Annotated in this window: 94 protein-coding genes, 4 tRNA genes and 2 pseudogenes (1 of these 100 running past the window's edge); 47 read left to right on the top strand and 53 right to left on the bottom strand. The window is 66.6% G+C overall.

What is annotated here, in order from left to right; genetic code table 11:
• The 13 genes and pseudogenes from QWL29_RS12330 to wrbA all read right to left on the bottom strand — a co-directional run.
• Positions 1–99: the 5' end (the start) of a dihydrofolate reductase gene (locus QWL29_RS12330; protein ID WP_305823185.1), read on the bottom strand. The gene continues 393 nt to the left of window position 1, outside the view; 99 of the gene's 492 nt are visible here — the first part of the coding sequence; the start codon lies at positions 97–99; its stop codon lies off the left edge, out of view.
• A 186-nt stretch (positions 100–285) separates the two neighbouring features.
• Positions 286–957 carry an MOSC domain-containing protein gene (locus tag QWL29_RS12325; RefSeq protein WP_305823184.1) on the bottom strand — a complete coding sequence of 224 codons (672 nt, stop codon included), beginning with the start codon at positions 955–957 and terminating at the stop codon, positions 286–288.
• A gap of 14 nt (positions 958–971) precedes the next feature.
• A complete protein-coding gene (gene thyA, locus QWL29_RS12320) occupies positions 972–1,766 on the bottom strand; it encodes a thymidylate synthase (RefSeq protein WP_305823183.1) in 795 nt (264 codons plus the stop codon).
• A gap of 34 nt (positions 1,767–1,800) precedes the next feature.
• Positions 1,801–2,892, bottom strand: a complete 1,092-nt coding sequence (locus QWL29_RS12315) for a threonine aldolase family protein (RefSeq protein ID WP_305823182.1) — start codon at positions 2,890–2,892, stop codon at positions 1,801–1,803.
• Positions 2,893–3,166: 274 nt separating this feature from the next.
• A pseudogene (locus tag QWL29_RS26935) lies at positions 3,167–3,649 on the bottom strand (methyl-accepting chemotaxis protein); the annotation flags it as partial.
• A pseudogene (locus QWL29_RS12310) lies at positions 3,642–5,336 on the bottom strand (methyl-accepting chemotaxis protein); the annotation flags it as partial. The pseudogenes QWL29_RS12310 and QWL29_RS26935, both read right to left, overlap by 8 nt.
• 119 nt (positions 5,337–5,455) lie before the next feature.
• Positions 5,456–7,345: an ABC transporter transmembrane domain-containing protein gene (locus QWL29_RS12305; protein WP_370663694.1), complete on the bottom strand. Its 1,890-nt coding sequence runs from the start codon at positions 7,343–7,345 to the stop codon at positions 5,456–5,458.
• Between the two features lie 25 nt (positions 7,346–7,370).
• Positions 7,371–8,435: a lipocalin-like domain-containing protein gene (locus tag QWL29_RS12300; RefSeq protein WP_305823179.1), complete on the bottom strand. Its 1,065-nt coding sequence runs from the start codon at positions 8,433–8,435 to the stop codon at positions 7,371–7,373.
• The gene (locus QWL29_RS12295) at positions 8,435–10,996 is read right to left on the bottom strand and encodes an FtsX-like permease family protein (protein ID WP_305823178.1); all 2,562 of its coding nucleotides are present in this window, start codon (positions 10,994–10,996) and stop codon (positions 8,435–8,437) included. The genes QWL29_RS12300 and QWL29_RS12295 overlap by 1 nt, the downstream gene beginning before the upstream one ends.
• The gene (locus tag QWL29_RS12290; protein WP_305823177.1) at positions 10,984–11,415 is read right to left on the bottom strand and encodes a DUF4124 domain-containing protein; all 432 of its coding nucleotides are present in this window, start codon (positions 11,413–11,415) and stop codon (positions 10,984–10,986) included. The genes QWL29_RS12295 and QWL29_RS12290 overlap by 13 nt, the downstream gene beginning before the upstream one ends.
• Before the next feature lie 16 nt (positions 11,416–11,431).
• Positions 11,432–12,841, bottom strand: a complete 1,410-nt coding sequence (locus QWL29_RS12285) for an FAD-binding oxidoreductase (protein WP_305823176.1) — start codon at positions 12,839–12,841, stop codon at positions 11,432–11,434.
• Positions 12,834–13,232 carry a DUF2069 domain-containing protein gene (locus QWL29_RS12280; protein ID WP_305823175.1) on the bottom strand — a complete coding sequence of 133 codons (399 nt, stop codon included), beginning with the start codon at positions 13,230–13,232 and terminating at the stop codon, positions 12,834–12,836. Before QWL29_RS12280 ends, QWL29_RS12285 begins: the two co-directional genes overlap by 8 nt.
• Positions 13,232–13,867: an NAD(P)H:quinone oxidoreductase gene (wrbA, locus tag QWL29_RS12275; protein ID WP_305823174.1), complete on the bottom strand. Its 636-nt coding sequence runs from the start codon at positions 13,865–13,867 to the stop codon at positions 13,232–13,234. The genes QWL29_RS12280 and wrbA overlap by 1 nt, the downstream gene beginning before the upstream one ends.
• 62 nt (positions 13,868–13,929) lie before the next feature.
• Between wrbA and QWL29_RS12270 the strand changes: the two genes are divergently transcribed.
• Positions 13,930–15,300 (top strand): YihY family inner membrane protein, encoded by a 1,371-nt coding sequence (locus tag QWL29_RS12270; RefSeq protein ID WP_305823173.1) that lies wholly within the window; start codon positions 13,930–13,932, stop codon positions 15,298–15,300.
• Between the two features lie 283 nt (positions 15,301–15,583).
• Here QWL29_RS12270 and QWL29_RS12265 read toward each other — a convergent pair whose 3' ends face one another.
• From QWL29_RS12265 to QWL29_RS12255, 3 genes are read right to left on the bottom strand one after another with little or no spacing between them, the layout of a single operon-like run.
• Complete coding sequence (locus QWL29_RS12265) at positions 15,584–15,889, bottom strand: Mpo1-like protein (protein WP_305823172.1); 306 nt, start codon at positions 15,887–15,889, stop codon at positions 15,584–15,586.
• The gene (locus QWL29_RS12260; RefSeq protein WP_305823171.1) at positions 15,886–16,713 is read right to left on the bottom strand and encodes an alpha/beta fold hydrolase; all 828 of its coding nucleotides are present in this window, start codon (positions 16,711–16,713) and stop codon (positions 15,886–15,888) included. The genes QWL29_RS12265 and QWL29_RS12260 overlap by 4 nt, the downstream gene beginning before the upstream one ends.
• Positions 16,714–16,715: 2 nt before the next feature.
• On the bottom strand, positions 16,716–18,026 hold the full coding sequence (locus QWL29_RS12255; protein ID WP_305823170.1) for an O-acetylhomoserine aminocarboxypropyltransferase: 1,311 nt from the start codon (positions 18,024–18,026) through the stop codon (positions 16,716–16,718).
• A 198-nt stretch (positions 18,027–18,224) separates the two neighbouring features.
• Between QWL29_RS12255 and QWL29_RS12250 the strand changes: the two genes are divergently transcribed.
• Entirely contained in the window at positions 18,225–18,677 is a 453-nt protein-coding gene (locus QWL29_RS12250) for a CBS domain-containing protein (protein ID WP_229435461.1), read from the top strand.
• Between the two features lie 300 nt (positions 18,678–18,977).
• Here the strand turns inward: QWL29_RS12250 and QWL29_RS12245 are convergent, their stop codons facing one another.
• Positions 18,978–21,245 (bottom strand): putative bifunctional diguanylate cyclase/phosphodiesterase, encoded by a 2,268-nt coding sequence (locus QWL29_RS12245; protein WP_305823169.1) that lies wholly within the window; start codon positions 21,243–21,245, stop codon positions 18,978–18,980.
• 217 nt (positions 21,246–21,462) lie between these two features.
• Here QWL29_RS12245 and aroC point away from each other — a divergent pair, with 217 nt between their 5' ends.
• Positions 21,463–22,554, top strand: coding sequence for a chorismate synthase (aroC, locus tag QWL29_RS12240; protein WP_305823168.1), 1,092 nt, complete (start codon positions 21,463–21,465; stop codon positions 22,552–22,554).
• A 27-nt stretch (positions 22,555–22,581) separates the two neighbouring features.
• Here aroC and QWL29_RS12235 read toward each other — a convergent pair whose 3' ends face one another.
• Together QWL29_RS12235 and QWL29_RS12230 are read right to left on the bottom strand one after the other, a co-directional pair.
• Positions 22,582–24,090: an HDOD domain-containing protein gene (locus QWL29_RS12235; RefSeq protein WP_305823167.1), complete on the bottom strand. Its 1,509-nt coding sequence runs from the start codon at positions 24,088–24,090 to the stop codon at positions 22,582–22,584.
• The gene (locus tag QWL29_RS12230; protein WP_305823166.1) at positions 24,087–25,865 is read right to left on the bottom strand and encodes a putative bifunctional diguanylate cyclase/phosphodiesterase; all 1,779 of its coding nucleotides are present in this window, start codon (positions 25,863–25,865) and stop codon (positions 24,087–24,089) included. The genes QWL29_RS12235 and QWL29_RS12230 overlap by 4 nt, the downstream gene beginning before the upstream one ends.
• Before the next feature lie 337 nt (positions 25,866–26,202).
• Here QWL29_RS12230 and QWL29_RS12225 point away from each other — a divergent pair, with 337 nt between their 5' ends.
• From QWL29_RS12225 to QWL29_RS12210, 4 genes are all read left to right on the top strand, one after another.
• Positions 26,203–27,879 (top strand): isovaleryl-CoA dehydrogenase, encoded by a 1,677-nt coding sequence (locus QWL29_RS12225; protein ID WP_305823165.1) that lies wholly within the window; start codon positions 26,203–26,205, stop codon positions 27,877–27,879.
• A 141-nt stretch (positions 27,880–28,020) separates the two neighbouring features.
• On the top strand, positions 28,021–28,671 hold the full coding sequence (gene upp, locus QWL29_RS12220; protein WP_305823164.1) for a uracil phosphoribosyltransferase: 651 nt from the start codon (positions 28,021–28,023) through the stop codon (positions 28,669–28,671).
• A gap of 4 nt (positions 28,672–28,675) precedes the next feature.
• Entirely contained in the window at positions 28,676–29,056 is a 381-nt protein-coding gene (locus QWL29_RS12215) for an Hpt domain-containing protein (protein ID WP_305823163.1), read from the top strand.
• Positions 29,057–29,346: 290 nt separating this feature from the next.
• The gene (locus QWL29_RS12210; RefSeq protein ID WP_182988379.1) at positions 29,347–29,550 is read left to right on the top strand and encodes a cold-shock protein; all 204 of its coding nucleotides are present in this window, start codon (positions 29,347–29,349) and stop codon (positions 29,548–29,550) included.
• Positions 29,551–29,654: 104 nt separating this feature from the next.
• Here the strand turns inward: QWL29_RS12210 and QWL29_RS12205 are convergent, their stop codons facing one another.
• Complete coding sequence (locus tag QWL29_RS12205; protein ID WP_305823162.1) at positions 29,655–30,557, bottom strand: LysR family transcriptional regulator; 903 nt, start codon at positions 30,555–30,557, stop codon at positions 29,655–29,657.
• A gap of 182 nt (positions 30,558–30,739) precedes the next feature.
• On the opposite strand from QWL29_RS12205, the gene aceB reads away from it, so the two are divergent.
• Positions 30,740–32,329 carry a malate synthase A gene (gene aceB / locus QWL29_RS12200; protein ID WP_305823161.1) on the top strand — a complete coding sequence of 530 codons (1,590 nt, stop codon included), beginning with the start codon at positions 30,740–30,742 and terminating at the stop codon, positions 32,327–32,329.
• A 63-nt stretch (positions 32,330–32,392) separates the two neighbouring features.
• Here the strand turns inward: aceB and gloB are convergent, their stop codons facing one another.
• The gene (gloB, locus tag QWL29_RS12195; protein WP_305823160.1) at positions 32,393–33,217 is read right to left on the bottom strand and encodes a hydroxyacylglutathione hydrolase; all 825 of its coding nucleotides are present in this window, start codon (positions 33,215–33,217) and stop codon (positions 32,393–32,395) included.
• Positions 33,218–33,237: 20 nt separating this feature from the next.
• On the opposite strand from gloB, the gene QWL29_RS12190 reads away from it, so the two are divergent.
• From QWL29_RS12190 to QWL29_RS12175, 4 genes are all read left to right on the top strand, one after another.
• Positions 33,238–34,011: a class I SAM-dependent methyltransferase gene (locus QWL29_RS12190; RefSeq protein ID WP_305823159.1), complete on the top strand. Its 774-nt coding sequence runs from the start codon at positions 33,238–33,240 to the stop codon at positions 34,009–34,011.
• Between the two features lie 88 nt (positions 34,012–34,099).
• Positions 34,100–34,537, top strand: coding sequence for a ribonuclease HI (gene rnhA / locus QWL29_RS12185; RefSeq protein ID WP_229435473.1), 438 nt, complete (start codon positions 34,100–34,102; stop codon positions 34,535–34,537).
• 67 nt (positions 34,538–34,604) lie between these two features.
• Positions 34,605–35,312 (top strand): DNA polymerase III subunit epsilon, encoded by a 708-nt coding sequence (dnaQ, locus tag QWL29_RS12180; protein WP_305823158.1) that lies wholly within the window; start codon positions 34,605–34,607, stop codon positions 35,310–35,312.
• A 39-nt stretch (positions 35,313–35,351) separates the two neighbouring features.
• Positions 35,352–35,426 (top strand) — tRNA-Val (locus QWL29_RS12175).
• Positions 35,427–35,430: 4 nt separating this feature from the next.
• On the opposite strand, the gene QWL29_RS12170 is transcribed toward QWL29_RS12175, so the two are convergent.
• The gene (locus QWL29_RS12170; RefSeq protein WP_305823157.1) at positions 35,431–35,679 is read right to left on the bottom strand and encodes a hypothetical protein; all 249 of its coding nucleotides are present in this window, start codon (positions 35,677–35,679) and stop codon (positions 35,431–35,433) included.
• On the opposite strand from QWL29_RS12170, the gene QWL29_RS12165 reads away from it, so the two are divergent.
• On the top strand, positions 35,678–36,118 hold the full coding sequence (locus QWL29_RS12165) for a hypothetical protein (RefSeq protein ID WP_305823156.1): 441 nt from the start codon (positions 35,678–35,680) through the stop codon (positions 36,116–36,118). The genes QWL29_RS12170 and QWL29_RS12165 overlap by 2 nt on opposite strands.
• A gap of 353 nt (positions 36,119–36,471) precedes the next feature.
• Complete coding sequence (locus tag QWL29_RS12160; RefSeq protein ID WP_305823155.1) at positions 36,472–38,700, top strand: NADP-dependent malic enzyme; 2,229 nt, start codon at positions 36,472–36,474, stop codon at positions 38,698–38,700.
• Between the two features lie 113 nt (positions 38,701–38,813).
• Here QWL29_RS12160 and QWL29_RS12155 read toward each other — a convergent pair whose 3' ends face one another.
• From QWL29_RS12155 to QWL29_RS12130, 6 genes are all read right to left on the bottom strand, one after another.
• Positions 38,814–39,413, bottom strand: coding sequence for a TadE/TadG family type IV pilus assembly protein (locus QWL29_RS12155; protein WP_305823154.1), 600 nt, complete (start codon positions 39,411–39,413; stop codon positions 38,814–38,816).
• 2 nt (positions 39,414–39,415) lie between these two features.
• Positions 39,416–39,889 (bottom strand): TadE family protein, encoded by a 474-nt coding sequence (locus QWL29_RS12150; protein ID WP_305823153.1) that lies wholly within the window; start codon positions 39,887–39,889, stop codon positions 39,416–39,418.
• Positions 39,886–41,388, bottom strand: coding sequence for a pilus assembly protein TadE (locus tag QWL29_RS12145; RefSeq protein ID WP_305823152.1), 1,503 nt, complete (start codon positions 41,386–41,388; stop codon positions 39,886–39,888). Before QWL29_RS12145 ends, QWL29_RS12150 begins: the two co-directional genes overlap by 4 nt.
• A 264-nt stretch (positions 41,389–41,652) precedes the next feature.
• Complete coding sequence (locus tag QWL29_RS12140; protein ID WP_305823151.1) at positions 41,653–46,212, bottom strand: PDDEXK-like endonuclease domain-containing protein; 4,560 nt, start codon at positions 46,210–46,212, stop codon at positions 41,653–41,655.
• 162 nt (positions 46,213–46,374) lie between these two features.
• Complete coding sequence (locus QWL29_RS12135) at positions 46,375–46,950, bottom strand: YceI family protein (protein ID WP_305823150.1); 576 nt, start codon at positions 46,948–46,950, stop codon at positions 46,375–46,377.
• 103 nt (positions 46,951–47,053) lie between these two features.
• A complete protein-coding gene (locus QWL29_RS12130) occupies positions 47,054–47,674 on the bottom strand; it encodes a TetR/AcrR family transcriptional regulator (protein ID WP_305823149.1) in 621 nt (206 codons plus the stop codon).
• 126 nt (positions 47,675–47,800) lie between these two features.
• Here QWL29_RS12130 and QWL29_RS12125 point away from each other — a divergent pair, with 126 nt between their 5' ends.
• Both QWL29_RS12125 and QWL29_RS12120 read left to right on the top strand, forming a co-directional pair.
• Positions 47,801–48,841 (top strand): MBL fold metallo-hydrolase, encoded by a 1,041-nt coding sequence (locus QWL29_RS12125; protein WP_305823148.1) that lies wholly within the window; start codon positions 47,801–47,803, stop codon positions 48,839–48,841.
• Positions 48,842–48,890: 49 nt separating this feature from the next.
• Positions 48,891–49,850: a 2-hydroxyacid dehydrogenase gene (locus tag QWL29_RS12120; RefSeq protein WP_305823147.1), complete on the top strand. Its 960-nt coding sequence runs from the start codon at positions 48,891–48,893 to the stop codon at positions 49,848–49,850.
• Positions 49,851–49,860: 10 nt separating this feature from the next.
• On the opposite strand, the gene QWL29_RS12115 is transcribed toward QWL29_RS12120, so the two are convergent.
• Genes QWL29_RS12115 through QWL29_RS12100 form a run of 4 tightly spaced genes read right to left on the bottom strand, consistent with a single transcriptional unit; the run spans position 49,861 to position 51,548 of the window.
• Positions 49,861–50,199, bottom strand: a complete 339-nt coding sequence (locus tag QWL29_RS12115; RefSeq protein ID WP_305823146.1) for a universal stress protein — start codon at positions 50,197–50,199, stop codon at positions 49,861–49,863.
• Positions 50,124–50,678, bottom strand: a complete 555-nt coding sequence (locus tag QWL29_RS12110; RefSeq protein WP_305823145.1) for a universal stress protein — start codon at positions 50,676–50,678, stop codon at positions 50,124–50,126. Before QWL29_RS12110 ends, QWL29_RS12115 begins: the two co-directional genes overlap by 76 nt.
• Positions 50,679–50,727: 49 nt before the next feature.
• Positions 50,728–51,219, bottom strand: coding sequence for a hemerythrin domain-containing protein (locus tag QWL29_RS12105; protein ID WP_305823144.1), 492 nt, complete (start codon positions 51,217–51,219; stop codon positions 50,728–50,730).
• A complete protein-coding gene (locus tag QWL29_RS12100; protein ID WP_305823143.1) occupies positions 51,210–51,548 on the bottom strand; it encodes a hypothetical protein in 339 nt (112 codons plus the stop codon). Before QWL29_RS12100 ends, QWL29_RS12105 begins: the two co-directional genes overlap by 10 nt.
• On the opposite strand from QWL29_RS12100, the gene QWL29_RS12095 reads away from it, so the two are divergent.
• Positions 51,547–52,638, top strand: coding sequence for a mechanosensitive ion channel family protein (locus tag QWL29_RS12095; protein ID WP_305823142.1), 1,092 nt, complete (start codon positions 51,547–51,549; stop codon positions 52,636–52,638). The two genes, QWL29_RS12100 and QWL29_RS12095, sit on opposite strands and share 2 nt — an antisense overlap.
• Before the next feature lie 74 nt (positions 52,639–52,712).
• Entirely contained in the window at positions 52,713–55,085 is a 2,373-nt protein-coding gene (locus tag QWL29_RS12090; protein WP_305823141.1) for a DNA polymerase II, read from the top strand.
• A gap of 43 nt (positions 55,086–55,128) precedes the next feature.
• Here the strand turns inward: QWL29_RS12090 and QWL29_RS12085 are convergent, their stop codons facing one another.
• A complete protein-coding gene (locus tag QWL29_RS12085; RefSeq protein WP_305823140.1) occupies positions 55,129–57,534 on the bottom strand; it encodes a hybrid sensor histidine kinase/response regulator in 2,406 nt (801 codons plus the stop codon).
• Between the two features lie 139 nt (positions 57,535–57,673).
• Between QWL29_RS12085 and QWL29_RS12080 the strand changes: the two genes are divergently transcribed.
• Positions 57,674–59,239 (top strand): TerC family protein, encoded by a 1,566-nt coding sequence (locus QWL29_RS12080; protein ID WP_305823139.1) that lies wholly within the window; start codon positions 57,674–57,676, stop codon positions 59,237–59,239.
• 64 nt (positions 59,240–59,303) lie between these two features.
• Here QWL29_RS12080 and QWL29_RS12075 read toward each other — a convergent pair whose 3' ends face one another.
• Positions 59,304–59,582, bottom strand: coding sequence for a hypothetical protein (locus QWL29_RS12075; protein ID WP_305823138.1), 279 nt, complete (start codon positions 59,580–59,582; stop codon positions 59,304–59,306).
• Between the two features lie 144 nt (positions 59,583–59,726).
• Positions 59,727–61,265 carry an FAD-dependent monooxygenase gene (locus tag QWL29_RS12070; protein ID WP_305823137.1) on the bottom strand — a complete coding sequence of 513 codons (1,539 nt, stop codon included), beginning with the start codon at positions 61,263–61,265 and terminating at the stop codon, positions 59,727–59,729.
• A 310-nt stretch (positions 61,266–61,575) separates the two neighbouring features.
• Between QWL29_RS12070 and QWL29_RS12065 the strand changes: the two genes are divergently transcribed.
• The gene (locus QWL29_RS12065; protein WP_305823136.1) at positions 61,576–63,039 is read left to right on the top strand and encodes an iron-containing redox enzyme family protein; all 1,464 of its coding nucleotides are present in this window, start codon (positions 61,576–61,578) and stop codon (positions 63,037–63,039) included.
• Positions 63,040–63,162: 123 nt separating this feature from the next.
• Entirely contained in the window at positions 63,163–65,796 is a 2,634-nt protein-coding gene (gene cphA / locus QWL29_RS12060) for a cyanophycin synthetase (protein ID WP_305823135.1), read from the top strand.
• 388 nt (positions 65,797–66,184) lie between these two features.
• Here the strand turns inward: cphA (QWL29_RS12060) and cphA (QWL29_RS12055) are convergent, their stop codons facing one another.
• The 4 genes from cphA (QWL29_RS12055) to QWL29_RS12040 all read right to left on the bottom strand — a co-directional run bounded on the left by cphA (QWL29_RS12055) (position 66,185) and on the right by QWL29_RS12040 (position 71,179).
• On the bottom strand, positions 66,185–68,776 hold the full coding sequence (gene cphA / locus QWL29_RS12055; protein WP_305823134.1) for a cyanophycin synthetase: 2,592 nt from the start codon (positions 68,774–68,776) through the stop codon (positions 66,185–66,187).
• The gene (locus tag QWL29_RS12050; protein ID WP_305823133.1) at positions 68,773–69,654 is read right to left on the bottom strand and encodes a cyanophycinase; all 882 of its coding nucleotides are present in this window, start codon (positions 69,652–69,654) and stop codon (positions 68,773–68,775) included. Before QWL29_RS12050 ends, cphA (QWL29_RS12055) begins: the two co-directional genes overlap by 4 nt.
• Positions 69,655–70,563 carry an isoaspartyl peptidase/L-asparaginase gene (locus QWL29_RS12045; protein ID WP_305823132.1) on the bottom strand — a complete coding sequence of 303 codons (909 nt, stop codon included), beginning with the start codon at positions 70,561–70,563 and terminating at the stop codon, positions 69,655–69,657.
• A 154-nt stretch (positions 70,564–70,717) separates the two neighbouring features.
• Positions 70,718–71,179, bottom strand: a complete 462-nt coding sequence (locus QWL29_RS12040) for a DUF2244 domain-containing protein (RefSeq protein ID WP_305823131.1) — start codon at positions 71,177–71,179, stop codon at positions 70,718–70,720.
• 177 nt (positions 71,180–71,356) lie between these two features.
• Between QWL29_RS12040 and QWL29_RS12035 the strand changes: the two genes are divergently transcribed.
• The 3 genes from QWL29_RS12035 to QWL29_RS12025 all read left to right on the top strand — a co-directional run bounded on the left by QWL29_RS12035 (position 71,357) and on the right by QWL29_RS12025 (position 74,892).
• Positions 71,357–72,625 (top strand): Hsp70 family protein, encoded by a 1,269-nt coding sequence (locus tag QWL29_RS12035; RefSeq protein ID WP_305823130.1) that lies wholly within the window; start codon positions 71,357–71,359, stop codon positions 72,623–72,625.
• A 9-nt stretch (positions 72,626–72,634) separates the two neighbouring features.
• A complete protein-coding gene (locus tag QWL29_RS12030; protein ID WP_370663693.1) occupies positions 72,635–73,294 on the top strand; it encodes a 3'-5' exonuclease in 660 nt (219 codons plus the stop codon).
• A 206-nt stretch (positions 73,295–73,500) separates the two neighbouring features.
• Positions 73,501–74,892 carry a tetratricopeptide repeat protein gene (locus QWL29_RS12025; protein WP_305823129.1) on the top strand — a complete coding sequence of 464 codons (1,392 nt, stop codon included), beginning with the start codon at positions 73,501–73,503 and terminating at the stop codon, positions 74,890–74,892.
• A gap of 35 nt (positions 74,893–74,927) precedes the next feature.
• Here the strand turns inward: QWL29_RS12025 and budC are convergent, their stop codons facing one another.
• On the bottom strand, positions 74,928–75,689 hold the full coding sequence (gene budC / locus QWL29_RS12020; RefSeq protein WP_305823128.1) for a meso-2,3-butanediol dehydrogenase: 762 nt from the start codon (positions 75,687–75,689) through the stop codon (positions 74,928–74,930).
• A 262-nt stretch (positions 75,690–75,951) separates the two neighbouring features.
• Between budC and QWL29_RS12015 the strand changes: the two genes are divergently transcribed.
• The 3 genes from QWL29_RS12015 to QWL29_RS12005 all read left to right on the top strand — a co-directional run bounded on the left by QWL29_RS12015 (position 75,952) and on the right by QWL29_RS12005 (position 79,440).
• On the top strand, positions 75,952–78,087 hold the full coding sequence (locus QWL29_RS12015; protein ID WP_305823127.1) for a prolyl oligopeptidase family serine peptidase: 2,136 nt from the start codon (positions 75,952–75,954) through the stop codon (positions 78,085–78,087).
• A gap of 79 nt (positions 78,088–78,166) precedes the next feature.
• Positions 78,167–78,727 (top strand): sigma-70 family RNA polymerase sigma factor, encoded by a 561-nt coding sequence (locus QWL29_RS12010; RefSeq protein WP_305823126.1) that lies wholly within the window; start codon positions 78,167–78,169, stop codon positions 78,725–78,727.
• Entirely contained in the window at positions 78,724–79,440 is a 717-nt protein-coding gene (locus tag QWL29_RS12005; protein WP_305823125.1) for an anti-sigma factor, read from the top strand. The genes QWL29_RS12010 and QWL29_RS12005 overlap by 4 nt, the downstream gene beginning before the upstream one ends.
• 57 nt (positions 79,441–79,497) lie before the next feature.
• On the opposite strand, the gene QWL29_RS12000 is transcribed toward QWL29_RS12005, so the two are convergent.
• Both QWL29_RS12000 and QWL29_RS11995 read right to left on the bottom strand, forming a co-directional pair.
• Positions 79,498–81,147, bottom strand: coding sequence for a DUF4394 domain-containing protein (locus QWL29_RS12000; protein ID WP_305823124.1), 1,650 nt, complete (start codon positions 81,145–81,147; stop codon positions 79,498–79,500).
• Positions 81,148–81,283: 136 nt separating this feature from the next.
• Positions 81,284–81,862, bottom strand: a complete 579-nt coding sequence (locus QWL29_RS11995) for a helix-turn-helix domain-containing protein (RefSeq protein WP_305823123.1) — start codon at positions 81,860–81,862, stop codon at positions 81,284–81,286.
• A 204-nt stretch (positions 81,863–82,066) separates the two neighbouring features.
• Here QWL29_RS11995 and kbl point away from each other — a divergent pair, with 204 nt between their 5' ends.
• The 6 genes from kbl (at position 82,067) to moaD (ending at position 89,074) form a co-directional block, all read left to right on the top strand.
• Positions 82,067–83,281 (top strand): glycine C-acetyltransferase, encoded by a 1,215-nt coding sequence (gene kbl / locus QWL29_RS11990; protein ID WP_305823122.1) that lies wholly within the window; start codon positions 82,067–82,069, stop codon positions 83,279–83,281.
• A 28-nt stretch (positions 83,282–83,309) separates the two neighbouring features.
• On the top strand, positions 83,310–84,266 hold the full coding sequence (locus QWL29_RS11985; protein ID WP_305823121.1) for an NAD-dependent epimerase/dehydratase family protein: 957 nt from the start codon (positions 83,310–83,312) through the stop codon (positions 84,264–84,266).
• 30 nt (positions 84,267–84,296) lie between these two features.
• Positions 84,297–85,697, top strand: a complete 1,401-nt coding sequence (locus tag QWL29_RS11980) for an L-serine ammonia-lyase (protein ID WP_305823120.1) — start codon at positions 84,297–84,299, stop codon at positions 85,695–85,697.
• 324 nt (positions 85,698–86,021) lie between these two features.
• The gene (gene thrC, locus QWL29_RS11975) at positions 86,022–87,497 is read left to right on the top strand and encodes a threonine synthase (RefSeq protein WP_305823119.1); all 1,476 of its coding nucleotides are present in this window, start codon (positions 86,022–86,024) and stop codon (positions 87,495–87,497) included.
• A 41-nt stretch (positions 87,498–87,538) separates the two neighbouring features.
• On the top strand, positions 87,539–88,810 hold the full coding sequence (locus QWL29_RS11970) for a molybdopterin molybdotransferase MoeA (protein WP_305823199.1): 1,272 nt from the start codon (positions 87,539–87,541) through the stop codon (positions 88,808–88,810).
• 6 nt (positions 88,811–88,816) lie between these two features.
• Positions 88,817–89,074 (top strand): molybdopterin converting factor subunit 1, encoded by a 258-nt coding sequence (moaD, locus tag QWL29_RS11965; protein ID WP_305823118.1) that lies wholly within the window; start codon positions 88,817–88,819, stop codon positions 89,072–89,074.
• Positions 89,075–89,077: 3 nt separating this feature from the next.
• Here the strand turns inward: moaD and dctP are convergent, their stop codons facing one another.
• The 5 genes from dctP to QWL29_RS11940 form a co-directional block, all read right to left on the bottom strand.
• Positions 89,078–90,112, bottom strand: coding sequence for a TRAP transporter substrate-binding protein DctP (dctP, locus tag QWL29_RS11960; protein ID WP_370663692.1), 1,035 nt, complete (start codon positions 90,110–90,112; stop codon positions 89,078–89,080).
• Positions 90,113–90,375: 263 nt separating this feature from the next.
• On the bottom strand, positions 90,376–90,615 hold the full coding sequence (locus QWL29_RS11955) for a hypothetical protein (protein WP_305823116.1): 240 nt from the start codon (positions 90,613–90,615) through the stop codon (positions 90,376–90,378).
• Between the two features lie 10 nt (positions 90,616–90,625).
• On the bottom strand, positions 90,626–91,558 hold the full coding sequence (locus QWL29_RS11950; protein WP_305823115.1) for an alpha/beta fold hydrolase: 933 nt from the start codon (positions 91,556–91,558) through the stop codon (positions 90,626–90,628).
• Entirely contained in the window at positions 91,555–91,758 is a 204-nt protein-coding gene (locus QWL29_RS11945; RefSeq protein ID WP_305823114.1) for a helix-turn-helix transcriptional regulator, read from the bottom strand. The genes QWL29_RS11950 and QWL29_RS11945 overlap by 4 nt, the downstream gene beginning before the upstream one ends.
• On the bottom strand, positions 91,755–92,141 hold the full coding sequence (locus QWL29_RS11940) for a hypothetical protein (protein WP_305823113.1): 387 nt from the start codon (positions 92,139–92,141) through the stop codon (positions 91,755–91,757). The genes QWL29_RS11945 and QWL29_RS11940 overlap by 4 nt, the downstream gene beginning before the upstream one ends.
• 129 nt (positions 92,142–92,270) lie before the next feature.
• Between QWL29_RS11940 and QWL29_RS11935 the strand changes: the two genes are divergently transcribed.
• The 3 genes from QWL29_RS11935 (at position 92,271) to QWL29_RS11925 (ending at position 96,022) form a co-directional block, all read left to right on the top strand.
• Positions 92,271–93,524: a TIGR03862 family flavoprotein gene (locus QWL29_RS11935; RefSeq protein WP_305823112.1), complete on the top strand. Its 1,254-nt coding sequence runs from the start codon at positions 92,271–92,273 to the stop codon at positions 93,522–93,524.
• A gap of 77 nt (positions 93,525–93,601) precedes the next feature.
• Positions 93,602–93,943, top strand: a complete 342-nt coding sequence (locus QWL29_RS11930) for a hypothetical protein (protein WP_305823111.1) — start codon at positions 93,602–93,604, stop codon at positions 93,941–93,943.
• 87 nt (positions 93,944–94,030) lie between these two features.
• Complete coding sequence (locus QWL29_RS11925) at positions 94,031–96,022, top strand: TonB-dependent receptor (protein ID WP_305823110.1); 1,992 nt, start codon at positions 94,031–94,033, stop codon at positions 96,020–96,022.
• A gap of 138 nt (positions 96,023–96,160) precedes the next feature.
• Here QWL29_RS11925 and QWL29_RS11920 read toward each other — a convergent pair whose 3' ends face one another.
• From QWL29_RS11920 to hpnC, 6 genes are all read right to left on the bottom strand, one after another.
• Positions 96,161–96,964: a head GIN domain-containing protein gene (locus QWL29_RS11920; protein ID WP_305823109.1), complete on the bottom strand. Its 804-nt coding sequence runs from the start codon at positions 96,962–96,964 to the stop codon at positions 96,161–96,163.
• A 9-nt stretch (positions 96,965–96,973) separates the two neighbouring features.
• Positions 96,974–97,786, bottom strand: a complete 813-nt coding sequence (locus QWL29_RS11915) for a DUF1700 domain-containing protein (protein ID WP_305823108.1) — start codon at positions 97,784–97,786, stop codon at positions 96,974–96,976.
• Complete coding sequence (locus QWL29_RS11910) at positions 97,779–97,928, bottom strand: hypothetical protein (protein WP_305823107.1); 150 nt, start codon at positions 97,926–97,928, stop codon at positions 97,779–97,781. The genes QWL29_RS11915 and QWL29_RS11910 overlap by 8 nt, the downstream gene beginning before the upstream one ends.
• A 32-nt stretch (positions 97,929–97,960) precedes the next feature.
• Entirely contained in the window at positions 97,961–99,364 is a 1,404-nt protein-coding gene (hpnE, locus tag QWL29_RS11905; protein WP_305823198.1) for a hydroxysqualene dehydroxylase HpnE, read from the bottom strand.
• Positions 99,364–100,197, bottom strand: a complete 834-nt coding sequence (gene hpnD, locus QWL29_RS11900) for a presqualene diphosphate synthase HpnD (protein ID WP_305823106.1) — start codon at positions 100,195–100,197, stop codon at positions 99,364–99,366. Before hpnD ends, hpnE begins: the two co-directional genes overlap by 1 nt.
• Positions 100,198–100,294: 97 nt before the next feature.
• Positions 100,295–101,104: a squalene synthase HpnC gene (gene hpnC, locus QWL29_RS11895; protein ID WP_305823105.1), complete on the bottom strand. Its 810-nt coding sequence runs from the start codon at positions 101,102–101,104 to the stop codon at positions 100,295–100,297.
• A 172-nt stretch (positions 101,105–101,276) separates the two neighbouring features.
• On the opposite strand from hpnC, the gene QWL29_RS11890 reads away from it, so the two are divergent.
• From QWL29_RS11890 to QWL29_RS11840, 11 genes are all read left to right on the top strand, one after another.
• Positions 101,277–102,419: an efflux RND transporter periplasmic adaptor subunit gene (locus QWL29_RS11890; protein ID WP_305823104.1), complete on the top strand. Its 1,143-nt coding sequence runs from the start codon at positions 101,277–101,279 to the stop codon at positions 102,417–102,419.
• Positions 102,416–105,502 (top strand): efflux RND transporter permease subunit, encoded by a 3,087-nt coding sequence (locus QWL29_RS11885; RefSeq protein WP_305823103.1) that lies wholly within the window; start codon positions 102,416–102,418, stop codon positions 105,500–105,502. Before QWL29_RS11890 ends, QWL29_RS11885 begins: the two co-directional genes overlap by 4 nt.
• A 331-nt stretch (positions 105,503–105,833) precedes the next feature.
• Positions 105,834–105,920: transfer RNA gene (locus QWL29_RS11880), tRNA-Leu, on the top strand.
• A 31-nt stretch (positions 105,921–105,951) separates the two neighbouring features.
• Positions 105,952–107,292, top strand: coding sequence for a trigger factor (gene tig / locus QWL29_RS11875; protein ID WP_305823102.1), 1,341 nt, complete (start codon positions 105,952–105,954; stop codon positions 107,290–107,292).
• A gap of 76 nt (positions 107,293–107,368) precedes the next feature.
• Positions 107,369–107,986, top strand: a complete 618-nt coding sequence (gene clpP, locus QWL29_RS11870; protein WP_267498632.1) for an ATP-dependent Clp endopeptidase proteolytic subunit ClpP — start codon at positions 107,369–107,371, stop codon at positions 107,984–107,986.
• A gap of 147 nt (positions 107,987–108,133) precedes the next feature.
• A complete protein-coding gene (gene clpX, locus QWL29_RS11865; protein WP_305823101.1) occupies positions 108,134–109,402 on the top strand; it encodes an ATP-dependent Clp protease ATP-binding subunit ClpX in 1,269 nt (422 codons plus the stop codon).
• A gap of 269 nt (positions 109,403–109,671) precedes the next feature.
• On the top strand, positions 109,672–112,077 hold the full coding sequence (gene lon / locus QWL29_RS11860) for an endopeptidase La (RefSeq protein WP_305823100.1): 2,406 nt from the start codon (positions 109,672–109,674) through the stop codon (positions 112,075–112,077).
• A gap of 527 nt (positions 112,078–112,604) precedes the next feature.
• The gene (locus QWL29_RS11855) at positions 112,605–112,877 is read left to right on the top strand and encodes an HU family DNA-binding protein (RefSeq protein WP_305823099.1); all 273 of its coding nucleotides are present in this window, start codon (positions 112,605–112,607) and stop codon (positions 112,875–112,877) included.
• Positions 112,878–113,002: 125 nt separating this feature from the next.
• A tRNA-Asp gene (locus tag QWL29_RS11850) sits at positions 113,003–113,079 on the top strand.
• A gap of 19 nt (positions 113,080–113,098) precedes the next feature.
• A tRNA-Asp gene (locus QWL29_RS11845) sits at positions 113,099–113,175 on the top strand.
• Positions 113,176–113,287: 112 nt separating this feature from the next.
• The gene (locus QWL29_RS11840) at positions 113,288–115,207 is read left to right on the top strand and encodes a SurA N-terminal domain-containing protein (protein ID WP_305823098.1); all 1,920 of its coding nucleotides are present in this window, start codon (positions 113,288–113,290) and stop codon (positions 115,205–115,207) included.
• Positions 115,208–115,343 lie beyond the last annotated feature (136 nt).

Here is a 115,343-nt window from a genome sequence, read left to right as displayed (position 1 = left end):
GAAGTGGGCCAGGTCTTCCGGCAGGTGCCAGGGCAGCTGGTTGTTGACGCCGATGCCGCGCTGGGCGTCGATGGCGACGACCATGGTCAGGCGGGTCATCGGGATACCGCCTGTGGCGTTGCGGAAGAAGAGGAAAGGGCGCGCATGTTCGAATCCTTGTTGCATTGCAATGAATTCGGCAGATGGTGTCGTGACTTGGGCTGTCTGTCAAGATGTTGGCAGGATGTTGGCAAGATCGCGGCGAAAATCCGCCCTGCTTCCTGTATTGTCCGGCCCTCCCGCCTCTCAAGGCAGGTCGAACAGTCCCGAGCCGTTCCAACGCGGCGCGTTACTGCCCGACCTGGCTGCGGCCGCCCGGTTCGCATACTGCGGCCCCAGCTTGGCCAGCAAGCGCGGAAAGGCGCGGCAATAGCTGGACTGGATGCCGGCCAGGCGTGCCAGCTGGGCATACTCGACGACGGTGCCGGAGGGTGCCGCATCGAGTACCGCCGTCACCCGCGCGCGCCAGTCGTCAAGCCAGGGCGGCAGGCGCTGGTCCAGCTGCACGATGGCGTCGCCCGCAACGACGGTGCCGCCGGCGACTACGCGCGCCAGCATGCCGCGCCGCTCGCCGAGCGCCCGCGCCAGGCCGGGCCGCTGCAAGTCGAGCTGGCCGCAGGCTTCGCACTGGAACATGAGGCGGATGCGCACCGCTGCGCCGAGTTGGAGAATGGTGCCGGAAGTGAGACGGGCCGTATCGATATCGACCAGCAGGTTCTCGCGCAGCGTGTGTGCGGGAAGGCCGAGCGATGCGTAGACAGCGGAACTGGCCAGCAGCAGCTGGCGCGGCGAGACCGGATCGGCATGGACATCGCCGGCGAAGCCCTGGCCTGCCAGCGCCACGGCGCGTTCGACGCCCAGCGGCGGCGCATGCCGCTCCGCACGCAGCGACAGGGACCGTACCTGGCCGATGCGCACCGCGCCCTCGATGCTCAGACCGCGACCGGCGCCTTGATGCCCGGATGCGACTGGTAATCGACGACCTCGAAGTCCTCGAAGCGGTAGTCGAACAGCGAGTCCGGCTTGCGCTTGATGACCAGCTTCGGCAGCGGCAGCGGTTCGCGCGAGAGCTGCAGGTCGGCCTGCTCCAGGTGGTTCGAATACAAATGGCAGTCGCCGCCGGTCCAGATGAAATCGCCTACTTCGAGGCCGGCCTGCTGGGCCATCATGTGGGTCAGCAGCGCGTACGAGGCGATGTTGAAGGGCACGCCCAGGAAGATGTCGGCGCTGCGCTGGTACAGCTGGCAGGACAGCTTGCCGTCGGCGACGTAGAACTGGAAGAAGGCGTGGCAGGGCGGCAGCTTCATCTGCGGGATGTCGGCCACGTTCCAGGCCGAGACGATCATGCGGCGCGAGTCCGGCGTGGTCTTGATCTGTTCCAGCACCTGGGCGATCTGGTCGATGTGCGCGCCGTTTGGCGCGGGCCAGTTGCGCCATTGGTAGCCGTAGATGGGGCCGAGGTCGCCGTTGGCGTCGGCCCATTCGTCCCAGATCGAGACGCCGTTTTCCTTCAGGTAGGCGATGTTGGTCGAGCCCTGCAGGAACCAGATCAGTTCATGGATGATGGACTTCAGGTGCACCTTCTTGGTGGTCACCAGCGGGAAGCCTTCCTGCAAATCGAAGCGCATCTGGTGCCCGAACACGGACAGCGTGCCGGTGCCGGTGCGGTCGGTTTTATGGGCGCCATGCTCTTTCACATGGCGCATGAAGTCGAGGTATTGGCGCATCGCAGTCCTTCACGGGAAAACCCGGCATTGTAGCTTATGCAGGCGTGCGCAGTTCGGCCGCCAGCAGGGCCAGCGCATCGGCCACCTTGTCGTCCTGCGCGTCGAGCAGATTGTCGCCGACGTACAGCTCGAAGTAACTGGTATCGGGCAGCACGCCGTGGTTGATGCGGTTGAACAGCCAGACACCGTGGCGCTCGGCGAGATGCGCGCGGATCGCCAGTGCGCGCTCGCGGCCCACCGGCAGGTGCAGGTGCAGCATGTTGGCCGCCGGGCGCGCCGGATTCACGCGGATCTCCGGATGCGCGCGCAGGGCCTCGAACAGGAATTTGGTGCGTTCGAAGTAGGCCGGCATCGCGGCCACGCGTTCGTCGAACTGCATCGCGGCCGCCACGATGTAGGGCGAGCGATGGATGACGTTGCCGCCCTGGCGCCGGAACCATTCGGCAGCGCGCGCCACGAAGTCTTCGCTGCCGGCCAGCATGGCGCCGCCCAGGCCGCCGATGCCCTTGTACAGCGACACGTAGACCGAATCGAAGCCGGCCGCGATCTCGGCGACCGGTTTGCCGTAGCCGGCGGCGGTTTCCCACAAGCGCGCGCCGTCCATGTGCAGGTGGGCGCCGCGCGTTTGGCAGTGGGCCTTGATCGCGTCGAGTTCGTCCCACGATGGGACCTGGCCGCCGATCTCGCGCATCGGCAGTTCCAGGCCCACGGCGCCGAGGCGGCCGGGGATGGTGTCGAGGTCGGCGGCGGTGAAGGGGCGGTGGCGGTCGCCGATCTGCAGGGCGTCGAAGTGGTCGAGCAGCTGGTAGTTGGAGCGCTCGTGCACGAAGATGTGCGAGGTCGGGTGCAAGGCGACCGGCGCCCGGTTGCGGTCGCTGCTGGCCAGGCGCAGGGCCGTGACCTGGGCCATGGTGCCGCTGATGCAGAACACGGCGGCGGGGAAGCCGAGCAGGGCGGCGATTTTCTTTTCGAAGGAGTCGATCAGGTCGCCGCTGCCGTAGACGTCGTGCTCGACGTCGTTGGCCTCGCACCAGGCGGCCATGGCGGCGTACAGCTCGGCCGGGCGGCGGGCGCGGTGGCCAGGGAAGATGGTGTGGCAGCGGCGGATCAGGTCGGCGTCGGTCAAGGTCTGGCTCCGTTCAGGTGGAGCGCAAGTTTACACCGTGGGGCGGGGACTTGTCCCCACCGGCATCACCAGGTGCCGCGTTCACACCGGCCGGTACGTAGCGTGGGCACTTGTGCCCACGCTGTCTCATCGTCTGCCATTACGGAACGCGGACATTGCCGGCTGCCGGGAACGGCCGATGGCGCAACGGTGCCATACCGCGTGGGCACAAGTGCCCACCCTACGAAAAGCAACCCCGCCAAATCAACCCCGCAGCATCATCGACCCCGCAGGATCAACCCCGTGTCAGCGCAGGGTAGGTGGCCGGCGCCGGCAACGCCTCGTTCGCCTCCGCCGCATCCAGCCTGAACGCCCGCACCGCCCGCGCCAGTTGCGCGGCCTGGTCCTGCATCGCCTGCGCGGCGGCACTGGCTTCCTCGACCAGCGCCGCGTTGCGCTGGGTCGCTTCGTCCATCTCGCCGATCGCCAGGTTCACCTGTTCGATGCCGCTGCTTTGTTCGGCGCTGGCGGCGCTGATGTCGGCCATGATGTCGGTCACGCGGCCGACGCTGGCCAGTACCTCGTTCATGGTGGCGCCGGCTTCGCTCACCAGGCGGCTGCCGGTGGCGACCTCGCTGCTGGAGGCGGCGATCAAACCCTTGATCTCCTTGGCCGCGGCGGCGCTGCGCTGGGCCAGGTTGCGTACCTCGCTGGCCACGACCGCGAAGCCGCGCCCCTGTTCGCCGGCGCGCGCCGCTTCCACGGCCNGCGACCTCGCTGCTGGAGGCGGCGATCAAACCCTTGATCTCCTTGGCCGCGGCGGCGCTGCGCTGGGCCAGGTTGCGTACCTCGCTGGCCACGACCGCGAAGCCGCGCCCCTGTTCGCCGGCGCGCGCCGCTTCCACGGCCGCGTTCAGGGCCAGGATGTTGGTCTGGAAGGCGATGCCGTCGATGACGCCGGTGATGTCGCCGATCTTGCGCGAGGACTGGTCAATCGACGCCATGGTGTCGATCACCTGGGCCACCATGCTGCCGCCCTTTTGCGCGACGCTCGACGCGTTCACGGCCAGCGCGTTGGCCTGGCGCGCGTGGCCGGCGTTCTGGCGCACGGTTTCGGTCAGCTCGCCCATCGACGAGGCGGTGGTGGCCAGGCTGGCCGCTTGCTCCTCGGTGCGCGAGCACAGGTCGAGGTTGCCGGTCGAGATTTCCTGCGAGGCGTTGGCGATCTGCTCGGCGCCGTCGCGCACGTTGCCGACCACGCTGGAGAGATTGCGGCCGATGCCGTTGATGGCATCGGTCAGGCGGCCGATCTCGTCCTGGCCGCGGCTGGCGATCTGCACCGTCAGGTCGCCCTCGGCGATGCGCACGGCGGCGTCGCGCACTTCTGCCAGCGGACGCGTCACGGCCTTGCGCACAAAGGCGTACAGCACCGCGGCAAAGGCAGCGAGCGCCACCAGGCCAAAGCTGATGTAGCGGTTGCGCAGGGTGGTGGCCTCGGCCGTGATCTCGTCGGCATAGGTGCCGCCGGCGATCACCCAGTTCCAGTCCTTGAACGGGGTGTAGACGACGAATTTCTCGCGCGCCGAGGTGTCGCCCGGGTTCTGCCAGTCATAGCTGATCTTCCCGGATTTCGTTTGCAGGATTTCCTTCACGAACTCGCGGCCGTTGGCGCTCTTGTTGTCGAGGATGTTCTGGCCTTCCTTGGTCGGGTGCACGACCAGCTCGCCGTAGGCCTTGCCCGGCGCCGCGTTCAGCACGTAGAAGTAGCCGGTCTCGCCAACCTTGGCGGTGCGGATGCGTTCCTTCAGGGCTGCCAGGTGGGCGCTGATGTCGATGCCGACGTACAGCGCGCCGACCACCTTGCCGCCGGCGTCGCGCACCGGTTCGTATTGCGTGATGAACTGCTTGCCGAACAGGGTCGCCAGCCCGACGTAGACCTTGCCCTCGCGCAGGGCGGCGTAGGCGGGCGAAGCGTGGTCGAGCGCGGTGCCGACGGCGCGCTCGCCGTTTTCCTTTTTCACCGAGGTGCTGATGCGCACGAAGTCGTCGCCGCTGGCGGCGAAGATGGTGGCGTTGCCGCCGGTCTCGTTTGAGAAGCGGTCGGGTGCGCTGAAGTCGAGGTTCAGGACCTGGCCGTCGATGCGCAGGCTGGGCACGGCCATGCCGCCGATGTCGACCGTCTCGGCGGCGTCCAGCGCGAAGCTGCCCTTGAAACCGGTGGCGAAGATCTTGCCGAAGCTGACGGCCTCGTTCGACACCGTCTTGTTGAACAGTTCGACGGTGGCCACCAGGCCGTTCAGCTCGGTCGAGACGTTATGCTCGGCGCGTTCGGCGAGCAGGCTTGAGGTGGTGGCGCTGATGGTGAGCACCAGGGCGCCGATGATGATACCGACCAGGGCGAAACTGAAGGCGCTGATCTTGGAGCCGACGCTCCAGTTGGCAATACGAAATGTACGGTTAGACATGGTCAGAGAAATAAGGAAAAATATCGGTTTCTGTCCCGATCATAACCGCGGGTTATTCCTCATCGCAACGAAAGTTGTCCTATGTCAGTACAAATGCTGCTCCGCAACAACGTTTTGTATCAAGCTTGTATATGTATGTGGTGAAATTGTAATGCAGCCAAGTTGGCATAGATACCACCCTGGGCCACCAGCGAGGCATGGGTCCCGGTTTCGACCACTTGCCCATCTTCCATCACCACGATGCGGTCGGCCCGCTGCACCGTGGCCAGGCGGTGCGCGATGATGACCGTGGTGCGCCCGACCATGGCCGCTTCCAGTGCGCCCTGCACCAGGCGCTCGGATTCGGCATCGAGGGCGCTGGTGGCCTCGTCGAGCAGCAGCAGCGGCGGGTTCTTCAGCAGGGCGCGCGCGATGGCGATGCGCTGGCGCTGGCCGCCCGACAGGCGCACGCCGCGCTCGCCCAGGAAGGAGCGGTAGCCCTGCGGCAGGCGTTCGATGAATTCGTGGGCCGCGGCCAGCCTGGCCACCGCAATCACTTCCTCGTCGCTGGCGTCCGGGCGGCCGTAGCGGATGTTTTCCATGGCGTCGGCCGAGAAGATCACCGTATCCTGGGGCACGATGCCGATCGCATCGCGCAGGGTGTGCAAATCGAGGTCGCGGATATCGACGCCATCGAGGCGGATCGCGCCGGCCTGCGGGTCGTAGTAGCGCAGCAGCAGCTGGAACAGGGTGGTCTTGCCGGCGCCCGAAGGACCGACCACGGCCACGGTTTCGCCGGGGCGGATGTCGAGCGAGACGTGCGACAGCGCCGCGCTGTCCTGGCGCGACGGGTAGGCGAAGGTCACGTCCTGCAGGGCCAGCGCCGCACCACGATCCGCGCCGGTGGTGCGCTGCGGCAGCGGCTGCGGGTGGGCCGGGTTGCGGATGCTCGACCGTGCCGCCAGCAGTTCCAGCAGGCGTTCGGTGGCGCCGGCGGCGCGCTGGGCTTCGCCCATCACTTCGGACAGCGCGCCGATCGAGCCGGCCACGATCGAGGCGTACAGGATGAACTGCCCGAGTTCGCCCCCGGTCATGCTGCCGCGCAGGACCGCATGCGCGCCCAGCCACAGCACGAAGACGATGGTGCCGAACACCAGCACGATGGCCAGCATCGTCAGCAGCGAGCGCGCGCGGATGCGCTGCATGGCAGCCGTGAACGCGCCTTCCACCGAGGCGCCGAAGCGGCGTGCTTCGATGTGCTCGTGGGTATAGGCCTGCACGGTCGGCATGGCGTTCAGGATTTCGCCGGCCAGGGCCGAGGCGTCGGCGATGCGGTCTTGCGAATCGCGCGAGAGCTTGCGCACGCGGCGCCCGAACAGCACGATCGGCACGATCACCGCGATCAGGAGGCCGAAGATGATGGCGGTCAGCCTGGCGTCGGTCACGAACAGCATCACCAGGCCGCCGATGAACAGCAGCACGTTGCGCAGGGCGACCGAGATGCTGGTGCCGACCACGGCCTGGATCAGGGTGGTGTCGGTGGTCAGGCGCGACAGCACTTCGCCGGTCTGCGTGGTTTCGAAGAACTCCGGGCTCTGGTTCACCACGTGGCCGTAGACGGCGCTGCGGATGTCGGCCGTCACGCGCTCGCCCAGCCACGACACCATGTAGAAGCGCGCCGCGGTGGCAATCCCCAGCACGGTGGCCACGCCGAACAGGGCCAGGAAGGTGGCGTCGACGTTCTTGATGCTGTGCGCGCCGGCCGCCGCGCCGAAGCCGAGGTCGATCATCTGCTTGAAGGCGGCCGGAATCGCGAGGGTGGCGCCGGCGGCGAACAGCAGGGCGACGCCGGCCAGGATGAACTGGCGGCGGTAGGGACGCAGGAAGGGGAACAGTCCCTTGAAGGCGGCGAGGCTGCCCTTCGCGGGCACGGAGGATTCAGTACGGGTGTTGCCGGGGGATTGCTTGGTCACGGGTTTGTTCACGGGTTCTGTCAAGGTGGTGCCTGTTGTTGTTCTGTCTCGTGTCATCTTTTAGAGTTTCACGCCGTTCGCTTCACAGCTTCATGTCGCGCAGGTAGCCGGTCAGCTCCAGGTAGCCGCGGCCGGCCGGTACGCCGTCGCGCGCAATCGTCACCGCGCCTTCCCAGTACACGGCGCCGGTCGAGCGGCGCGAATCGAGTTCCTGGTCGGGCTGCAAGGGCGTGACCTGCCAGCGCGTGGCGCCGGTGGCGACCGTGGTGGCAACCGGGTATTCGGCGTTCGTGCGCGGCGACTTCCAGCGCTGCTGCGGCGTAAAACGCACCTGGTCCGGCGCGTAGCGGGTGACCTTGCCGGCGCGGTCGCGCAGGGTGGCGTGCGCCCATAGTTTACCACCTCCCTTAGCCCTGACCTGGAAAGCCATCAGCGCCGAGCCGTCGTCGAGGTTGGCCGCGACCCAGTCCCAGCCGCTGGCCTCCGGCTGCAAGGCTTCGCTCGACCATTCGTGGTCCAACCAGGCGCTGCCCGTGACCGCGCCCGCCGCGCCGGGGCGCCCGGCCGTGCCGCTCACGCGCAGCTGCGGGTGGCTGTAGTAGTAACTCGCGTGCTGCGCCGCAGGGCCCTTGCGCGAATAGCCGCCTTCGCCCTGCACCAGTACCGGCTGGGTCGGCGTCAAACTGAGGTCCATGCTCATCTCGCCGGACTTCACGCTCACGCGGTAGCTGCCGTCGGGCGCGCGCGTCATGCGCCAGTCGTCGAGTTTGATGTCGGTATCGCCCGTTTTTGCCCAGGCCAGGCCGAAGCCTGCGCGCGCGCTGCGCTGGTCGTGCAGCAGGCGCCCGACGGCGGGGTCGGACAGCGCGGCATGCCCGATCACCAGCTGATGCGGCGCAAAGGCGCTCGGGTTGGCCGTATCGTGCTCGGTGCGGCTGCGGAAGAACGTGACCTGAAAGCCGAGCGGCTTGCCGTCGGCCTGCTGCAGCCAGCCGGTGACGTACCACCACTCGGTGCGAAAGTCCGGGTGGGCGCCGTAGTCGCGCGGGAAGTTTAGTAGCTGGCCGGGCGTGACCGGCGCGAAGACCGGCGGCGCGGCGAACGCCCACTGGCTGGCCAGCACAAACAGCAGAACGATATAACGCATCACCAATCCTCCCTGACTGCCCGCACCGGCCCGCCGGACAAGGCGTAGCGCCCCGACACCAGGGCCGTGGCCACCGAGGCGCCGACCAGTACGGCCGCCACGGTGGCCAGCAAGCCCCAGGGCAGGTGCAGCTGCATGGTCCAGTGGAAGGATTGCGGGTTCACGACGAACACCAGAATCAGGCTGATCACCAGGCCCAGGGCAAAGCCGCAGGCCACGCCCAGGGTGGTCAGCAGGCCGCCTTCGCAGGCCAGGATGCCGAGCACCTGGCCGCGCGTCACGCCCACGTGGCGCAGCATGCCGAACTCGCGCGCCCGCGCCAGGGTCTGGGCCGAGAAAGTGGCGGCCACGCCCGACAGGCCGATCACGATGGCAATCGCTTCGAGCAGGTAGGTGACGGCGAAGCTGCGGTCGAAGATCTGCAGGCTGGCGGCGCGGATGTCGCCGGGCCGCGCCAGCTGCAGCGCGGGGCCGAAGGGCAGGGCGCGCAAGTTCTTTTCGATGCGGTCGGTAGCCGCTTCGCCGCCGGTGTAGATGGCGGCGTCGGTGACGGCGGTTTCGCCGGTCAGCAGGCGGTAGTCAAGCAGCCGGATCACGACGGAGCCGGACTGGTTGGCGTAATCGCGCCAGACGCCGGCCACAAAGAAAGGCGCCGGCTTGCCGCCGAGCGGCAGGGTGATGTTCCCGCCGACGCGTGCGCCGTACAGATCGAGCATGGCTTCGGACACCCAGGCCGGGCGCGCACCCTGCGGCACCGGGCTGGAAGCGCCGACCAGGAACAGCAGGCGGCCCGGGTCCGCCGCATCGATGTCGCGCGCGATCAGCACCACGTCCGGACGATCGGCCTGCAGCGAAATCGGGCGCGTGCGCAGGAACTGCACCTGGCGCGCACCGGCCGTGGCCTGGATCGCCGCCTGTTCATCCGGACCCAGCGCACCGCTGCTGCCGCCGGCGGCGGTGCGTACATACAGGTCGGCCGGCAGGATGTGGCGCATCCAGTCGTCCACCGACACGCGGAAACTGGCGACCATGATCCCCATCGCCACCATCAGGCTGAAGCTGGCCAGCACGCCGCCCAGCGCGATCGAGGCCTGGCCGGGGGCATTCGCCAGGCGCGACATCGTCAGGGCCAGCACCGGCGGCGGGTCAGGGCGGGTCAAGAGCGGCCGGTTCAACAGGCGGAACACGCTGGCGGCCAGGCGCGGCATCAGGCCGATGCCGCCGATCAGGAGCAGGGCAATGGCGAGATAGCCGAACAGCGGCAGCTCGAATACCGGCGGCGCAAAGGCGAACATTGCCGCCAGCGCCAGGCAAATCAAGGAAGGCCAGACCCGCGCCAGCCTTGCCAGCGCCGCCTCGTCGTTGCCGGACTTCAGGGCCACGGCCGGCCGCGCGCGCGCCGCGTCCCAGGCCGGCGCCAGGCAGCCGAGCAGGGCCACGCCCAGGCCCAGCGCAAAGAAGACAAAGGCGGCTACCGGTGTGAACACCACCTGCGGCTCCATGCCCGGGAAGTAGCCGGCGCCGAGGTCGCCCCCAAAAAAGCGCAGCGCCAGCGCCGCCAGCACGTAGCCGGCCGCCACGCCGAGCAGGGCGCCGATCACGCCCAGGCTGGCGCCTTCGAGCAGCACCTGGCGCAGCAGCTGGCCCCGTTCGACACCCAGCACGCGCAGCAGCGCGAACTGGCTGCGCCGCCGCATCACCGACAGGGCCTGGGTCGAGAACACCAGGAAGGCGCCGGTGAACAGCGCCACCAGGGCCAGCACCGTGAGGTTCACGCGGTAGGCGCGGCTGAGCTTATTGTTGCGGCTTTCCTGGTCGCTGTCGTTCGGCTGCCCGATGCGGAAGCGCCCGGGAAAATCGCGTTCGAGGTCGCGCGCCAGGCGCGCCTCGAATTCGGCGCGGTTGACGCCGTCGCGCAGTTTCAGGTCCACGCGCGAGAGTTTGCCGAGCTGCCTGAAGCGCCACTGGACGGCGCCGATGTCCATCACGCCGATGCGCTGGCCGGGGCGGGCGGCCTGCACCGGGCCGGCCACGCGCAGGCTGAAGTCGGCGGTGCCGGTGCGCAGCGTGAGCATTGCGCCATCGCGCACATTTAACCAGCTTTGCGCGGCGGGCGATAAAAACACGGTGTCGTCGGCCAGCACGTCGGACCCGCGCCCTTCGCCTGGCACGCCGAGCAGGTCGGGCGCGATGTAGCCGGCGCGCAGCGGGTCGATGCCGACGATGCGCAATGCGCCTTTGGCGCTTGGCACGGCGGCCTGGATGTCGAGCACCGGCGACGCCAGCGCCACGCCCTCGTATTCGGCCAGGCGCGGGTAGATGGCTTCGTCGAACAGGGCCTCGCGGCCCAGCACCTGGATGTCGGCCTGGCCGGACAGGCTCTTGATCGCGGCCGAGAATTCGTTAAAGGCGGCGGCGTTGATCAGGTGGATGGCGAAGCCCATGGCCACGCCGACCGCAATCGCGGCAATCGCCAGCACGGCGCGCACCGGATGCGCGCGCCACTCGCCCAGCAGCAGCCAGCGCGACAGCAAGGACGGCAGCGCGTTCAGGCCGGACATTCCACCGCCAGCGCCTCCGCCTGCCGTTTCGCCTTCAGGCGCGCACCGGCCACGGCCTCGCCGCGGGCACGGCCCAGGTCTTCGTCCAGCCAGCGCTGCTTCAGGCGCAGGCGTTCGCATTTCTGGCGCTGCACGGCGAAGGCTTTGGCGGCGCGCTGGCGTTCGCGTTCTTCGCGCAGTTCGCCGGCGGCGCGTTCCTTTTCCAGCGCCAGCAGGCGCAGGCGGTCGCCCGCCAGTTTCGCGCTGGCGGCCTGGTCGACCGGCGGCGCGGCGCGCACGGCCAGTTGGAGGCCGCCGCCGTCGGCGCAGGGCTGGTCGCCGTAGGCCACCTTGCCGGCGACCGTGCATTTATAGATGCTGCCTGCCAGCGCGCCTTGCGCCGCCATGCAGGCGATGATTGCCGTCACGAACTTGATCATTGGTGAGCTCCCGGGTTCACAGAATTTTGCCGGGGTTCATAATGCCGAGCGGGTCGAGGGCCGCTTTGATGGCACGCATCATGTCCAGTTCGACCGCATCCTTGTAGCGCACCAGTTCCTCGCGCTTCAGGGCGCCGATGCCGTGCTCGGCCGAGATCGAGCCGTCGAAGGCGGCCACGCTGTCGTGCACGATGCGGTTGATGGCGTCCTGGTTGGACAGGAAAGCCTCGTGCGCCACGCCTTCCATCGGCGCCACGTTGTAGTGCAGATTGCCGTCGCCGAGGTGGCCGAAGCAGACCACCTGGCAGCCGGGGAAGCTGGCCGCCAATTGGCGGTCGGTGCTGGCGATGAACTCGGCGATGCGCGAGATCGGCAGCGAGACGTCGTGCTTGATGTTCTTGCCGGCCACGGCCTGGGCAAGCGGGATGTGCTCGCGCAGCTGCCACAGACTGCCCGACTGGGCGCCGGACATGGCCACCACCGCATCGTCGGCCAGGCCCTGTTCGAGGGCGGTCTCGATGCCGGACTCCAGCAGTCCCACCGCATGTGCTTCGGACTCGCTGCTCGACACTTCCAGCAGCGCGTACTGCGCATGGTTGTGCACGAACGGGCGCGGCAGGTGTGGAAAATGCGCGCCGACCAGGCGCAGGCAGAAGTCCGACATCAGTTCGTAGGCGGTGAGGCTGGGGCCGCACACGTCCTGCATCAGCGACAGCAGGGCCAGCGCACGCTCGGGCGACGCCATGGCGACCAGCGCCGTGGTCGACGCCTTCGGCTGCGGATACAGTTTGAGTACCGCGGCGGTGACGATGCCGAGCGTGCCTTCGGCGCCGACGAACAGATCGCGCAGGGCGTAGCCGGTGTTGTCCTTGCGCAGGCCGCGCAGGCCGTCCCAGATGCGGCCCTGGGGCGTGACCACTTCCAGGCCCAGGCACAAGTCGCGCGTATTCCCGTAGCGCAAAACGGCGGTGCCGCCGGCATTCGTCGACAGATTGCCGCCGATGGTGCAGCTGCCCTCGGCCGCCAGCGACAGCGGGAACAGGAGGCCGGCTTCCTGCGCCGCGTCCTGGATCTGCTGCAGGATGCAGCCGGCCTGTACGGTCATCGTGCGGTTGACGGTGTCGATGTCCAGGATCTGGTCGAGGCGGCGCAGCGAAATCACCACGGCCTCGCCGCTGGCGTCGGGCACGCTGCCCAGCACCAGGCCGGTCCGCCCGCCCTGCGGCACGATGGGCACGCGGTGCTCGGCGCAGGCTTGCACCAGTTGCGCGACTTCGTCGCGGCTGCCGGGCAGCAGCACGGCGCGGGCGCGGCCGGTGAAGCGGCCGCGCCAGTCGGTGAGGAAGGGCGCCATCTCGGCCGCCCCGGTCAGCACCCGCGACGCGCCGCAGACTGCGCGGCAGCGCGCGAGGAAGGCATCAGTCATGCGGTACTTTCACCTTGTCGAGCAACTCCTTGGCCATGCGCTGCGCCGCCTTTTTATACGGGTGCAGGTAGAGCAGGGCGCAGGCGAAATACACGCAGACCAGGACGATCTCGCCCATGGCCATGAAACGCGAGGCTTCCAGCTCGTCGCTCCAGGCGCGCACCGCGCCCTCGGCAAAGTAGACCAGGATCACCATCGACGACCATTGCAGGGTGTAGAGGTCGCGCTTGATGACGCCGCGCAGCGGCACCAGCAGGGGCAGCGCCTTCAGCGCCAGCAATGAGCCGCCGGGATGCAGCGGGGCGACCCAGATTTCCCAGGCTACCAGCCAGCCGATCAGCCAGATCAGGCTGGCAATGGCGCCGGCATGAAAGATCTTTGGGGTTTCCATCAGCGTGGTCCGTGCAGTGGTGTGTGCAATGGCGATTGCAGGCGGGCGGCGGCTTCGGCCAGGCGGCGGCCCTGGGCGATGGCGAGGCGCTTCTCGTCTTCCGTGATGGGTTTGTCGCCGTCGATCCCGGCCCAGTGGGTGGGGCCGTAGGGGCTGCCGCCGCTGGCCGTGTTCATCAGTTCCGGGTGGGCGTAAGGCAGACCCATGATCAGCATGCCGTGGTGCAGCAGCGGAATCATCATCGACAGCAGGGTCGCTTCCTGGCCGCCGTGCAGGCTGCCGGTGGAGGTGAACACGGCGGCCGGCTTGCCGGACAGGGTGCCGGCCAGCCATTCCGCTGCGGTGCCGTCGAGGAAGTATTTCATGGCCGCCGCCATGTTGCCGAAGCGGGTAGGCGAACCCAGGGCCAGCCCGGCGCACTCGTGCAGGTCCTGCAGCTCGACGTAGGGCGCGCCGCCGGCCGGGATGTCGGGCGCGACCGCCTCGGCCACTGTCGACACCGCGGGCACGGTGCGCAGGCGCGCCTCGGCGCCGGGGACGGACTCGATCCCCTGTGCGATGAGCTCGGCAAGTTTACGGGTGGCGCCATGGCGCGAATAGTACAAAACGAGAATAGTCAGGGACGGTGGGTTCATCGTTGGTATTATAGGACGCTTTGCTCAAGTGATAATCTTTCAGAGCGAATCAAAACGACAATATGCTTTCCAAAACGGTTCACTCGATCTCGCGTTCCACCAGCGACATGTTCAACGTCGGCGCCGAGCGCGTGCGCGCCCTCACGCTGCCCGAGGTGCGCGACCTGCTGCGCTTTGCGCGGCGCCGCCTGCGCGAAGAAAAATTGCCCCAGGTAGCAGGCAGCCTCACCTTTACGACTACGCTTGCCCTGGTCCCGCTGCTGACGATCGTCCTGGCGATTTTTACCACGTTTCCGATTTTCGGTCAGCTCCGCACGGCCATCGAAACCTACTTCGCCCAGGCCCTGATGCCGAAGGCAATTTCCAACACGATCATCTCGAACCTGACCCAGTTCGCCAGCAAGGCCAAGGGCCTGTCGGCGGTCGGCGCCGTGGCTCTGTTGATCACCTCGACGGCGATGATCGCCATGATCGAGCGCGTGTTCAACCAGATCTGGCGCGTGCGCCAGCCGCGCCCGCTGATGCAGCGCATGCTGGTCTACTGGGCGCTGATCACGCTCGGTCCGCTGCTGTTCGGGCTGTCGATCACGGTGACCTCGCAATTGTTTACCGCCACCGACGGCATCACGCGCGCGGTGCCGCTGGTCGGCAGCTTCGTTTCCAGCCTGCTGTCGACCATGGCCTCGCTGGCCCTGACCAGCGGCGCCTATACCCTGCTGTACGTGGCCGTGCCGAACCGCTACGTCAACTGGCGCGACGCGCTGTGGGGCGCGCTGGCGGCGGCGCTCGCCTTCGAGCTGGCCAAGCGCCTGTTCGCCCTGTTCATCCGCCAGTTCCCGGCCTACGCCATCATCTACGGCGCGCTGGCGGCGCTGCCGCTGTTCCTGGTCTGGATTTATTTATCCTGGCTGATCACCCTGGTCGGCGCCGTGCTCGCCGCCGCGCTGCCGGTGGTCAGGCACGAGCGCTGGTGGCACGTGCCGGCGCCGGGCGGGGCCTTCGTCGATGCGATGGCGGTGCTGAAGGTGTTGCATGGCGGCGCGCACGCCACCGGCTCGGCGCTGGTGTCGAGCGCGGCGATCCGGGCCCATACGCGCATCGGCTACGACGAATTGGGGCTGCTGCTGGAGCAGATGGTCACGGCCGGCTGGGTCGGGCGGGTACAGTCCGAGGTGCCGGCGCATACGCAATGGGGGCGCAGCGCGCGCGCCGGGCAGGACGACTGGGTGCTGCTGGCCGATCCGGGCAAGCTGAAGGTGGCCGACGTGTACCGGCTGTTCGTGTTCGGCGGCGCCGGGGCGGGCCTGACGGCGGCGGTGCCGGCGCCGGATTCGCCGCTGGCGCTGGATACGGCGGGGCTGGCGCGCAGTGTCGAGGCAGCGGTGGAGGCGGGGCTGGACCAGAGCGTGGATGAGTATTTCGAGACCAGGTAACAACGTTCAGGACGGGATAATGACCGTACGGTGGGCACCCCGTGCCCACGCGGAAGGTGGCGTCGTGTTGGCGCCGTTTAATGACGCGGCATCGGATGCTCGAAACGTGTGCCAATGATCATCTGGAAGCGTCAACAATCATCAACGGTCACGGCCGGAACAGCGTTATCACCATGCCACGTTCCGCGTGGGCACGGAGTGCCCACCGTACGGTTGCAGCCAACGACGCAGCCAACGACGCAGCCAACGGCGCGGCGGATGATAGCAATGCGCCCGCGCCATCCTACCAGCTCAACTTCCCCGTCAGCATCTGCCAGTACATCACCCAGTCCGCCTTGAACGACAGCCAGGGCTGGTCAAACGTCGCGGGCCGGTTCTTCTCGTAATAAAAATGGCCGACCCAGGCGCCGCCGTAGCCGAGCACCAGCGCCGCCACGACCCACAGGCCGCTGCCGCTGATCAGTGCCGCCAGCAGCGCCAGGATCGCGGCCGAGGTGCCGATGAAGTGAGCGCGGCGGCAGCGGCGGTCGGCATGCTGGGACAGGTAATACGGATAGAACGCGCCAAAGCTGCTGTAGCGGGCCTTCACTGCGTGGTCTCCTCGTTCTCAAGCGTGGCGGCAAAGGCGATCAGGGCATCGAGCACCGCATCCGGCTGCTCGGCCATCAGGGAATGCCCGGCATCCACCGTCACCACCTTGCCATGCGCGATGGCCCCGGTCAGCGTTTTGGTCGAGCGCGGCGGCGTCATCATGTCCTTCGCGCCGAAGATGAACACGGCCGGGCACTGCACCGCACGCGCCGCCGCTTCGCCGTTCGCATACGCATTGCATGCCGCGAAGTCGGTGTAGAACAGGGCGTCCGGATTGATGGCCGACATGCGCTGCATCAGGCGGCGCGCGCCGCCCATCACCGAAAAGCCGGGACCGGGACTGGACGGCTTGTGCGCGATGCTCGAATGCGACCAGATGTTGACCATGTCGATGGCGGCGTCCTCGTCGTCGCGCGCCGTGGCGAGCAACTGGTCCGACACCTTCATCGGGTAGGTCGTGCCGAGCATGGCCAGACCGCGTACGCGCCCCGGTGCGCGCGCGCTGGCTTCCAGCGCCACCAGCGAGCCCATGCTGTGCCCGGCGAGCAGGGCGCGGCGCACGCCGGCCGCGTCGAGCAGGGCCAGCAGCCAGTCGGCCATCTCCTCGACGCTGGCCAGCGCCGGCCCGCCGCTGCGGCCATGGCCGGGCAAATCGACCGCCAGCACGCCGTAGCCGTGGTGGGCGAACCAGCGCGACTGCAGGCCCCAGACCGAGTGGTCGTTCTGGGCGCCGTGGATGAAGACGACGGTCGGCAGGGCGCAATCGAGAGCCTTGCCGCCGGTGTAGGCGTAGACTTGCTGTCCGTTGATGACGACTTGCATGCTCAGGCCCCTTTCTGGGCCAGCTTCAGGCCGCGCGCCAGGTCCTCGATCAGATCGTCCGGGTCTTCCAGGCCGACCGACAGGCGCATCGTGCCTTCCTTCACGCCGCTGGCCGCCAGCTGCTCGGCGGGCACGCGGAAGTGGGTGGTCGAGGCAGGATGGATCACCAGCGACTTGGCGTCGCCCACGTTGGCCAGGTGCGAGAACACCTTCAGGCCGTCGACGAAGCGGCGGCCGGCGGCGCGGTCGCCCCTCAAGGCGAAGGTGAAGACGGCGCCGCAGCCTTTCGGCAGCAAGGTCTTGGCCAGTTCGTAATCCGGATGCGTGTCCAGCTCGGGATACGACACCGACTCGACCATCGGATGCGCCAGTAAAAACGCGATGATGCGGCGCGTGTTGGCGACGTGGCGCTCCATGCGCAGGCCCAGGGTCTCGATGCCCTGCAGGATGGCAAAGGCATTGTGCGGACTCATGACCGCGCCGAAGTCGCGCAGGCCTTCGCGCCGCGCGCGCAGGGCAAAGGCGCCGACCGTCGACTCCTCGGCGAACACCATGCTGTGGAAGCCCTCGTAAGGCTCGCACAGTTCGGCGTAGCGGCCGCTGCGCGCGTGCGCGGCCTGCCAGTCGAAGGTGCCGCCATCGACCAGCAGGCCGCCGATCGCGGTGCCGTGCCCGCACAGGAACTTGGTGGCCGAGTGGAACAGCAGATCGGCGCCGAGATCGAAGGGGCGCAGCAGCCAGGGCGTGGTGAAGGTGGCGTCGACCATCAGCGGCAAGTCGTGCTCGTGGGCGAGGGCGGCGATGCGCGGGATGTCGAGCACGTCCAGGCCCGGGTTGCCCAGGGTTTCGCCGAACAGGATCTTGGTCTCGGGGCGGATCGCGGCGCGCCAGGCGTCGAGGTTGCGCGGGTCGACGAAGGTGGTCTCGATGCCGAAGCGCTTCAGGGTATAGGCCAGCAAATTGTGCGAGCCGCCGTACAGCGCTCTTGACGCCACGATGTGCGATCCGGCGCCGGCAATCGTCGACAGGCCCAGGTGCATCGCGGCCTGGCCGCTGGCGGTGGCGAGGCCGGCCACGCCGCCCTCAAGCGCGGCGATGCGCTCTTCCAGCACGGCGTTGGTCGGGTTCGAGATGCGCGAGTACACATGGCCGCTGCGTTCCATGTTGAACAGCGAGGCGGCGTGGTCGGAATCGCGGAAGGCAAAGGACGAGGTGAAGTGGATCGGGGTGGCGCGCGCGCCGGTGGCCGGGTCGGGCGCCGCGCCGGCGTGCAGCGACAGCGTGTCGAAGCCGGGGTATCGTGGACCGCTCATGGATGTCTCTTGTCTGGTTGATCGAATAATTATGCGCAGAATCCTAGCATCGAATCGGCCAGCTGTGCCCATCCCCGCCGTCGCCGCAGCGGTCTTTGTCGGAAAACTGGATTTTCTGCTAGGCTTGCGCTACATTCAACTCAGTCTTTCATCAAAGTATTTACAGTGAATAATTTATCTGACGCGGGGGTGGCTAGCATGAAAGTCTCCGAGATTTTGCAGGTCAAGGGCAACATCCTGTACACGGTGACGCCGGATATGCCGCTGGCCGAAGCGGTGAACACGATGTCGGAAAAGGACATCGGCTCGCTGGTGGTGATGGAATACGGCGACCTGGTCGGCATGCTGACCTTCCGCGAAGTCATCAAGGTGCTGCACGAAAACGGCGGCTCGGTCGGCAACGGCACCGTGCGCCGCTACATGGACGACAGCCCGATCACCGTCACCCCGGACACCGAGGTCAACGAAGTGCGGCGCATGATGCTCGAAAAGCACGCGCGCTATCTGCCGGTAATGAACGCCAAGACCCTGCTGGGCGTGATCTCGTTCTACGACGTGGCGCGCGCGGTGCTGGAAGCGCAGAGCTTCGAGAACCGCATGCTGAAGGCGTATATCCGGGATTGGCCGGCGGAGCAGGCGGCGGAGGACTGAGTCCCACAAGAGGGATATCGGGACTGCCCTTGCGGCCTGGAACCTTGATCGTACGGTGGGCACTCCGTGCCCACGCGGTACGTGCGCGTCCTTGCACCTGCGGCGGTGATCGTTCGCTCGCTACATTCAAACGACGCCCGTGACGCCATCGTTCGTATCCGTTTGCAGGCGTTGCGGGCGATACCTCGCTGCTGCGGACTACGGAAGCGTGCGTACCGCGTGGGCACGAGTGCCCGCCCTACGGAGCCCATCGGCTCCGGCACACGCGCCATGCGCTGACGTGCCCAACGCCGGTTATCGTCAAGCCGCGTCGTTCAGCACCTGCGCGCCCAGCCATTCGCGCAGCGCCGCTGGCGACAGCGGCCGCGAGAACAGGAAGCCCTGCGCCAACGGGCAGCCGAGCGTGGACAGGATCTGCGCCTGGCGCTCGTCCTCGACCCCTTCGGCGATCACCGACAGGCCCAGGTTGCGCCCGAGCTGGATCACCATCTCGGCAATGCTGCTGCCGCGTGCCGAGCCGGTGATCTCGGAGACAAAGGCGCGGTCGATCTTCAGGCGGTCGACCTGCAGGCGCTGCAGGTGCGAGAGCGAGGAAAAGCCGGTGCCGAAGTCGTCGATGGCGATCGACACCCCGGTGCGCTTGACCTCGCCCAGGATCTCGGCCAGGTGGCGCGGGTCTTCCATCGCCATCGACTCGGTGATCTCCAGTTCCACGTAGGCGGGCGGTGCGCCGGTCTCGGCCAGGGCGCGCTGCAGCATCGCCACGAACTGCGGGTGGCGGAACTGCGCCTGCGAGACGTTCACCGACATCGTGAAGGCCAGGTGGCCGGCCGCGCGCAGGCGCACCAGTTCGGCGCAGGCTTCGCGCAGCACCCAGGCGCCGATCTCGACGATCAGGCCGGAGGTTTCGGCAATCGGGATGAAGCGGTCCGGCGGCACCATGCGGCCGTCGGCCGTGCGCCAGCGCAGCAGGGCTTCGGCGCCGAAGGGGCGGCGGCTGGCCAGGTCGATCTGCGGCTGGTAATCGAGGAACAGTTCGCCGCGGCCGAAGCCGCTGCGCAGCGCGTGCATCAGGTCGACCCGTTCGCGGATCTCGACGCCCATGCTGCGCGAAAAATAGAAGTGGCCGCCGCGCTGGCGGGTCTTGGCGCGCTTCAGGGCGATGTCGGCGTCCTTCAGGGCGTCGGCGCCGCTGCCGTCGTGCTCGCGCAGGCGCACCAGGCCCATGGTGGCCGAGGCGCGCACGTCCTGGCCGTCGATGGCGAAGGGCGGGGCGAACAGCGCGTGCAGGGCCTGCGGCGTGCAGGCCTCATCTGCGCCCAGCACGGCAAAGGTGTCGCCGCCGATGCGCGCCAGCGCCAGGCCGGCCAGGCTGGCCTGCAGGCGCCCGGCGACGGCCATCAGCAGCATGTCGCCGAACTGGTGGCCGAGGGCGTCGTTGCTTTCGGCGAAGTGGTCGAGATCGACCAGGGCCAGCGTAACGTCGGCCGCGCCCGGGGCTTCCGCTGTCGCTCCTCTTGCGCCGGCCAGGCGGGCGTCAAGCTGCTCGATCAGGCTGGCGCGGTTCGGCAGGCCGGTGAGGGCATCGTAGAAGGCGGCGTCGTTCAGGCGCCCGACCAGTTCCAGGTTGTCGACGCCGACCGCCACCACGCTACTGAAGACGTCGAGCAGGCGCCGGCGGCCCTCGGTGAGCGGTTCGGCCAGGTAGACGCCGGCGGCGAAGTCGCGTCCGGATTTGCCGGCGAAGTAGAGCGCCAGGCGCTCGGGCGTGTGCTGGCTGGCGCGTTCGCGCAGGGCGCGCGCCACCAGGGCATGCAGTTCAGGGTCCGGGTGACGCCCCATGGCGCCGCCTTCGAATGCGATGCAGGTGCCGGCCGCGCCCAGCACCTGCAGGCCGCCGTTGTCGCTCACGCACAGCACGCCGCCGGGCTCCTGCAGCAGCACGGCCGCCGCGTGGCTCAGCACCGCACGCGCGATATCGCGCGGCACGTGCAGGTTCATCAGCTCGGCGCCGGCGCGCGCAATGCGCTCCAGCGCAACGCGCCCTACGGCAAGCGTATGTAATTGTTGGTAGCAGCGCACCGCGGCCGCCACCGCCGTGTACAGCTTGGTGCGGGTGAGTTCCGACTTGGTGCGGTAGTCGTTGATGTCGAGGTCGCGGATGGCGTCCATCTCGGGCGCGTAGCCGGGCTGGCCGGTGCGCAGGATGATGCGCACTTCCTGCAGGCCGAGGGTGTCGCGGATGTGGCGTACCAGCTGCAGGCCGGCGTCGGGCTGCTCCATCACCACGTCGAGCAGGACCACGGCGATGCCGGGCACGCGCGCCAGCAGCGCGCGTGCTTCGTGCGCCGAATAGGCGTGCAGGAATTCCAGCGGCCGGCCCTGGACCTCGAGGTTGGCCAGGGCAAAGATGGTGGTCGAATGCACGTCGGCGTCGTCGTCCACGACCAGGATGCGCCAGGTAGCGCGGCTAGCTTGCGCGGCAGGGGGCGCGAGCGGCGCTTCGTCAAGAAAAACCAGGTCGTCGTGCGCGTCGGAGCCGGTTCCGGGCGTAATCGATGCGGGCATTATTGTTGCGTCTCCAGGATTAGGCTCGGCATTTCATCGCGACCAAGTATAGCGGCAAAAGTCTGGAATCGGCGTCTCTTGCTTGTGTGGATACAAAAATAAATTCTGCAAGGCAACAGTATTCGGACGCAAACCGGTCTTGACGGCGGGGCAGGAAGCCGTTCCAGCACCGCTGGTACTGGTAGAATGGTCTTCTCGTCACTCGATCTTGCATACCATGTCCGGCAATACCTTCGGCAAGCTGTTTTCCGTTACCACCTTCGGCGAGTCGCACGGTCCGGCGATCGGCTGCGTCATCGACGGCTGTCCGCCGGGCCTGGCGCTGTCCGAGGCCGACATCCAGCCAGAGCTCGACCGCCGCAAGCCCGGCACTTCGCGCCACGTGACCCAGCGCCAGGAAGGCGACCGGGTGCAGATCCTGTCCGGCGTGTATGAAGGCGTCACCACCGGCACCCCGATCGCGCTGCTGATCCCGAACGAGGACCAGCGCAGCAAGGACTACGGCAACATCGCCGAGAGTTTCCGTCCCGGCCACGCCGACTACACCTATTGGCACAAGTACGGCGTGCGCGATCCGCGCGGCGGCGGGCGTTCCTCGGCGCGCCTGACGGCGCCGGTGGTCGGCGCCGGCGCCATCGCCAAAAAGTGGCTGCGCGAGCGCCATGGCGTGGAGTTCATGGGCTGCATGCGCGCCCTGGGCGACATCGAGGTGCCGTTCGAGGGCTGGGAACACGTGGCCAACAATCCCTTCTTCGCCGCCACCGGCGACGCCGCCCTGATCGCGCGCATGGAAGCGGCGATGGACGAGCTGCGCCGCGCCGGCGATTCGATCGGCGCGCGCATCGACGTGGTGGCGCGCGGCGTGCCGGTCGGCTGGGGCCAGCCGATCTACGACAAGCTCGACGCCGACATCGCCTACGCGATGATGGGGATTAATGCGGTCAAGGGCGTGGAGATCGGCGCCGGCTTCGCCTCGGTGGCGCAAAAGGGCTCCGAGCACGGCGACGAACTGACGCCGGAGGGCTTCGTCGGCAACCATGCCGGCGGCGTGCTGGGCGGGATCTCGACCGGCCAGGACATCACGGTGTCGCTGGCGATCAAGCCGACTTCCTCGATCCGCATCCCGCGCCGCTCGATCGACAAGGCCGGCGAGCCGGCCACCGTGGAAACCTTCGGCCGCCACGATCCTTGCGTCGGCATCCGCGCCACCCCGATCGCCGAAGCGATGCTGGCGCTGGTGCTGATCGACCACGCGCTGATGGGGCGCGCCCAGTGCGGCGACGTGCGCGTGGCGACGCCGCGGATTTGATGGCTGGCGTCGTGATTGCCGGCTTGGTTACGCCCTGCCGCTGACCGCGGCCACTTCCGGATGCGCGCGCCGCTCGACGGTGCGCACCACCAGCGCGCGCAGATCGTTCAGCAGCGCGAACTCGCCCTGGCTCAGGTGCACCGACGGGAAGGTGTCGTCCCAGTCGCCGTACACGAAGCCGACCGGCTGGCCCTGCATGCACAGGGGGACCACCACGAAGCAGCGCGCCTGCGCCAGCGTACCGCGCCACCAGAGCGGCAGCTTGGCCGCGAACTTCGGGTCGCGCGCATTCTCGATGAAGATCACGCGGTCGCTGGCCAGGGCCGCGTGGAAGACGTTGGCCTCGTAGGCATCGTCGAAGGCCAGGTTCGGCAGCAGGTCCCTGGCGCCTTCGCCCAGCCCCATCTTGGCCAGGTACTTGCCTTCGCGCCGGTTGCGCAGGAAGGCAAACGCACGCGTGAACGACAGTCCCTTGAACATGGTTTCCAGCGCCATCGCCGTCATCTGGCCGGCGCTGACGTTCGGGCCGGCGTCGCGCATGTCGGCCACGCCGCTCATCAGGATGCGGTTGCCGGCCTCGCGCTTGCGTTGCACGGCGTCGACCCTGGCGCGCTTCTCGGCGGCGTTGGCCAGCGGCGCGATCGACAGGTCGTTCGCCGCTTCCAGCCTGGCCTTGTCGACGGCGCCGAGGATCTGCTCGGTGTCCACGCCCAGCAGCGGCGCAAAGGCGCCGGCCAGTTCGCGCACCTGCTCGGCGCCGGCGGCGTCGTCGTTCCACAACGAGTTGGCGCAGCGGGTCGACATGGTGCCGAGCGCCGCCAGCCAGTCCTCGTGGCCGAAGGCGTCGCCACGCTCGCCCGGCTCGACGCTGCGCATGCCGGCCACCAGGTTGCGCGGCAGGCCCCAGTGCTCGGCGGTGGCGCGGCCGATCTGTTCCAGGCTCAGGCCGAGCAGGCCGGGCGCCGCGCTGTCCTCGCCCCCTGCGCCGCCCGCCGCCTGCAGCTGGGTCCAGCGCTCGGGCATGTAGAAGGTCACCATCATCCGCCCCAGCGAATGCAGGATCGAGCAGACCACGGCTTCTTCCGGGTCGCGGGTGGCGGCGCGCGCGGCCACCTGCTGGGCCACCATTCCGGCCAGCACCGCCTTTTCCATCTCGACGTGGGCGACCGCCGAATCCGGGGTGCTCTTCGCCAGCTCCTCGATCAGCTTCAGGCCCAGCGCCAGGTGGCCGATGGCTTCCGTGCCCAGCACCAGCACCGCTTTCGAGACCGTGTTCACGCGCTGGCCAAAGGCCGAGTACATGCCGCTGTTCGCCAGGCGCAGCACCTTCTGGGTCAGGACCGGGTCCGACAGCACCGTCTGCGTCATCGAGAATTCGCGCTCGTCCTCGCCGCGCATCGAGGCCAGGATGGCGTTGATGGCGCGCGTGAAGCCGGGCATGTCGCCCTGGCGGCGGATGCGTTCCCAGAGCAGGTCCAGGGTGGCCTGCCCACGAGCCTTGATCGGGGCCGGGCGCGCTTGCGTAGTCAGGGTCATTGCCTGCCTCCCTGTGGTTCGGACGGCGCCGGCGCCGTCAGCTGGTTGTCCTGCAGGGCGGCGATCGCGATGTGGGCCGGCATCGGCTTGCCGGTCAGGTAGCCCTGGATGTAGCGGCAGTCGCGCGATTCGAGCCAGGCCAGCTGCTCCTCGGTCTCGACGCCTTCGGCCACCACCGACAAATCGAGGTGGCGCGCCATGTCGAGCACCGCGCTGCAGATCGCCGCTTCCTTCTGCGCGCCCGGCAAATCCTTCACGAAAGCGCGGTCCACCTTCAATACCGAGATCGGGAAGCGCTTCAGGTAAGCCAGCGAGGAATAGCCGGTGCCGAAGTCGTCGATGGCAATCCGCGCGCGCCGTTCGGCCATGCGCGTCAGGATGGTCTCGGCGTGCAGCGGGTCGACCATCAGCGTGCCCTCGGTGATCTCGAGCACCAGCTTGTCGCCGGGCGTGCCGGAAAACGCCAGCGCTTCGTCGAGCACGTCGAGGAACTTGTCGTTCCTGAACTGGCGCGGGCTGATGTTCACCGAGATGTACAAATCGCGCCCGGCGGCTTCCTCGAAATGGCGGATCTGGGCGCAGGCCGCCTTCAGGGCCCAGGCCCCGAGCAGCGTGATCAGGCCGTTGGTCTCGGCGATCGGGATGAAGCGCGCCGGCGGCACCATGCCCAGGGTCGGATGCTTCCAGCGCATCAGGGTCTCGAAGCCCTCGATGCAGCGGGTGCGGGCGTCGACGATGGGCTGGTAGTAGAGCAGGAACTCGCCTTCGCGCACGGCGTTGAACATCGCCGCTTCGAGCGAGATGTCGTGCTGCGGCGGTCCCTGTTCGCGCGCGCTGTAGACCACGGCGCGGCCCTTGCCGCTTTCCTTGGCGCGCGAGAGGGCGGCGTCGGCCAGGGCCAGCAGGCCGTTGTCGTCCTCGGCGTGCTGCGGATACAGGGCCACGCCGATCGAGGCGCCGAGATAGATGGTGTGGCCGTTGGCCTCGAACGGCGACTGCAGGGTGGCCAGCAGGCGTCCGGTGACGAGCTTGATCTGGGCCGCGCTGGCAGTGCCGGGCAGGACCGCGACGAACTCGTCGCCGCCGATGCGCGCCAGGGTGTCGCTGTCGCGCAGGGCCTTGCGCAGGCGCAGTCCGGCCTGGCGCAGCACCGCGTCGCCGACCGGATGGCCGACGCCGTCGTTGACCTTCTTGAAGCCGTCCAGGCCGACGGTCGCCAGCGCGAAGCCCTGGCCCGAGCGGCGCGCGTTGGCCACCACCATGCGGATGCGGTCGGCCAGCAGCAGGCGGTTCGGCAGTTCGGTGAGGGCGTCGTGGGTGGCCATGTGGCGCAGCCGCTCCTCGGTGGCGTACTGGGCGCTCATGTCGCGCCCGACCACCAGCAGGGCTGCGCCGCCGTCCTCGTCCTCGCGCTGGTCCTCGCCCTCGCAGACGGCGATGCGCAGCTCGAACCAGGTCTCGCGCTCGGCGCCGGGTTCGCCGCAGCGCAGGCGCGTGCGCACCAGTACCGGTTCGGCCGCCGCCTGCACGTCGACAAAGGCGGTGCGCAGGGCGGCATGGTCGAATTCAGAGACGATGGCGGTCAGCAGCTGGCCTTCGAGGGGAATGCCGGAGCCGACGAGGCGCTGGGCGCGGCGGCTGGCGAGGCGGATCCGGCTCGAAGGCGCGACCCGGAACACAACGTCGCCCGCCGCCTCCATCAGGCTGTCGAAGCCGCTTCGCGCCTGGATCGGACGCGGCGGATCGAACGGCAAGGCGGAGGAACTGGAGCGCATTGTTGAATTTCTGCCTTATTCTCGGCTTACATGAGCAGCACCCGCAACAGGTGCAAGCGTGCAAGTTTATCAAACCACGGGAGACTTTATCACCGAACCATTCCAACAGGCATCAAAATTCACAATTGCCGGGGGATGTTTGCGCGCCCTTTGCGCTACAGCAGGGGCGCCTTGCCGAATTGTGTACTTTGCGCTAGCCTCTTGCCGAATCGTTAACCATACCCGCAAGCGCGGGGAGTGGCACCGATTACCGACACGCAGAGGCAGCATTGCCATCGAAAATGATGCTTCACTGCAACACTTTACACCAGCTTTTCGCGGCACGCAGGGGAATGGCATGAATTCATTCGATACGCATGAGGTGTTCAACCAGGCGCCGCCGTTCGGCGACGTCAACCTGCTGCGCTGCGACCCGGCGCTGCGCGAAGCCCTGGCGCGCGAAGGCGCCGGCTGGGCCGCGGACGAGCTCGACGCACTGGGCGCGCGCCTGGGCCGCGCCGAGATCCTCGACCTGGCGCGGGTGGCGAACGCCAACGGTCCGCGCCTGGTGAACTTCGACCGCGGCGGGCGCCGCATCGACGAAGTCGAATTCCACCCGGCCTGGCACGAATTGATGGCGCTGCTGATCGGCGCCGGCGCCCACAGCGCGCCCTGGCTTGACCCGCGCCCGGGCGCCCAGGTGGCGCGCGCCGCGGCCTACCTGCTGTTCGGCCAGGTCGAGAACGGCGCCCAGTGCCCGGTGACGATGACCTATGCCTCGGTGCCGGCGCTGCGCCGCGCCCCGCATATCGCGGCCAAATGGCTGCCGAAGATCCTGTCGCGCGAATACGACCCGCGTTCGCTGCCGGTGGAGCAGAAGCGCGGCGCCCTGGTTGGTATGGGCATGACCGAGAAGCAGGGCGGCACCGACGTGCGCGCCAATACCACGCGCGCCGTCGAGATGGCGCCGCTTGAAGCGCGCGAGCGCTTTGGAGAGGATGGCGAGGGCGCCTGGCGCATCGTCGGCCACAAATGGTTCTTCTCGGCGCCGCAATGCGACGCCCACCTGGTGCTGGCCCAGGCCGGCGACGGCGGGAGCGCCGGTCTCTCCTGCTTCTTCGTGCCGCGCTGGCTGCCAGATGGCAGCCGCAACGCGATCCGCGTGCAGCGCCTGAAGGACAAGCTCGGCAACCGCTCGAACGCGTCCTCGGAAGTCGAGTTCTGCGACGCCGTCGGCTGGCTGGTCGGCGCCATCGGACGCGGCATCCCGACCATCCTCGAAATGGGCAGCCACACGCGCCTGGACTGCGTGGTCGGCACCGCCGGCATCATGCGCGCCGCACTCTGCCACGCCCTGCACCATGCACGCGGGCGCGCCGCCTTCGGGAAATCGCTCGCGAGCCAGCCGCTGATGCAGAACGTGCTGGCCGATCTCGCCATCGAATCGGAAGCGGCCACCGCTTTCGCGCTGCGCCTGGCGCGCTGCTTCGACCACCCGGACGATCCCTTGGAAAGTGCGCTCGGGCGCCTGCTGACGCCGGCCGGCAAGTACTGGATCTGCAAGCGCGGCCCGATGCTGGGTGCGGAGGCAATGGAGGTCATGGGCGGCAACGGCTACGTGGAAGATGGTCCGCTGGCACGCCTGTACCGCGAGTTCCCGGTGAATTCGATCTGGGAAGGCTCGGGTAACGTGATGTGCCTGGACGTGCTGCGCGCGCTCGGCAAGAATCCGCAGGAGTCGCGCGCGGCGCTGGAAAGCGAGCTGGCGCCGGCTGCGGCGCTCGATCCGCGCTTCGCCGCCTACGTGGCGCGCCTGCTCGCGGCCCTGGCCAACGCCGGCGAGGCGGACGGGCGCCGGGTCGCCGAGCAACTGGTGATCGCGGTGCAGGGCGCGCTGCTGCTGCGACACGCGCCGCCGTTCGTGGCCGAGGCGTTTGTCGCCTCGCGCATCGCGCAGGATGTCGGCGGCGCCTTCGGGCGCCTGCCTGCGGGGCTGGACTTCGAGGCCATCCTGGCGCGTGCGCTCCTCCACTAAAGCTGCTTAGCTAAATAGAAATTTCTACATCAAGTCGGGACAAACTCGCGCCGCACTGGGATAATGGCGGGTTTATACGCTCCTGTGGCCGCCGTGCCTGCACTTCCGGCGGGCCCGTCACCGAACAAAGATATGTCGATAATGAAACAAGACCCGCGCTTCCCCAGTCTCTACATCCTGAATCACCCGCTGATCCAGCACAAGCTGTCGCACATGCGCGAGCACGACACCTCGACCCGCACCTTCCGCGAGCTGCTCAAGGAAATCACGCTGCTGATGGGCTACGAGATTACGCGCGACCTGCCGCTGACCACGCGTCCGGTGCAAACCCCGCTGGTGACGATCGACGCACCCGTGATTGCCGGCAAGAAGCTGGCGATCGTGCCGATCCTGCGCGCCGGCATCGGCATGAGCGACGGCCTGCTGGAACTGGTGCCGTCGGCGCGCGTGGGCCACATCGGCGTGTTCCGCGACCCCGAAACCCACGAGCCGGTCGAGTACCTGGTGCGCCTGCCGGACACCACCGAGCGCACCTTCATCCTGTGCGACCCGATGGTAGCGACCGGCAACTCGGCGGTGCACGCGATCGACGTCCTCAAGAAACGCGGCGTGGCCGATGAGCAGATTTTGTTCCTGGCCCTGGTGGCGGCGCCCGAAGGCGTGACGGTGGTGCAGGACGCCCACCCGAACGTCAAGGTCTACGTGGCCTCGCTCGACTCGCACCTGGATGCGCACGCCTACATCGTGCCGGGCCTGGGCGACGCCGGCGACCGCATCTTCGGCACCAAGTAAAGGCATGGCCGGGCTCGTCGACGCCGCCTTCTTCGCGCGCCTGACGGCAGCGGACGCGCGCTTCCGCGCCGGGCTGCCGGCCACGCTGGCCCAGCTGTCGGCCGCGCGCGGCGAATTGCTGCCCGAGGCCCCGGCCCCAGCGCTGGTGGCGGAACTGCAATCGCTGCTGCACACCCTGGCGGGTGCGGCCGTGACTTTCGGTTTCCGCGAACTCGGGCACGGCGCACGCGCCCTCGAGCAGCGCCTGCGCGTGCTGTGCGCTTTTGATGCCGTCGGCGCCGACGACTGGAGCGCCTGGCTGGGGACGCTGGACCGCTTCGTCGCAGCAGGTTTGCAGGCGCCATCGCCGCGTTACCATCACGCCGCCTTTTCGCCCTTGCTGTAATTCAAAATTGCTACGCCGAGTCGTTTGATCCACCGCAAACTTGCTACCCTTCGTTGTCCTATATTCTCTTTACTGCCGAATCAAATACCGCTCAGCCTGAAAGTTGGTTTCAGGCATTGTTACGCGATTTCTTTTTTATTTTGCGAAATATGTGTAAGCGGTGTTTTATTCGGTATAATACGGGATCGTTGGGTTCGAGCTAGTAGTGCAGTCTGTCTGTCATTTCTTTCTTGCTACTTCAAACGATCATAAACGGGCGTAAGCCCACTTAACTGAAATAGGAAATTGTAATGGCAACTGGCATCGTTAAATGGTTCAATGACTCCAAGGGTTTCGGCTTCATCACCCCTGACGAAGGCGGCGAAGATCTGTTCGCTCACTTCTCGGCTATCCAGAGCCAAGGCTTCAAGTCCCTGCAAGAGAACCAGCGCGTCTCGTTCGACGTGACCTCGGGTCCTAAGGGCAAACAAGCATCGAACATTCAGCCGATCTAATCGCTGATTTACGATGAAAAAATCCTCGGCGTGCCGGGGATTTTTTTTCGCCTGATGGTTTATCGTTGGGTAGTTGTTCCGTTATTTCCGGCGGTTTTATCCGCTCAGCGGCGCCAATAATCCGGCTGCGCATAAGTCCGGCGTAGAAAATCGACGAAAACGCGCACGCGCAGCGGCAGGTGCCGCCGTTGGGCGAATACGGCATGGATGTCGTTTCCCGGCGCGGCGAAGTCGTCGAGCACCGTCACCAGCTGGCCCGCCTCGATCTGCGCGGCCACTTCCCACATCGAACGCCAGGCCAGGCCCCGGCCGCCGAGCGCCCATTCGTGCAGCACGGCGCCATCGTTGCAGACCATGTTGCCGGCCACTTTCAGGGTCACCGTCTTGCCGCCTTCACGGAAGGTCCAGCCGCGCTGGCTGCCTTCGCTGCTGATCGCCAGGCAATTGTGGCGCGCCAAATCGGCCAGCGATTGCGGCTTGCCGTGGCGCTTCAGGTAGCCCGGCGCCGCCACCACCACGCGCTGGTTGTCGGCCAGTTTCACCCCGACCAGGCTGGAGTCGCCCAGGCTGGCGATGCGGATCGCCACGTCGACGCCTTCGCCGACCACGTCGACCACGCGGTCGTTCAGGTTCAGGTTGACGGTGAGATCGCGGTGCTCGGCCAGGAAGGAGGGCAGCAGCGGCGCCACGTGCTGGCGCCCGAAACCGGCCGGGGCCGATACCAGCAGGTGGCCCTTGGCATGGGCGCTCCGTTCCGATACCGCGCTCTCCGCTTCTTCCAGCTCGGCCAGGATGCGCTGGCAGTCTTCCAGGAAGGCGGCGCCCTCGTCGGTCAGGGCCAGGCGGCGCGTGGTGCGCTGCAGGAGTTTCACGCCCAGGCGCGCTTCGAGTGCGTCGAGCCGGCGCCCGATCATGGCCGGCGCAATGCCCTCGGCCCGCGCCGCCGCCGATAAACTGCCGCGCGCCACCACTTCGGCGAAGGTGTTGATTTCCCTGAATTTTCCCATGCGCGCGCTTTTACCCGTGACCTTATCTGTGACTAAAACGCACAGATGATATGAATAAATGTATCGTTTGATGACTTCGAGTTGAATATACTTGATGCTATGACAAACGCCAAGCCGGCCGGGATCGCGCTATCCTGCCGGCCTGGCTGCACCGGCATTCAATCACATCGAGGAGTACGAGCATGACGATCGCAACCCCATCCGGCATGGAGATCCGCGCCACCATCGGGCCTGGCTACGAACAGATCCTGACGCCCGAGGCATTGGAACTGGTGGCCCGGCTGACGCGCCAGTTCGAGCCGCGCCGCCAGGAATTGCTGGCCGCCCGCGTCGAACGCGCGCAACGCCTGGACGCCGGCGAGCGCCCCGACTTCCTGCCCGAAACGGCGCACATCCGCGAGGGCGACTGGAAGATCGACCCGATCCCGCAGGCACTGGCATGCCGCCGCGTGGAAATCACCGGCCCGGTCGAGCGCAAGATGGTGATCAACGCCCTGAACTCGGGCGCCGACAGCTACATGACCGATTTCGAGGATTCGAATGCGCCGAACTGGGACAACCAGATCACCGGCCAGATCAACATGCGTGACGCCGTGCGCCGCACGATCTCGCTTGAGCAGAACGGCAAATCCTACAAGCTGAACGACAAGGTGGCGACCCTGGTCGTGCGCCCGCGCGGCTGGCACCTCGACGAAAAGCACGTGCTGGTCGACGGCAAGCGCATCTCCGGCGGCATCTTCGACTTCGCCCTGTTCATGTTCCACAATGCAAAGGAACAGCTGGCGCACGGCGCCGGGCCTTATTTCTACCTGCCGAAGATGGAGTCGCACCTGGAGGCGCGCCTGTGGAACGACATCTTCATCGCCACCCAGGAAGCGCTGGGCCTGCCGCGCGGTACGGTCAAGGCGACCGTGCTGATCGAGACCATCCTGGCCGCCTTCGAGATGGACGAAATCCTGTACGAACTGCGCGAACACAGCGCCGGCCTGAACGCGGGGCGCTGGGACTACATCTTCTCGTGCATCAAGAAGTTCAAGCTGGACAAGGATTTCTGCCTGGCCGACCGTCCGAAGGTGACGATGACCTCGCCCTTCATGCGCGCCTATGCGCTGCTGCTGCTGAAGACTTGCCACAAGCGCGGTGCGCCGGCGATCGGCGGCATGGCGGCGCTGATCCCGATCAAGAACGATCCGGCGAAGAACGACATCGCCATGGGCGGCGTGCGCAACGACAAGGCGCGTGACGCCACCGATGGCTACGACGGCGGCTGGGTTGCCCACCCGGGCCTGGTCGAGTTGGCCATGACCGAATTCACCAAGGTGCTGGGCGACAAGCCGAACCAGATCGACAAACAGCGTCCCGACGTCGAAGTCACGGCCGAGCAACTGCTCGACTTCAAGCCGGAAGCGCCGATCACCGAAGAGGGCTTGCGCTACAACATCAATGTCGGCATCCACTACCTGGGCGCCTGGCTGGCCGGCAATGGCTGCGTGCCGATCCACAACCTGATGGAAGACGCGGCCACGGCCGAGATCAGCCGCTCCCAGGTGTGGCAGTGGATCCGCTCGCCGAAGGGCGTGCTGGAAGACGGCCGCAAGGTCACCGCCGAGATGGTGCGCGCCATGATTCCAGAGGAATTGGCCAAGGCGAAACAGGCGGCGCCGAACGGCGACAACCCGAGCTATGCACGGGCGGCAGTCATCTTCGAGGAAATGTCGACGTCGGAACAGTTCGCGGAGTTCCTGACGCTGCCGCTGTACGAAGAAATCTGATCCTTCGTTGAAGCCTGAAAAGCCGCCCGGCGCTGTGCGCAAGGCGGCTTTTTTACATCAAGCTCAGAACACGTTCTTCCACTCGCGCAGCGCGGCAAAGGCCTGCACCGGGCTTGCGCCATCGCTCAGCTTGCCGGCTTTCACCAGTTCGCCCACGATCTCGGCCTCGCGGTAGCGCAGGAAAGGATTCGTGCGGCGCTCCAGGCCGATGCTGGTCGGCACCGTCGGCAAGTCGAGCGCGCGCTTGGCGCTTTCGTCCTTCATGCGCAGCGCCAGCGCTTCGTTGCCGGGTTCGACCGCTTGCGCAAAACGCAGGTTCGACAGCGTGTACTCATGCGCGCAGTACACCTCGGTGTCCTCGGGCAGGTCGGCCAGTTTCTCCAGCGAGGCGGCCATTTGCTCGGGCGTGCCCTCGAACAGACGGCCGCAACCGCCGGCAAACAGGGTGTCGCCGCAGAACAGCCAGTGCAGGCCAGGCGTGCTCCGTACATAGGCGATATGGCCCAGTGTATGGCCGGGCACGTCGAACACAACGAGCTCCAGGCCGAGTTCCGGCAAGGCGACGCGGTCGCCTTCCGCCAGCGGATGCGTGACTTCGGCAATGCCGTCGTTTCGCGGCCCGTACACCGGAACCGGAAAGCGCGCCAGCAGCGCCGGCACGCCGCCGATATGGTCAGCATGGTGATGGGTGAGTAGAATGGCGGTGAGGGCCAGGCCATGTTCGGCCAGGGCCGCCAGGATGGGCGCGGCGTCGCCCGGGTCGACCACGGCCGCGTGCGCGCCGTCATGGATCAGCCAAAGATAATTATCCTGGAACGCGGGCACGGTCAGGACACTCAAATCATCGCGTGGTGCGCCGTTGGCGGCGTTTGCTTGGAAATTGGGCATGGTGTCAGATGAGGGTAGGCATGGATAGCGCTGCTTCCGAAAAATCCATTATAGCGCTCGACGAATGGCTGCTTTCGCCGGCCGGCGCCTACGTGCGCGCCTTCGAGCAAGCCTGCCTCGACGAGCTGACCGCCGACATCTTCGGCTACAACGCGGTCCAGATCGGCGTGCCGCAGATCGACGCCCTGGCCGCCAGCCGCATGCCGAACAAATGGCAGGCCGCGACGCGCACCTCGACCGCCGACGAACTCGCGTTCGCCGCCGGCGGCAAGCAGATCGCGGTGGCTCTCGATTTCGCCGAGCTCCCATTCGCCTCGCAAAGCCTGGACCTGGTCGTGCTGCCGCACGTGCTCGAGTTCGCAGCCGAGCCGCACCAGGTGCTGCGCGAAGTCGAGCGCGTGCTGATCCCGGAAGGACAGGTGATCATCTGCGGCTTCAATCCGGCCAGCATGTGGGGCATGCGCCAGGGCCTGCAGCGCCTGGGCAGCCACGGCTACCTGCCGGCGGCGGGGGAATTCATTTCTATGCCCCGCATGAAAGACTGGTTAAAATTGTTGAATCTCAGCGTGGGCGGCAGCCATTTCGGCTGCTACGCGCCACCGTTCCGATCCGCCAAGTGGCTCGACCGTTTCGCCATGATGGAAGGGGCAGGCGGGCGCTGGTGGCCCTATCTCGGCGCCGTCTACATCGTGCATGCCATCAAGCGCGTGAAAGGCATGCACCTGATCGGGCCGGCGTGGAACAAGAAGTCGAGCCGGGCGCCGCAGGCGGTGCCGGCAACGAACAGAAAATAAGCAGAAAATAAGCAGAAAATAAGCAGGAAATAAGCAGGAAATAAGCAGGAAATAAGCAGGAAATAAACCGGAAATAAAGAAAGCCAGCATGACGAAAGTGGAAATTTTTACCGATGGCGCCTGCAAGGGCAATCCCGGCACCGGTGGCTGGGGCGCGCTCCTGACCGCCGATGGCCATGAAAAGGAAATCTTCGGCGGCGAGCCGAACACGACCAACAACCGCATGGAATTAAAAGCGGTGATCGAGGCGCTGAGCACGCTGAACCGTCCCTGCGACGTGGTGCTGCATACCGACAGCCAGTACGTGCAAAAGGGCATCTCGGAATGGATCCACGGCTGGAAGGCGCGCGGCTGGAAAACCGCGGCCAAGGAGCCGGTCAAGAACGACGATTTGTGGAAGGCGCTCGACCTGGCCCAGCAGCAGCACACCGTCGAATGGCGCTGGGTGCGCGGCCACAACGGCCATCCGGGCAACGAGCGCGCCGACGTGCTGGCCAACCGCGGCGCGGCGACCGTCAAGCGTTGAGCGCCATGGCGGGGAGGCAGCTTGCGTTATACTGCCGCCTTGCTTCAACTCATCATTTAGTCCTCCCATGCGCCAGATCGTCCTCGATACCGAAACCACAGGCCTGAACCCCCGCACCGGCGACCGCGTCATTGAAATCGGCTGCGTCGAGCTGGTCAACCGCACCCTGACCGGCAACAATTTTCACCAATACATCAATCCCGAGCGCGAGTCCGACGAGGCCGCGCTCGCGGTCCATGGCTTGACCACCGAGTTCCTGAGCGACAAGCCGAAGTTCCATGAAATCGCCGAGGATCTGCGCGCCTACATCGAGGGCGCGGAAATCATCATCCACAACGCGCCCTTCGATTTGGGCTTCCTGAACCACGAATTCCAGCGGCTCGGACTGAAACCCTTCGTCGACTACTGCGGCCCGGTGATCGATACCCTGGTCTTCGCCAAGGAAATGCATCCGGGCAAGCGCAACTCGCTCGATGCGCTGTGCGACCGCTACGGCGTCTCGAACGCGCACCGCAAGCTGCACGGCGCACTGCTCGACTCGGAACTGCTGGCCGACGTCTACCTGTCGATGACGCGCGGCCAGAATTCGCTGTCGATGGATGTCGAGGTCGAGGACACCGGCGGCGGCATGCTGCTCGACGCGGTGCCGCTGGGCGAGATCATCGTCGTTCAGGCCAGCGCCGACGAGATGGCGCATCACGAGGAACTGCTGGCCGGACTCGACAAAGGTGTGAAAGGCGAATGTGTTTGGAGAAAATATTCGCCGATAGTTTGACGTTGGAGAAAGTTTTTGGCATAATACTCCTCGTTGTCAGGGAGGTTAGCTCAGGGGTAGAGCACTGCATTCACACTGCAGGGGTCGCAAGTTCGAAACTTGCACTTCCCACCAGAATTCAAGAAAAGCCCATCAGCTTCGGTTGATGGGCTTTTTGCATTTCTGGGCCGATCCGCGGTGAGACGATGTCGACGACCGCAGTCTTGCCATATCGATCACCTGTCGATGCAGCGGTAGTCGGCGCATGGCGTGTAACAGCTTCCACCATTTTGCATCCGGCTATCCCGCTACGCGTCCAGGCAGCTGCAACAATCTGGTAATAATTGCTTTGTAGAATTATTAACATCGCAATTCGCAGGTCGTCCATGTTCGACGCATCTCTCAGTTCCTTGCTGCCGCCAGAGCGCATCTATGCCAAGACCGGCAAGGGCAGGGCGGAGGTCGCGCACCGCAGCGCCATGCTGGGCGCACGCGAGCGCAGCATCCTGATCATCCTCGATGGACAGAAACCCTGCGCCGCCTTGTCCGAATTGCTGCCGATGACGGTGCTGGCGCCGATTCTCGAGCGGCTCGACAAGCTGGAGTTGATTCGTGCGTTGACGTTGCCGTCCGACCGGGGAGCCGCGACTGCGGAGCTAGCCCCGGCAGCGGCCTTGCCTCCGGCCGAACCACTCCCGGCCCCGGCCGTATCCGTCGATGCTGCGCTCGCGGCGGCCGCGCCAGTCCATCTGGCCCAGGCCAGGGCCACCATGATCGCTACCGCCGAACGTTTTCTCGGCTTGCTGGCCGCCGATGTCGTGCGCTAGATAAACGCTGCCGAAGGCAAGGACCAATTGCAGCGGGCGCTGGCGCACTGGCACATGGCGATGCAGGCGTCCAGGCATGGCCGCGTAGTCGCGGCGCAGCATCTGGAGCGCATCAAGGCCATCCTGCAGGCGTCGGCCCGATAAGGCGCCATGGCTTCCGCCCCGGCTTGCGGGCTCCCGTGACCGCGAACGCACGACGCTGGCGGTCGAAATGTGCGTCTTGCCGGCCTATTATCGCCCCATGAGGTAACATCTTGTCTGACCGTCCGACCGGCGCATGTGTTCGCCGGTGCTGGCGTGGCGCCCAGCAGGTAGATTCGAAATCGGAATGCCACATTATTTTAGGAAGAACCATGAGCAGTAACAGCAATTTCAGCGACTCCGACGATTCCCAGTTGCGCGCCGACGCGCTCGAATACCACCGCTCGCCGGTGCGGGGCAAGATCGAGGTGGTCGCCACCAAACCCCTGTCCAACCAGCGCGACCTGTCCCTGGCGTATTCGCCGGGCGTGGCCTATGCCTGCGAGGAAATCGCCGCCGACCCGGCCATGGCCGCCGACTACACGTCGCGCGGCAACCTCGTCGCCGTCATCACCAACGGCACCGCCGTGCTCGGCCTGGGCAACATCGGCCCGCTGGCCTCGAAGCCAGTCATGGAAGGCAAAGGCTGCCTGTTCAAGAAATTTGCCGGCGTCGACGTGTTCGACCTGGAACTGGCGGAAAACGATCCGGATAAACTGGTCGACGCCATCGCGATGCTCGAGCCGACCGTGGGCGGCATCAACCTCGAGGACATCAAGGCGCCCGAGTGCTTCTACATCGAGAAGAAGCTGCGCGAGCGCATGAACATCCCGGTCTTCCATGACGACCAGCACGGCACCGCGATCATCTCCAGCGCGGCCCTGCTGAACGCCCTGAAGGTGGTCGGCAAGGACATCGGCGCCATCAAGCTGGCGGCCTCGGGCGCCGGCGCCGCGGCGATTGCCTGCCTCGACATGATGGTGAGCCTGGGCGTGAAGCAGGAACACATCTGGGTCACCGACTCGAAGGGCGTGATCTGGCAGGGCCGCGAAGCCAACATGGAAGCCAACAAGGCGCGCTACGCGCAGGCGACCGATGCCCGCACCCTGGCCGACATCATGGTCGACGCCGACGTCTTCCTCGGCTGCTCGACCGCCGGCGTGCTCACCGCCGAGATGGTCAAGACCATGGCGCCGAAGCCGGTGATCCTGGCCTTGGCGAATCCGGAACCGGAAATCCGTCCGGAAGTGGCGAAGGCCGTGCGCCCGGACTGCATCGTCGCCACCGGCCGTTCGGACTACCCGAACCAGGTGAACAACGTGCTGTGCTTCCCGTATATTTTCCGCGGTGCGCTCGACTGCGGCGCCACGCGCATCACCGACGAGATGAAGCTGGCCTGCGTCGGCGCCATCGCGCGCCTGGCCGAGGCCGAAGCCAACGACACCGTGGCCGAAGCGTATGCCGGCCAGGACCTGACGTTCGGCCCCGACTACATCATCCCGAAACCCTTCGATCCGCGCCTGATGGCCGCCATCGCGCCGGCGGTTGCGCAAGCCGCGGCCGACTCCGGCGTGGCCGCGCGCCCGATCGACGACATGGACGCCTACCGCGCGCGCCTGGGCGAGATGATCTACCACACCGGTTTCTTCATGAAGCCGGTGTTCGCCAAGGCCAAGGCCGCCGTGCGCCGTGTCGCCTATGCCGAGGGTCTTGATCCCCGCGTGCTGCGCGCCGTGCAGACCGTGGTCGACGAGGGCCTGGGCCGGCCGGTGCTGATCGGCGCCGCCGACGCGGTGGCGCAAGCCATCAAGGCTGCCGGCCTGCGCCTGCAGCGCGATGTCGACTACGAGCTGGCCGAGCTCGATGCGAGCGGCGACGCCACGCTGCAGGGTACGCAGATGCTGAAATCGGGCGTGGTCGACGCGCTGATCTGCGGCATGCAGGGCAGCTACGACAGCCACCTGGAACACGTGCGCAACGAGATCGGCACCGCACCCGGCGCCGGCGCGCTGGCGGCGATGAACGCCCTGGTGCTCGACAAGATGACCCTGTTCATCACCGACACCTACGTCAACGACAACCCGTCGGCCCAGGAGCTGGCCGACATCACGCGCCTGGCTGCGACCGAGCTACGCCACTTCGGGCTGGAGCCGAAGGCGGCGCTGCTGTCGCATTCGATCTTCGGCTCGTCCGAGCGGCCGTCGGCGCGCAAGATGCGCGAAGCGCGCGAGCTGCTGGCGCACAGCGCACCGGAACTGGCCCTGATCGGCGAAGTGCACGGCGACGCCGCGCTGTCGGAAGAGATCCGGCGCCTGTACCAGCCGGCTGGCGAAACCGGGAGCGGCGCAGGTGGATTTGCCGGCAGCGCCAACCTGCTGGTGATGCCGTCGCTGGATGCGGCCAACATCCTGTTCAACGTGCTGAAGGTAGCGGCCGGCAAGGGCGTGACCGTCGGCCCGATCCTGCTGGGTGCGGCCAAGGCCGTGCACATCCTGAGCCCGAGCGCGACCGTGCGCCGCATCGTCAACATGACGGCGCTGGCCGTGGCCGGGGTGCGCTGACGGCGGCTGGCGTGGCCGCATGCCGCGGCCGGCAGCCGGTGCAAAAAAAGCCCATCAGGCTGGCCTGATGGGCTTTTTTCATGAGCGATCGATGCCGGGTGGCAACGCGGAACTCACCGATTCGGCGCTTGCCCGGGCTCGTAACCGAGCGACTCGGCGACCGAGATCGTCGTCGCCCGCGGCAGGAACAAGTCGAAACTGATCAGGGGCAGCATCAACTGGTAGGGGACCCGGCCGCAGTTGGCGGTACTGTCGGGATCGCAAATCTGCACCTGCACGAAACGGATGCAGGACGGGGAGTTCGGGTTGAGGTTGCAGACCTGCCGGTTCAGTGCGGGAGTGGCGGGCAAGGCATCGCGCGCGATCGGGGTCATGGCCAGTTGGCCGGCTGCATTGCGCAGCAGGGCCAGGTATTCGATGCGGACGTGCTGGTCGGTCACCGGGGCGCCGAGCGGCAATTCGCCGGGCGTGGAGCGCAGGACGGCATACTGGCGAATCCGGTCGAGCTGGTCGGCATTGTTGAAGTCGGCATGTGCGGCGGCGCTGGCGGCGCGGCGCGTGACCTCCTGCAGCGTCTGGTAGACATACATGGCGCGCGAGAGTTCGATGACGCCGACGAGGAAGCTGAAGAAGACGCCGACCAGCAGCGCGAATTCGACTGCGGCAACGCCACGCTGGCGCCGCGAGGTGTTGTTGAAAAAAAGCGGGCGCATGCCTATTTCCCAGTATAGCGCACAGTTGCGGTGCCGGTGATTGACCAGCCAAATTCGCCGGTGTCGATCTGGTTGAACAGGGTATCCCTGACTACCAGATGGACACCGACCGTGATCGTCGGCGGCAAGGCCTGACTTACGATGCCATCGCAATAGTTGGCCGCGCCGCAAACGAAGGTAATTTTCGCGGGGGCGTTGCGAAACCCGAGCTCGGCGATTTCCGCATTCACGATTGCGGCAGCGGTGTCCCGCGCCGCCAGCGCCAGGACCGGCCTGCGCATCTCGGCCTCCGAGATGGTCGACAGGTAGCGCGCGGCATCGTAGGCGGCTTTCTGGGCCGCGGTGTAGTGCCAATAAAAGATTGCCACGAACAGGGGAGCGCTCGTCATGGCAACCAGGATCGGCAGGATCAGCGCCAGTTCGACTGCACTGGCCCCGTTTTGTTTGCGCCGGGGAAAGCCGGAATATCGGATCATGGGTAAAGCTCCACTTGGCCAGTCAGGGCGGACTCGGGTACGAGGCCGGCAAACTCGGCATGCAGGCTGGTCTGGCTTGCCTGGACAGTCATGAAAAAGCGGCCGATGCCCCTGACCGTGGCCTGGACGTCCGTGCCGGTGGGGACCGGGCATGCGAGCAGCGGAATGTTCAGGACCCGGCGCCCGGCCTGCGACAGCAACAGGTTGGCGTCGGACGGGGCCTTGTAATTGTCGCCGGCGGTCGCCCCATAGGGCGTGGTCGACCCGCTTCCCGGGTAGGACGCCGGCTTGGTGCTCGGCGGGTACAGCGTGGCCCAGTCGCCCGTCGCAAAGGTGGCCCAGCCGTTGGCCGGCTCGGCGGCATTCGGTTTGTAGGCCGAAAACTTGGCCGCTTTCGCATAGCTCCACAGCACGCCGTACATCGGGGCGGTATTCGTGGCCAGGTTGGGGTCCGGATCGGCGATGGTCTCGAGCCGGCTGTTCTTGGTGTACACCGCCGCAGACTGGGACCCAGGCTTGTCCATGAACTTGAGCGTATCGAACGCAAACGGGAGGATGTTGAAATCCGGCGGTGCGCCATGCGGGTCGCATACATTGCCCTCGTATTCGTCGAAGCGCGAATTCAGCTGGCGGTACAGGTCGGCGAGCGGGAAGGGGCGGGTGACGTGGATGCTGCCGCCCATCACGCTTGGCGTCCAGACCTTGCCGGAACAGACGAAGGGGCCGACGTTCTCCAGCGACGTGTTCGTGCTCGCATACGCCTGGCCCGGCGCCGCGATCGGATCGACGATGAAATTTTCCGGCGTGGCGCCGGAGGGGCTCAGCTGCATCAGGTCGTAGTTCACGCCACGGCGGAATCCGAACTCCACCAGTTCCTGCGACGCCAGCGGCGCCGCCTTCGGGCGCCCTTGCGCCGCGTCCGGCGACATCGCACAGACGGCGAACGGCGTGATGCGCAGGTTCGAGCGCCCGGCCACCGCGCGGTCGCTGACCGTGAACGTCGGAGACGCGGAAAACAGGGCGCCCATCAGCATGGTGTCGCCGCTATCCGAACCGTCGGTGAGCATGCTGGTATCGACTTCGACGTAGTACAGTCCGGCGGGCCGGCCGCGCGCGGTTTCGGCATCGATCCAGTTGCCCGAGCGCGCGGAGCTGGTACTGAAACGGATCGCGGCGTCCGACCAGACGAAGTTGTACCGGTAGCTGTATTTGTAGGTTTCGGCGGTCGCCGCTGCCCGGGCCAATGCGGCGCTGACGCCGGCTGCGGAGCCGTCGAGCTGGCCCGCCGCCGCCAGCGCCGTCGCCTTGGCCATCGCGTGCAGCTCCGCCTTGCGGTTGTAGATGGGGCCGAGGTCGAGGGCGACGGCGCAGATGCCCAGCATCAGGAGCAGCGTGCCTGCAAACATCACGGCGAACGCCCCGCGCTGGCGCCGGGCCGGCAGGCCGCGCACGCGGCGGCGCGGTTTGGCGACCTGTTCTGTGATCCGGTAGACGCGCATACGGTTGCCTTTCGATCGGAAGCGGCGGACAGCAACATCACCGTGCATTGTAGTGCCGCTATCTGGCGAACTATTGATTGCTGGCAACTTCCACGCGCTGCGCGGCCTGGATGCAACGCCCGTACGGGGCTGCACCGGTTCGACCCGGAAACCGCCGACCGTTCTTTCTGAAATAAAAAAAGCCGGGGCGCATCGCCACCGGCTTTTCTTTGCTGCGCTTTTTGTCGAGTTCCGTGCGCCGCCGCTGTCCCAGGCGCTAAGGCCTCATGACGCCGTTGCGGCCTGCGCCGCTCCCTGCAGCGCCGGCGCCGCCGGCGGCAGCCGCTCCCATTCGCGGTACTCGACCAGCGACGGAATCCTTCCGATCGCGCCCAGCGGCGCAATCCCCATCTTCTCCAGCAGCCCCAGCAACTCCGCCAGCACGGCTTCGCGCCGCAGCGACCAGGTCGAGGCGAAGCAGCGCCAGAAGGTCCAGCCGGCGCGTTCGAGGACGCGCTGGCGCGCCATGTCGGCCTGCCAGCGGTCCGGCCCATGGAATTCGTCGCCATCGAGTTCGATCGCCAGGCGGCGGTCGTCGGCGCCTTCGACCACCATGTCGATCCGGTAGCCGGCCGCCGGCACCTGCGGCACGACCCGGTAGCCGCGCGCGAACAGTTCGCCGTACACGTCGCGCTCGAAGCCGGACTCGCACAGGGCCGCCAGGCTGGCGCTTTCCTCGTTGCCGTCCAGCGGCCGGGCGAAGTGCTCGACCAGGGTGCGGCGCAGATCGAGCTGCGACAGTTCCTCGAGCCGTACCGAGCGCACCAGCACCATGCGGTCGCGCGCGCGCGAAGCGGCCACGTTGAAGCGCTGGTCGTACATCGCGCCGGACAGTGCATGGTGGTTGTCGCGGTCGGCCACCATGCTCAGGAAGACGATGTCGCGTTCGCTGCCCTGGAAGATGCGGGCGTCGCCGCAGGCGAACTGGCGCCGCGCCAGCTCGACCGCGTCGCAACGCGCGCGCACCTGCTTGTCGATCAGCAGCGCCTGTTCCGGCCCGAGCAGCGACACCACGCCGAGCGTGCGCCCGGCCATCTTCGGGTCGCGCAGGATGGCCTCGATCTCGGCCACGATGCAATCGGCCTCGGACGGGTTGTGTCCCTTGGCCGAGCGGTGGCCGCCGGGAACGTAGATGTCGACCAGGGGCGGATCGAGCCGCTCCGAGGCGCGCGGCACCCGCACCGGCTGGATGAAGTTTTTATAGAACACGCGGTTGCTGTAGGCGATGATCGGCTGCACGCAGCGGAAGTGCTCGCGCAGCATGACCTTCGAGGCCGCAAACACGGTCGAGGCGATGTCGTACAGCGACATGTCGGCCGTCAGCACGGCCTCGAACGGCTGGCCGGCCAGGAAGCGGCGGCGCAGGTCGCCGATCTTCGCGCTCGACACAAACGCGGCTTCGGGCGACACCTGCTTGTCGTCGCCCACCACCAAAATCTGCTTGCCGCGCAGGATCGCCGGCAGCGCCCACAGGTCGGACTGGCTGGCTTCGTCGACGATCACCAGGTCAAAGGCGCCGAGCGTCGCCGGCAGGGTTTCCGACACCCGCGCGTGGCTCATGATCCAGCACGGTACGGCGGCCTGGGCGTCGACCATGGCCTGCTGCGCATCGCGCCGGTAGCGTGCGGCATTCACGCCGGTGCCCTTGCCGAACTTGCGGATCGCGGTACGGTAGGTTTCGAGTGCGCTCAGCACGTTCGGGCCGGCGTTCTTGCGGGTGGCCAGCCAGGCCGACTTCGACACCAGTTCCTGGTACAGGCGCGCCAGCGCGTTTTCCAGTTCGCGCCGGCGTGCGGCCAGGGCGCGCATCTCGTCGCGAGCGTCGATGCCGTCGAGGTGGCTGCGCAGGCGCGCCCAGGTCCAGGCATCACGCCAGCGCACCGGGAACACCGGGTCGTCGCCGCTGTCGTCCTGGGCCACGCTGGCCACCCGCGCCGCCAGGCGCGTGGCGCCGCGGGCGGCAATCGCCGCCGCGAACTGCAACACTTCCTTCAGCTCGTCCGCCAGCGCCTCGACCCGGGCCAGCTCGCCGACCAGGACGGCATAGTCGGCCAGCAGCGCGTCGGCCGGCAGCGCGGGGTTGCCGAGGTCGCGCTCGAGCAGCGCGCGCAGGCGCAGCGCAACCGGCCCGGTGGCGCCCGCCAGCCCATGCCGCAGCTGCGCCGCGCCCGCCGTGGCATGCGCCAGCTCGGCGCGCGCCAGGTGGCGGCGCAGCTGCGCGCGCACCTGGGACAGCGCATCCGTCCCGCCCAGCAGGGCTTCGCCTGGGAGCCGCTCGAATACCTGTTCCGCCAGCGGCGGCAACCGGACGTCGGCGGTGCTGGCCAGCGTGTGGGCGGCGCGCGCCGTGCCGGCGATGGCTTCGATCTGGCGCAGCAGGCCGATATCGGCTTCCAGGGGCGGCAGCGACAGCAGTTCGGCAAAGGCGTTCCAGCGCACGGTGAGCGACAGCAGGCGCCCATGCAGGGCCGCGAAGCGCGCCACGTGGGCCCAGTCGGCGCTGCCGGCCGGGGCCAGGCCGGCCACGCGAATCGCCGCGATGTGCGGCTTGATGTCGCCCACGCCAAAGGCCAGCAGGCCGAAGGGCTTGCCGGTCTCGGCCGCGCGCGCGATCGCTTCCTGCACCTTCGGCAATTCGAGCGCCTCGCGCGGTGCGCTCACCGGCTTTTGCATGAATTCGGCGCGCGCCTGGAGCAGGGCGTCGAGTTCCGGGAACAGGGCTTCGAGGGCGCCGCGTTCGGTCGCGTACCGGGGATGGCGCAATTTTTCGCGCAGCGCTTCCGCCCATGCGTGGCCGGACTCGTCGAGCTGGCGCAGCAGGGCCAGGGACGCGTCGAGCGCGGCGAGCAGGCGGCGCGCGGCGTCCAATACTTCGGGCGTGCTCGGGCGCAGCGGCGCCAGCGCGCCGCTGGCCTCGTCGTGCTCGATGCCGCGCAGGGCCTGCAGCTGCGTGTGCAGCTGGCCGATGGCGCCAGGCGCCGGCAGGCTGTGCGACGCCGGCAGACGTGCCTGCCCATACGCCAGGTCGGCGCCGAGGCGGCGGCGCAGCGCGCGCAGGCGCATGCCCTCTTCGTCGTCGAAGGGCGGCGCGTGTTCGGGCGCCAGCGTCAGGGCGTCGTCGAACCAGCCGAACTGCACCTGGCCGTCGACCACCAGTTCGGCCATCTTCTGGGCGCGCATGGCCACGCCGTCGACCTCGGTTTCCGCCAATTGGGTATGGGCGATGGCGTCGATGCGGGCGTCGATCTGCGCCATCTCGGCATGCGCGCGGTCGAGCGCGGCGCGGCAGGCGGCGATCTGCTCGGTTTCCAGCCCGGTATCGAGGTGGGTGAGCGTGTGGATGATGGCTTCGATCGAGGCCTGGAACTGGCGCATGCCCTCCTTGTCGCCCGAGAGCAGGGCCACCGTCAGCGGCCGCACCGGTTCCGGTATCTTGTCCTGCAAGACCTTCAGGGCCGGTTCGCCCTTCGAGGTGACCAGGATGCGCTTGCCCAGCGCCAGGTAGTGGCTGATGATGTTGGCGATGGTGTGGGTCTTGCCGGTGCCGGGCGGCCCTTGCACGGCCACGCCGGAAGAGCGTTCCAGCTGCTGGATGATGGTTTCCTGCTCGCGGTTGTAGGGCAGCGGGAAATACAGCTCGCGCGGCTCGCCGCGCACGCTCGGTCGTCCCGACAGGCCGCGAAAGGCGATCGGCGCGTGCTCGATTACCGCGTCGCCGGGCCGGGTGACGATGCTGGCCGCCCCTTCGGGCAGGCCGCCGCCATCGCCGCCGCCATCGCCTTCGTCGATACGCTGCTTGAGGCGCGCGATGTCCTCGGTCAGGAAGTGGGTGGCGCGCGGGCGCGCAAAGATCACCCAGCTGCCGGTGACGACCAGGTCCGGGCCTGGTGCGGGGGCATTGGCGGCTGCGCCTTCGTAGCGCGCGTGGGCGGAAACCGTGCCGGCCACGCTCTTCAGGACAGGCTCGAACGATGCCGGCTCGAAGGGCGACAGGCCGCTGCCGCCGTCGGCCTGCAGCAGCGCACGCGCGGCGCGCTCGACGTCGCCGATGCCGGCCACGTCGCAGGCGGCAAAGGCGTCGAGTTCGAGGCGCGCGGCGATCGGGCGCGGGCCGAGCGTGATCGCATGCGAGTCGCCGTCGATCTCGATGTCGAGCGCCTGGGTCAGCAGCGGGTAGTGAAAATCGACGGCGGCGCCGTCGGCGCGCGGGATCTGCCAGGACGACACGCCCACGCCCCACACCAGTTCCAGCGGACGCACCGCTTCCTGCGCTTCCAGGCGCGTCTTCAGCGCAAACAGATCGGCATACAGCGCGATCACCTGGCGCCGCGGCTTCTCGCGCGCCGCCCAGTTGTGCCAGTGCGGCAGGTAGGCCTGCAGCAGATGGCCAACGCGGGCGCGGCGTTCGAGGTCGCGCTGCTCGGCTTCGTCCTCGGCCACGATGTGCGCGTCCTCGGCGCGCGCCGCTGCCAGCACCGTTTCCTTCAGCGCGGGCGCAGGGCCTGCAGGATCGTCGCCGATGTCCAGGAAGGCGGCCAGGTCGGGCTCGGACAGGATTGGTGCGCGCGTCGTTTCCAGCCGGTGCACGCGCAGCCAGGCATCATCGCCGCTGTCGCCCTCGGGGCTGTCGACGTTCAAATCGACCCAGGGCAGGGTGGCCAGGTCGGACCAGGTTTTCTTGAATTCCGTGACCCGCGACAGCGTAAAGGCGGCGGGGTCGATGTCTTTGGCTTGCTCGACCAGGTAGTCGAGCAGCCCGCTCATGAGCTGGGCAGGGGTGTGCATGTGGTGTTGCGGCTGGGCGATAGGAGGGTAGGGGCGAAGGGGCGCCGCTGAGTTAGCGCAATTCTACCCTGCCGCGTAGCGAAACCGGTGTTCGCATCGCATCGCCCAGCCAGTGGGAGGCAGCTGCCGGCGCAGGGCCGGCTTATTGCTGCTTGTTGCTGCTTACTGCTTGACTGCTTCGACCTGGATCGCCAGTTTCACGGTCGGGTTGAAGCCCATCTGCACCGCGTAGTCGATGCCGAAGTCGGCGCGGTTGAAGGTGGCCGAGGCGTCGGCGCCGCAGGCTTCGCGCTTGAGCATCGGGTGCTGGATGCACTTGAACTGGTTGATGGTCAGCTTCACCGGCTTGGTCACGCCGTGCAGGGTCAGTTCGCCATTCACTTCGGCCGGCTGGTCGCCCTTGAAGGTGATCGACTTCGACTTGTAGGTCGCGGTCGGGAACTTGGCGACGTCGAACATGTCAGGCCCCTTGGCGTGCTCGTTCATCTTGGCATGGCCGAAGTCCAGGGTGCTGGCATCGATGACGATGTCGACGCTGCCGGTCTTGGCGGCGCGGTCGAGCGTGATGCTGCCGCTCGTCTTGGTGAACTTGCCGCGCCAGACCGACAGGCCGCCCATGTGGTCGGCTTCGAAGCTCGGGAAGGTGTGGTTCGGCTCGATCGTGTAGGTGTCGGCGGCAAAGGCGCTGCTGGTGAGGGCGAGCGTGGCGAGGGCGGCGGCGATGTGCTTGAGGTTCATGCGTCTGGCTTTCGTGGGTGTGAATGAGCATGACACTTTAACTGTTGCGCCAGGCGCGGGTAAGCCCGTGTATTGGATAACACTGTTCCACTTTCCACTCTAATCAGGCCGCGGCATCCACCGCGAAATAGGCCAGGAACATCGACACCGCCGCCTCGACCACGCGCGCCGCCTGTTCCGGCGCCAGCGGCGCCGCGCCCATGGCCACCTGCGGCCAGAAGGCGAAGGTCTTGACCTGGCCTTGCAGCATGGTCGAGGCGAACAGCGGGTCGCCCGGCTTGATGCGGCCGTCGGCCTGCGCCGCGCGTATCCATGCCGTCACGCCTTCCTCGCGTTCGCCCAGGCGGGCCAGCAGGGGCAGGGCGCGTTCCGGCGCGTGGATCGCCTCGCCCACGGCCACCCGGGCCAGGTCGAGGAAATCGCGCTCGGCCAGGGTGCGCATTTTCTGCGTCATCAGCTCGACCAGCTGTTCGCGCAGCCCGCGCGCGCGGCTGTAGTCGAGTTCCACCAGTCCGGCATCGCGCTCGAACATGCCCATCAGGGTGGCCGCGAACAGTTCTTCCTTGCTGGGGAAATGGTTGTAGACCGTGCGTTTCGATACGCCGGCCAGGGCGGCGATGCCGTCGACGCTGGCTGCTTCATAGCCGTGGGCACGGAACTGGTCGGCCGCCGCGTCGAGGATGGCGCGGCGCTTGCGGTCGGTAAGGCGCAGGGGAGCTGTCATGCCCTGATTTTACACTCACCAGTTTACTTCCTCAAGAATCGATACTACACTGTGTAGTGTAAATTTTATCGAACCGACACCATGCGCTTACTCTTCGGCATCATCCTTCTTGGAGTCGTCCTCATCATGAGCATTTCCTCTTGCGCCACCGCTTCTGGTGCCATTGCCGCGCCGGATTACACTTTGTCGCCCCAGTTCCGCGACAAGGGCTTCGTCAATCCCGCGCCCATGCACGCGCACAGCGTCGGCGAGATGGCGCGCCTGTGGTGGACCTTCCTGTTCGATAAGCCGAAGGGCACCGTGCCGCGCCAGCCGGTGCCGGTGCACAGCCTGACGCGCGAGGCCTTGCTGGCCGCGCCCGACAATACCCTGTACCGCCTGGGCCACTCGACCATGCTGATCAAGCTGGCGGGGGAGTTCTATCTCACCGACCCGGTGTTTTCGAAACGCGCCTCGCCGGTGCAGTGGGCCGGCCCGGCGCGCTTCCATGCGCCGCCGATCGCCATCGAGGACTTGCCGCCGATCAAGGCCGTGATCCTGTCGCACGACCATTACGACCACCTCGACCACGATGCCGTGCGCGCGCTGGCGCCGAAGACCGGCATGTTCCTCACGCCGCTCGGTGTCGGCCGGCGCCTGGTCGACTGGGGCGTCGACCCCGGTAAGGTGCGCGAGCACGACTGGTGGCAGGAGACCGAACTCGATGGCGTGCGCTTTGTGGCCACGCCGGCCCAGCATTTCTCCGGCCGCGGCCTGGGCGACCGCAACAGCACGCTGTGGGCATCCTGGGTGGTCCTGCATGGCGACCTGCGCGTGTTCTTCAGCGGCGATACGGGCTACTTTGCCGGCTTCAAGGAGATCGGCGCGAAGTACGGTCCTTTTGATGTGGCCCTGATGGAAACCGGCGCCTACGACAAGCAGTGGCCCGACGTCCACATGCAGCCCGAGCAGACACTGCAAGCCTTCCTCGACGTGCGCGGCAAGTGGCTGGTGCCGGTGCACAACGGCACCTTCGACCTCGGCCTGCACCGCTGGCAGGAACCCTTCGACCGGATCGCGGCGCTGGCGGCGGCGCGTGGCGTGAGCATGGCGACGCCGGAGATGGGCGAAGCGCTCGACCTGAAGGGGCCGCAGGCCGGCCGTGCATGGTGGCGCGGCGTCGAGTAAACGGCCTGTCCCGTATACTTGTGCCATGACCATTGACGAGGAGGGGCGGATGCGTCCGGAAATACTGGTACTGGGTTCGGGCTGGATGCCGGAGGTGAGCGAAGAACTCGAACGGCGCTTTGTCTGCCACCACCTGGCGCAGGTGGCGCCGGACGAGCGGCCCGCCTTTATCGCGGGCATCGCCGGCCGCGTGCGCGGCGTCTTCACCAGCGGCACCGTCGGCATCGACGCTGCGCTCGCGGCCCGCCTGCCCGCGCTCGAGGTCGTCGCGGTCCACGGCGTCGGCGTCGACGCGGTCGACTTCAAGGCGCTGGCGCCACGCGGCATCCCGGTCACGAACACGCCCGACGTGCTCACCGACGACGTCGCCGACCTCGCCGTGGCCCTGCTGCTGGCCGCCGCGCGGCGCCTGCCCATGCTCGACCGCTACGTGCGCGCCGGCGGCTGGGAAGCGAAGCAGCCGCTGGCGCCCAGCCGTGCGCTGCGCGGCAAGGTCGCCGGCATCCTCGGGCTGGGCCGCATCGGCCAGGCGGTGGCCGCGCGCCTGGAAGGCTTCGGCATGCAGATCCGCTATTACCAGCGCAGCACGGCGCAACTGGCCTATCCGCGCAGCGCCTCGCCGCTGGCCCTGGCACGCGAAAGCGATTATCTGATCGTCTGTGCGCCGGGCGGTTCCGGCACGCGCCACCTGGTCGACGCGGCCGTCATCGACGCGCTTGGACCAGAGGGTACGCTGGTCAACATTGCACGCGGCTCGCTGGTGGATGAAGCGGCGCTGGTGGCAGCCCTGGAGCAGGGCCGCCTGGGCGCCGCCGCGCTCGACGTCTTCGTCGACGAGCCGCGCGTGCCGCCCGCCTTGAAGGCCATGGACAACGTGGTCCTCGCCCCGCACGTGGGCAGCTTCACGCTGGAAGCGCGCACGGCGATGGGCATGCTGGCGATCGCGAATCTGCTGGCCCATTTCGCGGGCGAGCCGCTGCCGACTCAGGTAGCGGACAAGCCGGCCTGAGCTTTATTCCTTAGTGCGCCAGCAGCACCGGCAGTTGCGCGCGTTCGAGCAGCGTGCGGGTGACGCCGCCCAGCAGCAGTTCGCGGTAGCGGCTGTGGCCGTAGGCGCCGCTGACCAGCAGGCTGGCGCGCTCGGCGATGTCGAGCAGGGCCCGGCCCGGCGCCGCCGCGGTGCGCTCGACCACCACCTCGACCCGCACGCCATGGCGAGCAAGATAGGCGGCCGTGTCGGCGCCCGGCTCGTCGCCATGCAGGCCGGCCTCGCGCTCCGGATTCACCAGCGCCAGGCGCACCGTGTCCGCCGCCACCAGCAGCGGCAGGGCGGCGCCGATGGCGCGCAGCGCCGGCACGCTGCCGTCCCAGCCGGCCACGATCGTGCGCGCCAGGGGCTGGCCGGCGTAGGACCCCGGCACCACCAGCACCGGACGCGCGCTGTGCAGGCCAGGTATTGCGGCAGCGCGCGCTCGGCGCCGCCGCCCGGCCCGTCCTGGCCGGTAACCAGCAGGTCGGCGTAGCGTGCCTGCAGCAGCAGGGCGCCGCGGCTCTCGTCCTCGACCAGGCGTTCTTCCAGGGACGCCACGCCGAGCCGGCCCGCGCGTTCGGCAAAGCGCGCCAGGCTGGCGCGCGCCTGGGCGCGCAGGCCGTCGAATTCGTCGCTCGGCGCCACCGCCATCGAGCCGGTGAGCAGGGCATAGGCCGGCCAGCTCAGTCCCGTGCTGGCGCTGCCCACCAGGTGCGCGCCGTGCGCCTGCGCCAGCCAGGCCGCCGCCTGCAGGCGCGCGTCGAACTGCGGGCTGTCGTCCACATGCACGACGATGGTCTTGAACATGATGGGCCTCCTGTACGCCGCCCGCTTGGTGGCCGAGTTAGTAGCCCATTTAGCGGCCCGAGCCCTTGCCGCTTGCGCTGCGTACCACGATCTGCACCGCCGCCACCCGGTCGTGGCGCCGGAAGCGTGCCGCCGAGCCGGCCGGCTTGCGGCCGCGCGCGGCGGCGCCGACCAGCGCCAGGTCGGCCGTGAAGCGGTGCAGCGACAGGATGGCGTCGAGCGCGCCCAGTGCTTCGCGCCCGAGTTCGGTGTCGCCGGCCTCGATGCGCGGCGTGATGCGGTGCAGCGCGCACAGGGCCAGCGCGTTGTCGGCCAGGTGGGCCTGCAAATTGCCGTGGCCGGTGCATTCCATCAGCGTTTCTACATGGCGAAACGCCGCTTCGACCTCGGCCACCAGGAGCGGCCAGCCGGCGATGAACAGCGCGTCGGGCGCGGCCGCGAGCCGGGCGATGCGCGCGCACAGCAGCTTGCGGGCGTGGCGCATGGCGCTGCCGATCACCTGCGAACGGGCGTCGCTGCCGTTGCCACGCATCATGACCATCCCCCCACCTTGATCCAGCACTGGAAAGGGTCAGTTTCGGTGAGCTGCGAAGCAGGGGTTTGATCTAGATCAAAGTGCAGACCGCAGGTCGGGAATGCGGCGGCGAATTCCTTTCCTTGGTCCGAGTCGACGACCGTACAGGTCATTTGTATTTGTGCAAATGTAGTTGGGGCGTTAAAATTACCCGCTTTCAATGCGAACACCGGCGCAGTGCCGGGCGCATCGCCCTGAAAGGACAAAGACGATGAGTAAGCTCGCATCGCGCCGGCCCACGCGCCGGCAACCGCATCACCCCGGCATGACCGCCGGCGCAGGCTGAGGAACGGCATGCGTTTTCTACTGACCAACAACGACCTGCAATCCTGGCTGCTGGCAGTCGCGATCCTGGTGGCCGTGATCGTGCTGCTGTACGGCGTCAAGGCGCTGCTGCTGCGGCGCCTCACCCGCATTGCGCCGCACACCGACACCTACCTCGACGACCTGGCCATCAAGATCCTGGCCAGCACCCAGCCGCTCTTCATCTTCCTGATGGGCGTGCATGCCGGCGCCCAGGTCCTGAGCCTGCCGCCGCGCAGCGACAGCATCCTGCAGCACCTGTCGGTAACCGTGTTCCTGCTGCAGGCGGCGCGCTGGGGCGACGTCGGCATCAAGGGCTGGTTCCACCATTACCGCCTGCGCCGCAGCGCCGAGGACGCGGCCAGCACCACCTCGACCGCGGCGCTCGGCTTTGTCGCGCGCACCGCGCTGTGGATGGTCATCCTCTTGATGATCCTCGATAACTTCGGCGTCAACATCACGACCCTGGTGGCCAGCCTGGGCATCGGCGGTATCGCGGTGGCGCTGGCGATGCAGAACATCCTCGGCGACCTGTTTTCCTCGCTGTCCATCGTGCTCGACAAGCCCTTCGTGGTGGGCGACTTCATCATCGTCGACGACGTGCTCGGCACCGTGGAGTACGTGGGCCTGAAGACGACGCGCTTGCGCAGCCTGGGCGGCGAGCAGATCGTGTTCTCGAACAGCGACCTGTTGAAAAGCCGTATCCGCAACTACAAGCACATGCAGACGCGGCGCATCGTGTTCACGATCCGCACGCCTTACCAGGTCTCGAAGGCCCAGCTGCTGGCGGTGCCCGCCCTGCTGCGCGAAGCCGTCGAGCGGCAGGAGATGGCGACCTTCGACCGCGCCCACTTCAAGGGCTACGGCGCTTCGTCGCTGGAATTCGAGACCGTGTACTACGTGAAGAGCGGCGACTACGGCGTGTACATGGACGTGCAGCAGGCGATCAACATCTTCCTGTTCGAGCGCTTCGACGAGCAGGGTATCCCGTTCGCCTATCCGACCCAGCTGCTCAGGCTCGACGGGCCGGAGGAGTGGATGACGCCCGCGCGGCCCGAAGAGCCGCGCGCGGCCAACGGCTAGCCTGCGCATGGCCGGTTATAATGTGGCCCGCTTGCCGGAATGGCAAGCGCACATGGACACCGGAGATCGAAGAGATGGCGGAGGGGCAGGGGTTTCTGCTGACGCGGCACTGGCAGGACACGGACGCCGGCGTCGAGGTCGACTTCTGGCTGGCCACCGATGCCGGCCCGCGCCGCGTGCGCGTGGCGCCGCAGCCGGCGGTGACCTTCATCCCGCAAGAGCAGCGCGAGGCGGCCGAATTCGTGCTGCGTAGTGAGCGCGGCTGGGAACTGCGCGCTCTGCAACTGGCCGATTTCAACCACCGTCCGGTCGTCGGCCTGTATTGCCGCCATTACCGCCAGCTGCTGCGCCTGGAAAAGCGCCTGCGCATGCAGGGCGTGGCGGTCTACGAAGCCGACATCCGCCCGCCCGAGCGCTACCTGATGGAGCGCTTCATCACGGCGCCGCTCAGCTACACCGGCAACGAAGACCCGTCCGATCCGCGATTAATCACCGGCCAGGTGAAGCCGGCCCCCGGCTACCGCCCGAACTTGCGCCTGGTCTCGCTCGACATCGAAACCACCTCGACCGGCGAACTGCGCTCGATCGCGCTCGAGGGCTGCGGCCAGCGCCAGGTCTGGATGCTCGGCCCCCCGAACGGCGATGCAACCGGCCTCGATTTCGACTTCGATTACTGCGCCAGCCGCCCTGAGTTGCTGGATCGCCTGGAAGCCTGGTTCCGCCGGCACGACCCCGACGCCATCATCGGCTGGAACGTGATCCAGTTCGACATGCGCGTACTGCAGGAACACGCCGAGCGCTACAACCGCCCGCTGCGACTGGGCCGCGACGGCAGCGCCATCGAATGGCGCGAGCACAAGGGCGACGGAGAACACTACTTCATCTGCATCGCCGGGCGCCTGGTGATCGACGGCATCGAGGCGCTGCGCGCGGCCACCTGGAGTTTTCCGTCCTTCAGCCTGGAATCGGTATCGCAGAACTTGCTGGGCGAAGGCAAGGCCATCGACAATCCCTACGACCGCATGGCCGAGATCGACCGCATGTTCGCCGAGGACAAGCCGGCCCTGGCGCGCTACAACCTGCAGGACTGCGTGCTGGTGACGCGCATTTTTGAGAAGACCGCGCTGCTGGAATTCCTGCTGGAGCGCGCCAGCGTCACCGGCCTGGCGGCGGACCGCAGCGGCGGTTCCGTCGCCGCCTTCGAGCACCTGTACATCCCGCTGATGCACCGCCAGGGTTTCGTGGCGCCGAACGTGGGCGACGTGGCGGGCGGGGACAGCCCGGGCGGCTTCGTGATGGATTCGCGCTCCGGCCTGTACGACTCGGTGCTGGTGCTCGACTACAAGAGCCTGTATCCGTCGATCATCCGCACCTTCCTGATCGATCCGGTAGGCCTGGTCGAAGGATTGCGAGAGGAAGCCGGCGGCGCGGACACGGTGCCGGGTTTTCGCGGCGCGCGCTTTTCGCGCACCCGGCACTGCCTGCCCGGCATCGTGCGCGGCGTGTGGGAAGGGCGCGAAGCGGCCAAGCGTGACAGGAATGCGCCGCTGTCGCAGGCGCTGAAGATCATCATGAACGCCTTCTACGGCGTGCTCGGCGCCTACGGCTGCCGCTTCTTCGACCCGCGCCTGGCCTCGTCGATCACGCTGCGCGGCCACGCCATCATGCACCGCACGCGCGAACTGATCGAGGAAGCGGGCTACCAGGTGATCTATGGCGACACCGATTCCACCTTCGTCTGGCTCGGCGCCGCGCACGATGATGTGGACGCCGAACGCATCGGCCGCGGCCTGGTGGCGCAGGTGAACAGTTACTGGCAGACCCACCTGAAGCTGGAGCTGGGCCTGGACAGCGTGCTCGAACTCGAATACGAGGCGCACTACCGGCGCTTCCTGATGCCGACCGTGCGCGGTTCGGACGAGGGCAGCAAGAAGCGCTACGCCGGCTTGAGCGGCACGCCCGGCGGCGGGGAGCAGATGGTCTACAAGGGCCTGGAAACCGTGCGCACCGACTGGACGCCGCTGGCACGCGCCTTCCAGCAGGCGCTCTACCTGCGCATCTTCAAGAATCAGCCCTACGAGGACTATGTACGCGAGACCGTGGCGCGGCTGTTGAATGGCGAGTGCGACGACGAGCTGGTGTATCGCAAGCGCCTGCGGCGCCGGCTCGACGAATACGAGCGCAACGTGCCGCCGCACGTGCGCGCGGCGCGCATCGCCGACGACCACTACCTACGCCAGGGCAAGCCGGCGCTGTACCGCAAGGGCGGCGGCTGGATCCGCTACGTGATGACGGTAAACGGCCCCGAGCCGCTGGAAGCGCTGCGCTCGGCCATCGACTACGAGCACTACCTGACGCGCCAGCTGGAGCCGATCGCCGATGCGATCCTGCCCTTCCTCGATGACAGCTTCGCGCGGCTGACCAGCGGGCAGGGCGCGTTGTTCTGATCGTTTCGGCTGGATGCTGCATCGAACCGGTGGGTTCGAGAACCTACCCGGCGAGAATCCGCTCCAGCTGCTCCAGGTTCGCCGGCTTCACCAGGTGATGGTCGAAGCCCGCGCCCTTCGACAGCGTAAAATCGTGCGCCTGGCCATAGCCGGTCAGCGCGATCAGCAGCGCATCGCGGCTGGCCGGCCGCGAACGCAGTGCGCGCGCCAGCTGGTAGCCGTCGATGCGCGGCAGGCCGATGTCGAGGACATACGCTTCGGCAGCCGGGCCGGTATCGGTCGACAGCGCGGCCAGCAGCGCCTCGGCATCGTCGAACAGCGCCACCGTGTGCCCTTGCGCTTCGAGCGCGGCGGCCAGCGAGGCGCCGGCGTCGCGGTTGTCGTCGACCACGGTGATGCGCAGTGCCTTGCTAACAGCAGGACTTGCCGAAGCGCCAGCCAGGGCTGGCGCCTCCGCCGCCGGCGCCGCGATCGCCGGCAGGGTGACGGTAAACACGCTGCCCTGGCCTTGCCCCTCGCTGTCGGCGGTCACGCCGCCGCCGTGCAGCTGGGCGATGCTATTCACCAGCGTCAGGCCCAGTCCGAGTCCGCCCTGGGCCCGGTCCGGGGTACGCTCGCCCTGGGTGAACAGATCGAACACGTGCGGCAGCAGGCCGGGCGGGATGCCGCTGCCGTTGTCCGCCACCGACATCGCCGCCTGCCCATCCTGCACCTGCAGGGCCACGCGCAGGCTGCCGTGCTGCTGGGTGTACTTGGCGGCGTTGTTCAACAAATTCGACACCGCCTGCACCAGGCGCGTGCGGTCGCCGGACACGAACACCGGCGCCGGCGGCAGGTCGACCGCCAGGTCATGGTGGCGCGCCTCGATCAGCGGGCGCACCTGCTCGACGGCGCTGTCGATGACCGCGCCCAGCTCGACCGGCTCGCGCTCCATCTGCACCAGCCCGCGCGTGACGCGCGACACGTCCAGCAGGTCGTCGACCAGCTCCGTCATGTGGCGCACCTGGCGCTCGATGATCTCGCCGGCGCGCAGCGCGTAGGCGGTGTCGCCCTGGCGCAGGCGCAGCACCTGGGCCGCGGTGCTGATCGGCGCCAGCGGATTGCGCAGCTCGTGGGCCAGCATGGCGAGGAAGTCGTCCTTGCGCTGGTTGGCCAGGCGCAGCGCGTTCTCGGCCATCTTCTGGTCGTGGATGTCGGTGCAGGTGCCCATCCAGCGCACGATCTGGCCGCCGTCATCGCGCACCGGCAGCGCACGTCCCAGCACCCAGCGATAGTCGCCGCTGCGGTCGCGCAGGCGGTACTGGATCTCGTAGGTGTCGCCCGTATCCAGGCTGTGGCGCCAGGCGGCCCAGGCACGGTCGCGGTCCTCGGGGTGGAACACGTCGGCCCAGTGCGTGCCGTCGGTGCTGCCCGGGACCATGCCGGTGAACTCGTACCAGGGGTCGTTGTAGTAGTCGTGGAAGCCGTCGGGCAGCGTCGACCACACCATCTGCGGCATGGCGTTGGTGATGGTGCGGAACATGGCCTCGCTGGCGGCCAGCGCAATTTCGGTGCGCAGGCGCTGGCTGGCCGTGTGGGTGCGCTCGGCCACTTCGCGCATCAGGGCCAGGTCTTGCGCCGACCAGTCGCGCGGGCCGGCCGCGTTCACGAAGATCAGGGCCACCAGCTGGTCGTCCTCGACCACCGGCAAGTCGACAAAGGCCGAGGCGCTCAGGGCCGTCAGCGATTCGGCCGCGTCCAGGGTGCGCGGGTCGGCAAAGGCATCGCGCACCACCACCGGGCGGTTGGCGCGCAGCTCGTCGACGAAGTTGCCGAACTGGCGCAGGTCGATGGCGCCGGCCAGGCTTTCGACGCCGTCGGCGCACCAGTCGCGGTCGATGTGCACGGTGTCGCCGGCGGCGCCGATCAGGCCGAAGCCGGCGCGGCTCACGCCCAGGGTCTCGCCCAGGATGCGCGCGGCGCACCAGCCGATGTCCTCGGGCGTACGCAGCTCGCGCAGTTCGTCGGTCAGGCGCGCCAGCGCATCGCGCCGCAGCTCGCCCAGCACGCGCTCGGTCACGTCGGAGCCGAGCACCAGCACGCCGCTCACCCCGCCCGAACGCGCGCGCACCGGCTGGAACACGAAGTCGACGTAGCGCTCGACCACAGGGCCGCCGGGCAGGGCCTGCACCGCGTAGCGCGCGCCGTTGGCGGCGTAGGGCACGCCGTCGCGGTAGACCTGGTCGAGGATGTGGACATAGCCCTGGGTGGCGGCGTCATCCAGCGCCTCCGCGATGCGGCGGCCGACGATGTCGCGCCCGCCCACCAGGCGCTGGTAGCCGGGGTTCACGAACTCGACCACGTGCGCCGGCCCGTGCAGCAGGGCCATGCACATCGGCGCTTCCTGAAACAGCGCGGCGAACTGGCGCCTGCTCTGGTAGTCCTGGTCGTCGTTGTCGGCCTGGGTCATGCGTTCATGCGTTAGGGGTGAGTGAAGAGGTCGCCGGTTGGCTCAGGCGTCATGATACCTGCTGCGCGCCGGTCGCGTGCGACCCGCGGGCCACAAGATCATTACAATCGGGCATCCAACCACAAGCGGGGCAGGCACCATGGAATGGCTTTCCGATCCGAACCTCTGGGTGGGTTTCCTGACCCTTGTCGTACTCGAGATCGTCCTCGGCATCGACAACCTGATCTTCATCGCGATCCTGGCCGAAAAGCTGCCGCCGCACCAGCGCGACAAGGCGCGCCTGCTGGGCTTGAGCCTGGCCATGCTGATGCGCCTTGGCCTGCTGACCATGATCTCCTGGATCGTGTCGCTGACCGAACCGCTGTTCACGATGGGCAGCCTGAGTTTCTCCGGGCGCGACCTGATCCTGCTGCTGGGCGGGCTGTTCCTGCTGTTCAAGGCGACCGTGGAGCTGCACGAGCGGGTGGAAGGCAAGACCCAGCTGCACACCGGGCCGGTGGAATTCGCCGCCTTCGGCGTGGTGGTGGCCCAGATCATCGCGCTCGATGCCGTGTTCTCGCTCGACTCCGTCATCACCGCGGTCGGCATGGTCGACTCGCTCGCCGTCATGATGGCGGCGGTGGTGGTGTCGATGGGCGTGATGCTGTTCGCCTCGAAGCCGCTGACGCGCTTCGTGAACGCGCACCCGACGGTGGTGGTGCTGTGCCTGAGCTTCCTGCTGATGATCGGCCTGGCGCTGATTGCCGAAGGCTTCGGCTTCCATATTCCGAAGAGCTACCTGTACGCGGCGATCGGCTTCTCGGTGCTGATCGAGGCCCTGAACCAGCTGGCGCGGCGCAACTTCGCCAGGCACCAGTCGCACCTGCCGCTGCGCGAGCGCACCGCCGACGCCGTCCTGCGCATGCTCGGCGCGACGCCTGCCTCGACTGCGGCCGTAGCCGTGGCGGGCAAGGGCGCGGCCCAGGAAGGCGGCTTCGAGCCGGAAGAGCGCAACATGGTCAGCGGCGTACTAAGCCTGTCGCAGCGCTCGATCCGCTCGATCATGACGAATCGCTCCGACATCTCCTGGATCGACCTCGACGCCGACGCCGCCACCATCCGCACCCAGCTGCTCGACACCCCGCACGGCTTCTTCCCGGTATGCCGCGGCGAACTAGACGAGATCGTCGGCGTGGCGCGCGCCAAGGACCTGATGGCCGACCTGGCCCATGCCGGCAGCATCGACCCGGCCCACGTGCGCCCGCCGATCATCGTGCCCGACGCCAGCGGCGTGCTGCAGGTGATGGACACGCTGAAGCGCTCGCACGGCCAGGTGGTTCTGATCGCCGACGAGTACGGCACCATCCAGGGCCTGGTGACGCCGATCGACATCCTGGAAGCGATTGCCGGCGAATTCCCCGACGAGGACGAACTGCCGGTGGTGCGCGAGGAGGGGCTGGGCCGCTGGCGCGTGGACGGCAGCGCCGATCTGCACTACCTGGAACAGGTACTCGGGACCGATGCCCTGGTGAGCGAGAACGACGACTACACTTCGCTGGCCGGTTTCATGCTGGAACGCTTCGGCACGCTGCCGGAAGTCGGCCAGGCGGTCGAACTCGACGACCTGCGCTTCGAGGTGGCCGAGGTGCTGGACCGGCGCATCGCCACGGTGCTGGTTACGCGCAGCACGCCGCCGCTGCGGCAGGCGCGCATGCCGCAAGGCTGAAGCGTAGGACTGAGGCGCGCGCGGATGAGGGCAGGAACCCCGGGCAACCCGGGGCCTTGTACGCTCAGACCGGGATAATCGAAGTACCGCCGGCCACCGAACCGTAGTTCTGCAAATCCTTGAACGGCAGGCGGCGCTCGTTGAGGGCAGCCAGGATGGCGGCCAGCTGCTCCTCGTCCGGCGAGATGTAGACGATTACCTGGTCGATCTCGTTTTCCCAGTAGGGCGTGTAGGGCACGCCGGTTTCGGGCATGACCTTGGCGACGAAGCTGCCGTCCTGGAGTTCGGCGAAGACGGTGACGAGGACGGCGGAAGTGGTGGTGTTGTTGACAGTAAGGTCCATGGTGCTCCAATGCTGGTTGACGAATGGCGCCGGCCGGTGCCCTGCCTGCGGGGCCCGGCCGCCCGCGATGGCTTCATCTTCCACGCAAACGCGGCAGGGCGGCGCAGCTTTGCCGCTCGTCAATTCGACGCTGATGGCGCCTTCTTAATGGTGCAGCGTGAGCGCATTCGCACGCAGGTACTCGTCGAGCGCTCCGATCGATGGCGTGCCGGCCGCCAGCCCGACATAGGTGTCCGGCCGCAGCAGGTAGATGGCGTCGCGCGCCAGGCCGGCGTGGGCGCAGGCGTCGCTCCATGCGAACTGGCGCAGCGTCACGCGCTGGCGGTCGCACCATTGCATCAGCTCGGGTTGCGCCTGCCCGTACACGTGGGCCTGCCATGCCGGTTTGGGCAACGGGGCGTAGTTGTCCGGCGCCGTATCCCCGTCGCCGAAGCGGACCCAGGGCAGGCGGTCGCCGCCATGGGTCTTGCCGGCCGTGCCCGCATTCAGCGGCGCATGGCGGTAATGGATCACCGTCTGCGAAATCGTGCGGAAAAAGAACTCGCGCGTGAACGGCAGCCTGGCCAGGAGCGGCAGCAGGCGCGGCGCCACGCCGGTGCGCACGATCTCGGCTACCGGCCCGTCGGCGGTAATGAAGCTGAATACGCGGTCGGTGGTGTCGACCAGGCGCCGCGCAAATGGCAGGCGCTCGACCTCGTAGCTGTCGAGCAGGGCGTCGGGCGCGCGGCCCTGCACCACGGCGGCCAGTTTCCAGGCCAGGTTGATGGCGTCGCCGATGCCGGTGTTCATGCCCTGGCCGCCGGCCGGGCTGTGGATGTGGCCGGCGTCGCCGACCAGGAAGGCGCGCCCGCGCCGGAAGCGCTCGGCCACGCGGTGGTGCACGCGGTAGGTCGAGAACCAGTTTACCTTGTGCACGCTGATCATCAAATTGTCGATGGCGCGGCCGCTGGCGTCGGCAAAGCTCAGCGTTTCGGCATGGTCGGCGCGCTCGTCGCGCACGGTGCCGACCAGGCGCCCGGCCCCGCGCGGCGCCATCGCGAACACGGCCAGGATGTCGGATTCGTCGAGGTCGATGTTCAGTTCGCCATTCAGGGCCGGGCTCTCGCCCTCGATGTCGGCCACGTAGAACACCTGGCGGTAGGTGCCGCCGGGGAAGCCGGCGCCGATGATCTCGCGCACCTTCGAGCGCGCGCCGTCGCAGCCGACGATGTAGCGCGCCTCGCACTGCTCCTCGTTGCCGGCCGCGTTGCGCAGTTGGGCGACGACCGCATCGCCGTCCTCGCGAAAGCCTTCCAGCGTGCACTGCCGCTCGACCTGCACGCCGGCCGCCTGCAGGCGCGAACACAGCATGCGCTCGTGCCGGTCCTGCGGGTAGATCTGCAGGAAGGGGTAGGGCGTGACGCCGGCGCCAATCGCCCCGAGCTCGATGCGCGCCTTGTGCTCGCCCTCGGCCCAGACATTGAAGGCCTCGACCGCATAGCCGTCGTCGAGCACGGGCAGGGTGAGGTCGAGCTCGCGGTAGAGTTCGAGCGTGCGCGCCTGCACGGCCAGCGCGCGCGAGGTGGTGCCGGGGCCGGGCGCCTGGTCGACGATGCGCACGTCGACGCCCATGCGGTTCAGCCACAGCGCCAGCACCAGGCCGCTGGGGCCGGCGCCGACGATCAGGACCTGGGATTGCGTCATCGCACACCTCCATCGGCCGCGCCGGAAGGATTGCCGGCTCTTCAAACGATTAGACCCGTCATGCCTGCACTTGAGTTCCCGCGCGCACCCCGTGCGTGCAGCGCAAGCACAAAACAATGGCGCGTGCCCACGAATTGGGCATCTTGCGCGCGAATTGATCCAAAAACAAGCATAAAAATGCTTTACGTTAACACTTTGATACGTTTGTAATCCCTGTCTTACACCTTGGGGGCACGCGTGCCGATTCACCTCGAAAAGCCCAGTCTGGATAATTCTGGTAATCAATCAACAAGAACCGGACCTGCATTCCATGACGCCTTCGTACGTTACCGATGTTCCTGAAGTCGCCCGCGCCAGCACTGCCGCCCATCAGGCGGCAACGCCGGCCAAGGACCTGTATTTCGGGCTCCAGGCCGACCCGCTGGGCCATGCCCGCGCTGCCGAAGCCTTCCTGCGCGAACAGATCGCCGCCGTCCAGGCGATTCCCGCCGACTTGCCGCCCACGCTGGCGCAACTGCCGGCCTGGATCCAGGCCCGTACCGACGCCGTCGGCCTCGAATACCGCGACTACCTGAACGCGCGCAAGGCCGGCGCCCCGCGCCGCTACTTCGGCAACCGCGCCCATGCCCTGAACTTCCTGAAGGCGGCCGCGCCGACCAAGCTGGTCGACGGCGCCTGGCTGTACGGCATGCTGCGCCACTGGGACAACCCGGACTTCCATCCGCTCATCAAGACCTACCTCGAAGAGCTGGGCGAAGGCGTGCCGGACAAGAACCACGTGACCATCTACCGCAAGCTGCTGGCCACCCACGCCTGCGACGGCTGGGAGCAACTGAGCGACAACCACTTCCTGCAAGGCGCGATCCAGCTGGCCCTCGGCCACAGCGGCGACCGCTTCCTGCCTGAGATCATCGGCTACAACCTCGGCTACGAGCAATTGCCGCTGCACCTGCTGATCACCTCGTACGAGCTGAACGAATTCGGCATCGACCCGTATTACTTCACGCTGCACGTGACGGTCGACAACGCCGCCACCGGCCACGCCCAGAAAGCCGTGCAGGCCCTGGTCGATTTGATGCCGCGCGTGGGCGACCGCGCCGCGTTCTACCGCCGCGTGCTCGACGGCTACCGCCTGAACGAACTGGGCGCCAGCACGAATTCCGTGATCGCCGACTTCGACCTGCAGGACGAGCTGGTCGACATCCTGGTGCAGAAGGCCGTGGTCGGCAAGAACATGCACTCGGACTACTGCCGCGTGGCCGGCCGCTCGGTCAACGACTGGCTGGCGGTGCCGGCCCAGGTGCCGGGCTTCCTGACTGCGCTGGAGGGCGCCGGCTGGATCAAGCGCGGCGAAGACGTGGAGAACAGCCGCTTCTGGCGCCTGATCCACGGCGAGCGCGCCGAGATGTTCGGCGTGTTCAGCGCCTACGAACAGCAGGTGCTGAAGGACTGGATCCTGTCGGCGCCGGACGGCCGGGAAGGCGCCAGGGAGCCGCGCATGCTGACCCACCGCGCGCGCCAGCGCACCATGGACAACCTGAGCCAGCACCAGGACCGCAGCAGCAGCTTCCCGGAGCGCGGCCTGATCCGCCGCCGCGCCGGCCGCGACCTGGAAACCGGCAACGAACTGGCGCTGCTCGAACAGCAGGTGGCCGGCGCCGCCGGCAAGAGCGAGGCGATGCAGCTGTTGGGCGAACTGATGTCGCCGGCCCACCACCACAGCGCGGCCGGCCTGATGGCGACGCGCATGTACACCAAGCTGCTCGATATCTAAGCGCTTGCACGTTTTCGGCAGCCGGTGCGTCCGCTGGGAGCGCACCGGCTGTCTCCGTATCCGCAACAAGACCCAAACGCATCAGCTTCAACATACTAATTAGAGAACGATAGGGACATCCTCGTGCACATCCTTGAACAACGATTCCTCCGTGGCCCCAACCTCCACGCCGATACCCCCTGCCTGCTGAGCGTCATCGACCTGGAAGACCTGTACGGCGTCTCCTCGAAAGACATCCCCGGCTTCAACGAGGCGCTGCTGGCCATGCTGCCTTCGCTGCACGGCCAGCCGCTGCCGACCGGCCAGTCCGGCGGCTTCGCCCAGCGCCTGCGCGCCGGCACCTATCTCGCGCGCGTGGTCGAGCAGGTGACCCTGACCCTGCAATCGATGGCCGGCCCGCTGGTGGTGTATGGCCGCACCCGCCCCAGCGCCGGCCGTCCGGGCCAGTTCCGCATCGTTGTCCAGTACGCCGTCGAGAAGCTGGCCGAGCCGGCCTTCCAGCTGGCGGTCGACCTGGTCACGGCGCTGGCGCTGGGCGAGGAGTTCGATATCGAGTCGCGCCTGAAGGAACTGCGTTCGCTCGCGTCGCGCTATGCGATCGGCACCAGCACCGCGGCGGTACTGGCCGCGGCCCACGAGCGCGGCATCCCGACCTCGCGCATCACCGACGACGCCAATCTGTTCCAGCTCGGCTGGGGCTCGAAGCAAAAGCGCCTGCAGGCGACCACCACCGGCGACACCAGCTACGTCGCCGTGAAGATCGCCAGCGACAAGCAGCTGACCAAGGCGCTGCTGATGGAAGCCGGCGTGCCCGTGCCGGAAGGCGCTACCGTCACCACCGTCGAGGAAGCCCAGCGCGTGGCGCGCCGCGTCGGCAAGCCGGTCGCCCTCAAGCCGCTCGACGGCAACCAGGGCAAGGGCGTGACCACCAACTGCGCCACGCCCGAAGACGTGGCCAAGGCCTTTGAATTCGCGCGCCAGTACGGCCGCAAGATCATCGTCGAACGCTCGGTGGAAGGGCGCGACTACCGCGTGCTGGTGGCCGGCGGGCGCATCGCCGCCGCCTCCCTGCGCCGCCCGGCCCATGTGATCGGCGACGGCGTCAGCACCATCCTTGAACTGGTCGAGATCGAGAACCAGAACCCGTCGCGCGGCAGTGGCCACAGCAATGTGCTGACCCGCCTGGCGCTCGACGCCCACGCCGAGGACATGTTGCGCCGCCAGGGCTATGTGCCCGACGCCGTGCCGGCCGCCGGCGTCTGCGTCGAATTGCGCAGCAACGCCAACCTCTCCACCGGCGGCACCGCCGAGGACGTGACCGATTTGCTGCCGGAAACCACGCGCGCCCTGTGCGTGCGCGCCGCCAGCAAGATCGGGCTGGATGTGGCCGGCATCGACATCGTCTGCCACGACATCTCCCAGCCGCTGGACGAGCAGGGCGGCGCCGTCATCGAAGTCAACGCCGCGCCGGGCATCCGCATGCACCAGCACCCGAGCAAGGGCGCGCCGCGCGACGCCGGCGAAGCCATCGTCGACGGCCTGATGGGGCCATCGAACGGGCGCATTCCACTGGTCGCCGTGACCGGCACCAACGGCAAGACCACCACCACCCTGATGATCGCCCACGCCGCGCGCGTGGCCGGCCTGGGCACGGGCGTCACCACCACCGAGGGCGTGTTCGTCAACGGCAAGCGCCTGGTCAAGGGCGACTGCACCGGCTACTGGTCGGCGCGCACCGTGCTCTCCGCCCCGGACGTCGACTTCGCCGTGCTCGAAACGGCGCGCGGCGGCATCCTGAAGCGCGGCCTGGCGTTCGACCAGTGCGACGTCGGCGTGGTGCTGAACGTCTCGCCGGACCACCTGGGGCTGGACGGGGTCGAGACCATCGAGGACCTGGCGCAGGTGAAGGCGGTGGTCGCGTCGTCGGCTTCGCGCGCGCTGGTGCTGAACGCCGAGGACGCGCTGTGCGTGGCGATGGTGCGCCGCGCCAAGCCGGGCGCCGAGGTCGTGTTCTTCTCGATGGAGCCGGAGAATCCGGTGCTGCTCAAGCACATCGAGGACGGCGGGCGCGGCACCTATTTCCAGGACAACGCCATCGTAATCGCCGACGGCATGCGCCAGCTGGAACTGATGCGCGTCGAGAGCATGCCCGCCAGCTACGGCGGCCGCGCGCGCTACAACATCGCCAACGCGCTGGCCGCTGCAGCGGCGCTGATGGCTTCGGGCTTCTCGAACACGCAAATCGCGGCCGGGTTGTCGACTTTCGTCTCGGACAGCAAGACCAATCCGCTGCGCACCAACGTGTTCGACGTACGCGGCGTGACCGTGATCGTCGACTACGCGCACAATGCGGCGGCCTACGCTGCCCTGGCCGAAATGGCGCGCGCGCTGCTGCCGGGGCAACTAATCGGCATCGTCACCGCACCTGGCGACCGCCGCGACAGCGATCTGATCCAGATCGGCGAGGTCTGCGGCGAGCGTTTCGACGAGCTGGTGGTGTACGAATCGCAAAGCCGCGGACGCCCGGTGGGCGGGGCGGTGGACCTGATCATCCAGGGCGCCGAGAACGTAGTGGGGCCGTCGGATACGCTGCACCGCGAGATCGAAGTCGACAAGGCGATTCGTCACGGCCTGAGCCTGTGCAGTGCAGGGGATGTGCTGGTGTTTGCGTGCGGCTCGTCGCTGCAGGTGTTCATCGATGCGCTGCGGTTAGATGATCCGGAGAGTGCGGACAGGATTGCTGCGCAGACTGTTTGAGTACTCCAGTATCGTAGGGAAAAGGCTCCGGAAACGGAGCCTTTTTTTATTGGCGATGGTTGTAAATCATCGTTGGCCGTTGTGAATCGTAGGGTGGGCACTTGTGCCCACGCGGTTGTACCGATGACGTGCCCCACGATATGCCAACATACGAGATCGCCGAGCAGACGGATCGGTTTGCAGCAGCAGCGCCGACGATCAAGCAAGAAACCGCGTGGGCACGAGTGCCCACCCTACCACAGTAGCATCGCCGCGCAGCGTGCCAATGGGCCCGTTCGCAGGGTGGGGAGTCGTCCCCACCAAAACACACCCCACCCGACCCCGTCACATCCGCGCGACAAAAAAAAAGCGGCCCCGCAGGGCCGCCGTCACTCTCTCAAGCGAGATATTACACCGCTTCCGCCTCGATCCGGCGCGCGATTTCCGGCTTGGTCGGCCGCAGCGCCTCGGTCAGCTCCGAGATCGACGAGCCGCAGCCGAACACCAGCACATCGCCCGGCTGGCACAGCGCCAGGCCGGCGCGGATCGCCTTGTGCACGTCCAGCTCGCACAGCAGATGGTCGCCGGCGATGCGGCCCAGGCGCGCGCCCTGCACCAGCAAATCGGCCACGCTGCCCGCCGCACGGCCGCGGTTCTCGGTCTCGTACACCACCAGCTCGTCGAAGCCGGCGGCGCAGGTGCGGCCGATGTCGACCAGGTCGGCATCGCGCCGGTCCCCGGGCGCGGCCACCACGCCCACCACGCGCCCCGGCGTCATGGCACGCGCGGTCTCGGCCAGCGCCGCGTAGGCCGCGCAGTTGTGCGCGTAATCGACGATCACGGTCACGCCGTCGACGTCGAACAAATTCGAGCGCAGCGGGTTGTGCTTGCTGTCGGAGACGAAGCTGCGCATGCCGGCCACGATTTCGGGGTTGCCGAAGCCGGAAGCCGCCAGCGCCGCGGTGGCCGCCAGCGCATTCGCGATGTTGTAGCGCGCGCAGCCGTTCAGCGACACCGGCATCTGGCGCACGTCGACCAGGGCTTCGTGGCGCGCGTCGGTGGCCAGCACCACGGTATTGTCCTGCAGGTAGACGCCGCGTCCGCCCGACTCCAGGTGGCGCAGCAGCACCGGATTGTCGGCATCGAGTGCGAAGTACAGAACCTCGACATCGGCAAGCAGGTCCCTGGCCATGGCCACGCAGTAGTCGTCCTCGGCGTTCAGCACCACGGCGCGCGAGGCGCGCTGGGCCACCACGGCTTTCACCCTGGCCAGCTCCTCGACGGTATCGACGCCGTCCAGGCCCAGGTGGTCGCTGGAGATGTTCAGCACCACCGACACGTCGCACTTGTCGTAGGCCAGGCCGCGTTTCAGGATGCCGCCGCGCGCCGTTTCCAGCACCGCGAAGTCGACTTCCGGCGAGGTGAGCACGGCGCGCGCCGAGCGGTAGCCGGTGCAGTCGCCTTCCATGATGCGCTGGCCGTCGATGTACACGCCTTCGGTGGTGGTGACGCCGGTGCGCTGGCCGGTCAGGCGCGCGGTGTGGGCGATCAGCAGCGAGGTCGTGGTCTTGCCGTTGGTGCCGGTCACGGCGACGGTCGGGATGCGGCCGTCGTCCTGGCCGAACAGGGCCTCGACGATGGCAGCGCCGGCGTCGCGCGGGGTGCCGCGGCTCGGGTACTGGTGCATGCGGATGCCGGGAGCGGCGTTCATTTCGATGATGCCGCCCTTTTGTTCGCGCAGCGGTTGCGCGATGTCCTGGCAGATGATGTCGATGCCGGCCACGTCCAGGCCGATGGTGCGCGCGGCGCGGATGCAGATGTCGCGCGTTTCCTCGGGCAGCAGATCGGTCACGTCTTCGGCGGTGCCGCCGGTCGACAAATTGGCGTTGCCGCGCAAATCGACCGACACGCCGGCCGGCAGCACGGAATCGAATTCGTAGCCTTGCTTGACCAGGATCGCGGACGCCAGCGCATCCATCGGGATCTTGGTCAGGATGTTGGTATGGCCTTCGCCGCGCGCCGGATTCAGGTTTTCAAGCTCGACCAGCTCGCGCACGGTGGCTTTGCCGTCGCCCGTCACGCATGGCGGACGGCGCCAAGACGCGGCGGCGATCTTGCCGCCGGTGACCAGCACGCGGTAGTCGCGGCCTTCCAGGAATTCCTCGACGATCACGTGGCGGCTGTACTTGCGCGCGTGCTCGAAGGCGCGCTCGACTTCCTCGGGCGTGGCGCAGATGGTGGTCACGCCCTTGCCCTGGTTGGCGTCGAGCGGCTTGATGGTGGCCGGGCCGTCCAGGCGGCGCGCCACGCGCTGTGCTTGCGCCAACGTGGTGACGGTGGCGCCGGCCGGGACCGGGCAGCCGGCCTGGTCGAGCAGGGTCTTGGTCAGCTGCTTGTCGCTGGCGATGCCGACCGCGATCGAATTGGTGGCGCCGGTGATCGTCGCTTGCAGGCGCTTCTGGCGGCTGCCCCAGCCCAGCTGGAACAGGTTCGCTTCGTCGGTGATGCGCAGGGCCGGGATGCCGCGCCGTTCGGCGGCCGAGACCACGGCGCCGGTGCTGGTGCCGATCGCATAGTCCTCGGCGACTTCGTGCAGTTCGGCGATGGCGGCGGCGAGGTCGAATTCCTTCTCGGCCTGTAGCGCCTCGATCAGGTCGATCGCCACGTTCAGCGCGGCGCCGGCCACCTGCTCGGTGCGGTAGCCGCAAACGGCGCGGCGGGCATGCGCGTTGCGTGCGACGTCCAGCGTCTGGCTGAAATCGGCCGGTGCGCCGGCCAGGCGCTGCAGTTCCATGACGACCGGCTCGACGGCGTCGGCGGCGCAGCTCAGCGCGGCCAGGCGCACCGAGGCTTCCGGCGACAGGTCCGGCAGCAGGGCGACCAGGCGTGCAACCAGGCCCGGCGCGGCTTCAAGGCCGGCAGTGTCGATCACCGCCATCAGGCAGGGCGCTGCGCTGTACAGGTTGGGGCCGCGCAGGAAGCGTTTTTCGAGGATTCTCATGAGATCGTGGTCCGTTTCGTTACATTTTCAAGAAATTCTTGCAGCGAGCGTGGCAGCGGCTTCGCTTCCTCGCCGTCCTCGGGCAGCTGGTAGCTGCTGCCGGCGGGCAGCAGGTGCAGGCGCACGTCGATCAGTTCGGGCGTATCGCGCTCGCGGATGTCGGCCATGTTGGTGAGCATGGTGCGGCCGTCGACCACGGTGACGGAACCTTCGCCCAGCACCTCGATGCCGCGTCCGCGCTCGACCACCAGCGCGGTGTCCTCGTCGATGCCGATGCCCATCAAATACGGGTTCTGGGCCACCGCCGACAGCAGGCGCGCCAGGCGCTGGCGTTCCGAGAAGTGCTGGTCGATCACCACCTTGTGCAGGAAGCCGAGGCCGGCGCCCATGTGGACCGCGCCCTTCTCGGGCAGCAGGTCGGTCTTGCCCTGGGTGAGCATGTGGCCCGACATGGCCGAGGCGCCGGCGCTGGTGCCGCCGATGCAGGCGCCGCGCACCTTCAGTGCAGTGTGCATCTCGGCGTCGAGCGCGGTGCCGCCGATGATCGCCATCAGGCGCTTCTGGTCGCCGCCGGTCATGAAGATGCCGTCGGCCTCGGCCACCATGCGCACCTTCTCTTCGTCGTTGGCGTCCCGGCGCGATTCCAGCGACAGGTGGGCGCGCTGGCGCACGCCGAGGTCGCCGAAGGCCTGGTCGTAGATATCCCACATGTCGTCGCAGATCTTGCTGGCGGCGGTGATCACGACGATGCGTGCCTCGGCGCCGCCGGCCAGCTCGACGAAGCGGCTCAGGATTTCCTTGCGGTGCTCGCGGTCTTCATGGCCGCCGATGATGACGAGGTGGCCGTGCTTTGCTGTCTGATGCGGTTCAGTTTTCATTTAGTCTTCGATCCTCGCAGTTGGCATATCCTTGTTGCTGCAGGCGCCGGCTTCGTGTTTCGTCACGGCGATCAGGCCGATGTCGACTTCCTTGTCGAACAAATCGATGCCGCGCTGCAGCGCCTGCCGCAGCGGCATGCCGGCTTCGATCCAGCCGTAGACGGTGCGGGCCAGCATATGGCGCACGATGTGTTCGCCGATGCCGGTGGCGGCGATCGCGCCGTGGGTGCCGGCATAGAAGCCGGCGCCGACGATGGCGGTGTCGCCCACGCGGCCCAGCAGCGACGGCGCAGAACCGCCGGTGGAGCCGGTTACGGCGAAGTGGCCATCGGGCGTGCGCACCACGGCGCCGACGGTGTCGCAGGCCTTCGAAGGCGGCAGCTGCAGCGGTGTCTTGCAGTTCCAGAAGCGGTCGAACAGGCGGTTGCCGACGCCGGGCATGACCGGCACCGAGCCGGCCAGCTCGCACAGCAGCTTGCGGTGCTTGTCGCGCTGGTCCTCGGAGATCGGTTTGCCATGGGGCAGGCCAATGGCGCGCGCAAAGCGCTCGGCGCCTTCGCCGGCCAGCAGCACGTGCGGGGTGTCGGAGATGGCGCGCGCCAGCAGCACCGGGTTGCGCACGTCGCGCACCGCGGCCACCGCGCCCAGGCGCCCGCGCGTGTCCATGATCGAGGCGTCCATTTCGACGGTCGAGCCATCCAGGCACAGCACCGAGCCGGTGCCGGCATTGAAGCGTTCGTCCTCTTCGAATACGACGACGGCGGCGATCGCTGCGTCGAGCGCATCGCCGCCGGCCAGGAAGCGCGCATGGCCATCCTTGGCCGCGCGTTCGGCGCCGTCGGTCAGGTCCAGCGATTCGCCGGCGCCACCATGGGTGACAATGGCAAAGCCTGGGTGTTTGTTCTGCATTTCCCGTCTTCCTCTCTGTTTTCTCGTGTTGCCTTTGCGCTCGTGACGCGTAGCATATCTAGACCAGGATTATGCAAAACGGGATAGAAAAAACCTATCGGTTGCCCAGCCGTGACAATGTAAGACAGCACTTACATGGAAGACAACTTACTGGTCAATGTCGCAACATCGTGCTTCGGATCGCCTGTGTCAGTTCGCGCGCCACCTGCGTGCGCATGGCTTCGGAGACATAGGCGCCAAGCTGCACGCGCCGGCCGTGCGACTCGAGTTCGATCAGCCTGCGCTGGCGCGGCGCCGGCGCCAGGATGCGGGTCCAGCAAGGGTCGAGGCGGATTTCCTCGCGCCGGCCGGCGTCCCAGCGTTCGATCAGCAGCCAGCCGTCGCCCAGCACGACGGTCTCGACGTCGAGCGCGTGGCGCGCGTAATACAGCAGGGCCATGCCGACCGCCGTCATCTCGACCAGGGCAAAGGCCAGCACCATCCAGATACCCTGCAGCAGGAACACCAGGGCGATGCCGAACGAGGCCGCGCAGAGCAGGGCATACACGGCCGCCGACTGCCGCGGCGTCAGCGAGCAGTTGCGTTTCAGTGTCCAGCGCCGGGCCGGGGCGGTCATCGTGTCTCCCGCATCGTGGTGAGTGCCGCAATTATAGGCAGACAGGGGCCGCCGCCGGCGCGGGCCTGGGCGGGGACTCGCCCCCACGAAACGTGTTGCTCTCGCAACGCCGCGCGGCGCCGGTTCCCGGCAGCGCCTGCTTCTGGTAAAATCCCGCCCCTTCAAAGAAAGGCAGACATGAGCAACGCATGCGGCGTCGACTTCGGCACCTCGAATTCCACGGTGGGCTGGATTGCACCTACAAATGGCCCGGTCAGCGCGCAGCGCACGCTGCTCACGCTCGAGGATGGCAAGCCGACCCTGCCGTCGGTGGTGTTCTTCAATGCCGACGATGACGAGGTGCGCTATGGCCGCGCCGCCCTGGCCGACTACCTGCAAGGCTATGAAGGCCGCCTGATGCGCTCGCTGAAAAGCCTGCTCGGCACCAGCCTGATGGACGGGCAGACCGAAGTGGCGGGCCGCGCGCTGCCGTTCCGCCTGCTGCTGGCCCAGTTCATCGGCGAGGTCAAGCGCCGCGCCGAGCACCAGGCCGGCCGGCCTTTCGAGCGCGCCGTGTTCGGCCGCCCGGTGTTCTTCATCGACGACAACCGCGCCGCCGACCAGTCGGCCGAGGACACCCTGGCCGAGGTGGCGAAGAGCGTGGGCTTCCGCGAAATCGCCTTCCAGTACGAACCGATCGCCGCCGCATTCGACTACGAGTCCCAGATCGACCGCGAGGAACTGGTGCTGATCGCCGACATCGGCGGCGGTACGTCCGACTTCTCCCTGGTGCGCCTGGGGCCGGAACGCGCGAAGCACACGGAGCGGCGCCAGGACATCCTGGCCACCGGCGGTGTCCACATCGGCGGCACCGACTTCGATAAATACCTGAGCCTGGCCACCGTGATGCCGCTGCTCGGCTACGGCAGCCTGCTGCGCTCGGGCGCCGACATCCCGTCCAGCTATTACTTCAACCTGGCGACCTGGCACACCATCAACCAGGCGTATACGCGCAAGAGCGTGGCCCAGCTCGAAGACCTGGTGCGCGATGCCCAGCAGCCAGCCAAGCTGAAGCGCCTGCAGCACCTGATCGACGAGCGCGCCGGCCACTGGCTGGCGATGCAGGTCGAGGCGGCCAAGATCGGGCTCTCGGACCAGGAAACGGTGACGCTGGCGCTCGAGCGCCTGTCGCCGCCGGAAAACCTGCTGGTGGAACGGGCGCAGTTCGAAGGCGCCATCGGCGGCCTGCTCGACGCCATCGACGGCACCGTGCTGCGCCTGCTGGCCGATGCCGGCCTCAAGCCGGACGCGGTCGATACCGTGTTCTTTACCGGCGGTTCGAGCGGCGTCGGCTTGTTGCGCGAACGCGTCGGCGCCCTGGTGCCGGATGCGCGCAAGGTCGAGGGCGATTTGTTCGGCAGCATCGGCGCCGGCCTGGCCCTCGACGCGATGCGCAAATTCGGCTAAGGTTTCGGTATGCAAGCGCCCATGTACCACTTCGAACGCCCCATCGTGATGCTCGACTTCGAGACCACGGGTCTGTCGCCCGCCATGGGCGACCGCATCACCGAAGTCGCGGCCCTGCGCATCGAGGGCGGACGGATCACCGACCGCTATGTGTCGCTGGTTAACTGCGGCGTGCGCATCCCTTCGTTTATCACCGCGCTCACCGGCATCACCCAACAGATGGTCGATTCGGCCCCGTCGGCCTCGTCCGTGGTGCCGGAACTGCTCGACTTCATCGGCGGCGATACGCTGTCGGCCCACAACGCCAGCTTCGACGAGAAGTTCCTGGTCGCCGAAGCCGAACGCCTGCAGCGCAGCTGCGGCCACGCCGCCCTGGTGTGCTCGCTGAAGCTGTCGCGCCGCGTCTTTCCGAACCTGGCCAGCTACAAGCTGGGCCAGCTCTCGCGCCAGCTCGGCATCGCCTTCCGCGGCTCCGCCCACCGGGCCGAGGCCGACGCCGAAGTCGCAGCGGAAGTCCTGATCCACATCGGCCGCCACCTCGGTTCGTCCTACGGACTGGAACAGGTGGCGCCGGACTTGCTGGTGTCGCTGAACCGGCTCGCCGCGGCCAAGGTGCCGGGCTGGCTCGACAAGTACGCCGCCGAGAAGCGTGCCCTGCGCGCCGCCTGAACCCTACGCTTGACGAGCCCGCCGCGCAGACGCCCGGCGGGCTTTTTTATTGGCGCGCCGACCGACACGATTGCGCGCAGTCAAACGCCCGCCTTTCTCCGTCATTAAAATTTTGCTAATACTTATCAGGCTGCCATGCGTCGGTACTGTCGGCTACCGTGCATGAGGCAAGCCACGCGCACACACGTCCAACTTCGGGAACCGGCATGAACCGCCAGAAGCTCCACCGCGAGAGCCATCAGACCTACGTGTGGTTCCGCGACGCCGCCGAGCGCGGCAATCCATATGCCCAGTTCAATCTCGGCATCCTGTATAAAGAGGGCGAGGGCGTGGAGCGCGACGACGCCGCCGCCTTCCGCTGGCTGCGCCTGGCTGCGCTGCAGGGGCTCGCTTTTGCCCAGAACCACCTCGGCGCCATGTACTACCACGGCCGCGGCGTGGACGCCTGCGACGCCGACAGCGCGCGCTGGTTCCGCCTCGCCGCCGACCAGGGCGACGCCTCGGCCCAGCAAAACCTCGGCCACATGTACCGCAAGGGGCGCGGCGTGGCGCAGGACCACGAGCGCGCCCTGTCCTGGTACTACCGCGCGGCCGAGCAGGGCGTGGCCAGCGCCCAGAACCTGCTTGGCGAATGCTACCTGCACGGCCTGGGCGCCGCCATCGACTACCCGCTGGCCATGGCCTGGTTCCGCAAGGCGGCGCTGCAGGGCGACGCCCCGGCCCAGCTGAACCTGGGCCAGATGTACCGCCGCGGGCAGGGCGTGGATGCCAGCGACACGCAGGCCCTGTACTGGTTCCGCCAGGCCGCCGCCGCCGGCGAACGCGGCGCCCAGCGCCAGCTCGGCCTGGCCTATGCCGACGGCCTGGGCGTCAAGGCCGACGCGCGGCGCGCCCTGGCCTGGCTGCAGCGCGCCGCCAACCACGGCGACCGCGAAGCCCAGTTCATCCTCGGCACCATGTACGCCGAAGGACGGCATGCCGAACGCGACGAGCCGCGCGCCATCGAGTGGTATACCCGCGCCGCCAACCAGGGCCAGGTGGCCGCCCAGTACAACCTGGCCAACATGTACGCGCACGGCCGCGGCGCCCCTGCCGACCCGCAGCGCGCCTTCGACTGGTACCGGCGCGCCGCCGAGCAGGGCGCGCCGAACGCCCAGTTCAACCTCGGCGTCATCTACGCCAACGGCCAGGGCGTGGAACGCGACGACGCGCGCGCCGCCCACTGGTACGGCCTGGCCGCCGGCCAGGGCGACGCCAGCGCCCAGAACAACCTGGGCGTGATGTACGCCAGCGGCCAGGGCGTGGCGCAGGACGACCGGCGCGCCGTCTACTGGTACACCCAGGCTGCCGAGCAGGGCCATGCGCTGGCCCAGTACAACCTGGGCGGCATGTACAACAGCGGCCGCGGCGTGGCACGCGATCCGGTACGGGCCTACATGTGGATGCTGCTGGCGGCCGATGGCGGGGATGCGACGGCGAACGTCAACAAGACGATCGTCGCGCGGCGGTTGAATCCATCGGAGATCGGACGGGCGATCGACTTGTCGCACAAGTGGCAGCTGAGTCATCGGGAGACGGCGGGGAGGCCCGCCAGGTAGCGTTGACACGCCACCGCTTTGCCCGCCAGCCAGCCTCACTGCGGCGGCTGCCCATTCGACGCCATCAAGCCCGCATCCACCGGCAGGTTCACACCCGTAATCAGGCGCGCATCCTCGCTCGCCAGGAAGGCCATCGCCGCCGCCACGCCTTCCGGATCTTCCGGCGCGCCGAGCGGCATGCGTTCCCTGAACTTGGCGACCAGTTCCGGCTTGCGCACCATGTCTTCGGTCATGCCGGTCTTCGTGAAGCTCGGATTCACCGCATTCACGCGTACCCCGTCCTTGCCCGCATCCATTGCCATCGCGCGCACCATGTTGCTGACTGCCCCTTTCGACGTGTTATAGGCAAACATGTCCCAGTCGCCGCCCAGGCCCGACACCGACGAGGTCATGACAATCGACCCCTTGGTCTTCACAAGTTCCGGCATGGCGGCCTTGGCCATGTGGAAGTAACCACCGACATTCACCGCCATGACACGTTCGAAGTCTTCTTCGCTGGTCCTGGTGATGTCGCCCTCGACCGCCATGCCCGCATTGTTGACCAGAATATGCAGCCCGCCGAAACGGTCGACGGCGGCCTTGACGGCAGCGGCCGCGGTGGCCTTGTCGGCGGTATCGCCGACCTGCACCAGGACACGGTCCTGCGGCAATGCGGCTGCCGCTTCCTTCAGCTTGTCGCCATCGATATCGAGCATCACGACGCGCGCCCCTTCATCGAGAAAGCGGCGGACGGCGGCCAGGCCGATGCCGGAAGCGGCGCCGGTGACGAGGACGGTTTTTTCGTTGAAACGGTTCATCTTCACTCCTTTGAAATTGGCAAAATTGCTGCACTGCGCGTCAATCCAAAGTATCACAGCCATCAAAAGCGGGCTTTTCAATTCATGGTCCTGCGCGCCGCCGGAAAACGCATACGCCCTGTATTGACGGGGCTTCTCCAATAAGACCTTGCTCTGCAAGGAGGGGGCTCAACGGTCTGATGTAGAGTCGCCAACCCTGGCGTTCTAGGCTATGATGCCCAGCGGCACATCCGCCTTTCCCGAACCACGTTCCGAGAAGAATATGCACATGAGACAAGCAACGCTCGCACTGGCCCTGATGATGGCCTTCGGCGCCCAAGCCGCCGCCCCCGCATCCTGCCCAGCCGGCCAGGCGCCGACCTACCCGGTCACGAAGAAGGTCGACCAGAGCGACAACTACCACGGCACCACGATCGCCGACCCTTACCGCTGGCTGGAAGACGCCAACAGCGCCGAGACCAAGGGATGGGTCGACGCCCAGGTCGCCGTGACCCAGGCCTACCTGGCGCAAATCCCGCAGCGCAAGGCGATCCAGGAACGCCTGACCAAACTGTGGAACTACGAGCGCTACTCGGTGCCGTCGAAAGAAGGCGGCCGCTACTTCTACAGCCGCAATGACGGCCTGCAGAACCAGTCGGTGCTGTACACGATGAAGAACCTGTCCGACGAACCGCGCATGCTGCTCGACCCGAACACGCTGGCAGCGGACGGCACGGTCGCCCTGGCCGGCGTCGAAGTCAGCCCGGACGGTAAACTCATGGCCTACGGCACGGCAGCCTCGGGTTCCGACTGGAACGAGTGGAAGGTGCGTGACATCGAGACCGGCAAGGACCTGGAAGATCACCTGAAGTGGGTCAAGTTCTCGCAGACCGCCTGGACGAAAGACGGCAAGGGCTTCTTCTACAGCCGCTATGACGAGCCGACCGAAGCGACGAAGCTGGCGGCCGTCAACTACCACCAGAAGCTGTACTTCCACAAGATCGGCACCCCGCAAAGCGCCGACACCCTGGTCTACGACCGCCCGGACGAAAAGGAATGGGGCTTCCGCGCCAAGACCACCGACGACGGCAAGTACCTGCTGATCACGGCCACCAAGGGCACCGCGCATAAATACCGCGTGTTCATCAAGGACCTGTCGAAGGCGGATTCGAAAGTCGTGCCGCTGGTCGACAACTTCGACGCCGCCTACGACTTCATCGACAACGTCGGCGACGTGTTCTACTTCAGCACCGACCGCAAGGCGCCGCGCCAGCGCATCGTCGCCATCGACGTGCGCAAACCGGCTGAAGCCAACTGGAAACAGATCGTCGCCGAATCCGGCGACACCCTGAACGCGGCCCACGTGGTCGGCGACCGCCTGATCGTCGAGTACCTGAAGGATGCGCGCAGCGTGGTGCGCGTGAGCGATTTGAACGGCAAGTTCATCCGCGAAATCTCGCTGCCGGGCATCGGTTCGGTATCCGGCTTCACGGGCAAGCGCGGCGACAAGGAAACTTTCTTCTCGTTCACCGGCTTCACCACCCCGACCACGATCTACCGCATGGATGTGGCCAGCGGGGAGACCGCCGTGTTCCGCCAGCCGAAGGTCGACTTCGACCCGAACGCGTATGAGACGCGCCAGCAGTTCTTCACCAGCCGCGACGGTACCAAGGTGCCGATGTTCATCGTCTCGAAAAAGGGGATCAAGCTCGACGGCAGCAACCCGACCTATTTGTACGGCTACGGCGGTTTCAACATCTCGATGCTGCCTGCCTTCTCGCCGGCCAACCTGGCGTGGATGGAAATGGGCGGCGTCTACGTGGTCGCCAACCTGCGCGGCGGCGGCGAGTACGGCGAGTCCTGGCACCAGGCCGGCACCAAGCTGCAGAAGCAGAACGTGTTCGACGACTTCATCGGCGCGGCGCAGTGGCTGGTCGATAACAAGGTAACCCAGCCATCGAAACTGGCGATCGGCGGCGGCAGCAACGGCGGCTTGCTGGTCGGTGCGGCCATGACCCAGCGTCCGGACTTGTTCGGCGCGGCGATCCCGATGGTGGGTGTGATGGACATGCTGCGCTTCCACAAGTTCACCATCGGCTGGGCCTGGACCTCGGACTACGGTTCGTCGGAGAACGCGGACGAGTTCAAGGCACTGGTGAAGTATTCGCCGCTGCATAACCTGAAACCGGGCACCCAGTATCCGGCCACGATGATCACCACCGCCGACCACGACGACCGCGTGGTGCCGGCGCACAGCTTCAAGTTTGCCGCCGCCGCCCAGGCTGCGCAGGCGGGCTGCAACCCGATGCTCATCCGCATCGACACCAAGGCCGGGCATGGCGCGGGCAAGCCGACCGCCAAGCAGATCGAGGAAGTGGCGGACCGTTGGGGCTTCCTGACCAAGGCGCTGAAGATGTAAGGGCGTGGGCCCGGCTGCTTCCGGCGGACGGGCTTTTTTTTAATCTGGAACCGGCGGCGACAAGGAAGGACAGGCCCGTTTGAAGACTGCATCGGACGATTTCGACTACGACGCCGCCCTGGCCGCCTGTGCGCGCGGCGACGAGCGCGCCCTGCGCGGCATCTACGACCGCGAAGGGCGGCGCCTGCTGGGCGTGGCGCTGCGCATCGTGCGCCGGCGCGCACTGGCCGAGGATGTGCTGCACGACGCCTTCCTCAGCATCTGGACCCGTGCCCGCAGCTTCGACCCGGCGCGCGGCGCAGGCCGTGGCTGGATCTACAGCATCGTGCGCCACCAGGCGCTCGACGTGGTGCGCTCCGGCGGGCGCGAAGTGCAGGCCGGCGAGGATGAACTCGCGGCGCTGGACGCCGCTTCGACACACGATGAAGGCGTGGCCGACGCCTTCGAACGGCGCCAGGACCTGGGCCGCCTGCACGACTGCCTCGTCGGGCTGGATGAAGCGAAGCGCAACAGCATCCTGTACGCTTACGTCGATGGCTGCTCGCATGCGGAAATTGCGGCGCGCATGCAGTCGCCGCTGGGCACCATCAAGGCGTGGATCAAGCGCGGCCTGAGCGCGCTGAAGGAGTGCATGGGATGAGCGAGCCATTCGACGACGAAATCGAAGGCCTGGCGGGAGAATACGTGCTCGGCACCCTGCCTGCGGGCGAGCGGCGCCGGGTCGAGCTGGCGCTGCGCCGAAGTAAAAATGAGGAACCGGCCCTGCGCGCGGCGGTAGCAAGCTGGGAGGCGCGCCTGCTGCCGCTGACGGCGCTGGCCGAACCGGCCGAGCCGTCGCCGCAGCTGTGGGCGCGGGTCGAGGCCTCGCTGGCCGGCATGCGGATGCGCGAGCCTTCGCCGGTCAGCACCGGCTGGTGGCAGCGCCTCGGCCTGTGGCGCAGCCTGGCCGCAACCGGCTTTGCCGCCGCTGCCGCGCTGGCCGTGGTGGTCGGCCTGCAGCAGCCGGGCGAACCGGCGCCGCGCTACACCGTGGTGCTGGCCGCGCCGGGCAACATGGCGCCGGGCTGGGTGCTGCAAATGAACGCCAGGGGCAGCCTGACGCTGGTGCCGCTCGGGACCACCGTGGTGCCGCCGAACAGGGCCCTGCAATTGTGGACCAAGGCCGATGGCTGGAAGGGGCCGGTGTCGCTGGGCCTGGTCGAGCCGGGCAAGCGGGTCGAGGTGCAATTGGCGAACCTGCCGCCGCCGGTGCCGAACCAGCTGTTCGAGATTACGCTCGAACCTGAAGCCGGCTCGCCGATCGGCCGCCCGACCGGGCCGATCCTGTATATCGGACGCGCGGTGCGCCTGTAAGGCAAACGGGTTGAAACGCAGGCCGGACCCTGAAAGGTCCGGCCTTTTTTCATGCGCTTACGGTTTCATCCAGATCGCGATGTCGCGCAAGCCGACCTGGCCGCTGCCGATGCGCGACGCCGACGGATCGGCGCTGCCGTTCATTAGCGTTGCCGCGCCGGTCGCCAGGTCGATGCGGTACAGCGACGATGGGCCATTCACCGCCGTGCGCAGCGCCGCCAGCACCAGGCCGTTGGCGCCGCCCGCGATGTCCATGCCGTTGTCGCCCATCGCCGCCACGCCGAGCGCGCCGACATTCGCCAGCACGCCGTCGTTCGGCGGGTTCTGCATGGCGAGGCTGGCGCTGGCGCCGTCGATGTCGTACAGCGTCGTCGCGGTCGCGCCGGCATAGCTGTTGGTATACGCGCCGGCCGTCACCATCGGCATGGCGCCGGCGCGGTTGATCGCGCCATCGGTGGTGGTGGCGCCGGTGTCGACGTTGATGCGCAGGTTCTGGCCACCGTCGCCGATCACGCGCAGGCGGTCGGCCACCGGGTTGAAGTCGACCGCAAACGCTGCGCCCACCAGGCCGGCATAGGGCAGGGTGGTGTCGGTGGCGTCGGCCGCCAATGTCGCTTTCGCGGTCGCCACGCCGGTGGCCGGGTCGATGGTGACGATGCGGGCCGCCGAGGTGATGCCGTACAGGAGCCCATCTTTCGGACGGACGTCGATGCCGAGCAGGGTTTCGCCCGCGTTCAGGCCACCGACCGCTACCGAGGCGTCGATCGTGTTCGGCGTGCCTGGCTTGAAGCTGTGCAGGCGGCCGTCGTCGCCCAGGCCGAGTACGACCGGCGCCTGCGGTGTGCGCAGCGCCAGGCCGCGGATGTCCTCGCTGATGCCAACGGCGCCGAGCGAGGTAGCCGGGCTGCTGGTGGCGGCCAGGTTGATGCTGTACAGGTTGCGCGCACCGCCCACGGTGAGCACGGCGTAGCCGGTGTTGGTACGGGCGTCGATGTCCATGCCGTTGACCGCGCCGGCATCCACGCCCAGCGCCAACGGCTGGCTCAGGGTGCCGTTGTTTGGCGGGTTCTGCAGGTATAGGGTGTCGCTCGCGCTGTCGAGCACGTACAGGGAAGTGGAAGCGGTGCCGGCAAACGAATTGGTGTAGGCCGCGGCAGTGACCGCCGCATTTGCTGCGCCGCCGTTGATCGTGCCGTCGGTGGTGGTGGCGCCGCTGTCGACGTTGATGCGCAAATTCAGGCCGGTGTTGCTGACCACGCGCAGGCGGTCTGCCTGCGGGTTGAAGTCGACGCCGAAGTCGGCGCCGGCCAGGGCCGTGAAGGGCGCCGTGGTGTCCGCGGCGTCCGCAGCCAGCATGGACTTCATGGTGGCCGCGCCACTGGCGGTATTGATGGTGTAGATGCGGCCGCTGCTGCCGAGCGCGTAAAGCTGGCCGTCGGCCGGGCGGAAGTCGATGCCGAGCAGGTTCTCGCCGCTCTGCAGGCCGGTGATTGCCATGTTGGTGCGCACGGTGCCAGGGGCGTCGCGGTTGAACGACACCAGCTTGTTGCTTGCCGTGAGCGCGAAGACGTCGCCGGCAGTCATGACTGGCGGTGTCGGGGTTGGCGCTGGGGTATCGTCGTCGTGGTGGTTGCTGCTGCCGCAGGCGGCGAGGGCAAGGGCGACGGCGGAAACGAGGACCAGCTTGGGCAGGCGAGGGTTTTTCATGATCGGCATCCTGAATAGGTTGGCACCGGGGTGCGGGTATGACGGCGCCTGGGCGCTGTCGATACCCTTACTACGTTGGCAACGGCAATCTGGATGCAGCGATCCGAAAATATTTTTTGTTAATTCTTCAAGGAAACTAGCGGTGCACGACCACCAGCAAGGCCTTGGCCTCGGTCTTGCCGATGTTTCTCAGCACATGGTCCTGGTCCGCCGGGTAGCGCGCGGTGCCGCCGGCCTTGACCTTGCGCTTCGACGTGCCGACCTCGATCTCGAGCGTGCCGTTAATTACCGTCATGTGCTCCTTGGTACCCGGATCGTGCGCCTGCGACGCCAGTTCGCCGCCCGGCGCCAGGGTCAGCTCGTACCATTCATATTGGCCCGCCAGCTCCATCGGCCCCAGGATGCGCAGGGTGTAGCCGGCATGCGTACCGGGCAGGGTCGGGGTCTCGTGGGCGTCGAGCACGCGGATCGACTCGACGTCGCGTGTTTCGGAGGCCAGCAGCTCGCCGATCTGCACGCCGAGGGCGTTGGCGAGACGCCAGGTGATGGCGATGGTAGGATTCGCCTTTTCGCGCTCGATCTGGGACAGCATCGACTTCGACACGCCCGCGATGCGCGACAAATCTTCCAGCGTCAGCCCACGCGCCAGGCGCAGGCGCTGCAGGGTGGCGCCGACTTCGGGCGGGGCGTTGTTCGTCGTGACGGGGGTTTTCATGTTTTCAGGCGCTGGTAAATAGAGAAACGCGGGAGAGCCGCCGGACCTTGCCAAGTTCAACAGGTCGGCGTAATATTCATTATATTGAATTTTAGTTCGAGATAGCGAAAAAGCAGCACAGCATCGAACCCGTACAACAAGCGGTCAACGGTACAGCATAGTCCAACGGCCGGTCAAGCCGGCAACCACAGACAGGGAAATCACATGAGCGAACAAGCGAAGAACGCCTTTTATACTGGCCTGCAGAACAATCTGTCGACCCTGCGCGACCAGGGCCTGTTCAAGCCCGAGCGCGTGCTGGCTTCGCGCCAGGGCGCCGAGGTGCAGTCGGAAGACGGCCGCACCCTGATCAACATGTGCGCGAATAACTACCTGGGACTGTCGGGCGACGCCGAGACGCAAAAGGCCGCCGAAGCGGCGCTGGCCAAGTATGGCTACGGCCTGTCGTCGGTGCGCTTCATCTGCGGCACGCAAACCGTGCACAAGGAACTGGAGCAGGCGCTGTCTAAATTCCTCGGCACCGAAGACACCATCCTGTACGCCGCCGCGTTCGACGCCAACGGCGGCGTGTTCGAGCCGCTGTTCGACGAAAACGACGCCATCATCTCCGACGCCCTGAACCACGCTTCGCTGATCGACGGCATCCGCCTGTGCAAGGCCGCGCGCTACCGCTACGCCAACAACGACATGGCCGACCTCGAAAAGCAGCTGCAGGCGGCAACTGAAGCCGGCAAGCGCCATAAAGTCATCGTCACCGACGGCGCCTTCTCGATGGACGGCACCATCGCCCAGCTCGACAAGATCGTCGAGCTGGCTGAGAAATACGGCGCCCTGACCCTGATCGACGAATCGCACGCTTCCGGCTTCCTCGGCGCCACCGGCCGCGGCACGCATGAACACTGCGGCGTGATCGGCAAGATCGACATCATCACCGGCACCCTCGGTAAAGCCCTGGGCGGCGCGATGGGCGGCTTCACTTCGGGCCGCAAGGAAGTCATCGAGACCCTGCGCCAGAAGTCGCGTCCTTATTTGTTCTCGAACACCCTGGCGCCGATGATCGCCGGCGCCTCGCTGGCCGTGCTGGAGCGCATCTCGAAGTCGACCGAACTGCGCGACCGCCTGATGGAAAACACCGCCTATTTCCGCAAGGAGATCGAGCGCATCGGCTTCACCATCAAGCCGGGCACGCACCCGGTGGTGCCGGTGATGCTGTTCGACGCCCCGGTGGCGCAGAAATTCGCGGCGCGCATGTTCGAACTGGGCGTGCTGCTGTCGGGCTTCTTCTACCCGGTGGTGCCGATGGGCCAGGCGCGCGTGCGCGTGCAGCTGTCGGCCGCCCACACCCGCGAACAGCTCGACACCGTGCTGGCCGCCTTCGAGCAGGCCGGCAAAGAGCTCGGCATCCTCAGGAATCATTAATTCATCAGGCTTCAAGGAATATCAGCAAATGGAACGACTCCTCATCATCGGCGCCAACGGCCAGATCGGCAGCGAACTGGTCTCCGCACTCGCAGAACAACACGGCGCCGGGAATGTGCTCGCCACCGACATCGGCAGCAACAACGTCTACGGCGCGGCGCGCTACGCCCAGCTCGACGTGCTGGACAAGGACAGGCTGGCGCAGGTGATTGCCGACGAAGGCATCACCCAGGTCTACCAGCTGGCGGCGCTGCTGTCGGCTACCGGCGAAAAGGCGCCACTCAAGGCCTGGACCCTGAACATGGACGGCCTGCTGAACATTCTCGAAGTCGCGCGCGAGCGTGGCGAGCTTGGGAAGCCATTGAAAGTGTTCTGGCCATCGTCGATCGCCGCCTTCGGCCCGAACACCCCGGCCGAGAACACCGCGCAGTACACGGTGATGGACCCGACCACGATCTACGGCATCAGCAAACTGGCCGGCGAGCGCCTGTGCGAGTACTACCATACCAAGTACGGCGTGGACGTGCGTTCGATCCGCTACCCTGGCATCATCAGCTTCAAGTCGCCTCCGGGCGGCGGCACCACCGACTATGCGATCGCCATCTTCCACGCGGCGCTCAAGGGCGAGACCTACGAGTGCTTCCTGGGTCCGGAAACCACGCTGCCGATGATCTACATGCCGGACGCGATCCGCGCCACCATTGAGCTGATGGACGCGCCCGCCGGGCAGGTGAAAATCCGTTCCTCGTACAACGTGGCCGGCGTGTCGTTCAACCCGCGCGAACTGGCGGCCGCCATCCAGAAGGCCGTGCCGGCATTCGAGATCGCCTACAAGCCGGACAGCCGCCAGGCGATTGCCGATACCTGGCCGAAAAGCCTGGACGACAGCCGCGCCACTGCGGACTGGGGCTGGAAGGCACGTGTCGGCATCGAAGAGATGGTGTCGAGCATGCTCGAGAACATCGACGTCGGCGCCACCGCTTAAAGCACATAACAAGAAAAGCTGGAGACACAGATGGACATGAGCGTTTTCGATCTTTTCAAGATCGGTATCGGCCCATCGAGCTCGCACACCGTGGGCCCGATGGTGGCGGCGCGCCGCTTCCTGCTCGAAGCTGGTTCGCTTGACGAAGCGACGGGCGTCGAAGCGCACCTGTACGGGTCGCTCGCGCTGACCGGCGTCGGCCACGCCACCGACAAGGCGGTGATCCTCGGCCTGATGGGCGAAACCCCGCAAGACATCGACCCGGATACGGTCGAGGACAAGCTGGCCGAAGCGGAACTCGACGGCGTGCTGCGCCTCCTGGGAACCCACGAGGTGCCGTTCTCGGCGCGTACTAATCTGGTCTGGCACAAGGCCTCGACCCTGCCCGAGCACCCGAACGGCATGCGCTTCGTGCTGCAACTGAAGGATGGCAGCGTCATCGAGCGCATCTATTATTCGGTGGGCGGCGGCTTCATCACCGCGGCCGGCGAAGCGCAGATGCGCGCGGCCGAAGCGCCGCAAGCGCAGGGGCAGCCGCAGGTGCCATTCCCCTTCGACACCATGGTCGAGCTGCTGGAGCATGGCCGTGCGCATGGCTTGTCGATCCCGCACATGCTGCGCGCAAATGAATTGGTGCGCATGAGCGAAGCGGAGCTCGACGCGGGCCTGGACCGCATCTGGGTCACGATGCGTGACTGCATCGCCCGCGGCCTGGTCACCGGCGGCCAGCTGCCGGGTGGGCTGAACGTGAAACGCCGCGCCGCCACCTTGTGGAAGCAGGCCCACTGCAACGAAGGCAAGCGCGTCAATGAGCTGCCGCACGACGCCACCCACCACGTGACGCTGTACGCGATGGCGGTGAACGAAGAAAACGCGGCCGGCGGGCGCGTGGTGACGGCGCCGACCAACGGCGCGGCCGGCATCATCCCGGCGGTGCTGCGCTACTACGCCGAGGATTGCCGCCCGCTCGACGCGGCAAAAGGCATCCGCGACTTCCTGCTCACATCAAGCGCCATCGGCATGCTGTGCAAGAAGAACGCTTCGATCTCGGGCGCCGAAGTCGGCTGCCAGGGCGAAGTCGGCGTGGCCTGCGCCATGGCGGCCGCCGGCCTGGTGGCGGCGCTCGGCGGCTCGAACGAGCGCATCGAGAACGCGGCCGAAATCGGCATCGAACACCACCTCGGCATGACCTGCGACCCGATCGGCGGGCTGGTGCAGATTCCCTGCATCGAGCGCAACGGCATGGGCGCGATCAAGGCGATCACGGCGGCCTCGCTGGCGCTGAAGGGCGACGGTACCCACTTTGTCAGCCTGGACAACGTGATCGAGACCATGCGCCAGACCGGGGCGGACATGCAGGCGAAGTACAAGGAAACCTCGCTCGGTGGCTTGGCGGTGCACGTGGTGACCGTGAATCACGCGGCGTGCTGAACTAGCCGGCATATTCCGCTGAGGTGCTACGGCCTGCGGCCGCAACCGTACGGTGGGCACGCTGTGCCCACGCGGAACGACGCGCCGTGTTTGCCGCATTCAAATCGAAACCGACGCGTTATCGCGGCGCCTCTGAGGCGTCACGTTAGCGCGTCGGTTTCGATGTTTTCATGCGCCGAGGCGACGCAAGCATCCGCGTGGGCACGGCGTGCCCACCCTACGGTCACCGCTAACGGTGCCACACAATCTCGACCGCACATACAGGATCTGCCGGCCCGCACTATAATAAAAGAATCAACGCGAGCCCAACCGGATCATTTACGTATGCAATATGTGTCTACCCGCGCGACCAGCGCGTCCGCTTCCCGCAATCCGGAAACTTTCTCGGCCATCCTGCTCGGCGGCCTTGCCCCCGACGGCGGCCTGTTCATGCCGGCAGCGTACCCGCAGGTGACGGGCGACGAACTGAACGCCTGGCGCAAGCTCTCCTACGCCGAGCTGGCCTATGAAATCCTGCGCAAGTTTGCCACCGACATTCTTGAGGCCGACCTGAAGGCGCTCACCAGCAAGACCTACACCCCCGAGGTCTACCGCAACGCGCGCGCAGGCGAGTCGGCCAACGACATCACTCCGCTGCGCACCCTGGAAGACGAGAACGGCCGCAAGCTGATCCTGCAAGCCCTGTCCAACGGCCCGACCCTGGCCTTCAAGGACATGGCCATGCAACTGCTGGGCAACCTGTTCGAGTACGCGCTGGCCAAGAACGACGACGAACTGAACATCTTCGGCGCCACCTCCGGCGACACCGGCAGCGCCGCCGAATACGCGATGCGCGGCAAGCGCGGCGTGCGCGTGTTCATGCTGTCGCCGAACGAGAAGATGAGCGCCTTCCAGACCGCCCAGATGTTCAGCCTGCAGGACCCGAACATCTTCAACATCGCGGTCGACGGCGTGTTCGACGACTGCCAGGACATGGTGAAAGCCGTGTCGAACGATTTGTCCTTCAAGGCGCGCCACAAGATCGGCACCGTCAATTCCATCAACTGGGCGCGCGTGGTCGCGCAGGTGGTCTACTACTTCCGCGGCTACCTGGCCGCCACCACGGGCAACGAACAACAGGTCTCGTTTACCGTCCCGTCCGGGAACTTCGGCAACATCTGCGCGGGCCACATCGCGCGCATGATGGGCCTGCCGATCCATAAGCTGGTGGTTGCCACCAACGAGAACGACGTGCTCGACGAATTCTTCCGCACCGGCGTCTACCGCGTGAGGAAGAGCGCCGAGACCTTCCACACCAGCAGCCCGTCGATGGACATCTCGAAGGCCTCGAACTTCGAGCGCTTCGTCTACGACCTCGTGGGCCAGGACAGCGAACGCACCGCGGCGCTGTTCCGCAAGGTCGATACCCACGGCGGCTTCGATCTGTCCGGCGGCGCGAATGCGGACGGCGACGAGTTCGCCCGCGTCGGCGAGTACGGTTTCGCCTCGGGCAAGTCGACCCACGCCGACCGCCTCGACACCATCCGCATGGCCTTCGACGACTACGGCATCACGGTCGACACCCACACCGCCGACGGCATCAAGGTCGCGCGCGAGCACATCGAACCCGGCGTGCCGATGATCGTGCTGGAAACCGCGCTGGCCGCCAAATTCAACGAAACCATCCTGGAAGCGATCGGGGTCGATGCCGAGCGTCCCGCCGGCTTCGAAGACCTCGAACTGCTGCCGCAAAAATTCGTGCTGATGCGCCCGAACGTCGACGAAATGAAGACCTTCATCGCCGCGCACACCGGACTGTAACCATGACCCCAACGAACGACAAACCCGCGCCGGCGCGGGCGATGCTGACCGTGCGCGAAGCGCTCGACACGCTGCTCGCCGCCGTGCACCCCGTGCTTGAAACCGAACAAGTCGCCACGCTCGCCGCCAATGGCCGCGTGCTGGCCCAGGACCAGGCCTCGACCATCGACGTGCCGTCCGCCGACAACACGCAGATGGACGGCTATGCCGTGCGCGCGCTTGACTGCGTGAACGGCGGCGCCATCCTGCGCGTGGCCCAGCGCATTCCGGCCGGCCAGGTGGGCGAAGCGCTGGAGCCCGGCACCGCCGCGCGCATCTTTACCGGCGCCATGATCCCGCAAGGGGCCGATGCCGTGGTGATGCAGGAGCAGTGCGAAGCCCAGGGCGAGAACGTGGTGATCCGCCACACGCCGCAAGCCGGCGAATGGATCCGCCGTACCGGCGAAGACATCGTGTCCGGCTCCACCATCCTCGCTGCCGGCACGCGCCTGCGCAGCCAGGAACTGGGACTGGCTGCCTCGGTTGGCCTGGCCCAGCTGCCGGTGCGCCGCCGCGTGCGCGTGGCCGTGTTCTTCACCGGCGACGAGCTGACCATGCCGGGAGAAGCACCGGGCGGCCAGCTGGCGCCGGGCGCCATCTACAACTCGAACCGCTTCACCCTGCGCGCGCTGCTGGAAAACTTCGGCTGCCAGATCACCGACTTCGGCATCGTGCCCGATTCGCTGGAGGCCACCCGCGCCACCCTGCGCGCGGCGGCGCGCGAGCATGACCTGATCATCACCTCGGGCGGGGTGTCGGTGGGCGAGGAAGACCACATCAAGCCGGCGGTGGAAGCCGAAGGGCAGCTGAACATGTGGCAGATCGCCGTCAAGCCGGGCAAGCCGCTGGCGTTTGGGGAAGTGAATCGCGGCGACGTGCGTAAAGAAGGCGCGAGCGACGACGACCAGTTCGTAAGCAGCCCCACTGGGGCTGCTTACTTCATCGGCCTGCCGGGCAATCCGGTGTCGAGCTTCATCACCTTCCTGCTGTTCGTGCGGCCCTTCCTGCTGCGCCTGCAGGGCGTGAGCGGTCCGGTCGAGCCGCGCGCCTATCAGATGCGCGCCGACTTCAACCTGCCGAAGGCCGACCGCCGCAACGAGTTCCTGCGCGTGCGCGTGAATGCCGGCGGCGGGCTGGAGCTGTTCACCAACCAGGGCTCGGGCGTGCTGACCTCTACCGTGTGGGGCGACGGCCTGGTCGACAACCCGCCGGGACGCGTGATCAACGAAGGCGACATCGTGCGCTTCATCCCCTTCGCCGAACTCCAGCACTAGGACACCATGCACATCGAACTCAAATTCTTTGCGTCCGTGCGCGAAGCCCTCGGCCTGGCGCAGGAACGCGTCGAACTGCCCGATGACGTACGCACCGTCGGCGCGGTGCGCGACTTCCTGATCGCGCGCGGCGGCGCCTGGGCCGAGACCCTGGCGCATGGGCGCGCGCTGCGCATGGCCTTCAACCACGTGATGTGCGCGCCGGAGACGGCGCTTGTCGAAGGCGGGGAAGTGGCGTTCTTCCCCCCGGTAACCGGCGGCTGAAGCCTACAACGCCGCGATCGATTTCTCGGCCAGCGCCAGCAGCTTGGCGCAGTTGTCGTTGCGCCCGCCGAACTCGCGCCAGGCGGTGTTGCGCGCCACCTCCTGCCACTGCTTCAGCGATTCCGCATCCATGTCCGCCACGCGGGCGCCGGTGCGCGAATAGTAGCCGGCCACCGCCTGGTCGTCGGCCATGGCCATGCGCATTGCGAATTTCTCCAGATCGGCGCCGACCGTCGTGATCGCCTCCTGCTGCGACTTGCTCAGGCGCGAGAACACGGTCCTGGACATCATCAGCGGCTCGAACATGAACCAGTAGCCGCCGCCGCGCGCGGTGGTCACCGAGCGCGCCACGTCGGCCAGGCGGAAAGTGATGAGCGAGGTCGACGAGGTAAAGGCCGCATCCAGCGCGCCGCTCTTCATGGCGTTGTGGATCTCGTTCGAGGGCAGGTTGACGATGGTGGCGCCGGCGTCGCGCAGGATCAGGTCCATCTCGTGCGAGCCGCCGCGGACCTTCAGGCCCTGCACCTGTTCCGGACGCAGGATCGGTTCTTCCCCGCGCGAGGCCACGCCGCCGGCCTGCCAGATCCAGCTGATCACGACCAGGCCCTGGCTGTCGAGGATGCGCATCAGCTCCTTGCCGACCTCGGCGTTTTTCCAGGCATAGCCCTGCTGGTACGAGGTCACCAGGCCCGGCATCAGGCCGATGTTCGCTTCCGGCGATTCGGCGCCGGCATACGACAGCGGCACCAGGGCCAGGTCGAGGCTGCCCTTGCGCAGCGCGCCGAACTGGGCGTTCGGCTGCATCAGCGACGAATTCGGGTAGATCGAGAACTTCAGGCTGCCGCGCGTGCGTTTTTCCACTTCGGTGGCAAACATGCGGCACAGGCGGTCGCGGAAGTCGCCCTCCGTGATGCTACCGCCGGGGAATTGATGCGAGATCTTCATCGACCGCGAAGCGGCCCATGCGCTGCCGAGCCACAAAGGACTGGATGCGAGCGCACCCAGTACTGTCCTGCGAGCCAAAGATGGCCGTGACATTTCCGACATACTCATCCTCCAAGATGATTGAACGACCGGGCGAATCGTGCGCCCATCGTCGGGGCTGCATCGTCCACCTGCGTCTGTATAAGAATATTCTCATGACATTACTTGTCAAGAAGAATATTGTTGACTTAACAAATGCAGGATGAATAACAGGCCGGCGAGCGTACCAACGGGGGCAGCAACGAGGGCAACAGTATCAGGCTTGTCCAGCGAGACAACCCTGATACCGCGCATCGTTCAACGAGGAGAAACGCGGCTTATTTCTTGTCGAGCCGCTCGCACACCGCGCAATCGAGCCCCTTGCGCATGTTGTAGTAACGGCGTCCGATGAACAGCGCCGAGGCGACCGCCGCCCAGGCCAGGGCCGAGGGCCAGGCGCGGGCAAAGGCTTCGCCGCGCACCAGCACGTCGACCACGAGCAGCAGGGCAAACATCGAGCCGGCGGCAAACGCGTACTGGCCGATCCAGTGGGACAAAGGTGGCATGGTCGCGGTCATGGGTGTCTCCTTACAGGTTGTACAGGAATTGGCGCAACGCGTCGTTCACGGCGCGGGGCTGGTCGAGCATGGCGAAGTGGCGCGCGTTGTCGATGGGTTTGACGTCCAGCTTCGGGGTGCCGGTCATCAGTTCCCGATAATACGCCACCTTCTCGCTCCCGGACATCCCCGTCAGGGCCGCATCCGGACCGTAGGTGGGGGCGAGCACCAGCACCGGCACGTGGATCTTCGGCAAGCCCGGACGCAGGTCGCGCGCCATCACCGAGGCGGCATAGTCCGCCACCGCGATGGGATCGCTGCGCGAGGTGAGCATGGCCACGTCGTCGGCCTTGCCCATGTCGACCAGGCCGATGGTGCGCATGTACTGCCGCTGCTGCGCCGCGAACGCCGGCCCGGCCGCCGCCGCCATCTGCCTGCGCACCGCCTCGGCCATCGCCGGACGCTGCTCGGGCGGCATGTCCTCGGTGCGCGGGAAGACCGGCAGGCCGTCGATGGCGACCACGCCGCCGAGCGCGTTGGGCAGCTCCTGGGCCAGCGCGATCGACAGCGTTGCGCCCAGGCTGTGCCCGACCAGCACCGGCTTGGCCAGGCGGCGCGCGGCGATCAGCTCGGCCAGCGCGGACTTCGCGTTGTCGAAGGGATTGCCTTCGAGCGCCGGACGGCCATCGAAGCCGGGCAGGGTGACCACGTAGATCGTATGGGCGCCGGCCAGTTCGCGCACGGTTTCCTGCCACACCCAGGCGCCGCTGGACAGGCCGGGGATCAGGATCAAGGGGCGCGCGCCGCTGCCGTGGCGCTCGACCAGCATGCCCTTGAGCTCAAAGCGCTCGGCTGGTGCGATGCTGGCGGCGAACCGGTTCACGGTCTGCGGCTGGCCCGCGTCCTGGGCAAGGGCGGGCGCGGCCGCGCCGAGGATCATTGCGAACAACAATGCTGCTTTCATGCTGGCTCCTGGTTGGGGGTAAAGATGGCTTCGATCGGTTGCTTGAAGATTCTGGAAATCGCAAAGGCAAGTGGCAGGCTGGGGTCGTACTTGCCGTTCTCGATGGCGATGACGGTCTGGCGCGACACGTCCAGCAGCTCGGCCAGGTGGGCCTGGCTCCAGCCGTGTTCGGCGCGCAGCTCGCGGAGGAGGTTTTTCATTTGCTGGCCAACTTGCGCACGATTTGCACGACGCCGAACGTGCCGCACAACACGCACCACACCGTGAACATTGACAGTTTCGGATAACTGGCGGTCTCGAGGAAACCGTAGGTGAAGGTCAGGCCGGCCGTGATGGCGGCGGCCAGCGCCACGTTTTCCATCAGCTGCTTGCGAATGAATTCATCGACCCGCGCCAGGTGGCGGGCGATGGCCCAGATCATGACGCCGAAGCCGATCATGGGACTGGCCAGCACCAGGGTGCGCAGCACGCCGTCGTCCATCGGGCGGCCGTAGCGGATGGCCGCCATCAGCAGGACGGTGTAGAGCGCAATGGCGCCAAACAGTTCGCGGTGGTAGGCCCTGGTGACGCGCTTCTCGTGCATGTTTGGCTCCATGTAAAGTATGCTTTACATTGTGGTTCCAGCAAGAATCCATGTCAAGTACCCTTTACATTATTTTTTGCGCCCCAATCTCGACTACAATGCGGCCTCCCACAGTCGCCGCTTTTCAGTATGTCCGTCTCTTTTTCCTCCACCTTCCGCGTCGCCATCGTCGGCGGCGGCCCGGCCGGCCTGATGGCCGCCGAAGTCCTGGCCTCGCAGGGCGTGGCGGTCGACGTCTACGATGCGATGGCCTCGAGCGGACGCAAGTTCCTGCTGGCGGGGAAGGGCGGCATGAACATCACGCATTCCGAGCCCTACGATGCCTTCGTCGCCCGCTACGGCGCCCGCAGCGGCGCGGTCGATGCATGGCTGCGCGGCTTCACGCCGCAGGACGTGCGCGACTGGATCCACGGCCTCGGCATCGACACCTTCGTCGGCACCTCGGGCCGCGTGTTCCCGCTCGGGATGAAGGCCGCGCCGCTGCTGCGCGCCTGGCTGCACCGGCTGCGCGAAGCCGGCGTGCGCCTGCACACGCGCCACCGCTGGCAGGGCTGGCGCGACGGGCAGCTGGTGTTCGCCACGCCGGATGGCGAGACGCTGGTCGCGGCCGACGCCACCATCCTGGCCCTGGGGGGCGCCAGCTGGGCGCGTCTCGGCTCGGACGGCGCCTGGGTGCCGCTGCTGGCCGCGCGCGGCGTCGAGGTCGCGCCACTGGTTCCGGCCAACTGCGGCTTCGACACCGACTGGAGCGCCCACTTCAGCGAGAAGCACGCCGGCGCACCCCTGATCACGGTGGCGGTCGAGTACGAGAACCGCACGGGCGAACGCGAGCGCCGCCAGGGCCAGTTCGTGGTCACCGCCAGCGGCATCGAGGGCAGTCTGGTGTACGCCCTGTCGGCGCCGCTGCGCGACCAGATCGCGGCGCGCGGACACACCACGATCTGGCTCGACCTCGCGCCCGACCACGACCATGAGCGCGTGCGCGCCGAGGTGCTGCGCCCGCGCGGCGCGCGCTCGATGTCCAGCCACCTGCAAAGCCGGCTCGGGATCAAGGGCGTGAAGGCGGGCCTGTTGCGCGAATGCCTGGATGCGGACGGCTACAACGATCCCGAACGCCTGGCGGGGGCGATCAAGGCGCTGCCGCTGGTGCTCAAGCGCGCGCGCCCGATCGACGAGGCGATCAGCAGCGCCGGCGGCGTGCGCTTCGAAGCGATGGATGGCAATGGCATGCTGAAGGCGGCGCCCGGCGTGTTCGTGGCCGGCGAAATGGTCGACTGGGAAGCGCCGACCGGCGGCTACCTGCTCACGGCCTGCTTCGCCAGCGGCCGCGCTGCCGGCGCCGGCGTGCTGCGCTGGCTGAGTGAGCGCAGCGCGTTGAGGTAACAACACCACGGGCAAGCGCCTGCCGTTCCGGTTAGAATGCCCGCTTGCCGTTCGAATTCGCCGTCGCCCGTTCTTCCATGCCCCGTTCCATTGTCCACGTCCTGTTGTCGCTCCTGCTGCTGCTTGCGCAGCAGGCGTCGATGCTGCACGTGGCAACGGACTGGGGCGGCGCGCGCAGCACGGCCGCAGCCTCGGCCAGCGAGTCCGTGGCCAAACCCGGCAAGCTGCCGGGCGGCGCCGCGCACGACGCCTGCGCCCTGTGCATGGACAGCGCCCAGCTTGCCTTTGCGCTGCCGCTGCCGGCGCTCGCCTTTGCCCCGTTGCAGCTCGCCTTCGGCACGCCGGCCGGCGCCTGCGATGCCGGCATCCAGCCGCTCCATACCTGCGTCTTCCAGCCGCGCGGCCCGCCGCAAGCCTGATAACACTGCCGTTCATTTATTCGCTGCCACGGCCGACGCGCCCTGGCAGCGCCGCATGTTATCCGTTTTGCCAGAGGTTGAACCACCATGAATATTCCACGTACGCTGATCGCCAGCGCGATCCTCCTTGCCTTCAATGCGCCGGTTTTCGCGCAAGCCACCCATACCCACGACGACGCTGTGCCCCAGGTGCTGGTCACCGCCTCCCCCTTCCGCAGCGCCGCAGACGACCAGATCCTCACGCCGGCGAAGGTGCTGGCTGGCGACGAGCTGCGCGACAAGACCGGCAGCTCGATCGGCGAAACCCTGTCGCAGGAACTCGGCGTCTCGGCCTCGGCCTTCGGCGCCGGCGCCTCGCGCCCGGTAATCCGCGGCATGGAAGGTTCGCGCGTCAAGATGCTGGAAAACGGCATGGCGACCAACGACGTCTCGGGCCTGTCGAACGACCACGCGGTGGCCTCGGAGGGCGCGGTGGCGCGCCAGATCGAGATCCTGCGCGGCCCGGCGGCGCTGCTGTACGGTTCGGGCGCCATCGGCGGCCTGGTCAACATCGTCAACGAACGCATCCCGACCGCGCTCGAACCCAAGCCCACCGGCCAGGTGGAAACGCGCTATGGCACGGTGGACAACAGCCGGAATGCTTCGGCCAGCGTCGACGGCGCCAGCGGCCAGGTGGCGCTGCACGTGGACGCCAACTGGCGCGAGACGAACGACTACAAGATTCCCGGCGACCGCGTGCTGGACGACCCGTCCACCAGCATGAAGCGCCTGCCGAACTCGGAGACGCAAGCGAAGGAAATCGGCGTCGGCGGTTCGTGGATCGCCGACTGGGGCTATGCCGGCCTGTCCGCTGCGCACCAGAGCAACCTGTACGGCATCCCGAGCCTGGAAGGCTCGCGCATCGACCAGAAGCAGGACCGCTACGACTTCGACAGCCTGGTGAAAGCGCCGCTGGCGGGCTTCGAGTCCTTCCGCTTCAAGGCCGGCTATACCGATTACCGGCACGCCGAGCTGGGCGAGGATGGCCCCGAAGTCCTGTTCTCCAACCGCTCGCTGGAAACGCGCGCCGAGCTGGCGCACGCACCGGTCGCCGGCCTGCACGGCACCTTCGGCGTGCAGACCGAGAACACCCACTTCTCGGCCCTCAACGCCGAAGGCGGCCCGGACACGGTGCCGGTCACGCACTCGAAGACCGCCGCCGCCTTCCTCGTCGAGGAAGCGAACGCCGGCCCGCTGCGCCTGAGCGCCGGCCTGCGCTATGAGAACGTCGAGCGCGACCCGGTCGGCAACCTCAAGCGCAGCTTCGACCTCGGCTCCGGGTCGTTGGGCGCCGCCTGGCCGTTTACGCCGGGCTACAGCGTGGGCGCGACCGTGTCGTACGCCCAGCGCGCGCCGGCCATCGAGGAACTGTATTCGGGCGGCCCGCACGACGCCACCGCTACCTTCGACATCGGCAACCCGGATCTGGACAAGGAAATCTCGCGCAACATCGAACTGTCGGTGCAAAAGACCAACGGCCTGCTGCGCTGGAAGGCGAACGCCTACCGCAACAACGTGTCCGACTTCATCTACGGCCGCATCGGTGGCGGCCTGGTCGACGAGGAAGGCAATCCGGGCGACGCGTTGCGCCTGCGCAGCTTCGAGCAGGCCGACGCCCACATCCGCGGCGCCGAGGCCGAAGTCACCTGGAACCAGACCGGCGCCGGCTGGTCGGGCCGCCTGTTCGCCGACACCTCGCGCGGCAAGCTCGATGCCGGCGGCAGCCTGCCGCTGCAGCCGGCCGACCGCATCGGCGCCAGCATCGGCTACCGCCAGGGCGACTGGCGTGGCGGGCTGTCGCTGGTGCATGCGCGCGGCCAGGACCGCCTGGCGGTGTCCGAAACCACGGCCACTCCGGCCTACAACGGGCTCAACGCCAACGTCTCCTACACCCAGCACCTCGCGAGCACGGACCTGACCTGGTTCCTGCTGGCGAAGAACTTGCTGGACGAGGATATCCGCGTGTCGACCTCGGTGCTGAAGGACATTGCGCCGCTGCCGGGGCGGAACTTCGTGTTCGGGGTGCGGGCGAAGTTCTGAGCGGTGTGGTGGGTTCTCGAACCTACCACACGCGCCGTCTGCATCCTGAGCCGTAGGGTGGGTTCTCGAACCCACCACATGCGCCTTCGGCATACTGGTGGGTTCAAGAACCCACCCTACGTACTTCGGGAGCTCGCCCTATTCGACGAAGTGCACGGTACCGCTGCCGCTGCGGCTGACGTTGCGCTGCGACGGTTCGCCGTGCACGTCGATGTCGCCGCTGCCGCTGACGGCGGCGTTCACGGTGTCGCGCACGGTGATGCTGGCGTCGCCCGAGCCGCTCTGGCGCAGCTGCGCCTCTTCGGTGCGCAGGCGCTGGGCGTCGAGGGTGCCGGTGCCGCTGCCCTCGTACTTGAAACGGCGCGTGGCGCCGGCCAGGCTGAGCGTGCCGGAGCCCATCAGCTCGGCCTCGATGCTGTCGCTGTTGCCGGCGTCCACGCTCAGGTCGCCGCTGCCGTGCAGGACGGCCCTGGCCTGGCGGTAGCGGCCGTTGAACTGGACGCTGCCCGAGCCGCTCAACGAGAGGTCGATGCGTTCGCCCGAGAAGCCGTTGATGCGGGTGTCGCCGCTGCCGTCCAGCGCCAGGCGTTCCAGCATCGGCAGGGTGACTTCCACTTCCAGCGGCTGGCGGTGGCGCAGCAGGATGCCGCGGGTGCCGATGCGCAGCACGCCGTCGCTGATGCTGGTCTCGATGTTCTGCAGCAGGCGTTCCTCGCCGCGCACCACCAGGCCGGGCTGGGGGCCGTAGCGCACCTCCAGGTCGACCGGGGCGCCGAGTTCGATGGCGCGCACGTCGCGCCCGACGCTGCGCGTCTCGCTGGTGACGCTGCGCCCCTCGGGCCGGGTGGCCACGCTCTGGGCGCGCAGCATGGTGTAGGTCAGGCCGATCAGCACACAGGCCAGGACCAGCAGGGCGAAGCCGACTCGTAACAGGGCGCGCATCGGTTCTCCTCAGCTGCCGCGCAACAGCGACATGTTCATCTGCAGGTAGCGCCTGACGCCGCTGGCGGCGTAGCGCGTGACCACGATCGACACCAGGAACAGCACGATCCCGCCCAATACGAGGGCGAAGCCGAGCACGGTCTGGGTCATGCGCGCGTCCTCGTCCATGTCGGTCGAGATGCGCACGCTGCTGCCGGCCACGCGCTCGGCGCCGCGCACCACGCGCGACGATTCCGCGGCCTGGGCGCCGGCCTCGGCGGTGTCTGCGCCGGCATTGGTTTCGTCGCCGGCGTCGTCGATCGCGATGCCGGTCTCGCTGATCGAGATGCGGGTGCGTACGCGCTCGCTCGCGCCGCCGTCGCCGAAGCTGACGTGGCGCAGCGGGCCGTCGAGTACGAGTTCGCTGGCGCCGGACAGGCCGCTGGCCGTGATCGCGATGCCGCCCACATAAAAGGCGAGCGCCGTCACGTACAGCGCGGCCAGCAGCGAGCCGAAGACGGCGGCCGGAATCGCCATGAACAGATTGAAGATCAGCAGGCCGATGACGGAGACGCACAGGCGCAGGAGATTGGCCGGGTTCTTCTGCTCGGCAAAGGCGGCCATGTGGCTGTTGGCGCGCAGGGTCAGGGCGACCTTCTTCGGGTCGTCGAGTTCGCGCGCGACCTCGGTTTCCAGCCGGCCGGCGGCGGCGCCGTCGACGAAGCGCTGCTCGTACCAGGCCAGGGTCTTGGCCTGCAGCTCGGGCGGCAGGCCGAGCATGGCGCGTTTCAGCGCGTCGAGGTATTCCAGCTTGCCCATGGCGATGGCGCTAGCCTCAGGCATGGCCGAGCAGGAGGATGGCGCGCAGCGCCGGGCCGTTGGCGTCTGCCTGGCCGCCGAAGCATTCGGGCACGACCAGGGCCGCCGTGCTGGCGGCGACCACGGCCAGCAGGCCCAGGGTGCGCATTCCGAGTTGGTAAGTCATGTTCCTGTCCACGATGGGGGTTTCCGATGTTGCTACTCTACGGAACCGGTCGCGCGGTCGCCAGGAGCGTGCGACAGGCTGTTGTTTTCGCGGGGCAGGCGGGCGTAGGCGAGGATGGCCGCGGCGGCGCCTTGCCCACTGCGCACGGCCGACTCGAGCGTGGCAGGGTAGTCGCTGGCGGTGTAGTCGCCGGCCAGCACCAGGCCGGGCAGGGAGGTGGCGTTGCCGGGACGCGCCAGGCCCGGGGTGCAGGCAAACGTAGCGCGCTTGTCGGTGATCACCCGGCTCCAGAGCGGCGCAGCCAGGGCCGGCTGCCTGAACGCCGCGGCCAGCTGCGCGGCCACCGCGGCGGCCAGCGCATCCTGGCCGAGCGCGGCGGCGGCGCCGGCGGCGCTGACCACCACCGCCAGCAAGCCGGCCTGGTTCGGGTCCAGCTGGCCGCGGTCGAACACGAACTGGCCGAACTGCCGGTCATGCGGCGCATCGGCCAGGGCGCAGAAGGGCAGCGGCAGGCGCAGGCTCGCGTCGTATTGCAGGTAGCAGGTGGCGATCGGCTCGTAGTCGAAGGCGCCGATCTGCTTGGCGATGGCCGTTTCGCCCGCCGCCGCCAGCAGGGCGGCGGTTTGCGTCGGCGGCGTGGCCAGCACCACGGCGTCGAAGGATTCCCGATTGTCGCCGGCCTGCACTTCCCAGCCGGCGCCGCTGCGTACCAGCGCAGCGACCTTGGCGCCCAGCCGCACTGCGCCGCCTTTAGACTCGATATGGCGCGCGGCGGCTTGCGGGAACAGGGCGCCCAGTTCCAGGCGCGGGATCAGCATGTCGGACGCTGCGCGTTTCGCGCCCAGGCTATCGCGCAGCACGGCCAGGAAGACGTTGGCGGAGGCCCGCTCCGGCGGCGTGTTCAGCGCGGCCAGGCACAAGGGCCGCCACATCAGGCGGATCAGGCGCTCGGTCTGGTCGAAGCGCTCCAGCAGCACGCTGACGGGTACGTCGTCGTTCAGGCCCCAGCGCATCCAGCGCGCGCTGGTGGTGAAGCGCGCCAGGGCCAGCTTGTCTTCGCGCGACAAGCCTTTTGCGCGTAGCAGGGCGATTGCCATGTGCCAGGGTGCAGGCAGGCGCGGGGCAACGAAGTCCATGCCGCCGCTGGCGGCCGGATAGCGCATCTGCAGCGGCAGGCGCAGCAGGGCCGCGTTCGGGTCGACGCCGACGCGCTTCATCAATTTGATGGTGTCCTGGTAGGCGCCGAGCAGGATGTGCTGGCCGTTGTCGAGCATCTTGCCCTGGACTTCGACACCGCGCGCGCGGCCGCCCAGGGTGCGCGCCGCCTCGAAGAGGGTCACCTGCGCGCCCTTGTGCACCAGTTCGACGGCGGCGGCGCAACCGGCCCAGCCGCCGCCGACCACGGCCACGCGCAGGGCAGTCTTCGTTGCGGCCATCAGTTGCGGACGTAGGTTTTCCACGCCAGCCACAGCTTGCGCAGCGGCGTGAGCGAGATGCGCTGGGTCAGCACGTGGTAGTTGTCACGCGCGATCTCATCGAGCAGGGTGCGGTAGATGGCCGACATCATCAGGCCCGGACGCTGGGCGCCGCGGTCTTCCTTCGGCAGCGCAGCCAGGGCTTCGTCGTACATCTTCTGGGCGCGTTCGGTCTGGAAGGCCATCAGGGCTTCGAACTTCTCGCTGTGGCGCGTGTTCAGCAAGTCGGCGGCGGTAACGCCGAACTGCTGCAGTTCGTTCACCGGCAGGTAGATGCGGCCTTTGCGCGCATCTTCGCCGACGTCGCGGATGATGTTGGTCAGCTGGAAGGCCAGGCCGAGCTTTTCGGCGTACTCCAGCGTCTGCGGGTTCTTGTAGCCGAAAATGCTGGCCGACAGGATGCCGACCACGCCGGCCGCATGCCAGCAGTATTTCTTCAGGCCGGGGTAATCGAGGTAGCGGCTCTGGTCGAGGTCCATCTCCATGCCGTCGATGATCGCCTGCAGGTGCTGCTCCTGCAAGTTGTAGACCGTCAGGTGCGGCTGCAGGGCCTGGGTCACCGGGTGGGTCGGCGTGCCCTTGTACATGGCGGACACTTCGGTGCGCCACCAGGCCAGCTTGATACGGGCGACGGAACTGTCGGTAGCGTCGTCGACGGTGTCGTCGACCTCGCGGCAGAACGCGTACAGCGCGGTGATCGCGCGCCGGCGCGCAGGCTCGAGGAAGAGGAAGCTGTAATAGAAGCTGGAACCGCTCTGGACCGTCTTTTGCTGGCAGTATTCGTCAGGAGACATGTAAAAGATGCAATATTTGGCGATGCGAATCCGCTATCTTAGCCGAAGCGCGCACTGCTGGGGATGGCAATTGTTGCTTTCATGCCGCTACCGCTGCTTACATCCGGAGTGCGCGCCAGGCCATCAGCGCGTATTCGGCCTTCGACAACTTCGGCCGGCGCCGGAATACGTCGTACTCGGCCTGCTCGATCCGCTCCAGGATGCGCAGCCCGCCCTGCACGATCAGGCGCAGCTCCCAGCCGATGCGGCCTGGCAGGCGCTTCGCCAGCGGCGCGCCGCTCAGCATCAGGGCGCGCGCGCGCTCGACCTCGAAGGCCATCAGCGCGCGCCAGGCCGGCGTGTCGACGCCGGTACGTAAGTCGTGGTGGCTGACGCCGTAGCGGTCCAGGTCTGCCAAAGGCAGGTAGATGCGGCCCTTCTCGATGTCGACCGCCACGTCCTGCCAGAAGTTGATCAGCTGCAGGGCCGAGCAGATCGCATGCGAGTCGGCCAGGTTACGCTCGTTCACCGCACCGTACAGGGCCAGCATCAGGTGCCCGACCGGGTCGGCCGAGCGGCGGCAGTAGTCGAGCAGCAGGGCGTAATCGGCGTAGCGCGTGGTCGCCACGTCCTGGCGGAAGGCCGACAGCAGATCGCGCAGCGGCTGCAGCGGCAAGTCGAACTGGCGCACCACGCCGGCCAGGCGTGCGAACATCGGGTGCGCCGGGGTGCGGCCGGCGGCGATCTCGTCGAGCGCCGCTCCGTATTCGGCCAGGCCGGCCAGGCGCTCGGCCGGCGTGGCATCGCCCTCGTCCGCCACGTCGTCGGCGCCGCGCGCAAAGGCATAGATGGCTTCGACGGCGGGCACCAGGCGGCGCGGCATCAGGATCGAGGCGACAGGGAAGTTTTCGTAGTGGTCGACGGGCATGCAAATCTGTTGACTGGCGGGTCATTTACGCTAAGTGTGAGCATGATTATAATTGCCGGGCTTTGGGCAGCTTCGATTTGCATGGATAATGCGTCGAGGCTGTCAGAGACCAGCCTGCTCCCGGCCGCGTCAGTGGCCCGTATCCGAACACCGCAATCAAAAGGAATAAGACGTGTCCGATTCGACCCGACTGCGCCGGCCGCTGGCCGCCCTGTGCACCTTGTCTGCACTGCTCCTGTCCGCCTGCTCGAAAGAGGCGCCCAAAGCCGAGGACGTGCGCCCGGTGCGCGCCATCGTGCTGGCCCAGGGCGATGCGGGCGCCAGCGCCGAATTCTCCGGCGAAGTACGTCCGCGCATCGAGTCGCGCCTGGGTTTCCGGGTGGCCGGCAAGATCGTCGAGCGCAAGGTCGACATCGGCGCCACCGTCAGGAAGGGCGACGTGCTGATGCAGCTCGACCCGCAAGACCTGAAGCTGGCCGCCAGCCAGGCCCAGGCCAGCCTGCGCGCCGCCGAAACCAACCGCGACCTCGCCAACTCCGACTACAAGCGCTACCAGGAACTGCGCGACAAGAATTTCGTCAGCCAGTCGGTGCTCGACTCGAAACGCGCTGCCCTGCGCGCAGCCCAGGCCGAGGCCGATGCCGCCCGTGCCGGTTTCCGTGGCCAGTCGAACCAGGCCGGCTACAGCAACCTGGTTGCCGACATCGACGGCGTGGTGACCGGCATCGACGCCGAGGTCGGCCAGGTCGTCACTGCCGGCACGCCGGTGGTGCGCGTGGCCCGCACCGACGAAATGGAAGTCGTGATCGGCATTCCCGAAGACCGCGTCGACGATATCCGCAAGGTCGATTCGGTGACGGTGCGCCTGTGGGCCAATCCTGGCGAAGCGATCGCCGGCAAGGTGCGCGAAGTGTCGCCGGTGGCCGATGCCGCCACCCGCACCTACACGGTCAAGGTGGCGATCCCGCCGCGCGCCGACGTGCGCCTGGGGATGACGGCCGCCGTGCAAATCGCCTCGCGCAGCGGCGCCGGCGGCCTGCGCGCGCCGCTCACCGCACTGCATCACCAGAAAGGCGTGACGAGCGTCTGGATCGTCGAGAAGGATGTCGTGAAGCTGGTGCCGGTGCAGATTGCCGGCCAGGCGGGTAACGACGTGCTGCTCGGCGCCGGCGTGCAGCCTGGGCAGACCGTGGTGACGGCGGGCGTGAACCTGCTGCGCAATGGCCAGAAGGTGCGCATCCTGACTGCCGATGTTGCCCGCCGCGGCGATACAGAGGCTGCTGCCGCCGGTGCGGGCGGTGGAGCCCAGAAATGAAGGGCTTCAACCTGTCGCGCTGGGCGCTCGAACACATTCCGCTCACGCGCTACCTGATCGCCGCGCTGCTGATCGGCGGCATCCTCAGCTACCAGAAGCTGGGCCAGGACGAAGACCCGCCGTTCACCTTCCGCGCCATGGTCGTGCGCGCCGTCTGGCCGGGCGCCACCGCCGTGCAGATGGCCGAGCAGGTCACCGACAAGCTGGAACGCAAGCTGCAGGAAACGCCGTATATCGACCGCATCCGCAGCTTCTCCAAGCCGGGCGAAACCACCATCATCCTCGAGCTGCGCGAATCGACGCCGCCGAAGGACGTGCCCGATTCCTGGTACCAGGTACGGAAAAAGATCGGCGATATCCAGGCCACGCTGCCGCAGGGCGTGATCGGCCCCTTCTTCAACGACGAATTCGGCGACACCTACGGCTCGATCTTCGCGCTGTCCGGCGACGGCTTTAGCTATGCCGAGATGAAGGACTACGCCGACTTCGTGCGCCAGCAGCTGCTCGGGGTGCCGCTGGTGGCGAAGGTCGAGCAGTTCGGCGTGCAGAACGAGAAGGTCAACATCCTGTTCTCGAACAAGAAGTTCGCCCAGCTGGGCGTGCCCTTCGAGCAGATCGTCAACCAGATCGCCACGCAAAACGGCATCGAGGCCTCGGGCGTGCTGGTGACGCCGACCGACAATTTGCAGGTGCGCGTGACGGGCGCGATCCGCACCGCCAAGGAACTCGAAGACCTGCAGCTGCGCGCCGGGAATACCACCTTCCGCCTGGGCGACTTCGCCGTCGTGAAACGCGAATACCAGGACCCGCCGCAGGACAAGATGCGCTTCAACGGCAAGGAAGTGATCGGCCTGGGGGTGTCGATGGAAAAGGGCGGGAACATCATCGCGCTCGGCGAATCGCTGGACAGCACCGTCACGCGCATCCGCTCGCAGCTGCCGGTCGGGATCGAGCTCGAACGCGTGTCGAACCAGCCGCAGGCCGTCACCGAATCGGTGAGCGAATTCATTCACACGCTGATCGAGGCGGTGATCATCGTGCTGGCCGTGAGCTTCCTGGCGCTCGGCCTGCACACGAAACCGAAGCTGCGCATCGACGTGCGCCCCGGCCTGGTGGTGGCGCTGACCATTCCGCTGGTGCTGGCGATTACCTTCCTCTTCATGCGCATGTTCGACATCTCGCTGCACAAGGTGTCGCTGGGGGCGCTGATCATCGCGCTTGGCCTCTTGGTGGACGACGCCATCATCGCGGTCGAGATGATGGTGCGGAAGATGGAGGAGGGCCTGTCGCGCTTCGAGGCGGCCACCTTTGCCTACACCTCGACCGCGATCCCGATGCTGACCGGGACCCTGATCACGGCGGCCGGCTTCCTGCCGATCGGCCTGGCCAAGTCGGCGGCCGGCGAATACACCTTCTCGATGTTCTCGGTGAATGCGATCGCCCTGATCGTGTCGTGGATCGTGGCCGTGACCTTCACGCCCTACATCGGCTTCCTGCTGCTGAAGGTGAAGCCGCACGGGCAGGGGCATTCCGAGCACGACGTATTCAATACGCCGATGTTCCGGCGCTTCCGTGCACTGGTGACCTGGTGCGTCGAGTTCCGCAAGACGACGATCGTGCTCAGTTTGGCGGTGTTCACGCTCGGCGTCTTTGGCTTCAAGTTCATCGAGAAGCAGTTCTTCCCGGATTCCAGCCGCCCCGAGCTGATGGTCGAGATGTGGCTGCCGGAAGGGACCAGCTTTGCCGCCAACGAGGCGCTCGTGAAGAAGTTCGAGACGTTTGTCCGCAAGCAGCCAAACGTGGAGAGCATCACCAGTTACGTCGGCACCGGCAGCCCGCGCTTCTACCTGCCGCTGGACCAGATCTTCCCGCAGTCGAACGTGTCGCAGTTCGTGGTGCTGCCCACCAGCGCGGCGCACCGGCAGGAGCTGCTGACCAGGATTGAAAAAGTGTTCCGCGAGGAGTTCCCGGAAGTGCGCGGTCGCGTGAAGCTGCTGCCGAACGGGCCGCCGGTGCCGTATCCGGTGCAGTTCCAGGTGGCGGGGCCGGACATCGGCGTGGTGCGCGGCGTGGCCGACCAGGTGAAGGATGTCTTGCGCGCGAATCCGAATGCGGTGGGCGTGAACGATAACTGGAACGAGTCGGTGAAGGTCTTGCGCCTCGACCTCGGTCAGGACAAGCTGCGTGCGCTCGGCGTGACGACGCAACTTGTGCGCCGCTCGGTGCAAACAGTTTTGACGGGCACCACCGTCGGCCAGTTCCGCGAAACCAACGAGCTGATCGACATCGTGGTACGCCAGCCGCTGGAAGAGCGTTCGACGATTACGGTGCTGCGCGATACGAATATCCCGACCGCCTCGGGCCGTTCGGTGACGCTCGGCCAGGTGGCGCGCGTGGAATTCGTCTGGGAGCCGGGCGTGATCTGGCGCGAGGGCAGGGAGTGGGCAATCATGGTGCAGTCGGACGTGGTGGCCGGTATCCAGGGGCCCACCGTGTCCGGGCAGGTAGGCGAGCAGTTGGCCGGCATCCGGGCCAAATTGCCGGCCGGTTACCGCGTGACGCTGGAAGGCGCGGCGGCCGACAGTTCGGAGGCGGAAGCCTCGATCACGGCGAACGTGCCGCTGGTGCTGTTCATCGTGTTCACGCTGCTGATGCTGCAGCTGCACAGCTTCTCGCGCTCGCTGCTGGTATTCCTCACCGGGCCGCTGGGCGTGGCGGGGGCGGCGATGGCCTTGCTGCTGCTGGGTCGGCCGTTCGGGTTTGTCGCCAACCTGGGCGTGATTGCGCTGTTCGGCATGATCATCCGCAATTCCGTGATCCTGGTCGACCAGATCGAGCAGGACATCAAGGGCGGGGCCGAGGCCTGGGATGCGATTATCGAAGCGGCGGTGCGCCGCTGCCGGCCGATCCTGCTGACGGCGGCGGCGGCGGCGCTGGCCATGATTCCGCTGTCGCGCTCCGTGTTCTGGGGGCCGATGGCGGTGGCGATCATGGGGGGCTTGCTGGTAGCGACTGCCTTGACCTTGTTGTTCCTGCCGGCGCTGTACGCGGCGTGGTTCAGGGTGAAAAAGCCGGTGCGATAATTTGCGGGCGTTTCGACATTCCACCGTGCGATACCGCGTGGGCACAAGTGCCCACCCTACCTATATCCGCCGTTCGTAGGGTGGGCACTCGTGCCCACGCGGTCTCACCATTCGAATATCGGCGAATTCAACCGCATTAACACCGCATGAAAACCATATCCCACATATGCATGAATAAACCCCTTCGCACCCCAGCAAAATTCACTCCCTCCAGTGTCAGAAAATCCAGTAAAATACCGGGTTGAAGTTGTAGCCCCTAGACAATGGAGTGCAGGGCGGCCGGTTTCTACTGTCGGGCGCCCTTTGTTTTTGTGGCAATATGCAATCCTGCGCGAGGATGGCGAAATTGGTAGACGCACCAGGTTTAGGTCCTGACGCCAGCAATGGTGTGGGGGTTCGAGTCCCCCTCCTCGCACCACGAATAATTATTTTTTTGGACGATTTTTACGATGGCAACTGCAGTCGAAACCCTGGATAAACTCGAGCGCCGCTTGACGATCACTTTTCCGTTGAGCGATGTTCGTACGGAAGTTGAAAAACGCCTCAAGAAGCAGGCCAAGACCGCCAAGGCTCCTGGTTTCCGTCCGGGCAAAGTGCCTCTGAAAATGGTCGCAGCCCAATACGGCTACCAGATCGAATCGGACGTGCTGAACGACCGCGTCGGCCGCGCCTTCAACGACGCCGCCAACGAAGCTGGCCTGCGCGTTGCCGGTTTCCCGAAGATCGAGCCGAAAGAAGAAGCAGCCGAAGGCATGCTGGCTTTCGACGCCACCTTCGAAGTCTTCCCTGAAGTCAAGGTCGGCGACCTGGCCGCTGTGGAAGTCGAAACCATCGCTACCGAAGTCAGCGATGCCGAAATCGACAAGACCATCGACATCCTGCGCAAGCAGCGCGTGCACTACCACACCAAGGGCGAAGCCGGCGAACACGGCGACGGCGGCGAAGCCGTTGCTGCCAATGGCGACCGCGTGACCGTCGACTTCGTCGGCAAGATCGACGGCGTCGAATTCGACGGCGGCAAGGCCGAAGGCTACAGCTTCGTGCTGGGCGAAGGCCGCATGCTGCCGGAATTCGAAGCCGCAACCGTGGGCCTGAAAGTCGGCGAGAGCAAGACCTTCCCGCTGGCTTTCCCTGAGGATTACCACGGCAAGGACGTCGCCGGTAAAACCGCCGAGTTCACCATCACCCTGCAGAACCTGGAATGGGCGCACCTGCCGGAAGTCGACGCCGAGTTCGCCAAGTCGCTGGGCATCGAAGACGGCGCCATCGAAAAAATGCGCGCCGACATCAAGACCAACCTCGAGCGTGAAGTCAACGCCCGCATCAAGGCCCGCAACAAGGAAGCCGTGATGGACGCCCTGGTCAAAGTGACCGAGATGGACGTGCCGAAGGTCATGATCGAGCAGGATTCGCAGCGCCTGGCCGAGCAGACCCGCCAGGACATGGCCCAGCGCGGCATGGACGTCAAGAACCTGCCGTTCCCGACCGAACTGTTCGCCGAAAAGGCCGAGCGCCGCGTGCGCCTGGGTCTGATCCTGTCGCAACTGGTCGCCGACAACAACCTGCAAGCTACCCAAGAGCAGGTGAAGGCCCAGATCGAAGACTTCGCACAGAGCTATGAAGATCCGAAGGAAGTCCTGAAGTACTACTACAGCGACCGCCGCCGCCTGGGTGAAGTCGAAAGCCTTGTTTTGGAAGAAAACGTCGTTAACTATGTACTTGGCAAGGCGAAGGTCGGCACCAAGACCATCGCTTTCGATGAATTGATGGGTAGCAACCCACAGGCTTGATTGGATGGGTAGGCTCATCGTTCGGGCCTGCCCTTCAATTTTTTTACAAGCCTCTTTTTCAAGGAACCAGACAGGTATGAACCATAATCCGGCATTGGACACCCAAGCACTCGGCCTCGTGCCGATGGTCGTGGAGCAAAGCGGCCGCGGCGAGCGCGCGTACGACATTTACTCGCGCCTGCTGAAGGAACGTGTGATTTTCCTGGTCGGTCCTGTCAACGACCAGATGGCCAACCTGATCGTCGCCCAGATGCTGTTCCTGGAGAGCGAAAATCCGGACAAGGACATCTCGCTCTACATCAACTCCCCGGGCGGTTCGGTTTCCGCAGGCCTGGCGATCTTCGACACGATGAATTTCATCAAGCCGGACGTCTCCACCCTGTGCACCGGCCTGGCGGCGTCGATGGGCGCCTTCCTGCTGGCCGCGGGTGCGAAAGGCAAGCGTTTCTCGCTGCCGAATTCGCGCGTGATGATCCACCAGCCGTCGGGCGGCTCGCAGGGCATGGCGTCGGATATCGAAATCCAGGCCAAGGAAATCCTGTACCTGCGCGAGCGCCTGGCACGCATCATGGCCGACAACACCGGCCAGACCATCGAGCAGATCCACAAGGACACCGACCGCGACCGCTTCATGTCGGCGGAAGAGTCCGTGGAATACGGCCTGATCGACAAGGTTCTGACGAATCGCGCTTGATGCACCCCACAAGGTGTTGCTGAAAAACGCCCGGGCGCAAACACGTTCGGGCGTTTGTTTTTTATTTCGGGTAGCATGAGGGTGTGTGCGCCGACAGCGCACGCGTCGTCATGACGTTATATCCATATTCAATAGAAACCTGCCCCCATGTCTGACAAAAAATCCTCCAGCGGCGAAAAGCTTCTGTACTGCTCGTTCTGCGGCAAGAGTCAGCACGAGGTGAAAAAGCTCATCGCCGGACCATCGGTCTTCATCTGCGACGAGTGCATCGACCTGTGCAACGACATCATCCGTGACGAGACATCGAACGTCGAATCGGTGGCGGGCGCCAAGTCCGACCTGCCGACCCCGCACGAGATCGCCGAACTGCTCGACCAGTATGTGATCGGCCAGCAGACTGCCAAGCGCATCCTGTCGGTCGCGGTCTACAACCACTACAAACGCCTCAAACACCTCGGCAAGAAGGACGACGTCGAACTCGCCAAGAGCAACATCCTGCTCGTCGGCCCGACCGGTTCCGGCAAGACCCTGCTGGCGCAAACCCTGGCGCGCATGCTGAACGTGCCCTTCGTCATCGCCGACGCCACCACGCTGACCGAAGCCGGCTACGTGGGCGAAGACGTCGAGAACATCATCCAGAAGCTGCTGCAAAGCTGCAACTACGAGGTGGAAAAGGCCCAGCGCGGCATCGTCTACATCGATGAAATCGACAAGATTTCGCGCAAGTCCGACAATCCGTCGATCACGCGCGACGTGTCGGGCGAGGGCGTGCAGCAAGCACTGCTGAAACTGATCGAAGGCACGATGGCTTCGGTACCGCCACAAGGCGGGCGCAAGCATCCGAACCAGGACTTCGTGCAGATCGACACGACCAACATCATGTTCATCTGCGGCGGCGCCTTCGACGGCCTGGCCAAGATCGTGCAGAACCGTTCGGAAAAGGGCGGCATCGGTTTCGCAGCCAGCGTCAAGAGCAGCACCCAGCGCTCGAACAGCGAAATCATGATGGAAGCCGAGCCGGAAGACCTGATCAAGTTCGGTTTGATTCCTGAGCTGGTTGGCCGTCTGCCGGTGGTCGCCACGCTGAATGAATTGACGGAAGAAGCACTGATCCAGATCCTGATCGAGCCAAAGAATGCGCTCATCAAGCAGTATTCGAAACTGCTGGAAATGGAAGGCGCGGAACTCGAAATTCGCCCAGCCGCTTTGCACGCAATTGCGAAAAAAGCACTGGCGCGCAAGACCGGCGCCCGGGGCTTGCGTTCGATCCTGGAGCACGCATTGCTCGACGTGATGTACGAATTGCCGAACCAGCAAAACGTGGTCAAGGTTGTGGTTGATGAAAATACGATCACGAATGGCGCCAAACCTTTGCTGATTTACAGCGAAACAGCAAAAGCCTCCGGCGAAAACTAAAAAATTCCGCACGGAAAGCACAAATCCACTTGTGCGCCGGGAGCTTGAAGGTACAATTTACCTCAATAAAAGCATCCGGCTTCAATCGAAAAGCCACTCTCGGCGCTGAGCCGTGCAGTGGCTTTTTTATTTGAAACTGGGGATTTTATTGGCGCGGCCGGCTTGCTCTTCTTGAATGTCTTTTTAATTTCAAGAAATATTCGATGGCCGGTCTTGTGTTTTCACCGTGTGCGCCCAACATCGTCTACACGCTTTTTATAAGGTATGCCATGACAACTTCGAAATTAACCGAGCAAACGACGCTGCCCCTCCTGCCGTTGCGCGACGTGGTCGTGTTTCCCCATATGGTGATACCACTGTTCGTTGGCCGCCCGAAATCGATCAAAGCCCTGGAAGCTGCGATGGAGCAGGGCAAGAGCATCATGCTCGCTGCCCAAAAGGCCGCTGCCAAAGACGAACCTTCCGCCGCAGACATCTACGAGATCGGCTGCGTCGCGAACATCCTGCAAATGCTGAAACTGCCTGACGGCACTGTGAAGGTGCTCGTCGAAGGCGCCCAGCGTGCCCGTATCGATCACATTACCGACGCTCCAACCCACTTCGTGGCCGAGCTGACCCCGGTGCGTTCGGAAATCGGCGACGACTCCGAAGTCGAAGCCATGCGCCGCGCCATCGTCCAGCAGTTCGACCAGTACGTCAAACTGAACAAGAAAATCCCGCCGGAGATCCTCGCCTCGCTGGCCGGCATCGACGACGCCGGCCGCCTGGCCGACACCGTTGCCGCGCACCTGCCGCTCAAACTCGAGCAGAAGCAGGTGATCCTGGAAATCTTCAACGTCGCCAAGCGCCTCGAGCACCTGCTCGGCCAGCTGGAAGGCGAGCTCGACATCCTGCAAGTGGAAAAGCGCATCCGCGGCCGCGTGAAGCGCCAGATGGAAAAATCGCAGCGCGAGTACTACCTGAATGAGCAGGTCAAAGCCATCCAGAAGGAACTGGGCGAAGGCGAAGACGGCGCCGACATCGACGAGCTGGAAAAGAAAGTGATCGCCGCCAAGATGCCGAAGGAGGCCATGGACAAGGCCACCGCCGAGATCAAGAAACTGAAACTGATGTCGCCGATGTCGGCCGAAGCCACCGTCGTGCGCAACTATATCGATACCCTGGTGTCGCTGCCGTGGAAAAAGAAATCCAAGGTTGCCAACGACCTGGAAAATGCCGAGAAAGTGCTGGAAGCCGAGCACTACGGTCTCGACAAGATCAAGGAACGCATCCTGGAATACCTCGCGGTGCAGCAGCGCGTCGACAAGCTCAAAGCGCCGATCCTGTGCTTCGTCGGTCCTCCGGGCGTGGGTAAGACCTCGCTGGGCCAGTCCATCGCCCGCGCCACGAACCGCAAGTTCGTGCGCATGGCCCTGGGCGGCGTGCGCGACGAAGCCGAGATCCGCGGCCACCGCCGTACCTACATCGGCTCGATGCCAGGTAAAGTTTTGCAATCGCTTGCAAAAGTCGGCGTGCGCAACCCGCTGTTCCTGCTCGACGAGATCGACAAGATGGGTGCGGATTTCCGCGGCGACCCGTCGTCGGCCCTGCTCGAAGTGCTGGATCCGGAGCAGAACCACACCTTCTCGGACCACTACCTGGAAGTCGACTTCGACTTGTCGGATGTGATGTTCGTGGCGACCTCGAACTCGTTCAACATCCCGCCGGCACTGCTGGACCGGATGGAAGTCATTCGCCTGTCGGGTTACACCGAAGACGAAAAGACCAACATCGCCCAGCGCTACCTGCTGCCGAAGCAAGTCAAGGCGAACGGCCTGCGCGACGGCGAGATCAAGGTCGAGGAATCGGCGATCCGCGACATCATCCGCTACTACACCCGTGAAGCGGGCGTGCGTTCGCTGGAACGCGAAATCTCGAAGATCTGCCGCAAGGTCGTCAAGATGCTGCTGCTGAAAAAGGGCGAGAAAGCCATCGTCGTCAACGGCAAGAACCTGGACAAGTTCCTGGGCGTGCGCCGCTACGATTTCGGCGTGGCCGAGAAGGACAACCAGATCGGCCAGGTGGTCGGTCTGGCCTGGACCGAAGTCGGCGGCGACCTGCTGACCATCGAAGCCGTGAACGTGCCGGGCAAGGGCGCCATCATCCGCACCGGTACCCTGGGCGACGTGATGAAGGAATCGATCGAGGCGGCCCGCACCGTGGTGCGTTCGCGTGCCCAGCGCCTGGGCATCAAGAACGAGGTGTTCGAGAAGAGCGACATCCACATCCACGTGCCGGAAGGCGCGACGCCGAAGGACGGTCCGTCCGCCGGTATCGCGATGACCACGGCGCTGGTGTCGATCTTTACCGGCATCCCGGTGCGCGCCGACGTGGCGATGACGGGCGAGATCACGCTGCGCGGCGAAGTGCTGCCGATCGGCGGCCTGAAAGAGAAGCTGCTGGCGGCGCATCGCGGCGGCATCAAGACGGTCTTGATCCCCGAGCAGAACGTGAAGGACCTGGCCGAGATTCCGGACAACGTCAAGAACAAGCTCGAGATCGTGCCGGTACGCTGGATCGAGAAAGTGCTGGAAATCGCGCTGGAGCGCCAGCCGGAAGCCCTGGCCGATGTGCCGGCGGTGTCGGTGACGCCGTCCCCGGCAGCCGAAGGGCAGGGCGACGTGGTCAAGCACTGATTGTCGGTAGATCGCAGTCAATGAAGAGGCGCCCAGGTGGCGCCTCTTTTTTTGCCTTGCCGGGATGTTGGTATGGACACGGTCGCCCGATATCGTAGAGGTTGTGAAAAAATGGTCAGGGCAAGGCGCCGAGTCGAAGACAGTACGAGCGTACGGCGAGACGAGGCAACGCCGCCATGGCCATTTTTTTACAACCTCGTAGGGTGGGCACTCCGTGCCCACGCGGTTACGTGCTCGTCCGGAGTTTGCCGCCTGAAATGATCGATCGAGGAGTGGCAGTACTTATAGCGTTAACAATATGCAGTTTGATACGCCAACAATGCTCATCGTTCCGCGTGGGCACGGAGTGCCCACCCTACGTATCGCGAATCCGATACGGTAATGGCCATGCGGATCGCGATATCGAGATATGTCAGCGCTTATACGTGTTGCTTGACAGAAGCAAATCCCCCTTGTTTAATACGCGCTTGCAGTTTTTTGCAGGAAGGCGCAGCGCCGCCGCGTCAGAACGTACAAGAGGGAATAGAGTGAACAAGACTGAACTGATCGAAGAAATCGCGAAATCCGCGGACATTACCAAGGCCTCGGCAACGCGCGCACTCGACGCCATGATCGAAGCGGTGACCAGCACCCTGAAAAAGAACGACAGTGTCACGCTGGTCGGCTTCGGCACCTTCAGCGTGGGCGAGCGCGCAGCACGTACCGGCCGCGATCCGCGCACCAAGGAACCGATCAAGATTAAAGCTGCAAAGGTTCCGAAATTTAAGGCTGGTAAAGCGCTAAAAGATGCTGTAAACTAATGCCTTCTCTGCAGCGACATGCAGAGAAAACCAGGCAGTAAAGCGAGACTGTGTGTCTCGCGAAGTGGGAAGCTTTGGCCTCTCTGCTTTCTGCGGCCTGGTATGCAGTACCTAGTATGTGAAGTGGAGCGGTAGTTCAGTTGGTTAGAATACCGGCCTGTCACGCCGGGGGTCGCGGGTTCGAGCCCCGTCCGCTCCGCCACTCACCATACACAGATTCTGGAGCGGTAGTTCAGTTGGTTAGAATACCGGCCTGTCACGCCGGGGGTCGCGGGTTCGAGCCCCGTCCGCTCCGCCAGATGCAGTTGTACCGGGGCGCCACGAAAGGCGCCTCAATAAGAAGAGGCGAACGCGAGTTCGCCTTTTTTTTTAACTGTGCTTTAAGGCCATTTCCTGAGTGATTGGTGACCATGTTTGATTTTGTACGTAACAACAAACGCGTGATGTACGGTGTGCTCGGCCTGATCATCGTTCCGTCCTTCGTTCTCGTCGGTGTCGACAGCTACCAGAACCGCGGCGACAGCGCCGCCGGCGTGGCCACCGTCGACGGCCGTACCATCACCCAGCAGGAATGGGACGATGCCCAGCGCCGCCAGATCGACCAGGCTCGCCAGCAGATGGGTCCGCAATTCGACCAGAAGCTGTTTGACACCCCGCAAGCCAAGCGCGAAGTGCTGGACAACCTGGTGGCTGAACGCGCCGTGAACGCCGAAATCGCACGCGCCCACCTGACCGTGGCCGACGGGGCGCTGGTCAACGCGATCCAGGCCCTGCCTGGCTTCAAGAAGCCGGACGGCAGCTTCGACATGGACCAGTACAAGGCCGCGCTGGCCGCCCAGGGCATGACGCCGGAGATGTTCGACGCGCGCATGCGCCGCGACATGGCGATCCAGCAACTGGCCGGTTCGATCCAGAGCACCGCCTTCGCGCCGCGTTCGGTGGCCAGCCGTATTTCCGACATTAACGACCAGGAACGCGAAGTCCAGGAACTGCTGTTCCCGATTGCGAACTACCTGCCGCAAGTCAAAGTCACCGACGAGATGGTCAAGGCCTTCTATGACAAGAACGCCACCCTGTTCCAGATTCCGGAGCAGGTGAAAGCCGAGTACCTCGTGCTGGACGCGGCGGCCGTCGAAAGCCAGGTGAAGGTGAGCGACGCCGACGTCACTGCTTTCTACAACGCCAACCAGAAGCGTTTCGTCACGCCCGAGCAGCGTACCGCCAGCCACATCCTGATCAACAAGGCGCGCGACGCCAAGCCGGCCGAGGAAGCCGCCGCCAAGGCCAAGGCCGAAGCGGTGCTGGCCGAAGTGCGCAAGAATCCGGCCGAGTTCGCCACCATCGCCAAGACCCAGTCGCAGGACACCGATTCGGCGGCGCAGGGCGGCGACCTGGGCGCGATCGAGAAGGGCAATTATCCGGTCAAGGAAATCGAAGAGACCGTCTACAAGCTCAAGGATGGCGAAGTCAGCGGCATCGTGGCATCGGAGTTCGGCTACCACATCATCAAGCTCACCTCGGTGAAGCCGTCGGTGCAGAAGCCGCTGGACGCCGCCCGTGCTGAAATCGCTGAAGAACTGAAGAAGTCGGCGCTGTCGAAGAAATACTCGGAACTGGCGGAAAGCTTCAACGACATCGTCTACGAGCAATCGGACAGCCTGAAGCCGGCCGCCGACAAGCTGGGCCTGCAGATCCAGACCGTCGAGGGCCTCGGCCGCAAGGCGAACCCGGCCCTGGGCACCGCACCGTACAACAACGACAAATTCCTGACCGCCCTGTTCTCGAACGAGTCGATCAAGAACAAGCGCAATACCGAAGCCGTCGAAGTGGCGCCTGCGACCCTGGTTGCCGGCCGCGTGGTCGAATTCAAGCCGGCCACCAAGCGTCCGCTGGCCGAAGTCGAAGCGGCGATCCGCCAGCGCGTGACCCAGGAAGAAGCGCTGCGCCTGGCACGCCAGGCTGGCGAAGCCAAGCTGGCCGCCGCCAAGGCAGCGGGCGACGCCACCGGTTTCGGCGAGGCGAAAGTCCTGTCGCGCACCAAGGAGCCGACCGTGCACCCGGCCGGCGCGCTGGCCGTGTTCAAGGCCGACGTGACGAAGCTGCCAGCCTACGTGGGCGTGGACGTGCCGGGTGTAGGCTATGGCGTGTACCGCATCGGCAAAGTGTCGCAGCCGGCCCAGGTGGATACCACCCGCCGCAACCAGGAAGCCCAGCAGATCGGCGGCCTGGTCGGCCAGGCGGAACTGTATAACTACGTCGAGGCGATCAAGGTCAAGAACAAGGCCAAGATCAATGTCGGCGCCGCCAAGCCGGCGGAGCAGGCTGAGTAAGCTTGTCGATGCGTGCATGAAAAAACCCGGCTGTGTGAGCAGCCGGGTTTTTTTACGTTCAGAGGATTGTTGGCGGCAGAGATCTTGATGGCTGCGACCGTATCTATGGACTCCACCCGTTTTGCAAGAAGAAGAT

Origin of the sequence: Massilia brevitalea (genome assembly GCF_030711405.1) — a bacterium.
Taxonomy (GTDB): Bacteria; Pseudomonadota; Gammaproteobacteria; order Burkholderiales; family Burkholderiaceae_D; genus Telluria; species Telluria brevitalea.
Note: the sequence above shows the minus strand (reverse complement) of the source record. Positions and strands in the feature narration are given on the sequence as shown.

Bases quoted from the DNA above. Each gene is read 5' to 3' on its own strand.
- thyA (WP_305823183.1), bottom strand. From the start codon at position 1,766: ATGCGCCAATACCTCGACTTCATGCGCCATGTGAAAGAGCATGGCGCC.
- QWL29_RS12305 (WP_370663694.1), bottom strand. From the start codon at position 7,345: ATGACACGAGACAGAACAACAACAGGCACCACCTTGACAGAACCCGTG.
- QWL29_RS12300 (WP_305823179.1), bottom strand. From the start codon at position 8,435: ATGCGTTATATCGTTCTGCTGTTTGTGCTGGCCAGCCAGTGGGCGTTC.
- QWL29_RS12295 (WP_305823178.1), bottom strand. From the start codon at position 10,996: ATGTCCGGCCTGAACGCGCTGCCGTCCTTGCTGTCGCGCTGGCTGCTG.
- QWL29_RS12290 (WP_305823177.1), bottom strand. From the start codon at position 11,415: ATGATCAAGTTCGTGACGGCAATCATCGCCTGCATGGCGGCGCAAGGC.
- QWL29_RS12285 (WP_305823176.1), bottom strand. From the start codon at position 12,841: ATGACTGATGCCTTCCTCGCGCGCTGCCGCGCAGTCTGCGGCGCGTCG.
- QWL29_RS12280 (WP_305823175.1), bottom strand. From the start codon at position 13,232: ATGGAAACCCCAAAGATCTTTCATGCCGGCGCCATTGCCAGCCTGATC.
- wrbA (WP_305823174.1), bottom strand. From the start codon at position 13,867: ATGAACCCACCGTCCCTGACTATTCTCGTTTTGTACTATTCGCGCCAT.
- QWL29_RS12270 (WP_305823173.1), top strand. From the start codon at position 13,930: ATGCTTTCCAAAACGGTTCACTCGATCTCGCGTTCCACCAGCGACATG.
- QWL29_RS12260 (WP_305823171.1), bottom strand. From the start codon at position 16,713: ATGCAAGTCGTCATCAACGGACAGCAAGTCTACGCCTACACCGGCGGC.
- QWL29_RS12255 (WP_305823170.1), bottom strand. From the start codon at position 18,026: ATGAGCGGTCCACGATACCCCGGCTTCGACACGCTGTCGCTGCACGCC.
- QWL29_RS12250 (WP_229435461.1), top strand. From the start codon at position 18,225: ATGAAAGTCTCCGAGATTTTGCAGGTCAAGGGCAACATCCTGTACACG.
- QWL29_RS12245 (WP_305823169.1), bottom strand. From the start codon at position 21,245: ATGCCCGCATCGATTACGCCCGGAACCGGCTCCGACGCGCACGACGAC.
- aroC (WP_305823168.1), top strand. From the start codon at position 21,463: ATGTCCGGCAATACCTTCGGCAAGCTGTTTTCCGTTACCACCTTCGGC.
- QWL29_RS12235 (WP_305823167.1), bottom strand. From the start codon at position 24,090: ATGACCCTGACTACGCAAGCGCGCCCGGCCCCGATCAAGGCTCGTGGG.
- QWL29_RS12230 (WP_305823166.1), bottom strand. From the start codon at position 25,865: ATGCGCTCCAGTTCCTCCGCCTTGCCGTTCGATCCGCCGCGTCCGATC.
- QWL29_RS12225 (WP_305823165.1), top strand. From the start codon at position 26,203: ATGAATTCATTCGATACGCATGAGGTGTTCAACCAGGCGCCGCCGTTC.
- upp (WP_305823164.1), top strand. From the start codon at position 28,021: ATGAAACAAGACCCGCGCTTCCCCAGTCTCTACATCCTGAATCACCCG.
- QWL29_RS12215 (WP_305823163.1), top strand. From the start codon at position 28,676: ATGGCCGGGCTCGTCGACGCCGCCTTCTTCGCGCGCCTGACGGCAGCG.
- QWL29_RS12210 (WP_182988379.1), top strand. From the start codon at position 29,347: ATGGCAACTGGCATCGTTAAATGGTTCAATGACTCCAAGGGTTTCGGC.
- QWL29_RS12205 (WP_305823162.1), bottom strand. From the start codon at position 30,557: ATGGGAAAATTCAGGGAAATCAACACCTTCGCCGAAGTGGTGGCGCGC.
- aceB (WP_305823161.1), top strand. From the start codon at position 30,740: ATGACGATCGCAACCCCATCCGGCATGGAGATCCGCGCCACCATCGGG.
- gloB (WP_305823160.1), bottom strand. From the start codon at position 33,217: ATGCCCAATTTCCAAGCAAACGCCGCCAACGGCGCACCACGCGATGAT.
- QWL29_RS12190 (WP_305823159.1), top strand. From the start codon at position 33,238: ATGGATAGCGCTGCTTCCGAAAAATCCATTATAGCGCTCGACGAATGG.
- rnhA (WP_229435473.1), top strand. From the start codon at position 34,100: ATGACGAAAGTGGAAATTTTTACCGATGGCGCCTGCAAGGGCAATCCC.
- dnaQ (WP_305823158.1), top strand. From the start codon at position 34,605: ATGCGCCAGATCGTCCTCGATACCGAAACCACAGGCCTGAACCCCCGC.
- QWL29_RS12165 (WP_305823156.1), top strand. From the start codon at position 35,678: ATGTTCGACGCATCTCTCAGTTCCTTGCTGCCGCCAGAGCGCATCTAT.
- QWL29_RS12170 (WP_305823157.1), bottom strand. From the start codon at position 35,679: ATGGACGACCTGCGAATTGCGATGTTAATAATTCTACAAAGCAATTAT.
- QWL29_RS12160 (WP_305823155.1), top strand. From the start codon at position 36,472: ATGAGCAGTAACAGCAATTTCAGCGACTCCGACGATTCCCAGTTGCGC.
- QWL29_RS12155 (WP_305823154.1), bottom strand. From the start codon at position 39,413: ATGCGCCCGCTTTTTTTCAACAACACCTCGCGGCGCCAGCGTGGCGTT.
- QWL29_RS12150 (WP_305823153.1), bottom strand. From the start codon at position 39,889: ATGATCCGATATTCCGGCTTTCCCCGGCGCAAACAAAACGGGGCCAGT.
- QWL29_RS12145 (WP_305823152.1), bottom strand. From the start codon at position 41,388: ATGCGCGTCTACCGGATCACAGAACAGGTCGCCAAACCGCGCCGCCGC.
- QWL29_RS12140 (WP_305823151.1), bottom strand. From the start codon at position 46,212: ATGCACACCCCTGCCCAGCTCATGAGCGGGCTGCTCGACTACCTGGTC.
- QWL29_RS12135 (WP_305823150.1), bottom strand. From the start codon at position 46,950: ATGAACCTCAAGCACATCGCCGCCGCCCTCGCCACGCTCGCCCTCACC.
- QWL29_RS12130 (WP_305823149.1), bottom strand. From the start codon at position 47,674: ATGACAGCTCCCCTGCGCCTTACCGACCGCAAGCGCCGCGCCATCCTC.
- QWL29_RS12125 (WP_305823148.1), top strand. From the start codon at position 47,801: ATGAGCATTTCCTCTTGCGCCACCGCTTCTGGTGCCATTGCCGCGCCG.
- QWL29_RS12120 (WP_305823147.1), top strand. From the start codon at position 48,891: ATGCGTCCGGAAATACTGGTACTGGGTTCGGGCTGGATGCCGGAGGTG.
- QWL29_RS12110 (WP_305823145.1), bottom strand. From the start codon at position 50,678: ATGTTCAAGACCATCGTCGTGCATGTGGACGACAGCCCGCAGTTCGAC.
- QWL29_RS12105 (WP_305823144.1), bottom strand. From the start codon at position 51,219: ATGGTCATGATGCGTGGCAACGGCAGCGACGCCCGTTCGCAGGTGATC.
- QWL29_RS12095 (WP_305823142.1), top strand. From the start codon at position 51,547: ATGCGTTTTCTACTGACCAACAACGACCTGCAATCCTGGCTGCTGGCA.
- QWL29_RS12100 (WP_305823143.1), bottom strand. From the start codon at position 51,548: ATGCCGTTCCTCAGCCTGCGCCGGCGGTCATGCCGGGGTGATGCGGTT.
- QWL29_RS12090 (WP_305823141.1), top strand. From the start codon at position 52,713: ATGGCGGAGGGGCAGGGGTTTCTGCTGACGCGGCACTGGCAGGACACG.
- QWL29_RS12085 (WP_305823140.1), bottom strand. From the start codon at position 57,534: ATGACCCAGGCCGACAACGACGACCAGGACTACCAGAGCAGGCGCCAG.
- QWL29_RS12080 (WP_305823139.1), top strand. From the start codon at position 57,674: ATGGAATGGCTTTCCGATCCGAACCTCTGGGTGGGTTTCCTGACCCTT.
- QWL29_RS12075 (WP_305823138.1), bottom strand. From the start codon at position 59,582: ATGGACCTTACTGTCAACAACACCACCACTTCCGCCGTCCTCGTCACC.
- QWL29_RS12070 (WP_305823137.1), bottom strand. From the start codon at position 61,265: ATGACGCAATCCCAGGTCCTGATCGTCGGCGCCGGCCCCAGCGGCCTG.
- QWL29_RS12065 (WP_305823136.1), top strand. From the start codon at position 61,576: ATGACGCCTTCGTACGTTACCGATGTTCCTGAAGTCGCCCGCGCCAGC.
- cphA (WP_305823134.1), bottom strand. From the start codon at position 68,776: ATGAGAATCCTCGAAAAACGCTTCCTGCGCGGCCCCAACCTGTACAGC.
- QWL29_RS12050 (WP_305823133.1), bottom strand. From the start codon at position 69,654: ATGAAAACTGAACCGCATCAGACAGCAAAGCACGGCCACCTCGTCATC.
- QWL29_RS12045 (WP_305823132.1), bottom strand. From the start codon at position 70,563: ATGCAGAACAAACACCCAGGCTTTGCCATTGTCACCCATGGTGGCGCC.
- QWL29_RS12040 (WP_305823131.1), bottom strand. From the start codon at position 71,179: ATGACCGCCCCGGCCCGGCGCTGGACACTGAAACGCAACTGCTCGCTG.
- QWL29_RS12035 (WP_305823130.1), top strand. From the start codon at position 71,357: ATGAGCAACGCATGCGGCGTCGACTTCGGCACCTCGAATTCCACGGTG.
- QWL29_RS12030 (WP_370663693.1), top strand. From the start codon at position 72,635: ATGCAAGCGCCCATGTACCACTTCGAACGCCCCATCGTGATGCTCGAC.
- QWL29_RS12025 (WP_305823129.1), top strand. From the start codon at position 73,501: ATGAACCGCCAGAAGCTCCACCGCGAGAGCCATCAGACCTACGTGTGG.
- budC (WP_305823128.1), bottom strand. From the start codon at position 75,689: ATGAACCGTTTCAACGAAAAAACCGTCCTCGTCACCGGCGCCGCTTCC.
- QWL29_RS12015 (WP_305823127.1), top strand. From the start codon at position 75,952: ATGCACATGAGACAAGCAACGCTCGCACTGGCCCTGATGATGGCCTTC.
- QWL29_RS12005 (WP_305823125.1), top strand. From the start codon at position 78,724: ATGAGCGAGCCATTCGACGACGAAATCGAAGGCCTGGCGGGAGAATAC.
- QWL29_RS12000 (WP_305823124.1), bottom strand. From the start codon at position 81,147: ATGAAAAACCCTCGCCTGCCCAAGCTGGTCCTCGTTTCCGCCGTCGCC.
- QWL29_RS11995 (WP_305823123.1), bottom strand. From the start codon at position 81,862: ATGAAAACCCCCGTCACGACGAACAACGCCCCGCCCGAAGTCGGCGCC.
- kbl (WP_305823122.1), top strand. From the start codon at position 82,067: ATGAGCGAACAAGCGAAGAACGCCTTTTATACTGGCCTGCAGAACAAT.
- QWL29_RS11985 (WP_305823121.1), top strand. From the start codon at position 83,310: ATGGAACGACTCCTCATCATCGGCGCCAACGGCCAGATCGGCAGCGAA.
- QWL29_RS11980 (WP_305823120.1), top strand. From the start codon at position 84,297: ATGGACATGAGCGTTTTCGATCTTTTCAAGATCGGTATCGGCCCATCG.
- thrC (WP_305823119.1), top strand. From the start codon at position 86,022: ATGCAATATGTGTCTACCCGCGCGACCAGCGCGTCCGCTTCCCGCAAT.
- QWL29_RS11970 (WP_305823199.1), top strand. From the start codon at position 87,539: ATGCTGACCGTGCGCGAAGCGCTCGACACGCTGCTCGCCGCCGTGCAC.
- moaD (WP_305823118.1), top strand. From the start codon at position 88,817: ATGCACATCGAACTCAAATTCTTTGCGTCCGTGCGCGAAGCCCTCGGC.
- dctP (WP_370663692.1), bottom strand. From the start codon at position 90,112: ATGTCACGGCCATCTTTGGCTCGCAGGACAGTACTGGGTGCGCTCGCA.
- QWL29_RS11955 (WP_305823116.1), bottom strand. From the start codon at position 90,615: ATGACCGCGACCATGCCACCTTTGTCCCACTGGATCGGCCAGTACGCG.
- QWL29_RS11950 (WP_305823115.1), bottom strand. From the start codon at position 91,558: ATGAAAGCAGCATTGTTGTTCGCAATGATCCTCGGCGCGGCCGCGCCC.
- QWL29_RS11945 (WP_305823114.1), bottom strand. From the start codon at position 91,758: ATGAAAAACCTCCTCCGCGAGCTGCGCGCCGAACACGGCTGGAGCCAG.
- QWL29_RS11940 (WP_305823113.1), bottom strand. From the start codon at position 92,141: ATGCACGAGAAGCGCGTCACCAGGGCCTACCACCGCGAACTGTTTGGC.
- QWL29_RS11935 (WP_305823112.1), top strand. From the start codon at position 92,271: ATGTCCGTCTCTTTTTCCTCCACCTTCCGCGTCGCCATCGTCGGCGGC.
- QWL29_RS11930 (WP_305823111.1), top strand. From the start codon at position 93,602: ATGCCCCGTTCCATTGTCCACGTCCTGTTGTCGCTCCTGCTGCTGCTT.
- QWL29_RS11925 (WP_305823110.1), top strand. From the start codon at position 94,031: ATGAATATTCCACGTACGCTGATCGCCAGCGCGATCCTCCTTGCCTTC.
- QWL29_RS11920 (WP_305823109.1), bottom strand. From the start codon at position 96,964: ATGCGCGCCCTGTTACGAGTCGGCTTCGCCCTGCTGGTCCTGGCCTGT.
- QWL29_RS11915 (WP_305823108.1), bottom strand. From the start codon at position 97,786: ATGCCTGAGGCTAGCGCCATCGCCATGGGCAAGCTGGAATACCTCGAC.
- QWL29_RS11910 (WP_305823107.1), bottom strand. From the start codon at position 97,928: ATGACTTACCAACTCGGAATGCGCACCCTGGGCCTGCTGGCCGTGGTC.
- hpnE (WP_305823198.1), bottom strand. From the start codon at position 99,364: ATGGCCGCAACGAAGACTGCCCTGCGCGTGGCCGTGGTCGGCGGCGGC.
- hpnD (WP_305823106.1), bottom strand. From the start codon at position 100,197: ATGTCTCCTGACGAATACTGCCAGCAAAAGACGGTCCAGAGCGGTTCC.
- hpnC (WP_305823105.1), bottom strand. From the start codon at position 101,104: ATGCCCGTCGACCACTACGAAAACTTCCCTGTCGCCTCGATCCTGATG.
- QWL29_RS11885 (WP_305823103.1), top strand. From the start codon at position 102,416: ATGAAGGGCTTCAACCTGTCGCGCTGGGCGCTCGAACACATTCCGCTC.
- tig (WP_305823102.1), top strand. From the start codon at position 105,952: ATGGCAACTGCAGTCGAAACCCTGGATAAACTCGAGCGCCGCTTGACG.
- clpP (WP_267498632.1), top strand. From the start codon at position 107,369: ATGAACCATAATCCGGCATTGGACACCCAAGCACTCGGCCTCGTGCCG.
- clpX (WP_305823101.1), top strand. From the start codon at position 108,134: ATGTCTGACAAAAAATCCTCCAGCGGCGAAAAGCTTCTGTACTGCTCG.
- lon (WP_305823100.1), top strand. From the start codon at position 109,672: ATGACAACTTCGAAATTAACCGAGCAAACGACGCTGCCCCTCCTGCCG.
- QWL29_RS11840 (WP_305823098.1), top strand. From the start codon at position 113,288: ATGTTTGATTTTGTACGTAACAACAAACGCGTGATGTACGGTGTGCTC.